This window comes from Bradyrhizobium sp. UNPA324 (assembly GCF_006658635.1).
GTDB classification, from domain to species: Bacteria; Pseudomonadota; Alphaproteobacteria; order Rhizobiales; family Xanthobacteraceae; genus Bradyrhizobium; species Bradyrhizobium nanningense.
The window spans coordinates 115,067-228,528 of record NZ_LFJD01000004.1 but is presented as its reverse complement, the minus strand read 5'-3'; the positions used below and the strand labels follow the sequence as shown (position 1 = coordinate 228,528).

The window sequence follows — 113,462 nt, the reverse complement described above, 5'->3', positions numbered from 1 at the left end:
GCGAGAACCGTGGCGAGCTGATCGACCTCCTCGTCCAAAAACTCCACCGGCACCATGGCGGTGAGATAGCCGATGCGCAGCATCTCCGGCGCGCTGATCTTTTGCGCGGTCAGGAACAGTCTTTTGGCGTTGTCGACGCCAAGCCGGGTGACGTAGCGTTTGATGCCGCTCCTGTAATAATGCAGCCCGAGCCGCGCCGCCGGCATGAACATCTCGGCAGTGTCGACGCCAATCCGGAAATCGCAGGCGAGCGCGAGGTCGGTCGAACCGCCATAGACGCCGCCGTTGAGCCGGCAGATCGTCGGCACGCCGAGATCCTCCAACCGGTTGACGACGAGTTCGAAGGCAGAGCCTGCGCTCTGCTGCTCGTTTGCGCTGACGGCGCGCTCGGCGACCGAGTTGAGGTCATAGCCGGCGGAGAAGGCGCGTCCGGTGCCGGTCAGCACCAGCACGCGGAGGGCAGGATCGGCCTCGACCAGGTCGAACAGCCTGACGAGCTCGTCGAGGTCTTCCGCCTGGAGCCGGTTGAGATGCTTCGGCCGGTTGAGGCGGATGGTGGCGCGCGCGCCGTCGCGTTCGAGCAGGGGGCTAGTCGCTGCGTCGGTGATATCCGACATTCTTGTCTCCATCTTACTTGTTTTCGAGCGCGCGGCGTTTCGCCTCGGCGTCGATGGTCTCGGCGAGATCCGGGTGCCGCGCCATCAGTACGCGGAAGTCGACGAGGTCGAGCACCAGAAGCCGCGACACTTTCGTGGTCGAAACGTTGGCGCCGCGCTTGTTGTTGCCGAGCAGCGCCATCTCGCCGAAGAAGGCGCCTTCGCCCAGCTGAATCTTCTTGCCTGGCAGCTCGACCTCGACCTCGCCGGCGGCGATGAAATACATGCAATCGCCCGGCGCCCCCTTGCGGATGATCATGGTGCGCGCCGGCAGCTCCATGGTCCGCAGCATGTGGGTGACGTCGGCAATCGCGGCGGGGCCGAGCGCCGCGAAGAATGGCACCCTGCTGACAGCCTCCCAGGTCCTGAGGAGATTGTCGCGCCGCGTCTCGGCGGCAAATCCGGTCGCCAGGATACCGGTCCAGAGGCCGAACACGCCGAGGCCGGAGATCATCACCGTGGCCGCCACCAGGCGCCCGAGCGGCGTGACCGGCACGGCGTCGCCGTAGCCCGTCGTCGTGAGTGTGACGACGGCCCACCACAGTGCTGCGGGGACGCTGCCAAAAGTCTGCGGCTGCACGTCCCGCTCCAGGAAATATTCGGCCACGGAAGCGAGGAAGACCACCATCAGGAAGATCACGAGCACGCTGACCAGAGGTCCCGATTCCAGCACCAGCACGCGGCGAAGCTGCCGCAGGCCCGGAATGCCCGGCACCACCTTGAGCACCCAGAGCACGCTGAGCAGCCAGGCCGTCCGGGGCTCGACGCCGAGAACCAGCGCGACCGGCACCGCCAGAGCTCCGATCGCGTCAACCAGCCCTGCAGAGGAGGACATGTACAGGGAAAGCCGCCCCTGCTGCGTCATATGGCGCAGCCGGACCAGCCATTCGAATACGAAATAGGCGAGGCAGGTCCAGAGCAGCGCGCTGATCCAGCCGTGCGCCTCATGGGCCCGCTTATCCGACAGCAACACCATGCTGAGCACGCCGATGACGACCGCGACATAGGCCGCCTTGGTCATGTTGCGGCCGGCCGTGACGGCCGCGAACTGGGCCAGAGCGGAAATCAACGGCTTGGACATGGGGGAAGGCGGCTCGGTCTTTGGGACAAGTCTTCGGGCCCCGGCTGGGGACGTCGGCGCCAAAGTGCCCGCCTGGGCGGGGGTCGTCAACGACAGGGGCAGGCTGTGTGATCGGCGCTGCGGCGCCGGGCCCGCCGTGCCGCCGTCGCTGGCGGGGGTGTCTACCTGAAATGTGGCGGTTCGTCGTAACCGCGGCGGCTGCTGAAGAACAGCAGCACCATCAGCCCGACGCCGACGACGATGGAAAACCCCGCGCCCAGCGCCAGCGCCACGTAGCCTTCCGTCGGAATCGGCTCACCGTCGACCGCCATTGCGGAATAGGCGAAGTAACCGGCCCCCGCCAGCATTCCCAGAAGGATGATGATGAGGAGTGCACGCACGCCGCGGTCTCCGGTTGTAACAAGAATCCAACGGTTGCAGATCGCGGTGGTTCCGGACGGACGATATCGGCCGGCCGGAGCCACAACCCGAGTCTCATGCCCCCGGACGCAGCGCAGCACGCAGTGTTGCGCTGCAGAGCCGGGGCCCATCTTGCAGAGCAGGCTGCGGCTCCTGGGTCCCGGCTCTGCGCCGCAACGCCTTCGGCATTGCAGCTTGTCCGGGACAACAGATTGATGGGCGCGCAACCCCTCAGGCGCTCTGGGCGGTCTTCACCACCACGACATTGCTGTCGTCGTGCGGAGCAGGGCCAGCGCCCTGCACTGTCTTCTCGGTCTCGCTGGCATGACGTTTCAGATAGTCGCGGCGCATGCCGATCTCGTCGCGGACGAACTCGTAGCCGAGCTTGAAGGTGTCGAGCCCGTCGGTACTGATCGTGCCATCTCTGAGACCGATGACGGCGCCGCGCAAAATGCTCTCCAGCTCGTCCTGGAGGCATTCGAGCTGATCCAGCGAGTGGGCGTGCTCGATCCGCTCGCCGATGTCGAGGATGGCGGTGGAGAGCTTGCTGGCCTTCTCGGGCGCGATGCGGGTGATCTTGGCGTAGATCGCAGCGAAGATCGAGCCGATGACACTGAGCGCCGCGGCGCCCAGATACATCAAGTCACTGTACTTATCCATGAACGACTTGGTGTCGTCGTTGATGTAGTCGGCCGCCCCCTGGTGCGCCATCACGAAGGCGTCCTTCTCGACAGAGGCCGGCTCGATCCTGGTGGCAAAGCCGTTGTCGAGCCCGAGCGCGGATTTGTTCTCGTAGACGGTGCGGGCGAGCTCGCCTGCCGTGGTCGGGGACATCCTGGATTGCGCGACCAGCAGCCATTCCAGCCCGATCGTGTCGAGATCGTCGTCGGGAATTTGCGGGGAGGTCGACAGCGTGCCTGCCGTCAGCGTTTCGCTTGAAATGCCGGGAAGCCTGCGCGCCAGCGCCTTGGCCTCGTCGATCGCGTTGAGCGTGAAGCCGCCGCGCTTGGCGGCCTGCTCATAGGCCTTGTCCCTGACAGCCCTGGAGGCATGGACGATGGCGATGACCGCGCCAAAGCCGTTCGACGGTGCGAACAGCTTGTCGAGCGTTGCGCCCTGCGGCGCCATCTGGATCTTCGCGGCATCCGGACCGTCGGGGATGTCGAGGATGCTGCGGACAAAGGCGAGGGAGGATTCGCTCTGGGCGAGAACGGCGACCTTCTTCTTCTTCAGTTCGGCGATCGATTTGATCTTCTTGTTGCCGGGACCGAGCAGAAGCACGAGATCGTGCTCGAGGATCGCGAGCGTGCGCGCCCGCAACGGGACCTTGGCGTCGGTGCGCAGGACAGCGAGGTCGGCCTGCTTGCGGTCGAACTGTGCGAGCGCCTTGGCGTTGTCCGCATTGTTGACGATCTTGATCCGGAAGCGCGAGGCGTTGGACTTAAGCACGGCGGCGAGCTTGGCCGCGAACAGTGCCTCGTCGCTGTTGGGACCGCCGACGGCAAAGGTCAGCGTTTCCGAATTGTGCAGCAGGGCGCGGCCGCCCCAGACGGTGGCGAGCGACAACAGCAGGGTCAGCACGACATAGAGGAAGACCTGCTGTTGATTGGTCTTGATGACCTTGGGGCGCCGGGACGGCGGTTCAGTGAATGACGAAGTGGGGCCTTCAGTACTCATGGCAGCACTCTGGCCTTATTGTTTCGGTGGCGGGCGGCTCGCGAATGCGATCGCAGCGAGCGCCCTTTAATTCGTAAACGCCTGAAAAAAGAACGAAATTCTCTGTCTGCAATGATAGCGTGAAGGGAGCGGATTGCAAATTTCGAGCCGATGGTAACCTTACGCGACGCGTCGGCGGCGATTGGTCCTCCTATCACCAGTTAGCCACACTTGGCGATTTTCCGGTTCCCCCGGCTGCATTCCGTCGCGGGAGATGTCATAAATCGCGCCTCCCGGCGATTTTGACCGGTCCAGAACTGGTCCAAGAAGAAGTTGCGCTGAACGCTCCAATTTTTCTTGTCACGTCAATGAGGGCGTCAGCCTTGTCGTTTCCACCCATGTCATCGGCGGTTCCGGTCGAAGCGCTTATTGGCTGGATGTTGCTGCTCGCCTTCAAGCACGTCATCGCCGATTTCGTCCTCCAGACCGCCTGGATGGCGCACGGCAAGGATCAGAAGCACGGCTGGGCTCTGCCGCTCCTGGTGCACTGCCTCGTTCACCTTGCGGTTGCGCTGCCGCTGATCCTGATCGTGGCGCCGAAATTCTGGTTCGTGGCATTCATCGACTTCGTGATCCACATCACGATCGACCGTGCCAAGGGGTTCGTTTCGGCGAATTTCGGGGTCGACCTGGCGCACCCCTGGTTCTGGACCCTGATCGGCGTCGACCAGGCGCTGCACCATCTCACCGGCTTCGGGCTGTCCATCTTCATGGCGACGAACTGACTGCCGCGCAATCATTCCGTAGCTCGGTCCTGCGGACCGCCCCCCGGAATGGCGGCAAGCGACGAGTCCCGCACCTTCCGATTCGCGGCCCACGCGCAAGCACCCCGGGTGACTACCGGGCAGCGTGGTTAACCTTTCATTAGAGAATTGCGCTGCATCTTCCCCACACGAGGGAGAACTGCAATGTTTTCAAGCCGCGACGCCTTTGAAAGCGATTTCTGCCCGGTTCGCGACGAACTCCTTGGCGAGATGTACCGCGCCAGCGAGAGCGGCCTGCCGAGGCTGGTTGAGAGTGTTTCCCCTGACGCGCGCGCCAGGCTGGCGCTGTTCTGCTATCGCCGCAACCATCTGTACTCGCTGGCGGTCGTGATCGCAGCAAGCTGCAACGAGCGCGACCTGATCGAGAACGGCGGCCGTGTCGGCTCGACACTCTATGCGCTGTCGCGGGAAGGCGCGGCGAAATCCTCGCCGTCGCTGTCGGGCGGCCGCAAGCCGATCACGCTGTCGACCAAGCCGCTCTCGGTGCTCGTGCCGCTCGAGGACGAGTTCGACGACGAGATCATCGAAGCAGTCCCCGCTTAAGCGATCGCGATCATAGGCAACCTGAACTTCCGCCGCGCCATTGCACATTCGGCGTCGCCCGGCATGCAGGTGCGGCACACCTCCGGCCGCATCGCATAGATGCCGCACGCGGTCGCTTTCCCGATGTCCCCCTGCAGGGCCGAGCAGCGATCGCCCTCACAACGCATGCCGGACTGGCGCTCGTTGACCAACGCTTGCGGAATCGCCGCAAGCTCCTCGTCGCTCTCGATCGAGAAGCGCGGCCAGTTGGCCGAATAGCCGCAGCACGCGCCGCAACTCTGGCAGCAGCTCGACGGATCGATGGGGGAGCTCCCTTGCATCCTCGTCACGTGTCCTTCAGGTATCTTTGGGAGGGCCCCAGACCAGGCTCTGCCGCCATCTTGCGCGCAGCACGTCGCGTCGTTCCGGATATTTCTCGTCGAGATAGTTCGCCTCCACCACGCGGTCGGTGCGGAAGCTGCGGAAGTCGCCGCGCAGCTCGCACCAGGCGGCAAGCAGGCGCACGGCTTCGAGATAGCCGACCGAGATCGGCCAGATCATGCGCTCGCTGGCGCGGCCCTGCTCGTCGCGATAGCGCAGCATGATCTTCTTGCCTTCGTGGATCTGGGTGCGGGTACGCACCATGTCCAGGCGGTCCGGCTCCCTGTTCCAGCTCGGGCGTGCGCGGCTCGCCGGCTCCAGCACGAAGGGGCGCAGACGCTCAGGCACGGTGTCGGCGATCTTGGCCATCAGATCTTCGGCCGCGCGCGCGAGGGCCGAATCGGCATGGCCGGCGACCCATTGTGCGCCCAGCACGGCCGCCTCGATCTCGTCGGGCGTCAGCATCAAGGGCGGCAGGTCAAAGCCCTTCTCCAGGATGTAGCCCATGCCGGCTTCCCCGCGGATCGGAACGCGCTGGCCGATCAGCGTTGCGATGTCGCGATAGATCGTGCGCTTCGAGGTCTCGAGCTCGGACGCGATGGCATCTGCCGTCAGCGGCTTACGCGTGCGCCTCAGTACCTGGATGATCTGAAACAGCCGGTCGGCGCGTCTCATGACGGGTCTCTTGTTGGTTGTCTTTTCAGAAAGCGGCGCGCGGCTGCTGACAGGATGTTGGCAGCAGGGGGGTTCTATACCGGGACAACACATCGACTGAAGAGGATTTGTCCATGATCATTCCAACCCATTTCGGCCCGGCCGTTCCGCTGTGGCAGGCGTGGTCCGTATCGGCGTTCGGCCGCCTCGTTTCGCTCGATCTCATGGCCGTCGACCTCCGGTTTGCCCTCGCAAGCGTCGTGGCACGTTCGCTGACCCAGGTTGCGGACGCGCTGGTCCGCCACGTGATGGGCCGTGCCTGGCGGGGGGCCCGCTTCGCAGAAGATATCACGGCTGCTGCCACCATGGTGGCAGCAGCCGGTCGCTAGGTTCCGTCAACTTTCGGTAGGTTCAGGAGAGCTCGCATGATCACGCTTTACGGCTTTGGCACCGGCTTCGGCCTGCCGGAAATCAGCCCCTTCGTCACCAAGACGGAGGTGCAGCTCAAGATGGCGGGACTGCCCTACCGGAAGGAGCGGGCGATGCCGCCGGCCTCTCCCAAGGGGCAATTGCCGTTCATCGACGATAGCGGTGAGGCGGTGGCTGATTCCACGTTCATCCGCGCCCATATCGAGCGCCGCTACGGTTTCGATTTCGATGCCGGCCTGTCGCTGGCCGAACGTGCGCAGGCCTGGGCGTTCGAACGGATGATCGAGCACCATGTCTATTGGGGGCTGGTCGGGGCGCGCTGGGTCGACCCGGTGAATTTCGCCAAGGGACCTGCGCATTTCTTCGATGGCGCGCCGGAGCACAACCGCGAGAAGCTGCGCGAAGATGCGCAGTTCCGCGTCGCCGAGAACTATCTGCTCTCGGGCCTCGGCCGCCACGCGCCCGATGACGACGTCGACCTCGCCGTGCGCTCGCTGTTTGCACTCTCGGTGCAGCTCGGCGACAAGGCGTACCTGATGGGCGACAAGCCCTGCGGCGTCGACGCCACCGCCTTCGGTATGCTCGCCGGCATCCTCACGCCGTTCTTCGAATCGGTCTTGCGCGAGCGCGCGGAAGGGTTTCCAAACCTCACCGGCTTTGTCGACCGCATGATGGATACCTATTACCCCGAATTCGCCTGGGCCCCGCTGCGGCAGGCGGCGTAGCAACGCGACGTATCCGTTTCGTCATGCCCGCACGGCAAGGCGTGGATGGCCGGGGACAAGCCCGGCCATGACGACCTCAGTGACAGTGCCAATATAGAATTGAAAGACAAAAGAGCCGGCCCGCCGGGCCGGCTCTCGTCGTCTCTCAACTTTCGCTGGGCTTACTTCACCAGCGAGTACTTGCCGTCCTTCACCGTCAGCAGGATGCGTGAGCGCTCGTCGAGGCCGTAGCGGTCCTTTTCGGTGAAGTTGTAGACGCCCTGGCTCGCCGCCAACTCCTTCTCGGACAGCAGCGCCTGGCGAATCGCTTCGCGGAATTCCGGCGTGCCCGGCTTGGCCGTCTTCAGCGCGGTCGGGATAATGCGCTTGAGAAGCTCGAAGGCGTCGTAGGAGTGACCGGCGAACTGGCTGCGGCTGTTCGGGCCGTACTTGGCCTCATAGGCCGAGTTCAGCGCGAGGCCCGGCTTCTTGGTGGCGGCTTCGTCCGGCTGGTCCTCCGGGTCCATCACTGGGCCCGAAGCCATCAGCACACCTTCCGCCGCTTTGCCGGCGATGCGGATGAAGTCCATGCTGGCGGCACCGTGAGTCTGGTAGATCAGGCCCTTGTAGCCGCGGTCGCGCAGCTCGGATTGCGGCAGCGCGGCTGCGGTGCCGGATGCACCGACCAGGATCGCGTCGGGATTGGCGGCGACCAATTTCAGCACCTGTCCGGTCACCGACGTATCGGGACGGGCGAAACGCTCCTCGTCGACGATGGTCATGCCCATCGGCACGGCCTGGGCCTTCAAATCGTTGAACCAGAGATCGCCATAGGAGTCGGAATAGCCGATATAGCCGAGCGTCTTCACGCCCTTGGCTTTCATGTGGTCGTACAGCACCTTGCCGACGATCGGAATCGGCTGCGGCATCGCGACCGACCACTTCATGCGCTCGGGCGTGATCGGGAACGGCGCCAGGCCGAAATGCGGAATGCCTGCTTCGTTGGCGACGTTGGAGACCGCGATCGTCGGCGGCGTCAGGGCCGAGCCCATGATGATGTCGGCCTTGGATTCGGTCACGAAGCGGCGAGCGTTGGTGGTTGCAGTGGTGGGATCGCCGCCGTCGTCGAGCACGATCACTTTCAGCGGCACGCCGCCGATCTCCTTCGGCACGAACTCCAACGCGTTGCGCTCGGGAATGCCCAGCGCTGCCCCGGGGCCGGTCGTGGTGGTGGTGATGCCGATGGTGATTTCGCTGGTCTGGGCCAGCGCGGGCAGCGCCGGCAGGGCCAGCGTCGCCGCGGCGATCGCGGCAGTCAGGTAATAGCGTTTCATTGTTTCCTCCCTTGACGTGTTTCTTTGAAAGCAGAAATCGGGGGGTAATTCAGCCCCCTCTTTTGGTGATGCGGCGATTTAGCTTCCCCTGAATTTGGCTACCATTTCCGCCGGGAATGGTGCCGATTTCAGCTTGTCTGGGTTAACGGGATCGCGGCCCACCAGGACGCGGGTCTCGAACCCCTCGATCGCCAGCGCCTCGGCCTTGTAGACGTTGTGTTTCACCTCGAAGCTCGAGCGCTTGATGCTCTCGATTCTGGTTTCGATGGTGATCCAGTCGCCATAGGTCGAGGGTATGTAGAACTTGGCCCGCGTGTCGACCATGGGGATGCCCACCAGGCCGTATTTGCGGACCAGATCCTGCTTGGAGAAGCCGGCGACCTCGAACAGGGTCGAGGTCGAATCGTCGAACATCGCGAAATAGCGCGGATAGTAGACGATGTTGGCGGGGTCGCAATCGCCCCACTGGATCTGGACCTCGCGCCGGTTCACGAACATGCGTCGCGCGCCTTATTTCGGCGCCATGCGCAGCGAGCCGTCGAGGCGCACCACTTCGCCGTTCAGGTATGCATTCTCGACCATGTGCAGCGCGAGCGCGGCGAATTCGTCGGCCTGGCCGAGCCGGCGCGGGAAGGGGATGGCGGCGGCGAGCGAGTCCTGGGCTTCCTGCGGCAGGTTCGCAAGCAGCGGCGTCAGAAACAGGCCGGGTGCGATGGTCAGCACGCGGATGCCGAACTGCGCCAGCTCGCGCGCGATCGGCAATGTCATGCCGACGATGCCGCCCTTGGAGGCCGAATAGGCGGATTGCCCGATCTGGCCGTCATAGGCGGCAACGGAGGCCGTGTTGATGATGACGCCGCGCTCGCCGGTCGCCTGCGGCTCCAGCTTGGACATCTCGGTGGCGGCAAGGCGCAGCATGTTGAAGGTGCCGATCAGATTGACCTTGATCACCTTGTCGAAATCGGCGAGCGCCATCGGGCCGTCGCGCCCGACCACGCGCTTGGCAACGCCGATGCCGGCGCAATTGACCAGTACGCGCGCCGGGCCGTGAGCTTTCGCAGCCTGCGCGACCGCGGCTTCGGCGGAAGCGGCATCGGAGACGTCGCAGGTCACGGCGACGCCCTTGATCTCGGCGGCAACGGTTTCAGCAAGCTTGGTATTGAGATCGCACACCGCGACCTTGGCACCCTGCGCAGCCAGCTTTCGCGCAGTGGCCGCGCCCAGTCCCGATGCACCGCCGGTGACGATGGCTGCCTGATCCTTCAACAACATGGCGTTCTCCTTTAGCGGAATTCTAGACGAAATGAACTCCCTCGCCCCGCTTGCGGGGAGAGGGTTGGGGTGAGGGGGGCTCTCCGCAGGGAAGGTGAGAGTGGGACGCGCGGAGAGTCCCCCTCACCCGAATTTGCGCTTTGCGCAAATTCGACCTCTCCCCGCAAGCGGGGCGAGGTGAAGCAAGCGCCAGCCGGTACATCCCATCTCTCATGCTATCCGACCGATATCACACGGTTGGATGGATTGGCAGCGTAGAGCTCCTCGATCAATTCGGTGCGGTGCTCGAGCACGGCGCGCTGGTTGATCGAGCCCTTGTCGGTGACCTCGCCCTTGTCGATCGAGAGCGGCGTGTCCATCAGGATCGCGCGCGTGATCCGTGTCGAGGATCCCGTGGCTTGGCTGAGGAAACGGGTCAGGCGCTCGCGGAAGGCTTCGCGCACCAGGCGGTCGCGTGTTGCGACGACGAGATCGTCGGTCGGCAGCGTCGGATTGATCAGGCGGCAGCCGTCGAGGTCGAGCACGACCAGCGCGGAGACCTCGTCGCGGTTGATGCCGGCGATGACGACGTCGCGCACCAGCGGTGCGCAGGCCGCCGTGAGGCGCGCGCGCAAGGGGCCGACGCTGACCCAGGTGCCGCTGGCGAGCTTGAAGTCCTCACCGACACGGCCGTCGAAATCGAATCCGGCATTGAGATCGTCGGGGTCTGCGGGCTTGAGCGCATCGCCCATCATGTAAAATCCTTCCTCGTCGAAGGATTTCGCGCTGATGTCGGGCTGGCGCCAGTAGCCGGGCATGACGTTCGGCCCCTTGGCGCGCACCTCCAGCTTGCCGTTGTTCGGCACCAGTTTGGCGTCGTTGCCCGATACGGGCAGCCCGACATGGCCGGAGCGGCTGGTGCGTGGATTGACCGACATGAAGAACGGCGCGGTCTCGGTCGCCCCAAGGCCGGTCAGCATCGGCACGCGATAACCTTTTTCCTTCACCGCGAGCTCGTCGAGGCTGTCCCAGATGAAGGGCGAGAGCGCAGCGCCAGAGAAGAACATCGCGTGCAATCGGTCGAAGAATTTTGCGCGCAGGCTCTGGTCGTCGCGCAAATAGGGCAGCAGCGATTCATAGCCCTTGGGCACGTTGAAATAGACCGTCGGCGAGATCTCCTGGAGATTGCGCACGGTCTCCTCGATGCCGCCGGGCATCGGCTTGCCGGCGTCCAGATACATCGAGCCGCCGTTGTAGAGCGTCAGGCCGATATTGTGATTGCCGCCAAAGGTGTGATTCCAGGGCAGCCAGTCGACGATGACGGGCGGCTCGTCCTTGAGGAAGGCGAGCGTCTCGCGCAACATCACCTGGTTGGCGCAGATCATGCGCTGGGTGTTGATGACGGCCTTGGGATTGCCGGTCGAGCCCGAGGTCAACAGGAACTTTGCGATCGTGTCGGGGCCGATCCTGCCATGGACGTCGTCGAGATCGCTGCGGATCGGAGCCGCCATGAGGTCGGCCAGCAGGGTGACGTCACGGCCCGGCACGCCGCCATAGGACGCGGCGATCTCGGTGCCGAGCGAGACGTTGGCGGCGAGCGCATCGGCGAACTTGTCGGCATCTTCCGCGAAGACGAGGCCGGGCGTCAGCAGCTTCATCAGATAGGACAGCTTGCCGTAGTCCTTCGACACCAGCGAATAGGCTGGCGACACCGGGCAGAACGGAATGCCGGCATAGAACGCGCCGAACGCGAGCAATGCGTGGTCGATCGAGTTTCCGGAAAGGATGACGACCGGCCGCTCCGCCGACAGGCCGCGCGCAATCAGGCTTGAAGCGATATGCCGGCTCGCGGTGAGCAGCTCGGCGTAAGTGATCTTGCGCCAGCCCCGGCCGCCTTCGCGCTCCGCCATGAAGACGCGATCCGGCGTGGTCGTCGCCCAATGATGCAGGCGCTCGGTGATGCGGGCGGGATAGTCGCCGAGCAGCTGTTTTGGCCGCAGGTAAATCGTGCCGTCGTCGCGGCGCTCGATGTTGACGGCAGGATCGCCGAACGAGATGGGCCGCAGCGGGGAAGTGCTCGCGCCGCGCTCCATGCTGGAAGAGGACGGCTGCGCGCTCATGACTTGGGCTTTACCTTTGCGGTCTTGTGCTCGAGGAATTCGCGGATCCGGCGTTTTGCCTCCTTGTCGCTCTGAGCCACGGTGGCCATCAGCGATTCCATGAGCAGGCCGGTCTGCGGATTGGCCTCCGCGATCATCGGCAGCGCCTGGAGCACGGCGAAATTAGTCAGCGGCGCGTTGGAGGCGACCTTGGTCGCCAGCTCCATCGCCTTGCCGAGCGCATTGCCGGCTTCCGTTACATATTGCGCGAAGCCGTAGGAGGCGCCTTCGGTCGCGCTATAGACGCGGCCCGTCAGCATCATGTCCATCATCCTGGCGACGCCGATCAGCCGCGGCAGCCGCACCGAGCCGCCGCCGCCGACGAAGATGCCGCGCTGGCCCTCCGGCAGCGCGAAATAGGTGGTGGGCTCCGCGACGCGGATATGCGCCGAGCAGGCAAGCTCCAGCCCGCCGCCGATCACCGCGCCCCTCAGCGCCGCGATCACGGGCACGCGGCTGTACTGGATGCGGTCGAACACCCGGTGCCACATCTGGGAATGCAGCAGGCCGCCGGTGGCGTCATGCTCGGTCAGCTCGGAGAGGTCGAGGCCGGAGGAGAAATGATCGCCGATGCCGTGGATGACGACCGCGCCGATATCCTCGGGCAGGGACGCGAAACATTCGCCGATTTCCAGGATGATGCCGTCATTGAGCGCATTGCGCTTGGCCGGCCGGTTCAGACCCACGGTCAGAACCCGGTCCACCCTCTCGATCCGGAGTAGCCCGGAGGCACCCGCGGCAGCGGGCTCGGCGTTTCCCTGTGTCATTTGCGTCCTTATCAGAATAGTTATGTTGTATAACGAATTCTGGGGGAGTCAAGGAGGGGCGGGTTCCCGATCCTCTCCCTGGGGGCGGGCGGGGGACCCCCGGCGCTCGGCCGGACTTCCCCGTCGCTAGCTAGCCCATTGCAACGCCATCGCCCTTGGTCCCGTGCTCGCGCTGGTCGAGCCAGAGCGTGCCGAACGCGAACGCCAGCCAGCCCAAATCGTAGGCGCCCCCCATGAGCAGAATGATCCAGCCGGGAAGCGGTCCGACCGCCGCGCGATCGACAAATTCCGCCAAGCTCTCTGCGGGCGTCGGATGGATTGCAATCTTGCCGTAGTAGGCCACGGCCTGGATGGCGAGGATCCAAACGTAGTTGCGTCGCAGCCGCCGCCCCGCAGCGCGGACGAACGAAATGTGATGGCGTGGCGCGGTGTAATCACGCGCAAGAACCGTCTGCCAGCCGTCATCGTGCGCTTCGCCCGTGAACATCGGCGCGTAAAAATTCTTCTCGATCCAGCGGGCGCGGGCGCGCCAGACGTTGAAATAGCGATAGCGCCGCGCCTCCATCGCGAGGAACGCAGCAAGCAGCAACCCGACGAGCACGAGCGGCAGCGGAGATGCTTGCGGGCTCGAAAAGGTCGTCGACAGCGCGATGCCCATCGTGACAATGGCCCAATTGGTCGTGTTATCGAGTCGCGTTCGCCAGATCGTCGAGCGATAGACCTCGCCCCGATAGAGATGGGCGATGGCGCCCATCTCGGCAGGATCGAAACTGTGTCGTGGATTTGAGTCGCTGGAAGCCATGAGGGACATGGTGGCACTCCCGTGGTCTGCGCAATCTCGCGCAAGTCGTATCCTGAACCAGCTCAGAGGCGCGTCATAGGCGGATTCAGCTCTCACCTTCAATGAGCTCAGGCACGCCGCCACACTCTCACGGCAGGATCTGCCCGAGCTTTGCGCCCGTCGCGCTCCCGAATTGGCTCAGAAGGCGCAGGGAAGGCCGGGCACGGGTTGGTACCCGTGAGTTCCCAAAGAGTCACATCACCTGATGCACGTCGATCACGACGCGATCGGCATGGCGCGCGGCCGAGCCCACAAAAATGTGCTCCATCAGCCAGCGATATTTCTCGTGCCCGGTCTCGAATTTCGGCACGGTGCGGAAATAAATCAGCTTGGGATCGACCGGCTCGCCACGCTTGAGCTTTTGCAAGAGTTCGACCGGGCCAAACCGCATGCCTTTGTTCTCGACATAGACCACGGCGCCGTCGTCGGTCTCGAAGGCGTATTTGGCCTCGAGGTCGATCAGCTCGTTGGGGCGGATGGTCTGGAAGTCGGCGCCGAACGGCAGCACCTTGCCTGATATCGCGCCCTCCACCTCGCCGCCGATGATCGGGATGATGCGGCGAACGCCGATGCCGGTCTCACCGGCGGTGACGACGTCGCCAATCTTCGCCGTGATGGTGAAGACGTATTTGGTCTCCAGCGTCGGTGTCGTCATCGCTTCACCTCTTTAGTTCGCCATCATCCGTGTCGGCAGCCAGGTCGCCAGCAGCGGGAAGGCGATCAGGATCACGAGGCGGATCAGGTCCGTGACCACGAACGGGATCACGCCCTTGAAGATGGTGGAGAAGGAGACGTCCTTCACCACGCTCTTGATGACGAAGACGTTCATGCCGACCGGCGGGTGGATCAAGCCGAGCTCGACGGTCATGACGATGATGACGCCGAACCAGATCGGATCGAAGCCGAGATGCGTGATGACGGGGAAGATGATCGGCACGGTGAGGATGATCATCGCCATGGCGTCCATCAGGCAGCCGAGCACGAGATACATCACCATGATCAGCGCCAGCACGCCGTAGCTGCCGAAGCCGAGACCGGTGAGGAACTCGGTTACTTTCTGCGGCGTCTGCGTCACCGTCAGGAAATAGCCGAAGATCAGCGCGCCGATCAGCACGGTGAAGACGGCGGCCGCGGTGCGCGTCGCTTGCAGCAGCGAGGCCAGGATCTTCTCGCGGTCGAGGCGGCCCGTCAGCACGCCGATGACGAAGGCGCCGGCGGCGCCGACGCCGCCGGCTTCCGTCGGCGTGAAGCGCGGCAGGAAGGGCAGGCCGTAGAGGCCGCCGATCACGAACACGAACAGCAGCACCGGCGCCCAGATCTCCTTCAGGCCCGCAAAGCGCTCGCGCCACGAAGTCACCTTGCCCTTGGGCAGGAAGTCGGGCCGCAAATAGCCGATCAGGAAGATCGTGACCATGTACATGGTCATCGCCAAGAGGCCCGGGATGATGCCGGCGATGAAAAGCTTTCCGATGTCCTGCTCGGTGATGATGCCGTAGACGGCGAGCACGGTGGACGGCGGCAGCATCGCGCCGAGCGTGCCGCCCGCTGCGATCACGCCGGTGGCAAAGGATTGCGGATAGCCGAAGCGGCGCATCTCGGGATAGGCGACGGCGGAGAAGGTCGCGGCAGTCGCGACCGAGGAGCCGCAGATCGCGGCGAAGCCGCCGCAGGCGCCGACGGTGGCGATGCCGAGCCCGCCGCGCAAATGACCGACGAAGCCGTTGGCGGCGCGGAACAGCTCGCGGCTCATGCCGGAATTTGACACGAACGAGCCCATCAGCAGGAACATCGGGATGACGCCGAAGGTGTAGTCGGTGACCGTGCGCATCGAGGTCTGGCCGACCAGCTTCAGCGCCGCATTGCCGTTGACGAGATAGGCAAAGCCGGAGACGCCGACGAGGCCCATGGCCATGCCGACGGGTACGCGCAGCAGCATCAGGACGAACAGGGAAACGAAGCCGATTAAGGCGACGGCATCTGTGCTCATGATTACTCCGTCGCCTTCAATTTGGGATCGTGCATCTCTTCAGGATGGAAGATCAGCCGGTAGGTGCGGATCGCGATCAGCAGCACGGCGGAGACGTCGCCGATCCAGGCGATCGCGAAGAACGGCCAGGTCGGCATGTGCATGTCGAAGGTCTGGACGTTGTCGTTGTAGGTGCCGCGCACCTTGTCGAACAACGTCCAGGTCTGCACGGTCACCACGAACAGCAGCACCAGGGTCGCGAACACGTCGATCCAGCGCTGGTAGCGCGGGCCGACATTGCCCCAGACCAGATCCACGGTGATGTGGGTGCCGCGATAGGAAGTCGCCGCGATGCCCCAGAAAATGAGGATGCCGAGCAGCATGCGGCCGATGTCGAAGCTGTCGGGGATCGAGTAGTTCAGCGTATTGCGCAGCAGCACCGACACGAAGATGTCGAGCGCGACGATGCCGACGAAGCCGGCCGCGATCCATTCGATCGTGTCGATGATGCGGTCCATCCAGGAGCGCTTCATGGGGAAAGAGTCCTTCCGACGAGTGCGAGGTGTGCCCGCGATCGAGCTGCGCTCCCTCCCCCGCTTGCGGGGGGAGCGGGTGTCTCCGCAATCGAGAACCCCCAAGAGGAGGGAGCCCTCACCCGGCGCTCCGCGCCGACCTCTCCCGCAAGCGGGAGAGGTGCAGCGAGTGCGCGGCCGCGGTTGAGGCTACTCCGCCAGCGCGTTGTACTTCTTCAGCGAGGCCTTGAGGTCTGCCAGCGCGGCGTCGGGATCGGCGCCGGCCTTCTTGGCGCCCTCGGCCCAGGTCTTCACCAGCGCCTCGGCGGCCTTCTTCCAGGCGGCGGTCTGCTCGGGTGTCAGCTTGTAGACCTCGTGGCCGGACTCCGCCTTGACCTTGTCGATGCCGGCATCCTCGAACTTGCCCCAGTGCTCGCCGACCACGCCGGCCATCTCGACCGAGCAGTTCTTGTCGATCGCGGCCTTCTGCTTGTCGGACATCGCATTGTACTTGTCCTTGTTGATCACGAACACGAAGGTCGTGGTGTAGAGCGGCGCCTCCATGTCGTACCTGGTCACCTTGTCGATGCCGAACAGCACCAGGGAGCCCCAGGGGAAGGTGACGCCGTCGGCGACGCCGCGCTCGATGATGTCGCGCACTTCCGGCGCCGAGGACTGCACGTTGGTGCCGCCGAGCGAGGTGACGAAGTTCGCCATGGTGGCGTGCGCCGGGCGGATCTTCATGCCCTTTACGTCCTCAGGCATCACGATCTTCTTGGTCTTGGAGTGGAAGGAGGAAGGCGAGTGGACGAAGGCGAGGCAGTATTTGACGTCCTTCATCTCCTTCTCGGCATATTTGCGATACCAGGCATCCAGCCCCATCGAGCCGCCCTTGGCGTCCGAGATCAGGAACGGCAGCTCGCCGGCGCCGACGATCGGGAAGCGGCCGGGCTGGTAGCCGGGATTGACGTAGGTGACGTCTGCGATGCCGTCGCGCGCCATGTCGTAATGGTCGAACGCCTTGCCGAGCTGCTGGGCCGGAAACACCTTGCCCTTGATGGTGCCGCCGGAATCCTTCTCGACCGCCGCGGCCCAGTCTTCCAGCGACTTCTGCAGCGGATGCGAAGCCGGCACCCAGTGCGAGATCTTCAAATCGAAGGTCTTGTCCTGCGCGAAGGCAGGCGTCACGCTCGCGGCCAGCAGCAATGCCAGACAGGCTTTTCTCATCACGCGTCTCTCCCTGTTGTCGACGGTGGGCTTCGATGGCCCGGTCTCGTTAATTAACATGTTATCTAATTGGCCGGCGCGTTCAAGCCGGAATTGGTGCGCGCCTCGTCGCCCAGCTACGTCAGCCATGTTGCACGGATTTGTCGCTGCTCGGGCGACCATCGCTCCCCATTTTGCCCAACCGTTATATGATATAATTATCGTCCGCGGGCCGGCGCGACAAGCGGCAGCGACCAAAGCCTACAGGATCGGAAGGAGCAAGTATTGCGGACAAAGGTCGCAATCATCGGGGCCGGGCCGGCCGGATTGTTGCTTGGGCAATTGCTGCACGCCTACGGCATCGACAATGTCATCCTGGAGCGGCAGAGCCCGGACTACGTGCTCGGCCGCATCCGCGCCGGCCTGCTGGAGGAGGGAACCGTCGCGCTGCTCGACCAGGCCGGGGCGGGGACCCGGGCGCATGCCGAAGGTCTGGTGCACGAAGGCATCGAGCTTGCCTTTTCCGGCCGCCGTCATCGCATCGACATGAAGGGTGCGACCGGCAAGACGGTCATGATCTACGGCCAGACCGAAGTCACGCTCGACCTGATGAATGCGCGCAAGGCCGCCGGTCTCGTCTCGGTCTACGAGGCCAAGGACGTCCAGCCGCATGATTTTGACGGCAGTCACCCGCGCGTGACCTACGTTAAGGACGGCGTCACCCACACGCTCGGTTGCGATTTCATCGCCGGCTGCGACGGATTTCACGGCGTCAGCCGCGCCAGCGTTCCGGCTTCGGCGATCGAGGAGTTCGAGCGGGTCTATCCGTTCGGCTGGCTCGGCATTTTGTCGGAGACGCCGCCGGTCAGCCATGAGCTGATCTACTCCAACCATGCGCGCGGCTTTGCGCTGTGCACCATGCGCTCGACCCGACGCAGTCGCTACTATGTGCAGTGTTCGCTGGACGACCACGTCGACCAATGGCCGGACGATCGCTTCTGGGACGAATTGAAGCGCCGGCTCGACCAGGAGGCCGCCGACAGCCTCGTCACGGGCCCCTCGATCGAAAAGAGCATCGCGCCTTTGCGCAGCTTCGTCGCCGAGCCGATGCGTTTCGGCAAGCTGTTCCTGTGCGGCGATGCCGCCCACATCGTGCCGCCGACCGGCGCCAAGGGCCTCAACCTCGCAGCCAGCGATGCGCATTATCTGTCGAGCGCGCTACGCGAATTCTACGACGAGAAATCAAGCGCCGGGATCGACGCCTATTCCACCAGGGCGCTGGCGCGCGTCTGGAAAGCCGTGCGCTTCTCCTGGTGGATGACCTCGATGCTGCACAAATTCCCCGACACCGGCACCATCGGCGCGCGCATCCAGCTCGCCGAGCTCGACTACGTCACGCAGTCGCAGGCGGCCATGACGTCGCTGTCGGAGAATTACGTGGGGCTGCCGTTTTAAGGGCGGCGCCGTCGGTGCCGTAGGGTAGGCAAAGCGAAAGCGTGCCCACCAGCTTTCGCAATCGTGGAGAGATCGTGGGCACGGCGCTGTCGCGCCTTTGCCCACCCTACGGCATCGCGTGCTTGGGCTCCATCGTCATTGCGAGCGTAGCGAAGCAATCCAGACCGTCTCTGCGGAAAGATCCTGGATTGCTTCGTCGCAAGAGCTCCTCGCAATGACGGGCGTGTCCCGTTTCAAACGCTCGCGCAAATCCCGTTTAAAACTTTGTAATTGATGCATCTGTCACGTCCGTTGCGTTCAATGACGGCGACACAGCAAAACGCGAGACGCCCATGACCACTCCCGACATCCCCGCCGGCTTCGAGCCGCATTTCCGCAAGGCGCCGCTCACCGATCCCTGGGAGCCGCTCTATTCGAAGAAGACCGACAAGGGCGTCACCGTCGGATTGCGGCTGGCGGTGCCGCACACCAATTCACGCGGGCTCATCCACGGCGGGCTGATCGCGGCGCTGGCCGACGCCGCCATGGGCTACAGCTGCGCGCAGGCGAGTGGCTGGACGACCTCGTTGGTCACGATCTCGCTGTCGATCGACTATGCCGGTGCTGCCGAGATCGGCCAATGGCTCGCGGTCGAGGGCGAAGCGATCAAGACCGGCTCTACGATCTGTTTCGCACAATGCCTGGTGAGGGCGGATGATGCCGTGATCGCGCGCGCCAGCGGGACGTTTCGCGTGGTGCCGAAGAAGGGGTGATATCGTGCCCCGGACGCAGCGCAGCGCCCTCTTCGGCGGTGCGCTGCAGAGCCGGGGCCCATCCATCCGCAGCTTTCCTCTTGGCCGTCTGGGTCCCGGCTCTGCGCCGCTGCGCGGCGCGTCCGGGACACGCACTCACCCGAACCTCCACTCCGCCGTCTCCACCACGAGATCGATGAACGCGCGCACCTTGGCCGAGAGCAGGCGCGAAGTCGGATAGACGATGTGGATCGGCAGTGCCGGCTGCCCATATTTTGCCAGCACGATTTTCAGCCGTCCGCGCTTCAGCCCCTCGGCGGCCTGATAGGCCAGCACCCGCGTGACGCCGCCGCCGGCCTCGGCATATTGCAGCGCTGCATCGGCGCTGTTGCTGATGAAGCGCGGGGCCGTCGTCAGCTCGATGTCGCGGCCGTCCTGCACGAAGTGCCAATCGGCGGATGGGCCGAACTGGATGGTCTGGTGCTCGCGTAGCGCCTCCGGCGTCCTCGGCTCGCCGTGGCGCTTGAGGTAGGCGGGCGAGGCCACCACGATCCGCCGCATCTCGCCGACCTGGCGCGCCACCAGCGAGGAATCGGCGAGGTGACCGATCCGCACCGCGGCGTCGACGGCATCCTCCACGAGGTTGACGAGATGGTCGGACAGCCGCAATTCGCAGGCGACCTCGGGATAGCGCTTGAGATAGGCGGTCATGACCGGCCCGACATGCAGCCGGCCGAAGCCGACCGGGGCCGACACCACCAGCCGTCCGCTCGGCCGGTTGCGCTCTTCGCGCGCGGAGCCGTCGGCCTCCTCGACATCGGCGAGGATGCGCCGCGCGCGTTCGAGGTATCGCGTCCCGACATCGGTCAGCGTCACCTGCCGCGTGGTCCGTTGCAACAGCCGCGCGCCGAGATGCTCCTCCAGCGCAGCAATCATTCGTGTCACCACCGAAGGCGACAGCCGCAGCTTGCGCGCCGCCGGCGCAAAGCCACGAAGATCGGCGACGGTGACGAAGACGTGCATGGCTTCGAGACGGTCCATGGCATTATTGCATATATTGCAACGATGAAGTGTCAAGCGGCGAGATTGTTCGAGCCGAAGAAAGGGCCAGATTACAGGTCGAAGACGCAGCAATGCGTCGGAATCCCCGGAGATGTTCCGATGACGGCAACTCACATCTACGCCAGCGACGTCGCCTTCTCGCCGGCGGTGAAATCGATCCAGTCCCGAAAGGGATCGCGCGAAGGCTATGCCGAGGCCGAACAGCGCGGCTGGCGCACCGAGGTCGACGAGAGCCTTGCGGCATTTCTGGCTGGCGCCAATAGCTTCTATTTCGCCACCGCATCGGCCGATGGTCAGCCCTATATCCAGCACCGCGGCGGCCCGAAGGGCTTCTTGAAGGTCTTGGACAAGCAGACGCTCGCCTTCACCGACTACGCGGGCAACCGGCAATACATCACGCAAGGAAACCTCTCGGAGAACCCCAAGGCCTACATCTTCGTGATGGACTACGCCCATCGCCGCCGCGTGAAGATTTGGGGCGAGGCGCGCGTAGTCGAGGACGACGTGGCACTGACGACAGCTCTAATGCCGAAAGGCTATCGCGCGCGGCCGGAGCAGGTGATCCTGTTCAAGATCGCGGCCTGGGACACCAACTGCCCGCAGCACATTCCGCAGAAGTTCGATGCGGCCGATGTCGCGGCCGCGCTGGCGGCCAGGGATGCGCGGATCGCGGAGCTGGAGGCGGAGGTCGCGGCGTTGAAGGGGAAGGCGAGCTGAGCTTCGCCTCTCCCGGCAAGCAGGGAGAGGGAGAAGACCTACAGCGCGCTTTCACCTTCGTGCTGGAAGCCGAGATAGCTCGCCGCGACCCGCTCGTTCGCGGCGATGTCGCTGGCCTTGCCGCTCAGCACGAACTCGCCGAGCTCCATCACGTAAGCCCGGTCCGCGATCTTCAGCGCGGCCTGCGCGTTCTGCTCGACCAGCAGCACGGAGACGCCGCTGGCGCGGAGCTCAGTGACGATGCGGAAGATATCGGCGACGATGATCGGGGCGAGGCCGAGGCTCGGCTCGTCCAACATCAACAGTTTCGGCTCGCCCATCAGTGCGCGGCCCATCGCGAGCATCTGCTGCTCGCCGCCCGACAGCGTCCCGGCGAGCTGCTTGCGGCGCTCCTTCAGCCGTGGAAACAGCGCGTAGACCCGCTCGATCGAGGACTTGGCACGGCTGCGCTCGATGCGGAAGGCCCCTAACTCGAGATTGTCCTCGACATTCATGGTCACGAACAATTCGCGGTGCTCGGGAACGAGGCCGAGGCCCATCGCGACGCGATCCTCGATGTCGAGCCGGGCCAGATCCTGCCCGGCAAAGGCGACGCGGCCTTTCAGCGGCAGGATGCCCATGATGGCGGATAGCAGCGTGGTCTTGCCGGCGCCGTTGGCGCCGACGATGGTGACGATCTGGTTGGCGCCGACCTCGAGCGAGACCGAGCGCACGGCCTCGACCTTGCCATAGGCGACATGGGCGTCGGTGACGGACAACAGCGCGCTCATGCCGCCACTCCGAGATAGGCCTTGATCACTTCGGGATTGGTCTTGATCGTGGCGGGGGTGCCTTCGGCGATCTTGGTGCCGAAATCGAGTACCACGATGCGATCGGCGAGGTTCATGACGAAGCCCATGTCGTGCTCGACCAGCAGCACACTCATGCCGCCGTCGCGCAAGTCGCGCAGCAGTGTCGCAAGCCGCTGCTTCTCCATGTGGCGCAGGCCCGCGGCGGGCTCGTCGAGCAGCAGCAGCATCGGATCGACGCAAAGCGCCCGCGCGATCTCGACGATGCGTTGCTGCCCCAGCGAAAGCGAGCCTGCGAGCTGGTGCATCTGCTCGGTGAGGCCGACGCGCTCGATCTGGCGGGCGGCCTCCGCAAGCAGTTTTGCCTCGTCAGCGCGATCGAGCCGCAGCATCGAGGAGATCGGCCCGGCATGGCCGCGCAGATGCGCGCCGATCGCGACGTTTTCCAGCACGGTCATGTCGGGGACCAGCTTCACATGCTGGAAAGTCCTGCTGATGCCGAGCTTGACGATCTCCTGCGGCGGCGCCTTGTCGACCTTCTTGCCCAGCACCGAGATCGAGCCTGCCGTGGCCGACAGCACGCCGGTGATCAGGTTGAAGGTTGTGCTCTTGCCGGCGCCGTTCGGGCCGATCAGCGCGACGATCTCGCGGGCCTGGACGTCGAAGGAGACGTTGTTGACGGCGACGACGCCGCCGAACTGTTTTCGCGCCTTGTCGACCTGGAGCAGGATGCTTCCTTCGCCAGGCGCGCGGGGACGCTGCTCGAGCTTCAGGGAGGTGTCGGGCTTCTTGCCTCCGGCGCGCTCGGGCAGGAAGGAGATCAGCCAGGGCCAGAGGCCGCCGGGCGCAAGCTGCAGCAGGGCGACCAGCATGATGCCGAACACGATGGTCTCGACCTGTCCGGAGCCGGGCAGGATCAGTGGCAAATAGCTTTGCAGCACCTCTTTGAGGACCACGACGATCGCCGCGCCCAGAACGCCGCCCCAGACATAGCCGGCGCCGCCGACCACCGCGATGAAGAGATATTCGATGCCGGCCTGCGCGCCGAACGGCGTCGGGTTTACGGCGCGCTGGAGATGCGCGTAGAGCCACCCCGAAAGGCCGGCCAGCACGGCGGCATGGATGAACACCAGCAATTTGGCGCGGGGCGTGTGCACGCCGAACGCCTCGGCCGCGACATGGCCGCGGCGCAGCGCGCGGATGGCGCGGCCGGTGCGGGAATCCAGCAGGTTCATCGTCAGCAGTGCCGAGAGGATCACGGCGCCCCAGATCGCGTAATAGATCGAGCCGGGCGAGAGCATCTTGAACGTGCCGATCGACAGCGGCGGGATCGCCGAGATGCCGTCGTTGCGGCCGAGAAATTCCAGCTTGCTGAACAGATAGAACAGGCCGAGCCCCCAGGCGAGCGTGCCGAGCGGCAGGTAATGGCCGGAGAGGCGGACGGTGATCAGACCGAGCAGCACCGCCAATGATCCGCTGACCGCCAGCGATAGCGGCAGCGTCAGCCAGGGCGACAGGCCGTAGGCCGTCGACAGCACCGCGGTGGTATAGGCGCCGAAGCCGACGAAGGCTGCTTGTCCGAAAGAGGTCAGGCCGCCGACGCCGGTCAGCAGCACGAGGCCCATCGCGACCAGCGCGGTAAGGCCGATATTGTCGAGCAGCACGATCCAGAACGGGGGCATGCCCGGGACAAACGGGATCGCCGCCATCACGAGTGCGAAGACGAGAATGGGAAGCCGGCTCTGCATCTTAGCCTCAGTCCTTCTCTTCCTCGACCGCCGGCGCGGCGAGCGAGCGCAGCAGCAGCACGGGGATCAAGAGCATGAAAACGATCACCTCCTTGTAGTTGGAGGCATAGAAGGACGAGAACGCCTCGACGAGGCCGACCACCAGCGCCGCGACGGCGGTCAAGGGGTAGCTGACGAGGCCGCCGATGATCGCGGCGACGAAACCTTTCAGGCCGATCAGGAAGCCCGAATCGTAATAGAGCGTCGTGATCGGCACGATCATGATGCCCGACAGCGCGCCGATGACGGACGCCAGTAGAAAAGCGATCTGCCCCGACAACGTGGTGCGGATGCCCGCGAGCCGCGCCCCGAGCCGGTTCACGGCGGTCGCGCGCAGCGCCTTGCCGTAGAGCGTCAGGCCGAAGAACAGCCAGAGCCCGACGATGAAGGCAACGGTGATGCCGTAGACGGTGAGGCTCTGGCCGGTGAAGCGCAGCGCGCCGGCTGTGAAGGCGCCGGACAGCACGGCGGGGCCGCGCTGGCCTTCGGCGCCGAAGAACAGGAGGCCGAGGCCCTGCAGCGCGAGGTGGACGCCGACGGAGGCGATCAGCAGCACCAGCACCGAGGTGTGCGCCAGCGGCTGGAACGCGATGCGGTAGAGATAGAGGCCGATCATCGCGACGATCACCAGCGACAACACGATGCAGATTGCGACCGGCGGCTTCTGGGCCGCGAAGTACACGGTCAGCGCCAGCACGATGGAAGGCAGCACGATGTTGGTAACAACGCTGCGCAGGACCAGCCGCCCGTGCAGCGCCTTGCGCGCCACGATCAGGTCGAAGGCGAAGGCACCGATACCGAGCGCCAGCGCCAGCTTTGCCGTTCCCGGCATCTGGCCCGCGGCCAGCGAGGCGTAGGTCAGCGCGCCGTAGGTGACGAATTCGCCCTGGGGAATGAGGATCACGCGGGTGACGGCGAATACCAGCACCAGCGCCAGGCCGAGCAGCGCATAGATCGCGCCATTGGTGATGCCGTCCTGCATCAGGAACAGCATGATGGTGGTATTCAAGACCGGACGCTCCCCCTCAAGATTACGAACCGGTCCCCTCGATTGCGGTGGACGGTTCGCTCACAGCCATTGAAAAACGCTGACGATATTTGATATGGTCTATAACAATTATCAAATATAACATCAAGGGCGGGGAACGACCCGGCCCGAATTTAGCGGGATTACGAGCACGAGGCGATGACCGTTTCCAAAACCGCTGAAAAGTCCTCTGGGAAGTCGGCCGACCCGGCCAAGGGCCGCAAAGACGCGACTGAAGTCCAGAGCGAAGCCCTTCAGCTCGGCGAGCTCTCCGAACAGCTCGGCTATGTCTTGAAGCGGGCGCAGCTCAAGGTGTTCGAGAACTTTTTGCGCTGCATGGCCTCGCTCCAGCTCACGCCGGCGCAGTTCTCCGTGCTGCTGCTGGTCGAGAAGAATCCCGGCCGTAACCAGACCGAGATCGCCTCTACGCTAGGCATCCTCAGGCCGAACTTCGTGGCGATGCTCGACAATCTCGAGAGTCGCGACCTTTGCGCGCGGATCCGCTCCACCAACGACCGCCGCTCGCACATCCTGGTGCTGACCGACAAGGGCAAGGCCGTGCTGGCCCGCGCCAAGAAGCTCGTTGCCACCAAGCACGAGGCGCGGCTGAACGAACTGCTCGGCCAGGCCAACCGCGAAGCCCTCCTCGCGATGCTCTCGAAGATCGCGAGCGAGTTTTGAGGCGGGCAGTCACGACCTAGGTGCGCGAGCGCGACCCTGGAATCTTTCGCCGCATTTGCGTGGTCGCCTTGCCCCGGCTTGACTAGCTTCTGTCGCGGGCATCCGCGTCTCTTCTCTCACTCCGTCATGCCTGGGCGATCCGCCGGACAGCTGCGCGGTCGCGCTTTGGTGGCGCGTCACTCGCGTCCGGAATGGCGGACGAGCCTGATGGCGGAGTGCGAGGGCGTGAGTTCCGAGGGGGGCGAGCGGTATGATGCGCCGCATGTAGAAAATGATGCTTGAAACATCATTTCGTGCGTCCTAAGCTTGGCAAATCAACCATTGTAACTGCCACGGACATCCTGCCCCGTGATCACCGCCGCGCAGCTTCGAGCCGCCCGTGCTTTGCTCAGGATCGACCAGCGCGAACTCGCGCAGCGCTGTTCGCTGTCGCTGCCGACGATCCAGCGTATGGAGGCCTCCGAAGGGGTGATCCGCGGCAATGTCGATTCCCTGGTGAAGCTGGTTGAAGCGCTATCGGCTGCCGGCATCGAGCTGATTGCCGAGGGGGCGGTGTCGAGCGCCGGGGGCCGCGGTGTGCGGCTGAAGTCTCCACCTCCAAGCGCGGGCGGCCAATCGGGATGAGGGCGCGCGCACAAATCATGATCGAGGACCGGCCATGATCGCCGTCGCGCTATGGTCGGTGGCGGCTCTGCTGGCGCTGGCGCCTGCGGGAGTCGTGCTGTCGACGCGCCCGCGCGGCTCGATCATCCTTTACGGCGGATGCCTGATCGGCACATCGACGCTCTGTGTCACGGCGCTGTCCGCTCTGCTCTATTCCCCTCAGTTGGCGCCGAGCGCGATACTGCCGATCGGATTGCCGTGGCTCGGTGCTCATTTCCGGCTCGATGCACTGTCCGCCTTCTTCCTCGTCGTCGTCAATCTAGGCGGCGTCGCTGCGAGTCTGTTCGCGATCGGTTACGGCCAGCACGAGGATTCCCCCGGCCGCGTGCTGCCGTTCTATCCCGCCTACCTCGCAGCGATGAACGTCGTCGTGCTGGCAAACGATGCCTTCAGCTTCCTGGTCGCCTGGGAATTCATGTCGCTGACCTCCTGGGCGATGGTCGTATCGCATCACCGGGACGCAGAGAATGTCCGCGCCGGCTACGTCTATCTTCTGATGGCAAGTTTCGGCACGCTGGCGCTGCTGCTCGCCTTCGGCCTGCTCGCGAGCAACGCCGGTTACGATTTCGATGCGATCCGAGCCTCGCATCCTTCCGCTGCGCTGACCGGCACGGTGGTCATCCTCGTGCTGCTGGGGGCCGGCTCCAAGGCTGGCTTGGTGCCGCTGCACGCTTGGCTGCCGCTCGCCCATCCCGCGGCGCCCAGCCACGTCTCCGGCCTCATGAGCGGGGTCATGACCAAGGTCGCCGTCTACGGCTTCGTGCGCATCGTCTTCGATCTTGTGCCCGAACCGGTGTGGTGGTGGAGCATGGTGGTGCTGCTGGTCGGCGGTCCGACGGCGACGCTGGGCGTGCTCTATGCGCTGATGCAGCGCGATATCAAGCGCGTGCTCGCCTATTCAACGATTGAGAACATCGGCATCATCTTCACCGGCCTCGGGCTGGCGCTGGCTTTCAAGGCGGAAGGGCTCGACTGGGTGGCGGCGCTCGCCTTCACCGCGGCGATGATGCATGTGTTCAATCATGCGCTGTTCAAGAGCCTGTTGTTCTTCGGCGCCGGCGCGGTGCTGGGAGCGACCGGCGAGCGCGACATGGAGAAGCTCGGCGGGCTGATCCATCGCATGCCGAAGACGGCGTTTGTGATGCTGGTCGGCTGCGTCGCGATCTCGGCATTGCCGCCGTTCAACGGCTTCGTTTCGGAATGGCTGATCTTCCAGGCGATCCTGCTTTCACCGCAACTGCCCTCTTGGGGTCTCAAGCTCGTCATCCCGGCGGTCGGGGGTTTGCTGGCGCTCGCGGCCGCCTTTGCCGCGGCCTGCTTCGTCAAGCTCTTTGGCATCAGCTTTCTCGGTCGGCCGCGTTCGGACGTCGCGGCGTCAGCGCATGAGACTGACCGCTTCTCGCTGACCGCGATGTTCGCGCTTGCCGCCTTCTGCCTCATTGCCGGTATCCTGCCCGGGCTGTTCATCGATGCACTGGCACCGGTGAGCAAGGATATGGTCGGCAACATCATGCCGCATCAAGTCGGATTGCAGTGGCTCACCATCGTGCCGATTGCGGAAAGCCGCAGCTCCTATAACGGCCTCCTGGTGTTCCTGTTCGTGGTACTCTGCGGCACGGCGGCGGCGTCAGCCATTCACCGTCTCGCCTCCGACCGCTTACGCCGCGCACCCGCCTGGGATTGCGGCTATCCCGACGCGAACCCGGCGATCCAGTACTCAGCCTCCAGCTTCTCGCAGCCGATCCGCCGTGTGTTCGGCAGCGTCGTCTTTGGCGCACGCGAGATCGGCGAGATGCCGCCGCCGTCCTCGCCGCTTCCTGCGCGGCTCCAGGTCGAACTGCACGATCGGATCTGGGATTGGCTGTACGCGCCGATCGCGAGGGCCATCGGCTTTGCGACGGAGCGCATCAATATCCTGCAGTTCCTCAGCATCCGCCGCTACCTGACGCTGGTATTCGTGGCGCTGGTCGTGCTGCTGCTGGTGGTGGCACTATGAACGGGCTGCGCGACATCCTCTCCCAGGGCGCGCAGATGTCGCTGGTGCTGGGACTCGCGCCGCTGCTGACGGGTTTCGTGCGGAAGGTGAAGGCTCGGCTGCTACGGCGGCGTGGACCGCCGCTGCTCCAACCCTATCGCGACCTCGTCCGCCTGATGCGCAAGGACGTCGTGCTCGCGGACAACGCATCCTGGCTGTTTCGCGTCATTCCCTATCTGATGTTCGCGGGCACCTGGGTCGCCGCCTCGCTGGTGCCGACTTTCGGCAATGGTCTGTTGTTCTCCTGGACCGCCGATCTCATCGCCATCACTGCGCTGCTCGGCAGCGCTCGTTTCTTCCAGGCGCTCGCCGGCATGGACGTCGGAACCGCCTTCGGCGGCATCGGCTCCAGCCGTGAGGTGATGATCGCCTCCCTCGCCGAGCCCGCGATGCTGATCACCGCGTTCTCGGTGGCAATGATCGCCGGCTCGACGCAGCTGCCCACGGTGGCCGAGTTCATGGGCTCGGACGCGGTCGGTCTGCGTGTGTCGTTGGGAATGGCGTTCGTGGCGCTGACCATCGTGGCGCTGGCGGAGAATGCCCGTATCCCGGTCGATAACCCCGCCACCCATCTCGAGCTCACCATGGTGCACGAGGCCATGGTGCTGGAATATTCAGGGCGGCATCTCGCGCTGATCGATTTGTCGTCGCAGCTCAAGCTTCTGCTCTACGTCTCGCTGATCGCCTGCGTGTTCCTGCCATGGGGCACGGCGACTGCGGATGCGAGCGTTGCAAGGCTCGCGCTTGGCACACTGGTCTATTTCGGCAAGCTGACGGTCCTCGGCTTCCTGCTTGCCGTGTTCGAGACCGCAATCGCCAAGATGCGCGTGTTCCGGATTCCGGAGTTCTTGGGCGCGGCGCTGATGCTGGCATTGCTTGCCACCCTGTTGCGCTTCGTGTCGGGGAGCCTCTGAGAGATGAGCAGCCTGCAATTCGACATCGCCCATCTGCTCGCCGGCTCGCTCGTGCTGGCGAGCTTCATGATGCTCTATCAGGATCGGCTCTATGCGCTGCTGAATGTCTATGCGCTGCATGCCGGCGTGCTGGCGCTATCGGTGGCCTGGCAGGCCTATGTGCAGCAAGCGCCGCATCTCTATATCACGGCGCTGATCGCGTTGGCCTTCAAGGCCATCATCATCCCCGTGGCGCTGCACCGGATCATCAAGCGGCTCGGTATCCACCGCGAGATCGAGAACGTGATCGGCGTCGGGCTGACCATGATGGCCGGCATAGGACTCGTCGCGCTGTCGATGGTGGTGATGTTGCGGGTGACGCCGGGCGCCGACGCGCTCGCGCGCGAGGATCTCGCCTTCGCGCTGTCGGTGGTGCTGCTGGGTCTCCTGATCATGGTTACGCGACGCAACGCGGTGAGCCAGGTCGTCGGCTTCATGTCGCTGGAGAACGGCTTGGTGCTGGCGGCAACCGGCGCCAAGGGTATGCCGCTGGTGGTCGAGATCAGCGTCGCCTTCTCGGTGCTGATCGCTTTCATCGTGATCGGGATCTTCCTGTTCCGCATCCGCGAGCGTTTCGACAGCGTGGACGTACAGGCGCTCGATCGCTTCAGGGGAGAGCGGCGATGACGCTCGATGCGCTCGGTGCGATCCTGCTGATCCCGACCATCTCGGCCGCTCTGCTCGCGATCCTGCCTGGCTACATGCTGGCGGCGAGGCTCAACATCGCCGCGGCGCTCGCGACCTTCCTCACTTCGCTGTCGCTGTTCGTGATCGAGCCGACGTCGGGGCAATATCTGCTGCTCGACGACCTTAACAAGGTCTTCATAGTTCTGACGACCTTCATCGGCTTCACGACGTCGGTCTTCAGCGCGAGCTACATCCACCACGAGATCGAGACCGGGCGCTTGACGCCGGCCTTTCTGCGTTTCTATCACGCGATGTACCAGATGCTGATGTTCGCGATGAACCTCGCGCTCGTCGCCAACAATATCGGCCTGATGTGGGTCGCGGTCGAGGTGGCGACGCTGACGACCGTGCTGATGGTCGGCATCTACCGCACCCATGAGGCGCTGGAAGCCGCATGGAAATACTTCATCCTCGGTAGCGTCGGCATCGCGCTCGCGCTGTTCGGCACGATCCTGGTCTATATGGCGGCCCGCCCCGCGGTGGGCGAGGGGCTGGACGGAATGGTATGGACGGTGCTGGTGAAGCACGCCGCACAGTTCGACCCGGCGTTGCTCAACGTCGCCTTCGTTTTCCTCCTGCTCGGCTACGGCACCAAGGTCGGCCTCGCGCCGTTGCACGCCTGGCTGCCGGATGCGCATGCCGAGGGCCCGACGCCGATCTCGGCGGTGCTGTCCGGCCTGTTGCTCAACGTCGCGCTCTATGCGCTGCTGCGCTTCAAGATGATGCTCGCGGTCAACTCCGAGGCGATCGCGCCGGGTCCGCTGATGGTGACCATGGGCCTGATCTCGGTGATCTTCGCCGCGCTGATGCTGTACCGGCGCCGCGACATCAAGCGGATGTTCGCCTATTCCTCGATCGAGCATATGGGCATCATCGTCTTCGCCTTCGGCATGGGCGGCCCGCTCGCGAATTTCGCGGGTCTGTTGCACATGGCCATGCATTCGCTGACCAAGTCGGCTATCTTCTTCGCCGTCGGCCATATCGCACAGGTCAAGGGCACACAGAAGATCGCCGATATCGGCGGCCTCACGACGACCAACCCGGTGCTCGGGTGGGGCCTGATGCTCGGCGTCATCGCCATCGTCGGGCTGCCGCCGCTCGGCATCTTCATGAGCGAGTTTCTAGTGGTGAGCTCGACTTTCGCCCGCGCGCCCTGGCTGACGGTGATCCTGGTGCTTGGCATCATCATCGCGCTCGGCGGGCTTTTCCTGCGGGTCGGCGTGGTGATGTTCGGCGAGCCCAAGGGCAAGACCGCACCCGCGGAAGCCTCCTACGTGCCGATGTTCACGCACCTCGGATTGGTGCTGATGGCCGGCATCTATCTGCCGCCGGTGCTGGTCACCGGCTTCCAGAACGTCGCGAAGCTCCTGGGATAGGCGATGGGCATCCTCGACAGCATCCCCCACGTCAATGCGGTGTCGTCGCACCGGCCCTGGCCGCGCGCCGTCGTGACGGAGGCGGGCTGGCAGGCAGCGATCGATCGGCTCGTCGAGGGGGGCCTCACACTGCTCGGCTTCTGGGGCGAGCCGACCGCGGTGCATATGGCGATGCTCGATGGAGGCTCAGCCGCGATCGCAGTCGTCACCTACGAGTGTCCGGCCGGCACATTTCCAAGCGTCGCCAACCGCCATCCGCCGGCGCTTCGGCTGGAACGGACCATCCATGATCTGTTCGGGCTTGTTCCGACCGGCGCGGACGATCTGCGGCCATGGCTCGACCACAATGCCTGGGGCCAATCCCATCCGCTCTCCGGCCGCAACGCATCGCGCGAGGTGCGGCCATATCAATTTCTGCCGGCCGAGGGCGAGGCGCTGCACCAGGTGGCGGTCGGCCCGGTCCATGCCGGGATCATCGAGCCCGGCCATTTCCGCTTCACCGCCAATGGCGAACACGTGGTGCGGCTGGAGCAGCGGTTCGGCTACACCCACAAGGGCATCGAGTCGCTGATGCAGGGTGCGAGCCTCGAGGCCGCGGCAAAGCTCGCCAGCCGCACTTCCGGCGACAGCACCGTCGCCTATGCCTTCGCCTTTGCGTGTGCCGTGGAAGCAGCCCTGCAGATCGAGGCGCCGAGGCGAGCGACGCTCTTGCGAGCGCTGATGGCGGAGCTGGAGCGGCTCGCCAATCATTTGGGCGACATCGGGGCCATCTGCAACGACGCCTCGTTCGCGCTGATGCATGCCCAGACCGGCATTTTGCGTGAGCGCTGCTTGCGCGCTGCGGACGTCGCGTTCGGCCATCGCCTGATGATGGACGTCATCGTGCCCGGTGGCGTGACGCGTGACATTGAGCCGGACGGCGTGTCCGCGCTCGGCGCGCTGCTCGCGGAGCTACGCAAGGTCTTTCCGCGCTTGATCGAGCTCTATGACAATACGGCGTCCTTGCAGGACCGCACCGTCACCACAGGCATCGTGAAGGCGGAATATGCGCGTCAGTTTGGCGCCGGCGGTTATGTCGGCCGCGCCTCGGGCCGCGATTTTGACGCGCGGCGGGCGCTGGCCTACATGCCTTACGGCGCGCTATCGTTCGAGGTGCCGGTCCTGCAGGCCGGTGACGTGAATGCGCGGGTCTGGATCCGAATTCGCGAGGTCGAGCAGAGCGTCGCGTTGATCGAGCAGATTCTCGACCAGCTTGGGCCGGGCGGGCTCGAAACCGCGCTGCCAGCCGGGACCGGCGGCGCTGCCCGTGAAGGCATGGCGCTCACCGAGGCCTTCCGCGGCGACGTTCTGGTGTGGCTGCGGCTCGATGGCGAATTGCGCGTCGAACGCTGCCACCTGCGCGACGCGTCGTGGTTCCAGTGGCCGCTGCTGGAAGCCGCGATCGAAGGCAACATCATTGCCGACTTTCCGCTCTGCAATAAGTCGTTCAACTGTTCCTATTCGGGCGTGGACCTCTAAGCCATGCGCAAGACCCTGCTCGAAAGCCTCACCCATGGTTCGCTGACGGAGCCCGCTCCGGCGCCGGACGGTTCCGCGCTGGCCGAGCTTGCAGCGAAGGTCGACCGTGCTGCCCAGGCCCGGCTTGGGCGTTCTCTTGCCATTCGTGAGGTCGACGCCGGATCCTGTAATGGCTGCGAACTGGAGATCCATGCGCTTTCCAACGCCTTTTATGACGTCGAACGTTTCGGCCTGCGTCTCGTCGCCTCGCCACGTCATGCCGACGTGCTGCTGGTCACGGGTCCCGTGACGAAGAACATGCGAGAAGCGCTGGAGCGGACTTACAACGCGACGCCAGATCCGAAATGGGTCGTCGCGGTCGGCGGTTGTGCGATCGATGGCGGTATTTTCAGGGACAGCTACGCCTGCGTCGGCGGCGTATCCGAGACCGTTCCGGTGGATCTGCACATCAAGGGCTGCCCGCCGTCACCGACGGACTTGTTGAAGGGGCTGCTCGCGCTGCTGGAGCACGTCGGCGGCGAACGGTAATCCGCGCAGACTCCGTCATGTCGGGCCAAGCCGCGACCGCGTCGAACAGGGCGGGCTCTAATCGACCAGGATCACTCTGATGTCATTGACGTTCGTCAGCGTCGGGCCCGGCAGCAGCAGGTCGCCGGTCGCCTCGAAGAACGTCGTGGCGTCGTTGTTGTCGAGATAGGCCTGCGGCTGCAGCGCTAGCGCCTTCATCTTCGCGAACGTCGCCGCGTCGATCAGCGCACCGGCGGGGTCGGTCGGGGTGCCGGCACCGCCGTCGGCACCGTCGGTGTCGCCCGCCAGCGCCGAAATGTCCGGCGTGTCCTTGAGCAGGCTGGCGAGCGCCAGCGCGTATTCCTGGTTCGGGCCGCCGCGCCCCTGGCCGCGCACGGTCACCGTGAGCTCGCCGCCGGAGAGGATGGCGAGGCGCTTGCCCTGCGCGCGCGCATCCAGCGCCAGCCGGGCGTGCGCGGCCGCGACCTCGCGCGCTTCGCCTTCGAGGTCGGCGCCGAGGTCGATCGTCTCGTAGCCGGATTCGCGCGCGAGCTTCACCGCGGCGTCGAGCGACTGCTTGGGCCGCGCGATCAGTTCGAAATGCGCGCGGGCGAAGGCGGCATCATCGGGCTTGCAGCTTTCGTTGCGGGGATCGTCGAGCGCGTGGCGAACGGCATCGTCGATGTCGAGCTTGTATTTCGCGACGATGGCGCGCGCATCAGCCAGCGTGGTCGGATCGGGTACGGTCGGACCGGAGGCGATTGCGGAAGGATCGTCATGCGGCACATCCGAGATCGCGAGCGTCACGATCTCGGCGGCATTCCTGCCGGCGCGTGCCAGCCGGCCGCCCTTGATCCGCGACAGATGTTTCCTGACGGTATTCATCTCGCCGATCGGCGCGCCCGAGCGCAGCAGCGCCTTGTTGACCGCCTGCTTCTGCGCGAAGCTGATGCCCTCGCTCGGCGCGATCCAGTTGGCCGAGCCGCCGCCGGTGAGCAGCACCAGGAGCAGATCGTCCGGCCCGGCCTCGCCTGCGAGCGCGAGCGTGTCGGCGGCGCCCTTCAGGCCGGCCTCGTCCGGAACGGGATGCCCGGCTTCGACCACGCGGATGCGGCGCGTCGGCACGCCGTAGCCGTGACGCGTGGTGGCGATGCCGACGATGCGTTCCGGTGCGAGGTGGAGCGTGTCGAGATAGTGCCGCTCGGCGGCCGCGGCCATGGCACCCGCGCCCTTGCCGGCGGCAAGGCAGATCACGCGTCCCTTGGGCGCGGGCGGCAGGTGCGGCGCCAGCACCACATTGGGATGGGCGGCGGCGACGGCGGCGTCGTAGAGCGCACGGAGCAGGGGACGTCGGTCGGTCATGACGATGGCCTTCGGCAGACATGAGACTGGCGGCCAAGGCCGCCGTTCACCTGCCTACCGCATCGGGCGCCAAAGCGTAAGCCGGCTTTGCCGTCATTCGATTGTGCAATCGCGTGATCATAATCGGCGGGCAAGCAAAAGCCCCCTGCGACGGGGTCGCAGGGGGCTGGTTTCTTGCTTGAGACGGTTAGCCGCCGGCTTCGGCGTTGATCACGTCGCCGAACAGCTCCCACCGCTCGCCCTTGAAGCGCTGCAGCTGCAGTGAGCTGATCGGTGCGAAATCGGTCGGCGACGTGTTGATCTTGATGCCGGGCAGCAGCACCTCGGTGCGGAAGTCCTTCAGGCTGGCCGCCTGCTTCATGACGTTCGCGCGTGTGAGGTCGTCGCCGCAATTCTTGAGCACCTGGACCAGCGTCTGGGCCACGCCGTAGCCGACGATCGTGCCGTTGTCGGTCTTGTCGCCTTCGGGAAAGTACTTCGCCATGAAGTCGAGGAAGCCCTTCATGCCGGCATCATTGGCCCATTGCCTGTCGGTGGTGTCTTTCAGATAGGCCGCCGAGATGATGCCTTGTGCGTTCTCGAAGCCTGCCGGCTTGATGACGCTGCCGACGGAAGCCGAGACGTTGTTAAGGAAGTGAGTCGGCTTCCAGCCGATCTCGGCATTCTTCTTGATCGCCTGCGCCGCGAATTTCGGCGTGGTGATGTTGACGAAGATGTCGGCGCCGGTCGCCTTCAGCTTGACGATGTGGTTGTCAATGGTCGGCTCCGACGTCTCGTAGCTCTCCTCGGCCACGATCATGCTCGCGGCCTTCGAGCCGAGACCGTCCTTCAGGCCCTTGAGATAATCCTTGCCGTAATCGTCATTCTGAAACAGGACGGCGATCTTCGCGTTCGGCATCTCCTTCAGGATGTACTTCGCGTAGATCTGCGTTTCGCTCTGATAGTTGGGCTGCCAGCCCATGGTCCACGGAAAGTCCTTCGGATCGTTCCACTTGGTGGCGCCGGTGGCGACGAACAGCTGCGGGACCTTCTTCGAGTTCATGTACTTCTGGATCGCCGAGTTCGGCGGGGTGCCGAGCGAATTGAAGATCAGCAGCACCTCGTCGCTCTCGACCAGCTTGCGCGCCTGCTCCACCGTCTTCGGTGGCGAATAGGCGTCGTCGTAGCTGATGAAATTGATCTTGCGGCCGTTGATGCCGCCCTCTTCGTTGATCTTCTTGAAATAGGCGGCCTCGGTCCGCCCGATGATGCCGTAGGCGGAGGCCGGTCCGCTGTAGGGCATGATGTTGCCGATCTTGATCTCGGTATCGGTCGCGCCGGTATCGTATTTTTTCTGGGCAAGAGCGGCACTCGTCGAGGCCGCGAAAACTGCGAGCGCAATGGATGCGGCCGCAAGTTTGCTGGTGACAGCAGGCATTCCTATCTCCCTATTTTTCTTGATGTGCGCGTCCTTGTTCTTGTGTCGCTCTTCTTGCCGACGCGATCGGGATTGAACCCGATTTGGCCGGAACCTTCAAGGAAAAGCCCCTGCAACCGTGTCGCAGGGGCTACTTCTTTAGTAGTCATGCGCGATGATGGACCCTCATCCGCCGACGTCGCCACTGATGACGTCGCCGAAAAGCTCCCAGGTTTCACCCTTGAATCGTTCCAGCCGCAGCTGCGAGAGCGGCGCGAAGTCGGTAGGGCTTGTGTTTACCTTGACTCCTGGAAGCAGTCCGTGGGGTTCGAAATCTCTCATACTCGCGGCCTGCTTCATCACGTTCGCGCGGGTCAGATCGTCGCCGCAAGCCTTCAGCACATGTACCAGTCCCTGTGCGACGATGTAGCCGTACATGACGGAGGCGTCCGCGCGGTTCGCCTCGGGATAGTACTTGTCCAGGAATTCATTCCAGGCCTTCATGCTCGGATCGTTCGTCCATTGCGGATCAGTCGGATCCTTGAAATATTGCGAGGAGATGATGTCCTGCGCGTTCTCGAAACCTGCGGGCTTGATCACGCTGCCGATCGATGCCGACACGTTGTTGAGGAAGTGCAGTGGCTTCCAGCCGACCTCGGCGTTCTTCTTGATCGCCTGGGCCGCGAATTTCGGTGTCGTGATGTTGAAGAACACGTCGGCGCCCGTCGACTTCATCTTGACGATATGGGAATCGATCGTCGGTTCGGAGACTTCGTAGCTTTCCTCGATCACGATCATCGAGGAACCTTTGGCGCCAAGTCCATCCTTGAAGCCCTTGAGATAGTCCTTGCCATAGTCGTCGTTCTGATAGAGCACGGCGATCTTGGAGTCCGGGTGGTTCTTCAGCATGTACTTGGCATAGATTTGCGCTTCGCTCTGGTAGTTGGGCTGCCAGCCCATGGTCCAGGGAAATTCCTTCGGGTCGTTCCACTTGGTGGCACCTGTGGCGACGAACAATTGCGGCACTTTCTTCGAATTCATGTATTTCTGGATTGCCGAGTTGGGCGGTGTCCCGAGGGAGTTGAAGATCAGCAGCACCTCGTCGCTCTCCACGAGCTTGCGCGCCTGCTCCACCGTCTTCGGCGGCGAGTAGGCATCGTCATAGCTGATGAAGTTGATCTTGCGGCCGTTGATGCCGCCTTCCGCATTGATCTTGCGGAAATACGCCTCCTCGGTCTTGCCGATCACGCCGTAAGCGGACGCGGGGCCGCTGTAAGGCATGATGTTGCCGATCTTGATTTCGGTGTCGGACGCGCCAGTGTCGTATTTCTTCTGCGCGAACGCTGCCGTGGACAGGGTGGCAGCCAGCACGAGGGCGGCCGAGAAGGCCCCCAATCGCACATGCATTGCAGGCATCTTGCTCTCCCTAGCTCGGTTTGAATGTGTCGATTGTTCTTGTTGGGAGCGATCATTGCGCGCCGCTCCGGCACGCATTGAATACCCTTCTCAGGCGCCCAGCAAGGAGAACGCCCAGCCGGCGCGATCGCGGCGAGCTGCTTCTTTTTCGAGGGGATGCGGAATATTCCGGCGCGCGAGATCAAGCGCGTCGCCGCTCACCCACGCGTAAATTGTCTTATCAAGCAGACGCAATTTTCAATTGCGCCTTTGCCTGGCTTCAATGCCCGATCTCGCTGGAGATGACGTCGCCGAACAACTCCCATTTCCGGCCCTTGAAGCGCATCATTTGCAGCTGCTCGATCGGGGCGAAATTGTCCGGCGCGGTGTTGATCTTGATGCCGGGCAGCAGCGTGTCGGGCTCGAAATCCTTCAAGGAAGCTGCCTGCTTCATGACGTTCTCGCGGGTGAGATCGTCGCCGCACATCTGCAGCACCTTCACCATCGTCTGTGCGGCGGCGTAGCCGAACACGACACCGGCATCGAGCTTGTTGGCCTTGGGATCGTATTGCGCGAGGAAGTCATAGAACTTCTTCATGCCGTCATCGGCATTCCACTGCGGATCGGAGCCGTCCTTGAGGTAGCTCGCCGACAGGATGCCCTGGGAGATCTCGAGGCCGGCCGGCTCGATCACGCCGCCGACGGAGGCCGAGACGTTGGAGACGATGTAGACCGGATGCCAGTTGATCTCTGCCGCCTTCTTGATCGCCTGCGCGGCGAACTTCGGGGTGGTGATGCTGATGAAGACGTCGGCGCCCGAGGCCTTCAGCTTCACGATGTGCTCGTCGATCGCGGGCTCGGAGGTGTCGTAGGCCTCCTGTAGCACGATCATCGAGGCTTTGGCGCCGAGGCCGTCCTTCAGCCCCTTCAGATAGTCCTTGCCGAAATCGTCGTTCTGGTAGAGCACGCCGATCTTTCCGTCCGGCTTCTCCTTCGTGATGTACTTGGCATAGATGCGCGCCTCGCTCGCGTAGCTCGGCTGCCAGCCCATGGTCCAGGGATATTGCTTGGGATCGTTCCACTTCGAGGCGCCGCTCGCGACGAACAATTGCGGCACCTTCTTCTCGTTCATGTATTTGCGGATGGCGCTGTTGGTGGAGGTGCCGAGCGAGCCGAAGATCAAGAGCACCCCGTCGCTCTCGACCAGCTTGCGCGCCTGCTCCACCGTCTTCGGCGGCGAATAGGCGTCATCATAGGAAATGAACGTGATCTTGCGGCCGTTGACGCCGCCTTCGGCATTGATCTTGTTGAAATAGGCTTCTTCGGCCTTGCCGATCGCGGCGTAGGCCGAGGCCGGGCCGCTATAGGGCATGATGTTGCCTATTCTGATCTCAGTATCGGAAGCGCCGCTGTCGTATTTCGCCTGCGCCAGTGCCGGGCTGTCCATCGCAGTGCACAACGCGACCGCGGCCAGAAGCGCCGCAACCTGACATCGAACGGCAGTCATCATTCTCCCACCCCGAGTTGGATCGGCGCCGCATTGAACAAGATTGACGCCTGCCGTCAACAAAAAGCCCCCGCGATCGCTCGCAGGGGCTTCTCGAGGGTCGGACTTTTGCGTCAGCGGGTCACTCGGAGGCGATGTCGCCGCTGATGATCTCACCGAACAGTTCCCACTTCTCGCCTTTGAAGCGCTGCATCTGGAGCTGGGCGATCGGGGCGAAGTCGGTGGGGCCGGTGTTGATCTTGACGCCGGGCAGCAGGGTATCCGGCGCAAAGTCCTTCAGGCTGGCGGCCTGCTTCATGATGTTGGCGCGGGTGAGATCGTCCCCGCACATCTCCAGCACCTTGGCGAGGGTCGACGCAGCGCCGTAGCCGTAGACCATGCTGGTGTCGGACTTGTCGGCCCCGGGCATGTACTTGTCGACGAACTCGTTCCACTTCTTCATGCCGGGATCGTTGGCCCATTGCGGATCGGTGGAGTCCTTGGCATAGGCCGCCGACAACACGCCCTGGGCGTTTTCGAAGCCGGCCGGCTTCATCACGCTGCCGACCGAGATCGACACGTTGGTGAGGATCTGCAACGGCTTCCAGCTGAGCTCGGCGGTCTTCTTGATGGTCTGGGCCGCGAATTTCGGCGTGGCGTAGATCAGGAGCACGTCGGGATTGGCCGCCTTGATCTTGACGATGTGGCCGTCGATCGAGGGCTCGGACACCTCATAGCTCTCTTCCATGATGATCATGGACGAGGCCTTGGCGCCGAGGCCGTCCTTGGTGCCCTTGAGGTAGTCTTTGCCGAAATCGTCGTTCTGATAGAGGATCGCGACCTTGGCGTCGGGCTTCTCCTTCATCAGCCATTTGGCGTAGATCTGCGCTTCGCTCTGGTAGGAGGGTTGCCAGCCGATGGTCCAGGGGAAGTTCTTCGGATCGTTCCACTTGGTGGCGCCGGTGGCGACGAACAGTTGCGGGATCTTCTTGGCGTTGAGGTACTTCTGGATCGCGCTGTTCGAGGGCGTACCGAGCGGATTGAAGACGGCCAGAACCTCGTCGCTCTCGACCAGCTTGCGGACCTGCTCGACGGCCTTCGGCGGCGAATAACCGTCGTCATAGGTGACGAAGTTGACCTTGCGGCCGTTGATGCCGCCCTTGTCGTTGATCATCTTGAAATAGGCTTCTTCGGTCTTGCCGATGATGCCATAGGCCGACGCCGGACCGCTGTACGGCATGATGTTGCCGATCTTGATCTCGGTATCGGAAGCGCCGGTGTCGTATTTCTTTTGGGCGAGTGCAGCGCCGGAGGTGAGAGTGATGGCCGCCGTTGCCGTGACCAGCGCGGCGGCTCGCAGTGTTCTTCCAAAATACAATTCGGTCTCCTTGGTTAAACAGCAGTCTTTGAGAGTTTCAGTTTCTTCTGAGCTTGGCGGCGAATTGCTGGCCCATGATCGCGATCTGCCTTGCGCCGTGTGGCACGAGATAGATGACGAGGAATAGCAGCACGCCGAACACCGCGCCGGAAAGACCTTTGGAGATGCTTTCCGCCATGTTCGGCACGAAGATGATGAAGGCCGCTCCGACGAACGAGCCGGGCAGCCAGCCGACGCCGCCGACCACCATGCCGAGGAACAGCGAGATCGCCAGCGTGATGGTGTAGCTGTCGGGCGCCACGAACTGCACCGCGATGGCGCCAAGCGAGCCGGCAACGCCGGTGATGCCGGCGGACACGCCGAAGGCCAGCGTCTTGTACAAAGCGACGTTGACCCCCATCGAGGAGGCCGCGATCTCGTTGTCGCGGATCGCCATGAAGGCGCGGCCGGAGCGCGAGCGCAGCAGGTTGACCGAGAAGATGTAGATCGCGAGCGTGACGATGAGCGTGAAATAATACAGCCACATGTCCTGCGACATCGGCAGGCCGAACGGCGCGTCCGGCTTGGTGACGACGAGGCCCTGCACGCCGCCGGTCCAGTGTTCGAGGAAGTTCAGCTTCAACAGCTGCGGCATCGCGGTGGCGAGCGCGAAGGTCGCGAGCGCGAGATAGACGCCCGACAATCGCAGTGCCGGCTTGCCGAACAGGTAACCGAAGCCGAAGCAGACCGTCGCGGAAATCGGAATCGTCAGCGCGTAATTGACGTTGAAGTACTCCATCAGCACTGCTGACGTATAGGCGCCGACGGCGTAGAACGCGCTCTGGCCGAGCGAGAACTGGCCGGAGCCGCCCGTCAGGATGTTCAGCGCCAGCACGGCAAGCCCGTAGATCAGGAGCATCGTCATCTGGAAGATGATGAAGTTCTTGACGAACACCGGCACCAGCAACAGCACCGCCAACACCAGCAGCGAGGTGCCCGTGCCCAGCGTCATGGCCCGCTTCGGAACCGCCTCGACCGCCTCGTGGCCTTCTGCAACGACTTCTTCTGCAGCGCTCATGATCAAACTCGCTTGACGATGTGCCGGCCGAACAGGCCAGCGGGCTTGACGACCAGGACGGAGATGATCAGCGCGAGCGCGATCGGAAGTTTCAGCTCGTTGCCGACGCCGGGGATGTAGGTGCCGGCGAGATTCTCGAAGATGCCGACCAGGAAGCCGCCGACCACGGCGCCGAACGGGCTCGACAATCCGCCGAGCACGGCTGCGGCAAAGCCGTAGATCAGCACGCCGCCCATCATGTTGGGCTCCAGGAACACCACCGGTGCGATCAGCATGCCGGCGATCGAGCCGATCGCGGTCGCCATGCCCCAGCCGAGCGCGATCATCCAGCTGGTGTTGATGCCGACCAGGCGGGCCGATTCAGGCACCGAGGCGGCGGCGCGCATCGCAAGCCCGATCCGCGTGTACTGGAAGAAGAAGTAGAGGCCGAGCAGCAGCAGCACGGTGACGCCGATCATGCCGGCCTGGTGGGTCGAGATCAGCTGGCTGCCCAGGAACGGCGAGGAGCCGAACGGGGTCGGATATTGCTTGATGGTGAAGTCCCAGATCAGGCCGGCCGAGGAGTTGATGATCGCGAACAACGCAATGAAGCCGGCGACGTTGGTCAGCACCGGCGCTTTTGCCAGCGGCTTGAACAGGATGCGCTCGATCGCGATGCCGGCGACGAAGGAGAATGCCAGCGTGATGATGAAGGCGGCCCAATAGGACAAGCCCCATTGCATCAGCTGCCAGGAGATGAAGGTCGAGAACATCGCCATCTCGCCTTGCGCGAAGTTGAGATGGTCGATGGCCTGGTAGATCATCACCACGGCCAGCGCCATGCAGGCGTAAATGGCGCCGGTGGCGATCCCAGCCAGGACCTGGTTGGTGAAAAGCTCCATTTGTCCCGGCTCCCTCAGTAACCCAGATAGGATTTGCGGATTTCTTCGTTGTTCGCGATGTCCTTGGCGTTGCCCGACATCACGATGCGGCCGGTCTCGATCACATAGGCCTGGTCGGCGAGCTCGAGCGCGAGCTGGGCGTTCTGCTCGACCACCAGGATCGACACCTTGTCCTCGCGGTTGATCTTGCCGAGAATGCCGAACAGGTCGCGCACCACCAGCGGCGCGAGTCCGAAGGACGGCTCGTCCAGCAGCATCAGCCGCGGTCGCAGCATCAGGGCGCGGGCGACCGCGAGCATCTGCTGCTCGCCGCCGGAGAGCGTGCCGGCCTGCTGGGTGTGGCGCTGCTTCAGCACCGGGAAATGCGCATACATCCGCTCGATGTCGGAGACGATGCCGGCGCTGTCCTTGCGGGTGATGGCCCCGAGCTGGAGATTTTCCTCCACCGTCATGGTGGTGAAGGTGCCGCGGCCCTGCGGCACATGGGCGATGCCGAATCGCACGATGCTCTCGGTGGACCGGTTGTTCAGCGGCTTGCCGTCGAACTCGATGCCGCCGGTCGAGCGCACCATGTTGCAGATCGCGCGCAGCGTGGTGGTCTTGCCGGCGCCGTTGGCGCCCAAAAGCGTGGTCAGCGAGCCTTCGTTGAGGGAGAAGGACAGGCCATGGAGCGCCTGGACCTGGCCGTAATAGGCGCGCAGGTCCTTGACGTTGAGCAGTGTCGTCATTGATCCTTGCTCCCGAGATAGGCCTTGATGACGTCGGGGTCCGCCTGCACTTGGGCGGGCGTGCCTTCCGCGAGCTTCTTGCCGAAGTTCAGCGCGACCACGTGGTCGGCGATCGACATCACGAGGCCCATGTGGTGCTCGACCAGCAGCACGGTCATATGGCGCTCGTCGCGGATGCGGCGGATGAGGTCGCCGAGCACGTGGACTTCCTCGTGATTGAGGCCGCCGGCGGGCTCATCCAGCAGCAGGATCTTCGGATCGGCCGCGAGCGCGCGTGCCAGCTCGACGCGCTTCTGCGTGCCGAACGGCAGGCCGGAGACGGTGGTATGGGCGACGTCCTCGAGGTCGAGATAGGCGAGGATCTCGTGCACCTTCTTGTTGACGTCGGTCTCGCTGCGGCGGACCCAGGCGAGGCGCAGCGAGTCGCTGATGATGTCGCTGGAGGTCCGGGCGTGTGTTCCGACGCGGACATTGTCCATCACCGAGAGGTTCGGAAACAGCGCCACGTTCTGGAAGGTGCGGCCGATGCCGATCTCGGCGATCCGGTGCGGCGGCCGCGTCAGGATGCTTGCGCCTTCCATCAGGATGTCGCCGGACGAGGGCTGATAGAGCCGCGACAGACAGTTGAACAGCGTAGTCTTGCCGGCGCCGTTGGGGCCGATCAAGCCGAGGATCTGGCCCTTGTGCATGTCGAAGGACACACCGTTGAGCGCGACAATGCCGCCGAACACGACGCTGACGTCGCGAACCGCGAGCAGGGGCGATGTCCCCCGCGCGAGCTGTGCCTGCGTCATCTCGTCTCGCTCACGTCGTTCGGTGAGCGCAGGGGCGATGCGAACCGCTCCCGACGATGACAAAGGCTATCTGATCCCCTCGGCCAAACGCGCAACTTTCCCTCCTGATTTCAGCTTTTTGCTGACGTCTTTTTTGGAATGCGGCATCAGACCCCCGAGCGCCGCTTCGATGTTCCTTACCATCGCCAAGAGACGCGGTCCAATGTCGTTGATCAAACGCTCTTCCGTGAAACGGAATGCGGGCGCGCCGCAATTGAATGCGTAAGGTCCGGTTCCGTCGTTGAGCTTGAGCGCGACGCCGGCGGCGCCGATATCGTCGTGCCAGTCGCCGACCGAAATCGCAAAGCCGTATTTCGCGACGGTCTCGCCGGAACGTTCCAACCCATCGCGCATCTTTGGCCAACGGCTGCCGTAATGTTCGCGCAACAGACGCGACAACTCCGTACGGTCGGCGTCGTCGAGCGCCCAGAAATAGGCGCGGCCCATCGCACTGGTTGCAATCGGCACGCGGGAGCCGACGTCAAGTTGAACGCCGACCGTCTCGCTGCCGCGGCTTTGCCCGAAATAGATCATGCTGTGACGGTCGCGGCCGCCGACGGCGACGGCGCCGCCGGTCGCGCGCATCACGTCCTCGCGGAACGGCTCGGACAAATGCCGAACGCCGAGATTGGCGAGCGCGGCGTAGCCGAGCGACATCGCGGCGGGCGTGAGCTGGTACTTCTCGAAGCGGGGAACCGGCGCAAGATAACCCAGCTTGGTCAGCGTGTAAGTCAGTCGCGACACCGTCGGCTTCGGCAGATTGGTGCGAGCCGCAATCTCCTGATTGCCGAGAAGGCCGTCATTGGGGTGGAATGCTCGCAATACGTCCAGTCCGCGGGAAAGCGCGACGACGAAATTCCGATCGGTCGCGGTCTTCTTTCCTGTACGCTTCATCCCTGATCTGCTTCTTGCGCGGAGTCGTTGACAAGCCACGTGCTTCAAAATAACCCTGCCGTCAAGATGCGGAATTAAATTCCGCACCGCGAAATCGAACAAAAGTTAATCCCCACCAAGGAGGGAACACCGTGAGCGAAGTGGTCAAGCTTGAGCGTCATGACGAGGTCGGGATCGTCACGGTCGACAGCCCTCCGGTCAACGCGCTGAGTGCCGCGGTCCGCGGTGGTATCCTGGAGTGCATCAAGGCCGCGGTCGCCGATCCCGCCATCAAGGGCATCGTGCTGACCTGTGCCGGCCGCACCTTCATCGCCGGCGCCGACATCACCGAATTCGGCAAGCCGCCGAAGCCGCCGGCCCTCAACGACGTGCTGTCCGAGATCGAGAACTCGCCGAAGCCGGTGGTTGCCGCGATTCACGGCACGGCGCTCGGCGGCGGCCTCGAGGTTGCACTCGCCTGTCATTTCCGCGTCGCGGTGAAAGAGGCCAAGCTCGGCCTGCCCGAGGTGAAGCTCGGCCTGCTGCCGGGCGCCGGCGGCACCCAGCGCCTGCCGCGCGCGGTTGGTCCTGAGCTCGCGGTCAAGATGATCGTCGGCGGCGATCCCATCGGTGCGGCGGAAGCGCTGAAGAACGGCCTGATCGAGGAGATCATCGAGGGACCGGCATCGGGCGGCGAAGCCTTCGTGCGAAAACTGCTGGCCGAGAAGCGTCCGCTGCGGCGTCTGCGCGACGACGATTCCAAGATCGCGGCCGCCAAGGCCGACCGCTCCATCTTTACCAATGCGGTCGCCGCCATGACCAAGAAGTCGCGCGGCCTGGAGGCGCCGTTCGCCGCCGCCGACGCGGTGGGCTACGCCATTGACCTACCTTTCGACGAAGGCCTCAAGAAGGAGCGCGAGGGCTTCCTGAAGCTCGTCGCCAGCGACCAGTCCAAGGCGCAGCGTTACGCCTTCTTCGCCGAGCGCGAAGCCGCCAAGATCGCGGGCGTTCCTGAAGGCACCAAGTCGCGTCCCGTGAACCGCGTCGCCATTCTCGGCGCCGGCACTATGGGCGGCGGCATCGCGATGTCCTTTGCCAATGCCGGCATCCCCGTCACCCTGATCGAGACCGGCGAGGAGCAGCTCAAGCGCGGCATGGGCGTCATGCAGAAGAACTGGGAAGCGACCGCGGCGCGCGGCGGCATCCCGGCAGACGCGCCCGCCAAACGGATGGCGCTGATCAACGGCGTCGTCGGCATCGAGAATGTCGGCGATGCCGACCTCGTCATCGAAGCCGTGTTCGAGACCATGGCGGTGAAAAAGGAAGTGTTCGGCAAGCTCGACCAGTATGCCAAGCAAGGCGCCGTGCTCGCCTCCAACACCTCCTACCTCAACATTGACGAGATCGCGAAGTCGACCAAGCGTCCGCAGGACGTGCTCGGCATGCACTTCTTCTCGCCGGCCAACGTGATGAAGCTGTGCGAGATCGTGCGCGCCGACAAGACCGCGCCGGACGCTCTCGTGACGGCTGTCACCATCGCACGCAAGATCGCCAAGGTACCGGCCGTGGTCGGCGTCTGCGACGGTTTTGTCGGCAACCGCATGCTCGCCCAGCGTGGCAAGCAGTCCGAGAAGCTGCTGTTCGAGGGCGCTTTGCCCCAGCAGGTCGATGCCGTGGTGACAAAATTCGGCATGCCGATGGGGCCGTTCGCGATGGGCGACCTCGCCGGCCTCGACATCGGCTGGCGCTCGCGCAAAGACCGCGGCATCAAGTCGGAGATCGCGGACGCGCTGTGCGAAGCCGGCCGCTTCGGCCAGAAGACCGGCAAGGGCTACTACAAGTATGAGGCCGGCAGCCGTGCGCCGCTGCCCGACCCTGATGTCGATAAGCTGATCGACGAGACGCTGCTGCGCCTCGGCCGCAAGAAGCGCGTCGTCAGCGACGAGGAAATCCTCGAGCGCATGATGTATCCGATGATCAACGAGGGCGCGAAGATCCTCGAGGAGGGCATCGCGGCACGCCCGTCCGACATCGACGTGGTCTGGCTCTACGGCTATGGCTGGCCGATCTACCGCGGCGGGCCGATGTTCTGGGCCGACAGCGTCGGCCTCAAGCACATCGCCGATCGCCTGGCCTTCTACGCCAAGGAGACCAACGACCCCAGCCTGGAGCCCGCGCCGCTGCTGAAGAAGCTCGCCGCCGAAGGCAAGACGTTCGCCTCGCTCGCGGCGTCGAAAGCGGCGTGATGGGGCTTTGCGCTCCAACTCTCAGTCATTCCGGGTTCGGCTCTTCGAGCCGCCCCGGAATGACGGTCTGCGTAATTTCAAGGAAGCTATGACCCATCCCGGCGAACAGTTTTACCCGGACGGCGTGCATTGGGACGACCCCATCGCCCAGGGCACGCTGCCCGATTTGTTGTCGAAGGCTGTCGCCGATTACGGCCCGCGCACCGCGCTAGAGTTTCGCGATCGCCCGATCACCTATACCGATCTTGCCGCGATGGCCGAGCGCGCCGCCGCGGCGTTTCTCCGCGCCGGCTGCGGCAAGGGCACATCCATCGCGCTGTTCCTCGGCAACACGCCCGACCATCCCGTCAATTTCTTCGGCGCGCTGAAAGCCGGCGCCCGCGTCGCGCATCTGTCGCCGCTCGACGGCGAGATCGCGCTGACGCACAAGGTCTCCGATTCCAGCTCGCGCCTGCTCGTCACCTCGAACCTCCAGGCCTTGCTGCCGACCGCGCTCAAATTCCTGGACAAGGGACTGATCGACCGCCTCGTCGTCTGCGAGGACGACGCTTGGGGCAAGGTCGGCACGCCGCAGGCGGCGATCCCCGATGATCCCCGCATCGTCACCTTCAAGGCCTTCGTCGAAGGCGCGACGGTGCCCGCGCAATGGCCTTCCGTGACGGCCGACGACGTCGCGCTGCTGCAATATACCGGCGGCACCACCGGCCTGCCAAAGGGCGCCATGCTGACCCACGGCAATCTCACCTCGGCGGTGTCGATCTACGACGTCTGGGGCAAGCCGGGACGCGCGGCGCGCGGCGACGTGATCGAGCGCGTGATCTGCGTGCTGCCGCTGTTCCACATCTACGCGCTCACCGTGGTGCTGTTGTCCTCGCTCAGCCGCGGCAATCTGATCTCGATCCATCAGCGCTTCGACGTCGAAGCCGTGATGCGCGATATCGAGGTCAAGCGCGCGACGTATTTTCCGGGCGTGCCGACGATGTGGATCGCGATCGCGGCGCTTCCTGACCTCGACAAGCGCGACTTCTCCTCGCTCGCCTCTATCGGCTCCGGCGGCGCGCCGCTGCCGGTGGAGATCGCGAGCTTCTTCGAGCGCAAGGTCGGCAAGAAGCTGAAGAGCGGCTGGGGCATGACCGAGACCTGCTCGCCCGGCACCGGCCATCCGCCCACGGGGCCGGAAAAGCCCGGCTCGATCGGCCTGATGCTGCCCGGCATCGAGCTCGACGTCGTCGCACTGGACGATCCGAAACGCGTGCTTGCGCCGGGCGAAGTCGGCGAGATCCGCATCAAGGGCCCGAACGTCACCAAGGGCTATTGGAACAAGCCGGAAGGATCCACCGACGCCTTCGTCGACGGCCGCTTCCTCACCGGCGACATCGGCTATGTCGACACCGACGGCTATTTCTTCCTGGTCGACCGCAAGAAGGACATGATCATCTCCGGCGGCTTCAACGTCTATCCGCAGATGATCGAGCAGGCGATTTACACCATTCCAGGCGTGCACGAGGTGATCGTGCTCGGCATTCCCGATCCCTATCGAGGCGAGGCCGCCAAAGCCTTCATCAAGCTGAAGCCGGACGCAAAGCCGTTCTCGCTCGACGAACTGCGCGCGCAGCTTGCCGGGAAGGTCGGCAAGCACGAATTGCCGGCCGCGGTCGAGTTCGTCGACGATTTGCCGCGCACGCCGGTCGGAAAATTGTCGCGCCACGAATTGCGCCAGCAGCAGAAACCGTCACAATCCGTTCAACACGCATCAGGAGGTCGTTCTTGACCGACGCCGTCATCGTTTCCACCGCCCGCACCCCGATCGGCAAGGCCTATCGCGGCGCGCTCAATGCCACCGAGGGCGCGACCCTTCTGGGCCATGCCATCGGCGAAGCCGTCGCGCGCGCGAAAGTCGATCCCAAGGAGATCGAGGACGTCGTGATGGGCGCAGCGCTGCAGCAGGGCGCGACCGGCGGCAACATCGCGCGCAAGGCGCTGCTGCGCGCCGGCCTTCCCGTCACCGTCGCCGGCACCACCATCGACCGGCAGTGTGCCTCGGGCCTGCAGGCGATCGCGCTCGCCGCGCGCTCGGTGATCTTCGATGGCGTCGAGATCGCGGTCGGCGGCGGCGGCGAGTCGATCAGCCTCGTGCAGAACGACAAGATGAACGGTTTCCACGCCCAGGATCCGGCGCTGCTCAAGATCAAGGGCGAGGTCTACATGCCCATGATCGACACGGCCGAAATCGTCGCCAAGCGCTACGGCATCTCGCGCGAGAAGCAGGACGAATATTCTCTGGAGAGCCAGCGCCGCACGGCCGCTGCCCAGCAGGGCGGCAAGTTCAAGGAGGAGATCGCGCCGATCACGACCCAGATGGCGGTCACCGACAAGGCCACCGGTGCGGTGTCGATGAAGGACGTGACGCTGTCGCAGGACGAGGGCCCGCGCCCCGAGACCACGGCCGAAGGCCTTGCCGGCCTCAAGCCCGTGCGCGGCGAAGGTTTTTCGGTCACCGCCGGCAATGCCAGCCAGCTCTCGGACGGCGCCAGCGCCTGCGTGATCATGAGCGACAAGGAAGCTTCCAAGCGCGGCCTCAAGCCGCTCGGCATCTTCCGCGGCTTCGTCTCGGCCGGCTGCGAGCCCGACGAGATGGGCGTTGGCCCGGTCTTCGCCGTGCCGCGCCTTCTCAAGCGCCACGGCCTCACCGTCGACGACATCGGCCTGTGGGAGCTCAATGAGGCCTTCGCGGTGCAGGTGCTGTATTGCCGCGATAAGCTCGGCATCGACCCCGACAAGATCAACGTCGACGGCGGCGCGATTGCGGTCGGCCATCCCTACGGCATGTCGGGCGCGCGCCTCACCGGCCACGCTTTGATCGAAGGCCGCCGCCGCAAGGCCAAATATGCGGTCGTCACCATGTGCGTCGGCGGCGGCATGGGCGCGGCGGGTTTGTTCGAGGTGTTGCAGTAATTGCTGTCGTCCCGGACAAGCGCAGCGAAGCGGAGCGCCGATTCGGAACCCATACTCCGCAGCATGAGTGTGGAACGTAAATGGTAATGGCCTTCGCAAAACGAAGGCCGGTGGTTATAGGCCCCGGCGCCCGTGCGCAATTGCGCACTAGGCCGGGACGACAAGGGAAGCTCACAGGAGGATCCGATGGATCTCGCATTCACGAAAGAAGAGCAGGCGTTTCGCGAGGAAGTACGGCAGTTCTTCCGCGACAACGTGCCGCCGGATACGCGGCGCAAGATGATCGAGGGCCGTCACCTCTCGAAGGACGAGATGGTGACGTGGTGGCGCATCCTCAACAAGAAGGGCTGGGGCGTCAGCCACTGGCCCAAGCAATATGGCGGCACCGGCTGGACCTCCGTGCAGCACTACATCTTCAACGAGGAGCTGCAATCCTATCCGGCGCCGCAGCCGCTCGCTTTCGGCGTCAGCATGGTCGGCCCGGTCATCTACACCTTCGGCAACGAGGAGCAGAAGAAGCAGTACCTGCCGCGCATTGCCAATGTCGACGATTGGTGGTGCCAGGGCTTCTCCGAGCCCGGCTCCGGCTCCGACCTTGCCTCGCTCAAGACCAAGGCCGAGCGCCGGGGCGACAAGTGGATCATCAACGGCCAGAAGACCTGGACCACGCTGGCGCAGCACGCCGACATGATCTTCTGCCTCTGCCGCACCGACAACAATGCCAAGAAGCAGATGGGCATCTCCTTCATCGTGTTCTCGATGAAGTCGAAGGGCGTCACCGTGCGTCCGATCCAGACCATCGACGGCGGCCATGAGGTCAACGAGGTCTTCTTCGACGACGTCGAGGTGCCGATCGAGAATTTGATCGGCGAGGAGAACAAGGGCTGGGATTACGCAAAATTCCTGCTCGGCAACGAGCGCACCGGGATCGCGCGGGTCGGCGTCTCCAAGGAGCGGCTGCGCCGCATCCGCGATCTCGCCGGCAAGGTCGAATCCGCCGGCAAGCCCATCATCCAGGACGCGGCGTTCCGCGAGAAGCTGGCGGCCTGCGAGATCGAGCTGAAGGCACTCGAGCTGACCCAGCTCCGCGTCGTCGCCGACGAAGGCAAGCACGGCAAGGGCAAGCCCAATCCGGCCTCCTCGGTGCTGAAGATCAAGGGGTCCGAGATCCAGCAGACCACCACCGAGCTGCTCATGGAAGTGATCGGTCCGTTCGCAGCGCCCTACGACGTGCACGGCGACGACGGCTCGAACGAAGCCATGGACTGGACCGCCCAGATCGCGCCGAGCTACTTCAACAACCGCAAGGTTTCGATCTACGGCGGCTCCAATGAGATCCAGCGCAACATCATCGCCAAGGCGGTGCTGGGGCTGTGATGCTTTCTTCTCCCTCGCCCCGCTCTTGCGGGGAGAGGGCGGGGTGAGGGGCCTCTCTCCGGGCAAAGATCGTCGAGAGAGCGGTACCCCCTCACCCGGATTGCATCTCCGTGCAATCCGACCTCTCCCCGCAACCGGGGAGAGGTGAAGAGGCACCCCGCGCCATGTAGACACTTTTGACTTGAGGAAACAGAAATGGATTTTGATCTGAACGAGGAGCAACGGCTTCTCAAGGAAAGCATCGACGGCCTGCTGACCGATTCCTACGATTTCGAGCAGCGCAAGAAATACATGGCGGAGAAGGGCGGCTGGAGCAAAACCGTCTGGCTCAAGCTCGCCGAGCAGGGTTTGCTCGGTCTGCCCTTCAGCGAGGCCGACGGCGGCTTCGGCGGCGGCGGCGTCGAGACCATGATCGTGATGGAAGCGCTCGGCAAGGCGCTGGTGCTCGAGCCGTATCTGGCAACGATCGTGATCGGCGGCGGTTTCCTGCGCCATGCCGGCACCGATGCGCAGAAGGCCGCGCACGTGCCAGGGATCATCGACGGCAGCAAGACGCTCGCGTTCGCCCAGCTCGAGAAGAACTCGCGCTACGATCTGTTCGACGTCTCGACGACGGCGAAGAAGAAGGGCGACGGGTGGGTCATCGACGGCGAGAAGTTCGTCGTGCTCAACGGCGAGAATGCCGACACGCTGGTCGTCACCGCGCGCACCAAGGGCGAGCGCCGCGACAGAAGCGGCATCGGTGTGTTCCTGGTGCCGGCGAATGCCAAGGGCGTCGCCAGGAAGGGCTATCCGACCCAGGACGGCCTGCACGCCGCCGACATCACTCTTACGGGTGTCGAGGTCGGCCCGGACGCCGTGCTCGGCAATCCCGAGGATTCGCTGGCGCTGATCGAGCGCGTTGTGGATGAAGCCCGCATCGCGCTCTGCGCTGAAGCGGTCGGCTTAATGGACGAATCGCTCAAGACCACGGTCGAATACATCAAGACGCGAAAACAGTTCGGCGTCGCGATCGGCTCGTTCCAGTCGCTGCAGCACCGTGCCTCCGACATGTTCGTCGCCGCCGAGCAGGCGCGTTCGATGTCGATGTTCGCGACCATGGCGAGCGATTTCGAGAACGCCAAGGAGCGCACCAACGCGATCGCCGCGGCCAAGGTGCAGATCGGCAAGTCGCTGAAATTCGTCGGCCAGCAGTCGATCCAGCTCCACGGCGGCATCGGCATGACCATGGAGGCGAAGATCGGCCACTACTTCAAGCGCCTCACCATGATCGAGAACACGTTTGGTGACACCGACTACCACCAGCGCCGCGTCGCCGACGCGGGCGGGCTGGTATGAGTTGATCTAGACCGCACGAAGGCTGTCATGCTCCGGCTTGACCGGGGCATCCAGTACTCCGCGGCGACAGTTCGTTCACGCAGCTTCAGCCGCGGCGTACTGGATCGCCCGATCAAGTCGGGCGATGACACGGAGTAAATGGTGTCAACGGAGCAACAACAATGAAGAACACCCCGTTCGATCTCACCGGCAAGGTCGCGGTCGTCACCGGCTCCAGCCGCGGCATCGGCCGCTCCTCCGCTGAACTCCTGGCCAAGCTCGGCGCCAAAGTCGTCGTCTCCTCGCGCAAGCTTGAGGCCTGCAAGGAGGTCGCCGACGGCATCATCGCTGCCGGCGGTGACGCCATCGTCATCCCCTGCAACATCGCCCGCAAGAACGAGGTCGAAGCGCTGATCGCGGGCGCCACCAAACATTGCGGCAAGATCGACATCCTCGTCTGCAACGCCGCGGTGAACCCGTATTACGGCCCGCTGCTCGACATCACGGACGAGGCCTTCGACAAGATCATGGGCTCGAACGTCAAGAGCAACATCTGGCTCTCGGCGCTCGCGATCCCGCAGATGGCCGAACGCGGAGGCGGCTCCGTGATCATCATTTCCTCGATCGGCGGCCTGCGCGGCTCCACCGTGATCGGGGCCTACGGCATCTCCAAGGCGGCCGACTTCGCGCTGTGCCGTTCGCTCGCCGGCGAGTGGGGCCCGAAAGGCGTCCGCGTCAATTGCATTGCGCCCGGCCTCGTCAAGACCGATTTCGCCCGCGCGCTGTGGGAAGACGAAGCCAACCTGAAGCGCCGCACCGCCACCACGCCACTGCGCCGCATCGGCGAGCCCGAGGAGATCGCCGGCGCCGTCGCCTACCTCGCCTCGGACGCATCGAGCTTCATGACCGGCCAGACCATCGTCATCGACGGCGGCGTGACGACGGCCGCGGTGTAGCTGGATCGTGTCCCGGACGCATTGCAGCGCGGAGCGCTGCTATGCTGAGCCGGGACCCAGAACGGCCTCGGCGTTGGGCCCCGGCTCAGCTGCGCACCGCCGAGGCGCTGCGCTGCGTCCGGGGCACGAGACCGACACCAACCTTGACCTTCCGCCTCCAATCCGCTCCCTTTGGCGCGACACACTGATCCCCTCGGGATAACGCCAAGATAACGCCAGGGTAGCTTCCATGTCTTTCGTCCTCGCCATCGACCAGGGCACCACCTCCTCGCGCGCGATCGTGTTTCGCGGCGATATTTCCATCGCCGCCAAGGCGCAGCAGGAGTTTCCGCAGCATTTTCCGGCTTCGGGCTGGGTCGAGCACGAGCCGGAGGACATCTGGACCTCGACTGTGATGGTGTGCCGCGAGGCGATCGAGCAGGCCGGCATCGGCGCAAAGGACATCGCCGCGATCGGCATCACCAACCAGCGCGAGACCACCGTGGTGTGGGACCGCGCGACGGGGCAGGCCGTGCACCGCGCCATCGTCTGGCAGGACCGCCGCACCGCCGACATCTGCGCAAACCTGAAAGCGGAAGGCCGCGAGCCCGTGATCTCGCAGAAGACTGGCCTGATCATCGATCCCTATTTCTCCGGCACCAAGGTCGCCTGGATCCTCGACCACGTTCCCGGCGCCCGCGCCCGCGCCGCGCGCGGCGAATTGATGTTCGGCACGGTCGATTGCTACCTGCTCTGGCGCCTCACCGGCGGCAAGGTGCACGCCACCGACGCCACCAACGCCTCGCGCACGCTGCTGTTCAACATCCACACCGGCCAGTGGGACGATGAGCTCCTGGAGATCATCGGCGTGCCGCGCTCGATGCTGCCCGAGGTGAAGGATTCCTCCGCCCGTTTCGGTGAGAGCACGCCGGACTTGTTCGGCGGCGCCATCGCCATCTCCGGCATCGCCGGCGACCAGCAGGCCGCGACCATTGGACAAGCCTGCTTCCGCCCGGGCATGATGAAGTCGACTTACGGCACCGGCTGTTTTGCCCTGCTCAACACCGGCACCACGCCGGTGGTGTCCAAGAACAAGCTGCTCACCACCGTCGCCTACCAGCTCGATGGCAAGCGCACCTACGCGCTGGAAGGCTCGATCTTCGTCGCCGGCTCAGCGGTGCAGTGGCTGCGCGACGGCCTCGGCATCATCAAGCACGCCGCCGAGACCGGCCCGCTTGCCGATCAGTCCGACTCCATGCAGAGCGTCTATCTCGTTCCCGCCTTCGTCGGCATGGGCGCGCCCTACTGGAATCCGCGCGTCCGCGGCGCATTGTTCGGCCTCACCCGCAACACCGGCCCCGCCGAGCTCGCCCATGCCGCGCTGGAAAGCGTCTGCTACCAGACCTTCGACCTCTGGGCCGCGATGCGCGCGGACTGGCCGAGCTCGGAAACCGCCAGCGTTGTGCTGCGCGTCGACGGCGGCATGACGGCCTCGGACTGGACCATGCAGCGCCTCGCCGACCTCCTGGATGCACCGGTCGATCGCCCCGTGATCCAGGAGACCACGGCGCTGGGCGCTGCCTACCTCGCCGGCCTCAACGCCGGCGTCTATCCCGAGCCGACCAAGTTCGCCGACAATTGGCGCCTCGAGCACCGCTTCAAGCCGAACATGAGCCAGGCGACGCGCGAGCGGAAGCTGGCGGGCTGGGCAAGGGCGGTGAAGGGCGTGCTGGCGAGTGACGAGGGGGAGGGGTAGGCACGTCCCGCGTACCCGCGTGGAGTGAGGTGCAGCCTGCTGCCTCCACACCCGTCATTGCGAGGAGCTCTTGCGACGAAGCAATCCAGATTGCCGGCGCGGAGACAGTCTGGATTGCTTCGCTGCGCTCGCAATGACGGAGTATGGAGCAACCGACCCGGGCTGACCTCTAGGGAACGAAAGCAACGAAGCATGATCCTCCCCGACGGCTATTCCGACGTCCCCGCCGGCAAGATCGCCGCCGTCGTCACCCATCTGGAGATGACCGCGCCTCCCGCGCGCCGCGACGATCCGCCCGGCGCCTGGACCCTGCGCAAGGTCGACGCCCCCGCGCTCGCCTGGTACCGCGATCTCTTCCGCCGCGTCGGCGAGGACTGGCTGTGGTTCTCGCGCACCCTCATGACCGATGCAGAGCTCGCCGCAATCATCCACGCGCCTGGCATCGAGGTCTACGCCCTGGTCGCCGACGGCCGCGATGAAGGCCTGCTCGAACTGGACTTCCGCGAGCCCGGCCAATGCGAGCTGGTCTATTTCGGCGTCACCGCTAGGCTGATCGGCACCGGCGCCGCCCGCTTCCTGATGAACCGCGCGCTGGAGCTTGCATGGTCACGCGACCTCCGCCGCGTCTGGGTCCACACCTGCACCTTCGATCATCCCTCCGCCGTTGCCTTCTACCAGCGCTCCGGCTTCCGCCCGTTTCGGCGTCAGATCGAGATCGCCGACGATCCGCGTTTCGACGGCACACTGTCGCGCGATGCGGCGAAGCATGTGCCGATCATTGAGTAGTACGCGGCTGCCGCCCTGCCGTCATTGCGAGGCGCCCCTGCGACGAAGCAATCCAGTCTGTCTCTGCGGAAAGATTCTGGATTGCTTCCGCCTTCGCAGAGGCTTTGGCGACCATCAGATGCGCGCCGCCCCCGACCATGTCACCCTCGGGCTAGCTATCGAAATTCACCGCCGTCGTGTTGGCGCCGCAGACCAGAACCGCGACACGCTCGGTGGGTGACGGACGATAGCGGCCGGAGAGCAATGCGGCAAAGGCGGCTGCGCCGCCGGGCTCGGCCACCAGGCGCAAGTGCGACCACAGCGCGGCCTGGGCCTGCCGGATCGCCTCGTCGCTGACCAGGACGACGCGCTCGACATGAGCGCGCGCGATCGGAAACATCAGTTCGCCGACGCGTCGCGGCGCGAGGCTGTCGGCGGCGAGACCGTCGGCCGGCGCATCGACCGGAGCGCCAGCCTCGAACGCGTTATGCAGGGTTGGCGATTGCTCCGGTTCGACCGCGATGATGCACGTCTTGCCGCCGTACCACGCTGCAATGCCGCCGATCAGTCCACCGCCGCCGACCGCCACCAGCAGCGTGTCGATGCCGGGTGAGTCCTGCTCCAGCTCCAGGCCGACGCTGCCCTGGCCGAGCAGGGTTTCGGCCTGGTCATAGGCATGGACGGCCAGCGCGCCGGTCTGCGCGACATGCGCCTCGCTCGCGGCGAGCGCGTCGGCGTAGCGGCTGCCCGCGATCACGAGCTTGGCGCCGTAACCCCTGATCCGGTCGGCCTTGGCCGGCGAGGTGATGTCAGGGACGAAGATCGTGGCGGGAATGCCAAGCCGCTGCGCCGCATAGGCGACGGCCGCGCCGTGATTGCCGCCGGATGCGGCGACGACACCGGCTTGCGGCACCTGCCGCAGCAACAGATTGGCGAAGGCGCCGCGGGCCTTGAACGATCCGGAATGCTGCAGCATCTCGAGCTTGAACGTGACGGGCGCGGCCGGCAGGCCGAAATCGGCGAGGTCGGCCCGAACAAGGGGCGTGCGCCTGATATGCGGGCGGATGACGGTCTCGGTCGCCGCAATCCGCTCCCGCGTGATGTTCATTGTCGCTGTCATGATACCGTTCAGAATAGCGCAGGGGAGCGTTGACATCAATTAGGTAATTAGCAAAATAGCTAAATGAAATTTGCCGTCGCCCTGCGCGCGCTCGCCAACGAACGCCGCCTGCAGATCCTGGAATGGCTGCGGGATCCGCGGAAGCATTTTCGCGAGCAGGCCGACGGCGACCTGGTCGAGGACGGCGTCTGCGGATTGCTGATCGCCGAAAAGCTCGGCGTCAGCGCGCCGACATTGAGCGAGCACATGCGGGTGCTGACGGCCGCCAAGCTGGTGCGCGCCAAGCGGATCAAGCAGTGGACGATGTACAAGCGCAACGAGACGGCCATCGCCACGATCAAGCGCTCGATCCAGGACGGCCTTTGAGCGTGGAGTGGGAGGCGCCGTTGCAGCCGGCGCAATGCTCCATTTCCGAGAAATTTGTTGCGCCGCACCGAGCTGGTCGTGGAAACTGATCGGCCCTGCCTTGTTCAATGATCGAGAAGAGCGCGAACCATGTTCCTGATCGGCCAATATGATTCCCCCTTCGTCCGCCGCGTCGCGATTGCGCTGAAGCTTTACGGCCTCACTTTCGAGCACCAACCGTGGTCGACCTTCGGCGATGCCGACAAGATCGCGCCGTATAATCCGCTGCGCCGCGTGCCGACCCTGGTGCTCGACGACGGCGAGGCGTTGATCGAGAGCACAATCATCCTGGATTATCTCGACGAACTCGTCGGCGAGGCGAAGGCGATGCTGCCGCGCAGCGGCACTGATCGGCGCAAACATTTGCGCATCTGCGCGCTTGCCTCGGGCCTCGGCGACAAGGCGGTCAGCCTGCTCTACGAGCGCGTGCTGCGGACGGAGCAGCTCGCGCTGTGGGTCGAGCGTTGCCAGGCGCAGATCGGCGACGTCCTGAAAGTGCTCGAGGCCGAGCGCGCCAAGGTGGCAACGCCGTACTGGCTGGGTGAGCGCATCGGGCACGCCGACGTCGCCGTGGCCTGCGTCGTCCGCTTCACCCGCGAGGCGCATCCGCAGCTGTTCGACGCCTCGCGCTATCCGGCGCTGAGCGCGCATGCCGAGCGCTGCGAGGCTTTGCCGCCGTTCAAGGAGATCGTACAGCCGCTCGCCCCGCCGAAGGGGTGATGCGCTTACCCTCCCCTGGAGGGGCAGGGCAATCGCATATGGGGGCATCTCGCCTGTGGCCATCCTTCGAGACGCCCGCCGTTGGCGGGCCCTCAGGATGAGGACGAGCGGATGCGCGGCGCCAGTTTCAGCGAGCACCAACGCTGCTTAGCCTCATCCTGAGGAGACCGCGAAGCGGTCGTCTCGAAGGACGAGGCGCGCGCTCAAGTCGCGCTCAGCGCGACATGCAATAGCCCTCCCCCTCCAGGGGAGGATGGGGACCGGAGGTGGGCTTGAGTTGCCCGGGCACATCACTCGGACCGGCACAGCAGCCGATGATGCAATGTTACCCCTGTTTTGCCCGACGCCGCAACCGCGGCTTCGGCAAGACCGAAATTGCCCAGTCTTATCAACCCCATCGCTACTGTGCATGGGGTTGTTTTTCAGTTTTCACTTTCCGAGGCCTATCCTGCCCCCGCGCGCTTCTTCTGCCAGACCAGATGCACCGCGCAGGTGCAGCCCGGCGGATGCGAGGCGAGATCCTTCGAGGTCTCGTCGTTCGCCGGCGTTGCCGCAAAGGTCTTGTCGGTCTGCTGCGACGGGATGTAGTTCAGCACCGGCGCGAGCCAGCGCTCGGTCTCCGCGACGGTCATGCCCTTACGCGCGGCGTAGTCCTCGACCTGATCGCGCTCGATCTTGCCGACGCCGAAATAATAGCTCGCAGGGTTCGCGAAATAGAGCCCCGACACGCTACTGCCCGGCCACATCGCAAAGCTTTCGGTCAGCTTCACGCCGCAGGTCGCCTCCGCATCGAGCAGCTCGAACAGCGTCGCCTTCTCGGTGTGATCGGGCTGCGCGGGATAGCCGGGCGCGGGGCGGATGCCCTGGTATTTCTCCAGGATCAGCTCGTCGTTGGACAGGGTCTCGCTAGGGGCGTAGGCCCAGAACTCGCGGCGCACGCGGGCATGCATGCGCTCGGCGAAGGCTTCGGCGAGCCGATCGACCAGCGCCTTGCAAAGGATCGAGGAATAGTCGTCATTCGCCATCTTGAAGCGATCGGCAACCGCATCCTCGCCGATGCCCGCGGTGACGACGAAGCCGCCGACATAGTCAGGAACGCCTGCAGGCGCCACGAAGTCGGCAAGCGCCGCGTTGAAGCGTCCCTCGCGCTTCTCGAGCTGTTGGCGCAGCGTGTGCAGCGTCGCGATCTTCTTGGTGCGGCTCTCGTCGGCATAGAGCGCGATGTCGTCACCTTCAGCGTTCGCCGGCCAGAAGCCGATCGTCGCGCGCGCCCGGAACCACTTTTCCTTGACGATGGTGTCGAGCATCTTGCGCGCGTCGTCGTAGAGCGAGCGTGCGACTTCGCCGACCTTGGCATCATCGAGAATGGCGGGGAAGCGTCCGGCGAGCTCCCAGGTCTGGAAGAACGGCGTCCAGTCGATGCAGTCGACGAGCTCGGCGAGATCGTAGTCGTCGAAGCTGCGGATGCCGAGGAAGGTCGGCTTCACCGGCTTGTTTGCGGTGAAATCGACCGGCACGCGGTTGGCGCGGGCGTCGCTGAGCTTCAGGCGCTTCTTGTCGGCCTGCGCGCGCAGATGCGCGTCCGAGATTTTTGCGTATTCGGCCCGCACCTCGGCGGCATAGGCCTCGCGCTTCTCCGCCGAGAGCAGCGAGGACGCAACGCCGACGGCGCGGCTGGCGTCGTTGACATGGACGACGGGACCGGCGCGATAGCTGGGATCGATCTTGACGGCGGTATGCACGCGGCTGGTGGTAGCGCCGCCGATCAAGAGCGGCAGCTTGAGGCCTTCGCGCTGCAATTCGCCGGCGAAGAACGCCATCTCGTCGAGCGAGGGCGTGATCAGGCCCGAGAGACCGACGATGTCGGCCTTCTCCGCCTTCACGGTCTCGACGATCTTCGCCGCCGGCACCATCACGCCGAGGTCGATGACCTCGAAATTGTTGCACTGGAGCACAATGCCGACGATGTTCTTGCCGATGTCGTGGACATCGCCCTTCACCGTCGCGAGCACGATCTTGCCGGCGGACGAGGATCCCTCGGTGCCGATGCCGTTTGCGAGATTGCGGGCCTTCTCCTCCTCCATGAACGGCATCAGCCAGGCCACCGCCTGCTTCATCACGCGGGCGGATTTCACCACCTGCGGCAGGAACATCTTGCCGTCGCCGAAGAGGTCGCCGACCACGTTCATGCCGGCCATCAGCGGTCCTTCGATGACGTCGAGCGGGCGCGAGGACTTCTTGCGGGCTTCTTCGGTGTCCTGCTCGATGAATTCGGTGATGCCGTGGACCAGCGAATGCGACAGCCGCTTCTCCACCGGCCATTCGCGCCAGGCGAGATCGGCTTCCTTGGTCTGGGTCTTGTTGCCGCGGAATTTCTCCGCCAGCACGAGTAGCCGCTCGGAGGCGCCGGGATCACGGTTGAGGACGACGTCCTCGCAGGTCTGGCGCAGCTCCGGATCGATGTCGTCATAGACGATCATCTGTCCGGCATTGACGATGCCCATGTCCATGCCGGCCTTGATGGCGTGATACAGGAACACCGAGTGCATGGCCTCGCGCACCGGCTCGTTGCCGCGGAACGAGAACGACAGATTGGAAACGCCGCCCGAGATATGCGCGCCCGGCAGGTTCTGCCGGATCCAGCGGGTCGCCTTGATGAAGTCGACGCCGTAATTGTTGTGCTCCTCGATGCCGGTCGCGATCGCGAAGACGTTCGGATCGAAGATGATGTCCTCAGGCGGGAAGCCGACCTTGTTGACCAGGATGTCGTAGGCGCGCTTGCAGATCTCGGTCTTGCGCGCGAACGTGTCGGCCTGGCCGACCTCGTCGAACGCCATCACCACGACGGCCGCGCCATGGCGGCGGGCGATCTTGGCTTCGTGAATGAACTTCTCCTCGCCCTCCTTCATCGAGATCGAGTTCACGACCGGCTTGCCTTGCACACATTTCAGGCCGGCCTCGATCACCGAGAATTTCGAGGAGTCCACCATGACGGGGACGCGGGCGATGTCGGGCTCGGCGGCGACGAGGTTGAGGAAGGTCACCATCGCAGCTTCGGAGTCGAGCAGACCCTCGTCCATGTTGACGTCGATGATCTGCGCGCCGTTCTCGACCTGGTCGCGCGCGACCTGCAGCGCGGCGGTGTAGTCGCCGGCGGTGATCAGCTTGCGGAAGCGAGCCGATCCCGTGACGTTGGTGCGCTCGCCGACGTTGACGAAGGGAATCGCATCGGTCAGCACGAACGGCTCGAGGCCGGACAGCCGCAGGCGCGGGGTGATCTCGGGCACGATGCGCGGCTTGTGCGGGGCGACGGCAGCCGCAATCGCCGCAATATGCTCCGGCGTGGTGCCGCAGCAGCCGCCGACGATGTTGACGAGGCCGTCTCGGGCGAATTCGCCGACGAGGCGGGCCATGTATTCCGGCGTCTCGTCATACTGGCCGAACTCGTTGGGCAGGCCGGCGTTCGGATAAGCGCAGACCAGCGTATCGGCGACGCGGCCGATATCGGCGATATGCGCGCGCAAATCTTCGGCGCCGAGCGCGCAGTTGAAGCCGATGGTGATGGGCTTGGCGTGCCGCACCGAGTTCCAGAACGCCTCCGGCATCTGGCCCGAGAGCAGGCGGCCGGACTTGTCCGTGATGGTGCCCGACACCATCACGGGCATGTCGATGCCGCGCTCGTCGGTGATCTCGGCGATCGCATAGAGCGCCGCCTTGGCGTTCAGCGTGTCGAAGATGGTTTCGACCAGCAAGAGGTCGACGCCGCCGTCGAGCATGCCACGGATCTGCTCGCCATAGGATTTGCGCAAATCGTCGAAGGTGACGGCGCGGTAGCCGGGATTGGAAACATCCGGCGAGATCGAAGCGGTGCGGTTGGTCGGGCCGATCGCGCCCGCGACGAAGCGCGGCTTGCCGTCCTCGGCCTCGACGCGGCGCGCGGCATTGCCGGCGAGGCGGGCGCCTTCGCGCGCCATCTCGTAGACGATGTCGGTGAGGTCGTAATCGGCTTGCGCGATCGAGGTGGTGGAGAACGTGTTGGTCGCGACGATGTCGGCGCCGGCGCGCAAATAAGCGGCGTGGATGTCCTCGATCGCCTGCGGCTGGGTCAGGATCAACAAATCGTTGTTGCCGCGCAGGTCGCGATGGAAGCTCTTGAAGCGCTCGCCGCGGAACGCCTTCTCGTCGAACTGCAGATTCTGGATCATCGTGCCCATGGCGCCGTCGAGCACCAGGATGCGCTCGCGCGCGGCGTTGAGCAGGGCAGTTCGCTTGGCGGAAACGGGTACGGTCATTTTCTCTTACGCAGCCTTCTGAGCGCTCTTGGCGCGAATGCCGAGCAAATGGCTGATCGCGAACACGAGATCGGCGCGGTTCATGGTGTAGAAATGGAAGGTGTCGACGCCGTGCTTGGCGAGCTTCTGCACCTGGCCGGCGGCGACGGTTGCGGCCACCAGCTTGCGGGTCTCGGCATCGTCGTCGAGGCCCTCGAATTTCGCGGCGAACCAGTCCGGCACGGTGGTGCCGGCTCGGGTGACGAAATTCCGGGCCTGCTTGAAATTGTGCATGGGCATGATGCCTGGCACGATCGGAATGTTGATGCCGCGGGCGCGGACGCGGTCGAGATAGCGGAAGTAGAGGTCGTTATCGAAGAACACCTGGGTGATCGCGCGGGTCGCGCCCGCGTCGACCTTGGCCTTCAGCGTGTCGATGTCGGCATCGAAGTCGCGCGCTTCGGGATGCTTCTCGGGATAGGCCGAGACGGACACTTCGATATCGGCATGCCGCTTCTTGATTCCCGCGACGAGCTCGGCGGAGCTCTGGTAGCCGTCGGGATGGCTGGCATAGGGCGTGCCGATGCCGCCGACGGGATCGCCGCGCAGGCCGACGATGTGGCGGACGCCGACCTCGTGATAGCGGTCGACGATCTCGTCGATCTCGCCGCGCGAAGCTCCGACGCAGGTCAAATGCGCTGCCGGCAGCAGCGTGGTTTCCTTCAGGATGCGGGCAATGGTCGCATGGGTGCGCTCGCGGGTCGAGCCGCCGGCTCCGTAGGTCACCGAGACGAATTTCGGGTCGAGCGGGGCGAGCCGGTTGATGGTCTCCCAGAGATTGCGCTCCATCTCCTCGGTCTTGGGCGGAAAGAACTCGAAGGAGATCGCAGGCCGCGTCAGGTGCCCGTCTTGCCCATCGGTCCGGGCAGGAATCGTCAGATCGGTCATGGCACCACGCACTCCAGATTTGTCGCCAAAGAATTTTCGTCAGGTTTCGGCGGCCGACGGTCAGGTCTCGCTTGGAAGCCCAAGATAAGCCAAAGGCGGGTTGATCGACAGCCCATCGGAAATGGGAAGTGGCCCACTTATGCCAATAATTCCGGAATTATTGGTCGAATGTCAATTTTTGTGGGACATTGGTATTCTTATAAAATGCGCATAATATCAATATATTATAGAGCAAGCAAGGCTGATTTGGGGAAACTTCAGATGATGGGCAGGCCGAAATAAATGTTGTCCAGATGTTAATTGGCCCATCAGCTCGCTACGACCAACCCGCTCCGGCTCGTGGTCCGCACACGTCAGACCTGCGCAGCCGGCCCATTGTCGCCGCGCGGCCCTCCATTAGGTTAAGCCGCCATGATCCCGCTCTCCGTCCTCGACCTCTCCGTCGTCACATCAGGCACCAAGCCTGCCGCGGCGCTGCGCAATAGCATCGACCTGGCGCGCCATGTCGATGGCCTCGGCTATGTCCGCTACTGGCTCGCCGAGCACCACAACCTTGCCTCGGTCGCGAGCCCGGCGCCCGACGTCATGATCGGCCAGATCGCGGCGGTGACGAAGCATATCCGCGTCGGCTCCGGCGGGGTGATGCTGCCCAACCACGCCCCTCTGGTCGTCGCCGAGCGCTTCAAGATGCTGGAGGCGCTGTTTCCCGGCCGGATCGATCTCGGTCTCGGCCGCGCCCCCGGCACCGACGGTGCGACGGCTTACGCTCTGCGCAGCCGGCTCGACCGCCGCGAGGGCGACGATTTCCTGGAGCGGCTGCACGAGCTGATTCTGTGGCAGACGCGCGAATTCCCCGCTGGGCACCCCTACAACAACGTCGTCGCCATGCCCGATGACACCGCCCTGCCGCCGATCTGGCTGCTCGGCTCCAGCGATTATTCCTCGGAGCTGGCCGCGCAGATCGGCATGGGCTTCGCCTTCGCCCATCACTTCGCGTCCCACGATGCCGTTGATGCGATGGTGCATTACCGCAACCGCTTCCAGCCCTCGGCGTGGCGCGCCACCCCGCACGCGATCCTCGCGGTTGCCGTCATCGCCGCCGATACCGACGCGGAGGCCGAACGGCTCGCTTCTTCGTTCGACCTCAACCGGCTGCGTCGCGACCGCGGTCAATATCTGCCGCTGCCAAGCGTCGAGGAGGCGCTGGCCTATCCTTACTCCGACGCTGAACGCACCTCGATCCTGCGCAACCGTTCCCGCCTGTTCGTCGGCAGCCCCGCGACGGTGCAGAGGAAGCTGCAGCTGTTGATCGAGGCGAGCAAGCCGGACGAGTTGATGGTGATCACCGCCGTGTACGATCACGAGGCGCGGAAGAAATCGTATTCGCTGCTCGCGGAGGCGTTTGGGTTGGTGAAGAGAGAAGCCGCCTAACCCGCTCTTGTGCCCCGGACGCAGCGCAGCGCTCCCGGCGATGCGAAGCATCGTCCGGTGCGGTGCGCTGCGTCCGGGGCCCATCGTGCGGCTGACTATTGCGGCCTCTGGGTCCCGGCTCGCGCTTCGCGCGTCCGGGACACGAAACTAATCCTGCTGCGCTTCGCTGAACGTCGCGCGGAACGGATGGCCCGGATACACGCCGACGATGCGGAATTCGCGCGAGAAGAACTTCAGCTCCTCGATGGCGAAGGCGAGACCCTTGTCCTCGGGGTGGCCGTCGACGTCGGCGTAGAACTGTGTGGCGAAGAAATTGCCGTCGACCATGTAGCTCTCGAGCTTGGTCATGTTGACGCCGTTGGTGGCAAAGCCGCCGAGCGCCTTGTAGAGCGCGGCCGGCAAGTTGCGCACGCGGAACACGAACGTCGTGACCAGCGGGCCGGAGCCCTGCGCGGCCCATTTCGGCTCGCGCGCCAGCACCACGAAGCGTGTGGTGTTGTGGGCCTCGTCCTCGATGTCCTCGGCGAGGATGTCGAGGCCGTAGATCTTTGCGGCGAGGCGCGAGGCGATCGCGGCGACGGTCTTGTCATTGCGTTCGGAGATGTCGCGGGCGCTGCCGGCGGTGTCGGCGTGCACGATCGGCTTGATGCCGAGTTTGCGGATGATGCGCCGGCACTGGCCGAGCGCATGCACATGGCTCTCGACGCTCTTGATGTCTTCGAGCCTGGTCCCCTTCACCGCCATCAATTGATGCCGAACGGGGAGGAACCACTCACCGATGATGAAGAGGCCGGAGGCCGGCAACAGATGATGGATGTCGGCGACGCGACCGGCGACCGAGTTCTCGATCGGGATCATGCCGAGATCGGCCTCGCCCGACGCGATCGCCGACAGCGCGTCCTCGAAGGTGGCGCAGGCCATCGGCTCGGCGTCGGGATAGGCCTCGACGATGGCGATGTGCGAATTGGCCCCGGGCTCGCCCTGGAATGCGATTTTCAGCTTGGTCATGTCTTAATAGTGCTCCTGCCGCGCCTTGTAGCAGCCGCTCAGGATTTGGAAAGGATGCTGCGCGCGGTTTCGAGATCGGGCGGCGTGTCGACGCCGCGGGGCAGGATGTCGACGATCATGATGTCGATGCGCATGCCGGCTTCGACCGCGCGGAGCTGCTCCAGGCTTTCCTGGCGCTCCAGCGGCGAAGGCGGCAGCGACACGAACCGCTCCAGCGCAGCGCGGCGGTAAGCATAGAGGCCGATATGGTGGTAGCGCGGTCCGTTGCCGTAGGGCGCGGTGGCGCGGGTGAAATATAGAGCCCGCAGCCGCCGCGGTCCGATCGGCGAGCCGACGGCCTTCACGACGCTCGGGGCAAGATCCTCCTCCTCGGTGTGGATCTGCGAGGCCAGCGTTACGATATCGACCGCCGGATCGGCGAAGGGCGGCAGCACCTCGCGGATGGTCTGCGGCGTGATCGTCGGGAAATCGCCCTGCAGATTGATCACGATCTCGGCCTTGCCCTCGGGGTCGAGCTTCTGCATGGCCTCGTGGATGCGGTCCGAGCCAGAAGGGTGGTCGGCGCGCGTCATCACGGCTTCGCCGCCATGGGCCGCGACGACCGAGGCGATCTCCGGCGTGTCGGTTGCGACCGCGACCCGGCCGATTGCGGCGGCCTCTGCGCGGCGTAGCACGTGCACGATCATCGGCAGGCCCGCGATATCGGCGAGCGGCTTGCCGGGCAGGCGGGTGGCGGCCATGCGGGCCGGGATCAGCACCAGGATGCGAGGATCGATCATGGGTTCAAGTTCTTGGGTTCAAGTTCTTGGGGTCAAGGGCCTGGAAACGGGGCGTTTTTCGCGCCGAGAAATGGAGTGGGGACGGGCTGCAAGCGGGGTCGCTTATACGGGTTGCCAGACCCCGGGCAAACCGATATCTCAATGGCAAAACTCGGGGAAACGATCAGGAACGTTTGATTCTCCCGAGGCTCGTCCTGGCGGCCGCCTGGCCGCTCGATCTTTCTTGCGGTGTGGGGCCTGGCCGGAAATGGACTCTTTCGAACTCAATAAAATTCTCGGTGCCGTGCTCGGCACCTGTCTGATCCTGCTGGTGACGAGCTTCACCGCGAGTGCGCTGTTCTCGCCCAAGATGCCGGAAAAGCCGGGCTTCGAGATCGCCGTGAAGGAAGATGCCGGCCACGGCAAGGAAGGCGGCGGCGCTGCTGCTGCCTCCGCCGAGCCGATCGAAAAGCTGCTCCAGGCCGCCTCGGTCGAGAAGGGTGCCGCGGCCGCCAAGAAGTGTGGCGCCTGCCACACCTTCGAAAAGGGCGGCCCGAATCGCGTCGGTCCGAACCTTTACGGCGTCGTCGGCGAGGCGAAGGGCGAGGGCCGCGGGTTCAACTTCTCGGCCGCGATGAAAGGCAAGGGCGGCACCTGGACCTTCGACGATCTCAACAAGTTCATTGCCAATCCGAAGGGCTTCATCCCGGGCACCGCGATGGGCTTCGCCGGTATTCCCAAGGACTCCGAGCGCGCCGACGTCATTGCCTATTTGAATTCGCTGTCGGAGCATCCGCAGCCGCTGCCGACCGCGTCGAAGTAAGGCGTCAAAAGCCTGCTCTGGAAGAAACGGCCAGGCTGAAAAGCCTGGCCGTTTCGTTATCCGGGCCTCGCGGCGAATTTATCGGGGCGTTTGGCCGCATCTGACGGGCCTCCGGCCTTTCAAGATGAGGAAAAAGCAACATATTCGGTCGAAACCTCGCCTATATTGGGAACTTAAAGGAGTAGCCTCCTTCAAGACAGGGATGTTGATTTGGCCATCACCCGACGCGATCTCCTGCTCACCGGCACTGCGGCCGCAGCGCTTCCCGTCCTCGGTTCCTTGGGCAGCGTTCCCGCCATCGGCCCAGCGCAGGCCCAATCCGCCAGTGAGCTGACTTCAAATGGGCCTCCTTGGCGCCATGCGCTGTCGCTGTTCGGGAAGGTCAAGTACCCCGCCGATTTCAAGCGCTTCGACTATGTCAATCCGGAAGCGCCCAAGGGCGGCGTCGCCCGCCAGATCGCCGTCGGCACCTTCGACAATTTCAACATCGTCGTGTCGGGCGTGAAGGGGCAGGTCGCAGGCGCCGTCGCATTCATCTACGAATCCCTCACCACGCCCTCGCTCGACGAAGTCTCGACCGAATACGGCGCGCTGGCCGAGGCCGTCAGCCATCCCGATGATTTCTCCTTCGTCACCTACCGCTTGCGGCCGCAAGCCAAGTGGCACGACGGCAAGCCGGTCACCCCCGATGACGTGATCTTCTCGCTCGATTCCTTCAAGAAGCACCACCCCATGTACTCGGCCTATTACAGCCATGTGGTGAAGGCCGAGAAGATCGGCGAGCGCGAGGTGAAGTTCGTATTCGACGCGCCGGGCAACCGCGAATTGCCGCAGATCGTCGGGCAGCTTATCGTCTTGCCGAAGCATTGGTGGGAGGGGACCGACGCGCAGGGCCGCAAGCGCGATGTGTCGGCGACCACGCTCGAAGTGCCGCTCGGCTCCGGTCCCTACAAGGTCAAGGACTTCGTTGCAGGACGGTCGATCGCACTGGAGCGCGTTAGGGATTATTGGGGCCGCGATCTGCCGGCCAATGTGGGCCGCAACAATTTCGACGAGCTGCGCTACGAATATTTCCGCGACGCCACTGTCGCGATCGAGGCTTTCAAGGCCGATCAGGTCGATTGGCGCACCGAGAACAGCGCGAAGAACTGGGCGACCGCCTACGACTTCCCGGCCGTCGGCGAAAAGCGCGTGATCCTCGAGGAGTTCGCCAATCGCAGCTCGGGCGTGATGCAGGCCTTCGTGCCGAACCTGCGCCGCGCCAAGTTCAGCGATCCGCGCGTGCGTCGCGCGCTCAACTACGCATTCGACTTCGAGGAGATGAACAAGCAGATATTCTACGGCCAGTACAAGCGCATCAGCAGCTATTTCGATGGCATCGAAGATCTGATGGCAACAGGCGTGCCGCAAGGGAAAGAGCTGGAGATCCTCGAGACCGTCCGTGCTCAGGTCCCGCCCGAAGTTTTCACGACGGCCTACAGCAATCCGGTGGGGGGCAGTCCGGAGGCCGTGCGCGATAATTTGCGCGAAGCGCTGCGCCTGTTCAAGGAGGCCGGCTACGAGATACGCGACCGCAAGCTGATCGACGTCAAGACCGGCACCCAGTTCTCCCTGGAATTGCTGAACTCGGATCCGAGCTTCGAGCGGATCACCCTGTTCTACAAGCCGTCCCTCGAGCGGCTCGGCATCGCCGTCAGCGTGCGGACGGTCGATCCGACCCAGTACGAGAACAGGACGCGCGAGTGGGATTTCGACATGGTCACCAACTCCTGGCCCGAGTCGCAGTCGCCGGGCAACGAGCAGCGCGAGTTCTGGTCGTCCAAGACGGCTGACATCGCCGGCTCCCGCAATCTTGCCGGGATCAAGAATCCCGCGATCGACAAGCTGATCGAACGGGTCATCTACGCCAGTGATCGCGACGATCTTGTCGCTGCAGCCAAGGCGCTCGACCGTGTACTGCTGTGGAATCACTACGTCGTGCCGCAGTGGAATTATCCAAAGGTTCGCACCGCGCGCTGGGATCGCTTCGGCCGGCCGGCGGAATTGCCTAGATATGGCCAGTCCGGCTTCCCGCTCATCTGGTGGTATGACGCAGACAAGGCGGCGCGGATCGCAAAGAAGTCGTGAAGGATATTTCCCGCATGACGCAGATGTCACGCCGGCATGTGCTGATCCTCGGTGTCGGCGGCGCATTCAGCGCTGTCGCACGCCACAGCGCGGCGGCGTCCGAGGGGTCCATCGAGGCTCACGGCATCTCGGCGTTCGGCGATCTCAAATACCCCGCCGATTTCCATCATTTCGGTTACGTCAATGTCGACGCGCCGAAGGGCGGCGCGTTCTCCCTGATTCCCTCGGTGCGCGCCTACAACCAGTCTTATTTCACGTTCTCTTCGCTGAACGCCTACATACTGAAGGGTGAGGGCGCGCAGGGCATGGACATGACCTTTGCGCCGTTGATGGCGCGCGCCAATGACGAGCCCGACGCGATGTACGGGCTTGCAGCGAAATCAGTGCGGATCTCGCCCGACAAACTGGCCTACACCTTCACGATACGGCCCGAGGCCCGCTTCCACGACGGCTCCAGGCTCACCGCGCACGACGTCGCCTTCTCGCTCAACACGCTGAAGGAGAAGGGGCATCCGCTGATCGTCGTGCAGCTGCGCGATTTCGTGATGGCCGAGGCGCTGGACGACGTCACCGTGGTCGTCACCTTCGCGCCGAACCGGGCGCGGGACGTGCCGCTCTATGTCGCGAGCCTTCCAATCTTCTCGAAGGCTTATTACGCCACGCGCGCTTTCGATGAATCGTCGCTCGATACCCCGCTGGGCTCCGGCCCGTACAAGGTCGGCAGGTTCGAGGTCAACCGCTACATCGAATACGAGCGCGTCAAGGACTGGTGGGGCGCCGACCTGCCGGTGTGCCGCGGCAGCTACAATTTCGACACGGTGCGCTACGAATTCTACCGCGACCGCGACGTCGCCTTCGAAGGCTTCACCGGCAAGAACTATCTGTTCCGCGAGGAGCTTACGTCGCGCATCTGGGCGACGCGTTATGATTTCGCGGCGGTGAAGGACGGTCGCGTCAAGCAAGAGCAGCTGCCGGACGAGACGCCTTCGGGCGCACAGGGTTGGTTCATCAATCTGCGCCGCAACAAGTTCGCGGATTCGCGCGTGCGCGAAGCGCTGATCTACGCCTTCGATTTCGAGTGGACCAACAAGTCGATCATGTATGGCGCCTATGCACGCACGCACTCGCCGTTCCAGAATTCCGACATGATGGTGTCCAGCCCGCCTTCGCCGGAAGAGCTCGCGCTGCTCGAGCCCTTCCGCGGCAAGGTGCCCGACGAAGTGTTCGGCCAGCCCTTCGCGCCGCCGGTATCGGACGGCTCCGGTCAGGACCGCGCCCTGCTGCGCAAGGCGAGCGAGCTGCTCAACGAGGCCGGCTACATCATCAAGGACCGCAAACGGGTTCTGCCCAATGGCGAGCCTTTCACGATCGAATTCCTCAACGACGAGCAGTCGATCCAGCCGCATCACGGGCCTTATTTGAAGAACCTCGCAACGCTCGGGATCGACGCCTCCTTCCGTCTGGTCGATGCCGTGCAATACCGCGCGCGGCTCGAGGATTTCGATTTCGACATGACGATCGAACGCTTCTCGATGTCGGCGACTCCAGGCGATGCCATGCGGGCGTTCTTCTCCTCGCAGGCGGCCAAGACCAAGGGCTCGTACAATCTCGCAGGCATCTCCGATCCTGTGATCGACGCGCTGATCGAGAAGATCATTGCCGCACAGACCCGGGCGGAGCTGACCACGGCCTGCCGGGCCTTCGACCGCGTGTTCCGGGCCGGGCGCTATTGGGTGCCGCAATGGTATGCCAACTTCCATCGCGTCGCCTATTGGGACCAGTTCAGCCATCCCGCCAAGCCGCCGAAATACGCGCAAGGCGTCGGTGCGCCTGAGAACTGGTGGTTCGACACGGCGAAGGCCGCCAAGCTCGAGCAGGCGAAATAATCATGAGCGCCTACATCGCCCGCCGCATCCTCCTGATGATCCCGACGCTGCTCGGAATCCTGTTCGTGTCCTTCATCGTCGTGCAATTCGCGCCGGGCGGCCCGGTCGAGCGCGTCATCGCGCAACTCTCGGGAGCCGATACCGGCGGCACGTCGCGCATTTCGGGCGGCGGCGACTTTGCACAGCGCGCGCCGGGACAGTTGGGGGCCGGCGGCGATGCCATCAACTCGAAATATCGCGGCGCGCAGGGTCTTGATCCTGACTTCATCAAGAAGCTCGAGGCACAGTTCGGTTTCGACAAGCCGGCACCGGAGCGTTTCGCTCTGATGGTTTGGAATTTCGCCCGCTTCGATTTCGGCAAGAGTTATTTTCGTGACGTCAGCGTGCTCCAGCTCATCAAGGAGAAGCTGCCGGTCTCGATTTCGCTCGGGCTCTGGCTGACGCTGATCACCTATTTGATCTCGATCCCGCTCGGCATCCGCAAGGCGGTGAAGGACGGCACGCGCTTCGACACCTGGACATCGACCATTCTCGTGCTGGGCTATGCCATTCCCGGCTTTCTGTTCGCGATCCTCCTCATCATCCTGTTCGCCGGCGGTTCCTTCTTCAACTGGTTCCCGCTGCGCGGACTGACCTCGGACGGCTGGTCGCAGTTTCCCTGGTACTGGAAGATCATCGATTACTTCTGGCATCTGACGCTGCCGCTGATCGCCATGGGGTTAGGTGCGTTCACCACCATGACGTTCCTGACGAAGAACTCGTTCCTGGACGAGATCCGCAAGCAATACGTCATGACTGCGCGTGCCAAGGGTTGCAGCGAGGGGCGGGTGCTTTACGGCCATGTCTTCCGCAACGCGATGCTGATCGTGATCGCGGGCTTTCCCGGCACCTTCATCCATGCCTTCTTTTCGGGTTCGCTTCTGATCGAGACCATCTTCTCGCTGGACGGGCTGGGCCTGCTCAGCTTCGAGAGCGTGCTCAACCGCGACTATCCCGTGGTGTTCGGCACGCTCTACATCTTTTCGTTGGTCGGCCTCGTGATCAATCTGGTCTCCGACCTGACCTATATGTGGATCGACCCCCGGATCGATTTCGAGGCGCGGGAGGTCTGATGACGATTACTGCGCCGACGCCGATCGAGATCACGACTCAGTCGCCGCTCGGCGAGGTCGTTCCGATCACGCGCAAGCCCTTTGCGCCTTCGCCGCTGAACAGGCGGCGGTGGCAGAACTTCAAGGCCAATCGCCGCGGCTACTGGTCGTTCTGGATCTTCATCGCCCTGTTCGTGGTCTCGCTGTTCGCCGAGCTGATCGCCAACGACCGCCCCTTCCTGGTCAAGTTCGACGGCCATCTCTATTGGCCGGCCTTCGTGACCTATTCCGAAACCACCTTCGGCGGTGACTTCGAAACGGCTGCCGACTATCGCGATCCCTATCTGCAGAAGCTGATCAAGGAGAAGAACGGCAGCATCGTCTGGCCGCTGATCCGCTATTCCTACGACACCCATAACCTCGATCTGCCGACGCCGGCACCGTCGCCGCCGACCTGGATGTTGACCGAGAAGCAGTGCCAGCCGGTGGTGGAGAAGAAGGGGCTGAAGAGCTGCCGCGACCTCGAATATAACTGGCTCGGCACCGACGATCAGGGCCGCGATGTCGTCGCGCGGCTGATCTATGGCTTCCGTATCTCCGTGCTGTTCGGCCTTTGCCTCACCATCGTCTCGTCCGTCATCGGCATCGCAGCGGGCGCGGTGCAGGGCTATTTCGGCGGTCGGGTCGATCTCATCTTCCAGCGCTTCATCGAGATCTGGACGGCGATTCCCTCGCTCTATCTTCTCCTGATCCTGTCCTCGGTGCTGGTGCCCGGCTTCTTCGTTCTGCTTGGTATCCTCCTGCTGTTCTCCTGGGTCTCGCTGGTCGGTCTCGTGCGGGCCGAATTCCTGCGCGGCCGCAATTTCGAATACATCCAGGCGGCGCGGGCGCTCGGCGTGTCCAACCCGGTCATCATGTTCCGCCACCTGCTGCCGAATGCGATGGTGGCGACCATGACGTTCCTGCCCTTCATCGTGTCGAGCTCGGTGATGACGCTGACGGCACTCGATTTCCTGGGCTTCGGCCTGCCGCCGGGATCGCCATCGCTCGGCGAATTGCTGTCGCAGGCCAAGTCCAACGTGCAGGCGCCCTGGCTCGGCTTCTCCGGCTTCTTCTCGGTCGCGATCATGCTGTCGCTCCTGATCTTCATCGGCGAAGCGGTGCGCGACGCCTTCGATCCGCGCAAGACGTTCAGGTAAGACCGATGGACGCGATCAACCAGCCCCTGCTCGCCGTGCGCGACCTTTCGGTGGCCTTCCACCAGGGCGGCGCCACCACGCTCGCGGTCGACAAGATCTCGTTCCAGATCAAGCGCGGCGAATGCCTGGCGCTGGTCGGCGAATCCGGCTCCGGCAAGTCGGTCAGCGCGCTTTCGATTCTCAAGCTGCTGCCCTATCCGAACGCCTCGCACCCGTCGGGGAGCATCCGCTTCAAGGGGCAGGAGCTGATCAAGCGCTCCGAGCAGGAGATGCGGGAGATCAGAGGCAGCGACATCTCCATCATCTTCCAGGAGCCGATGACCTCGCTCAATCCGCTGCATACGATCGAGGCGCAGATCGGCGAGATCATCCAGCTGCACAATCCGACCAGCAATGCCGAGGCGCGCAGGCGAACGCTGGAGCTCTTGACGCAGGTCGGCATTCCCGAGCCCGAAACGCGGCTGAACAGCTATCCGCATCAGCTTTCTGGCGGCCAGCGCCAGCGCGTGATGATCGCGATGGCGCTCGCCAACGAGCCGGACCTCTTGATCGCGGACGAGCCGACGACGGCGCTCGACGTCACCGTGCAGGCGCAGATCCTGGCGCTGCTCGCCGAGATCCGCTCGCGGCTCGGCATGAGCCTGCTCTTCATCACCCACGATCTCGGCATCGTGCGCCGCATCGCCGACACGGTCTGTGTCATGAAGAGCGGTGAGATCGTCGAGCAGGGACCGGTCGAGCAGGTCTTCAAGTCGCCGAAACATCCCTATACGCGCGACCTGCTCGCGGCGGAGCCGAAGCCCGATCCGGCGCCGCCGCAGCCGGATGCGCCGATGGTGATGTCCGCCAATGACCTGAAAGTGTGGTTTCCGATCAAGCGCGGGCTGATGCGCAAGACGGTCGGCCACATCAAGGCGGTCGACGGCGTCAGCGTCGCCGTGCGCAAGGGCGAGACGCTCGGTGTCGTCGGCGAATCCGGTTCGGGCAAGACCACGCTCGGGCTGGCGCTGCTGCGCTTGATCTCCTCGAACGGACGCATCGTCTTCCTAGGCAAGGACATCCAGGGCCTGCGCTTCAAGGAGATGCGGCCCTTCCGGCGCGACATGCAGATCGTGTTCCAGGACCCGTTCGGCTCGCTCTCACCGCGCATGTCGATCGCCGACATCATCGCCGAGGGTCTCTCCGTGCATCAGCCGAAGCTGTCGCGCGAAGAGCGTGAGGCGCGGGTCGTCAAGGCGCTGGAAGACGTCGGGCTGAAGCCCGATACCCGCTACCGCTATCCCCACGAATTCTCCGGCGGCCAGCGCCAGCGCATCAGTATCGCGCGCGCGGTGGTGCTGGAGCCGGATTTCGTCGTGCTGGATGAGCCGACCAGCGCGCTCGACATGCTGTTCCAGGCGCAGATGGTCGATCTGTTGCGCGAGCTCCAGCGCAAGCGCGACCTCACCTACTTGTTCATCTCGCACGATTTGCGCGTCGTCGCTTCGCTGGCGAGCCACCTGATCGTGATGCGGGGCGGCAAGGTCGTCGAAGAGGGACAGGCCGCCGAACTGTTCAAGCACCCGAAGACGGATTACACGCGGGCGCTGTTTGCGGCTGCGTTCCGGCTGGAGACCGCCGGGAACGGCTCGGTGGCGACGTAGTATCTGGTAGGGTGGGTTAGGCGAAGCCGTAACCCACCGCTTCTCTCTCAACGGAAGCTGAAGAGGTGGGTTACGCCACCCTACGAGATCTCGCTATAGCCGCTTGATCGCAACGACCTCGCAGCCGGCCTGCCTGATCCGCGCAATGGCCGGCTCGATCGGTTCGATGATTGTCGCCATGTGATGCGCGTTGGCGTGAACCATGGTGCTGCCATCGCGGACGATCGCGACATGGCCTTTCCAGAAGATCAGGTCCCCGCGCCGCAAGCTTCGCTCATGCGGCTCCAGCGCGCGCCCGAGACCGGCCAGCTGCATGTCGCTGTCGCGCGGGCAGCCAATCCCCGCTGATGTCAACGAGACCTGGACGAGGCCGGAGCAATCGATGCCAAAACTGCTCTTCCCGCCCCAGAGATAGGGCGTGCCGACGAAGCGATCGGCGACCGCGACGAAGTCCGGCTCGCGGTGATCGAGTGAGGCAAGATGCGTCCTCGGCAGATATCTGCCGTCGCGCGTCACGGCGAAGCTACCCTCTTCGCGTGTCACGGCGAGCTTGGATCCCATCACCAGCGTGTCGGCCGGCGGCAGCTTGATCGAGGGACCGGGGAAGGCAAACGTCCGCAGCGCGCTGACCAGGTGAGTTGGTGCAGCCGATGGCTTCACCAGCGCCGCTTCCGGCAGCCAGCCGACATAGCCGTCGCCATTGAGCTGGCCCCACGCCCAACCCTCGCCGTTGCGGTCGTAGATGGTGACGCGTTCGCCGCGCAGTGCCTCCGTCATCAGCATCGCGTTCGAAGATGGCTGTTCGCGCAACGGCGCGACCGGTTCGATCACCTCGAATTCCTCGCCGGTGACGAAGCGATCCGCCTGCACCTTGCCTTCGAGATATTTCGCCGCGAGGTCGCCTCGCGCCGGTGTCAATCGCGGATCATGCATAGCGCTCGCTCAACAAGCTGTAGATGGCGCGCGCGGCCTGGCACTCGCCGCCTTCGGGGCGTGCGGGCTTTGCCGTCGGTGTCCAGCCGTAGATGTCGACATGCAGCCAGCTTCGGGCGTGTTCGACGAAGCGCTGCAGGAACAGCGCGCAGGTGATCGAGCCGGCAAAGCCGCCCGATGGCGCGTTGGTGATCGTGGCCGTCTTGGAGTCCAGCCAGGAATCGTAAGGCGGCCACAGCGGCATGCGCCACAACGGATCGTTCTCCTTCACCGCGCAGCGCGAAAGGTCGGCGGCAAGGGTCTCATCATTGGTGTAAAAGGGCGGCAAATCCGGTCCCAGCGCGACACGCGCCGCGCCGGTCAGCGTGCCCAGGTCGACCAGCAGGTCGGGTTTCTCCTCGTCGGCCAGCGCCAGCGCGTCGGCGAGCACCAGCCGGCCTTCCGCGTCGGTGTTGCCGATCTCGACGGTGATGCTCTTACGCGAGGTGAAGATGTCGAGCGGGCGGAAGGCATTGCCCGCGACCGCGTTCTCCACGGCCGGAATCAGCACGCGAAGCCGCACCTTCAGTTTCGCATCCATCACCATGCGCGCCAGCGCCAGCACATTGGCGGCGCCGCCCATGTCCTTCTTCATAATCAGCATGCCGCTCGACGGCTTCAGGTCGAGCCCGCCGGTGTCGAAGCAGACGCCCTTGCCGACCAGCGTCACGTTGGGATGCTCAGGGTCGCCCCAACCGATGTCGATCAGCCGCGGCGCGCGGCTGGAGGCCATGCCGACGGCGTAGATCAGCGGGAAGTGCTTCTCCAACTCCTCGCCGATGGTGCAGGCAAAGCTTGCCCCGAATTCGACGGCGAGCGCTTGCGCAGCAGCGGCGAGCTCTTCCGGCCCCATGTCGTTGGACGGCGTGTTGATGAGGTCGCGCGCGAGCATCGCTGCGTCGGCGATCCGCCCGATCTCGGTGGCGTCGATGCCGTCAGGCGGCACCAGCCGGACGTCGGGCCTGTCAGCCTTGCGGTAGCGCGCGAAGCGGTAGCACCCCAGCGCAAAAGCGAGCGCGGCCAGCCGTGTATCGTGTGGCGCATTGGCAAAACGATAAATGCCCGGCGGCAGCAGCCCGGGCAGGGCGCCGGGCCGAAACAGGTCGCGTGATTTTGCGGCGTCGTCCTCGAGGCCGAACAGCACCTGCGCTATCGTGCCGTCGGGCGCGGGCAGCGCCAGATAGGCGCCCGGCTTGGCCGTAAAGGCGCATGCAGTGGCGAACAGGCGTTGCGGTGGCGGCAGCGCCTCGGCGACCCGATCCCAGCTCGATTTCGTGACGAAAGTGATCGGGATGGCGGTGGGTGACGTCTCGAAGACAGAAGGCATTGGCGGGTCCGGATCGTCGGATCAAGCGGGCATGCGAACGGGACGAGACTTCGCAGAGTTTCGCCGCGGCTGCAATCGGCTTTGCTGTCACCGTTGGGCGAGCCCGCTACTCGCGGCAAGGGGGCCATGCTAGGTTCCGGCAACGGTTGCCAGGGACGACGATCGGGCGACCGCCGACAAACGCGCCGGGAGGACATGCGATGGAATTTGTGTGGAGCGTGGTCACATTCATCGGCCAGGCTATCGAGGTGATCTTTGGTTATGTCGAGCACCACCACTGGATCTTCGCGTTCCTTGCCGGCGGTTACGTCTTCTATCTCCACGACCGCTCCGTCCACGCGCGATTCGATGCGCTCGACAAGCGCATCGACGAAATCCGCAAGCGGCTCGCCATCGAATATTGAGGCGGCAATTGCAGGTGAGGGCGCTCGGCCTCGATCTCGACCTCGGCGATGGGGCGCCGCCGCAAACGTCGCCGTGAGAGGTGTGGTCCGGGAAGGGGCGTTAACCGGCCGTTAGGGTTAACAGTCTATTGCTGGCGCGTTCGGCTCGATCAATCGGCTCGAGAGTCAAGGCGTCATGCGTCAACGGTTCAGTCTCGCCCGGCTTCTTGCGTCCACCTCGCTGGTCGCGGCGGTGGCCATGGGCCTCGGCGGCTGCACGGGCATGTCGAAACTCTCCGACGTGACGGGTTCGCTCGGCGGACCACGGGCGGAGGCGGCTCCCGCCGATCCCGCGCGCGCCGTCGAGGTCTATGGCGAGCGCTACCGTGCCAATCCCCGGGATGCCGAGGCGGCGCTGGCCTATGGCCAGGCTTTGCGTGCCAACGGCCAACGCGCCCAGGCCGCTGCCGTGCTCGAGCAGGCGACCATCGCCAATCCCGGCAACAAGGCGCTGCTCGCGCAGTATGGCCGCGCGCTCGCCGACAACGGCAATTTCCAGCAGGCCTACGACGTCCTGTCGAAAGCGCATTCGCCTGACAATCCGGACTGGCGCCTGCTCTCGGTGCAGGGCACCGTGCTGGACCAGATGGGCCGTCACGAGGAGGCGCGCTCCTATTATACGAGCGCGCTCAAGATCGCGCCGGGTGATCCTGGCGTGCTTTCCAATCTCGGCCTGTCCTACATGCTGTCGAAGGATCTGCCCAAGGCCGAAGAGGCGTTGCGGCAGGCCTACGCCTCGCCGCGCGCCAGCAGCCGGGTGCGGCAGAATCTCGGCCTCGTCGTCGGTCTCCAGGGCCGCTTCGCTGAGGCCGAGATCATCGTGAAGGCGGATCTGCCGCCGGACCAGGCCGCGGCCAATGTTACGTATCTCAAGGAAATGCTGAGCCGCAGCGACAATCATCGCGGCGCGCCGAAGCGGACCCCGGTCGCCTCGCTCGACCAGCCCGATTGATCAGATCTGATCTTCAGCCATCGAAGTCGTCTCACCGACCCGCGTACGGCCAGCGGCTCCGTGTCACTGCATCTCGGTGATCTTGATGCCGGTCGGTCCGAGAATGACGACGAACAGCACGGGCAGGAAGAACAGGATCATCGGCACCGTCAGTTTCGGCGGCAACGCGGCGGCCTTCTTCTCGGCCTCGGTCATGCGCATGTCGCGGTTTTCCTGGGCCATGACGCGCAAGGATTGACCCAGGGGGGTGCCGTAGCGTTCCGCCTGCTGAAGCGCGAGACAGACCGACTTGACGCCCTCGAGTCCGGTGCGCCGCGCCAAATTCTCATAGGCGACCTTGCGATCCTGCAGGTAGGACAATTCGGCTGTGGTCAGCGTGAACTCTTCCGACAGCGCAATCGACTGTCCCACGATTTCGGTGGCGACCTTGCGGAACGCCATTTCGACCGACATGCCGGACTCGATACAGATCAGGAGCAGGTCGAGCGCATCGGGAAAGGCGCGCTTGATCGAGAGCTGGCGCTTGGAGATCGCATTCTTGAGGAACAGCATCGGCGCCTGGAGGCCGAGATAGGCCGCGCCGAGGCAGATGCCGATCTTGATCGGCATCGGCTTCTCCATGTGCGCGATCACGAAAACGTAGATGACCGAGCCGACGAAGAGCACGATCGGAGCGACCATGCGGGCAAACAGGAAGGTGATGTAGGGCGCCTGGCCGCGGTAGCCGGCCATAATGAGCTTGTCCCGCGCTGCCTCTTGCGCGAGCCATTTGGTGAGGTTGAAGTCCTCCACGACCTTGGAGACGAGCTGCTTCGGCGTCTGGCGCAGCGAGACCTTTTCATTCTTGTGAAGGCGCTCGCGCTCGCGCTGCCGGATGCGCTCACGCTCGCTCGCGACCGCCTTCATGCGCTTGGAGAGTCCCTCCCCGGCGAACAGCGGCATCACCAGCGTATAGACGGTGGCGCTGGCGGCGATGGCCGCCAGCAGCATCGTCATGAAGCGGACGTCGTGCAGTTTCGAAACGAGGAACTCGACCATGCGGCACCGTCAGAAGTCGAAATTGATCATCTTCTTCATCACCATGATGCCGATCGACATCCAGACGACGCAGCCGACCAGCATCAGCTGGCCAGTGGGGTGAGTCCAAAGTAGCGAGATGTAGTGCGGCGTCGTGAGATAGACGAGGAACATCACGATCGGCGGCAACGAACCGATGATGCCGGCCGAGGCCTTGGCTTCCATCGACATCGCCTGGATCTTCTCTTTCATCTTCTTGCGGTCGCGTAGCACCTTGGAGAGGTTGCCCAGCGCCTCGGAGAGGTTGCCGCCCGATTTCTGCTGGATCGAGATGACGATGCCGAAAAAGTTGGCTTCGGGCAGCGGCATGCGCTCATAGAGCCGGGAGCAAGCCTCGCCCAGCGGCATACCGATCGCCTGCGTCTCGATGATGGCGAGGAACTCGCTGCGCAGCGGCTCGGGCGAATCCGCAGCGACGACCTTGATCGATTCGAACAGCGGCAGGCCCGCCTTGATGCCGCGGACGATGACGTCGACCGCGTCGGGGAGCGCCTTCAGGAATTTGTCTTCCCGGCGCTTCTTCAGGAAGCCGAGGGCCCAGCGCGGCAGGCCGAAACCTCCGGCAAAGGCGAGACCAGCGGCGCCGAGCAACCCGCCGCCGACGAACAGGGCCGCCGCGAACAGCACGCCCGCCACGACGGCGGACACGATCCAGAATTTCTGCGGCGTCCAGTCCAGGCCGGCCTGGGACAGGCGGACATTGAGCGGAACGCTCTTCTCCTGCTGGCGCCGTGCCTCGAGATCCTTCAGCGACGTCTCGACTTGCTCGCGGCGCGATCGCTGGCTCTTTTCGCTCTGCTTGGCCGCAGGCGCGTCGGCACGCGAGATCGAGGCGCGTCGGCTTTCCGCCTTCCGTTCCCCGGAGAGCAGCGGATAGAGGAAAACCCAGGCGATGCCGCCAACGGCTGCGGTGGCGAGAAATGCGAGGGCGAGGACCTGTATGTTCATGGCGTCGCTGACCTGCTCACGTCGTGGGCGCCACTTCCGCGGCGTCGAGCGCGGCGGCAAGGCGCTTCTCCTCGCCGTAATAGCGGGCGCGTTCCCAGAACTTCGGACGGCCGATGCCGGTCGAGCGGTGCCGGCCGATGATCTTGCCGTTGGCGTCCTCGCCGATCATGTCGTAGAGGAAGATGTCCTGGGTGATGATGGTGTCGCCTTCCATGCCCATCACCTCGGTGATGTGGGTGATGCGGCGCGAGCCGTCGCGCAGGCGCGCGGCCTGGACGATGACGTCGATCGAAGCGCAGATCATCTCGCGGATCGTTCGCGAGGGCAGGGAAAAGCCGCCCATCGTGATCATGGATTCGCAGCGCGACAGGGCTTCGCGCGGGTTGTTGGCGTGCAGCGTGCCCATCGACCCGTCATGGCCGGTGTTCATGGCCTGGAGCAGGTCGAACGCCTCGGGTCCGCGGACTTCGCCGACGATGATGCGTTCGGGCCGCATACGCAGGCAGTTGCGCACCAATTCGCGCATGGTGACCTGACCCTCGCCCTCGATATTGGGCGGGCGGGTCTCCAGCCGCACCACATGGGGCTGCTGGAGCTGGAGCTCGGCAGCGTCCTCGCAGGTGATGACGCGCTCGTCGTGCTCGATGTAATTGGTCAGACAGTTGAGCAGCGTCGTCTTGCCCGAGCCGGTACCGCCGGAGATCAGCACGTTGCAGCGGACGCGGCCGATGATCTGGAGGATCTCGGCTCCTTCCGGCGAGATCGCCCCGAACTTGACGAGCTGGTCGAGCGTCAGCTTGTCCTTCTTGAACTTGCGGATGGTGAGCGTCGGGCCGTCGATCGACAGCGGCGGCACGATGGCGTTGACGCGGGAGCCGTCGGCGAGGCGTGCGTCGCAGATCGGCGAGGATTCGTCGACGCGCCGGCCGACCTGGCTGACGATGCGCTGGCAGATGTTGAGGAGCTGCTGGTTGTCGCGAAAGCGGATGCCGGTGCGCTGGATCTTGCCGGCGACCTCGATGTAGACGGTGTTGGCGCCGTTGACCATGATGTCGGCGATATCGTCGCGCGACAGCAGCGGCTCGAGCGGACCGTAGCCCAGAACGTCGTTGCAGATGTCGTCGAGCAGCTCTTCCTGCTCAGCGATCGACATCACGATGTTCTTGATCGCGATGATCTCGTTGACGATGTCGCGGATTTCCTCGCGGGCGGATTCCGAGTCGAGCTTGGCGAGCTGGGCGAGATCGATCGCCTCGATCAGGGCGCCGAAGATGGTCGCCTTGACCTCGTAATAATTGTCCGAACGCCGGCTCTCCATGGCCGGGGGCGGCGGGGCCTTGGCGGGAGCAAGCGGCGGCGAGGCGACGGCCGGCGGAGGCGGGGCGCGCGACACCGTCGGCGCTGGAGCCTGGGCAGGCTCGAGCGACACGGCGCCGGGCTTGGGCGCCCGAAGGTCGGTGTCTGTTCCGCTACGCTTACCGAACACTTAACAACTCCATGCGGCGGCTTATTTTCCCCGCAACTTGTCAATCAGGGGTGAAAACAGGGACGACTTTTGTTTCTTGGTTTCGCTGCGGCCGGTCAGGCGCTGGGCGATCTGAAGGAACATCTCGATCGACTTGTGGTTGGCGGAGATCTCCGCGATCATCTGGCCGTTGTTGGCCGCCGAGCCGAAGATCTGCGGCTCGAACGGGATCGAGACGATCGGCTGGCTCTCGATCGCCTTGGCGAACTCCGCGGCGGCGATTTCGGGCCTTTTTGGCACGCCGACCTGGTTCAGGCAGTAGAGCGGCGGCCGGTCGTTGGGGCGCGCGGCCTTCAACAGATCGAACAGGTTCTTGGTATTGCGCAGATTGGCGAGGTCAGGGGCGGCCACGATCAGGATGTCGTCCGCTCCGATCAAGGCGCGCTTGGTCCAGCCCGACCATTGGTGCGGAATGTCGAGCACGATGCATGGCATGGTGGAGCGCAGCGTGTCGAACACGGAGTCGAAGGCGTCGGTGCCGAAATCATAGACCCGGTCGAGTGTCGCCGGCGCCGCCAGCAGGCTGAGATGGTCGGTGCATTTCGACAGCAGGCGGTCGATGAAGGCGGTGTCGACGCGATCGGGCGAGAACACGGCGTCGGCAATGCCCTGCGGCGGATCCTGGTTGTAGTCGAGCCCGGCGGTGCCGAAGGCGAGGTCGAGATCGGCGACGACGGCGTCCATTGCGAGATCGCGCGCGATCGCCCAGGCGACGTTGTGGGAGATGGTAGAGGCCCCGACGCCTCCCTTGGCGCCGACCACGGCGATGATGCGGCCGACCGCCTTGGCTTCCGGCGCCGAGAACAGGTTGCAGATCGAGCGCACGACGTCGATCGCGCCGACCGGCGCGAGCACATAGTCGCTGACGCCGCGGCGCACCAGCTCGCGGTAGAGCATGACGTCGTTGATGCGGCCGATCACGACCACGCGGGTGCCGGCGTCGCAGACTGTGGCGAGCTGGTCGAGCCCGCCCAGGAGGTCGTTGCGGCCGTCGCTCTCGAGCACGATCACGTTCGGCGTGGGAGCCGAGCGGTAGGCTTCGATCGCGGCCGCCATGCCGCCCATCTGGATCTTCAGATGAGCCTTGCCGAGACGGCGATCCTCGCCGGCCGACTGCACCGCGGCAGCGGTCTCCACGGTCTCGCAGAAGGCCTGGACCGAGACGCGGGGCGCGGGTGCAATATGCTCCTCGACCGGCGGAGGGGCTGCTTCCGGCTGCTCTTCGTGTGTCTGGCGAGCGTAGCTGATCATTTGCCGGTGTCGCTGAGTTTGGCCTTGTCGGCCTCGGGATAGGTGGTCGCAGTCGTGACTCCCTTGCGATACTTCTCGAGGCCGGTGATGCGCCGCGGCGTGTAGGACGGCGTCTCAGGCCGCGGCTGCTCGAGATCCGACGGATTGTCGACCATCGCGGCGAGGTTGCGCTGATAGGCGCAGCCGTAATTGTAGTAGTCCTTGTTTTCGAACCAGCTCTTGTTCTTCATGGAAGGGCCGATGTCGTCCGGCCACAGGCCGCAGGGACCCGCGACCGCGGCGATCTTGGAATAGGTGAGCCGGATCGGCGGCAGGAAGCGCTTGTCCTCGGGCTGGTAGGGGTGAACGTTGACGCCCCGCGGTGGAACGCCTGCCGCCGCCAGCATCGCCTGAATTTCGCGCATCGTGTCCGCGACCGGACGCGCATTAGGCGTGCCGGACGGCACGTCGATGCGGATGGCGCCGGTGCCTTCGTGCAACCATGCCGATGCGACACCCATCACGTCCGCGCGCTGGGCAGCGGTCAATCCGCCGCGGGCATGACCGACGAAGACGACGATCGAGCGGTTCTGCTCCTCGATCGCGATCGGATGGCGCTGCTTGTAGTCGTCGGGAATGGAGGCGGTAACGACCTCGTCGTGTTGGCAGCCGCCGAGCGCGAGCGCCATGCCGACCAGCGCGCCACCGAGGCGGATGGCGCGTTTGCGAAGCTGGGGTGGTCTTGTGATCATCGTGAAGTCCCCGTTCCGCATCAGTCGGTAATGAAGCCGTAGGTACCGCGGTAATTCCTGGCCGGTTCGGTCCGGCCGGGCACGCCGTAGATGCGGTTGATGTTGCCGAGCAGCTGGGCCTGGGGATCCGCAGGCGGGGCGAAGCCGTCATCCGGCCGCGACAGGTCCTTTGGCGCCACCGCGCGAACGACATAGGGCGTCACGATCACGACCAGCTCGGTCGCGTTGTTGACGAAATCGCGGCTGCGGAACAGCGTGCCGAGAATCGGGAGCTGCATCAGTCCGGGCAGTCCGCTGATGGCCTGCTTGGTCTGCTGCTGGATCAGGCCGGCCATCGCCATTGCGCCGCCGGAGGGAATTTCCAGCGAGGTCTCCGCGCGGCGGGTCCTGATCGAGGGGACCGTGAGCGAGTTCACCGACGTCGAGGTCACGGCCTGCGACAGCGTGATCGCGTTTTCGTTCGAGAGTTCCGAGACCTCGGTCATCACGCGCAGGCTGATCTTGCCTTCGCTCAGCACCACGGGGGTAAAGTTGAGCGAGATGCCGAACTTCTTGAAGCTGATCTGGGTGGTACAGACATGGGTGGTGGGGTCGCACGCGTAGCCGGCCGGGACCGGGAATTCTCCGCCGGCGATGAACGTCGCCGATTCACCGGAGATTGCGGTCAGGTTCGGTTCGGCCAGCGTGCGGATCACACCCGCGGTTTCCATCGCGCGCAAGGTGGCCTGCACCGACGTCGAGCCGCCGAACTTCGTCGTCAAATTGTTGCCGTCCACCAGGTTCTTGCCGAGAGCCGTGAACGGATTGGAGTTGGTGAAGCTCACCACCGACGTGCCGTAGTTGAGGCTGGCGCTCAGGTCGATGCCGAGCTGCTTGACGATGGTGCGCTGGACCTCCGCCACCGTCACCTTCAGCATGACCTGGTCGCGGCCGCGCACCACGATCGAGTTGACCACCTTGTCGGCGCCGCCGGCCAGGCGCGCGGCGAGCTCGTTGGCCTGTTGCGCTTCCATCGGATTCGCCGCCGTGCCGGTCAGGACGATGCCGTCGCCGAGCCCGTCGATCTGAATGTCCGAATTGGGCAGGACCTGCTTCAGCGCGGCCCGCACGCCGTTGAGGTCGCGCTTGACCGCGATGTCATAGGCCGCAATCTGCTGACCGGCGGAATCGAAGAACACGATATTGGTCTGGCCGACCGTGGCGCCGATGATATAGGCGCGCTGCGCCGAGCGGACCACCGCGTTGGCGATCTTGGGATCGGCGACCAGCACGTCCTTGATGTCGCGCGGCAGGTCGATCACGATGGATTTGCCGACGCCGAGCGAGAGGAAGCGCGCGTTCATTTGGCCATCCGCCGCAGCCTGCGCCACCGGACGATAATCGGCGGCGACTACGGGGTTCAGCATGGGGTTGAGCGCCAGCGCCAGAGCGGCCGAAAACGACAGGGCGCGGACCGCTGAGGTTCGCATCGTCGCCAAATCCACCCTGCGTTTCATATCGACTGTCTTCATCGTGCTTTCGCCGTCTGACTTGGAATGCCGTAGCGAATGATCGAAATACCGTCCCGCTTCTGCGCGGAATCGTCGAGCGTGATTTCGCTCATCTTGACGTCGACGATGCTGCGCAGCGCCAGCGACAGCGTGCCGCTCTGGCGGGCCGCGGAGAGTGTCGCGGTCTGCGCGGGATTGAGCTCGAGGGTGACGGTCTTGCCGACCACCGCGTTCTGACCGTCCTTTTCCTTTGGCGCCTGGTCGATGGCCAGGACACGGATATTGGCCAGGATGATCTCGGAGGTGACGACGTCGGGGGCGCCGTTGTTCTGGTCCGGGTTCTTCAGCCGGCGGGTCAGAAGGACGTCGACGCGATCGTTGGGCAGGATGAAGCCGCCTGCGCCGGTCTCCGGCGAGATCTCGGTCGAGATCGCCCGCATGCCGGTGGGCAGGATTGCCGCCATGAAGCCGGAGCCTTCTGCCTTGACCAGCTTCTGGTCGCGGATCGGCTCACCTTGAATGAAGGGAGCGCGCGCGATCGAACCGGTGACCTGGGTCGCGCCCTCGGGACGCTCGCTGCGGCGGATGAAGGTGGCGCTGGCGGTCGCGGCCGGCCAGGTCTGCCATTGCACGTCCTCCGGCTTTACGGTCTGGCCGAGGCCGATGTCGTTCTTGGCCACGAGGACGTCGACGGTCGGAAGCTGGGCGACCGGAGCAGCCGGAGGCGGCGCAGATCTGTCCGAGCCGCTCGCCAGGTACGCGGCGACGCCGCCGGCGCAGATGGCGACCGCCAGGACGACAATGCGTGCCCTATTCATACGCTTCACTTTCCAACAAGACGCCGCGACGCTTCCGCCGCCGTAATCGGCAGTTGACCAGCTATTCGTCAAAGCATGGTTAATGAGGCGTATCTAAATCGCCTTAACGCCGGGTTTACCCGGTGCGTTCAGCGCAGTGCGAGGTGAGCGAGGTCGATCGCCTTCACCCATTCGGTCTCCGGGTAGACCATCAGCGCGCTCAGCGCGAGCGCGATGCCATAGGGGATGCCGCTCTCCTTGGCGTGCAGCCGTGCCAGCCAGGCCTGACCCGCCAGCCCGTAGGGCAGCGGCCATTGCCGGAACTGGAGCAGGAGCAGCGTCAGCGCGCCGCCGAACAGCGAGGCGTAGAGCAGGAAGTTCATCAGCTGGGCGAACCCGAACCAAAGCGCGACGGAGGCCGCGACCTTGGCATCGCCGCCGCCGACCCAGCCCATCGCAAAACAGGTGAAGGCCACGACGAGGAGAAGCGCGCCGGCGCCGACATGACTCAGCATCTCGTAAGGTGCCATGCCACCGGCGAGGGCGAGCGCGAAGAAGCCTGCGACCAGCGCCAGCGACACGCGGTTCGAGATCGTCATCGTGAAGAGATCGCTCGCGGCGGCGAACGCCATCACGGCAGGGAAGAGCAGAAGGCGCGCAAGGTCGAGGATCATGGGCTGCGTCTTGAGGCCTGGGTTTGCCGCGGGAACTGGCGTCGCCGGATTCTAGCCGCCAGTTGCTAAACAAACCGACAACGGCAGCGAGGGTCACGCGAGGCCGAAGCCGCGGAACGCGTGCTTACCAGAGGCTGGCAATGCGCGCGGCGAGTGCGGCTGTTGCAAGCAGCAGCGCAAGGCAGACCCAATAGACCGGCGAGCCGGCCTGCGCCGCAGCTGCCTCGTTCGCCGCGACCGCGGCACCGGTTCTGTACTTGCGCAACGCCACTGGAACTCGCCGTCTTCAGAAAAACAAAGGCCCCGGAGGTCCGGGGCTTTTGCCGTCATTCGTGTGTTGCTTACTTCAGCCCGGTGCTGATCGCGGTGAACTTGGTGTTCAGCGTGGTGCCCAGGCTGTTGACGACGGTGATGATGGCCAGCGCGATGCCGGCGGCGATCAGACCGTATTCGATGGCGGTAGCGCCGGATTCATCCTTCGCGAAACGCGCAATCAAGTTCTTCATGAACAAACTCCATTCGGGTGGGATCGCCTCGTTCGGCGCTGTCTTTGACCCGATGACAATGAGAGCCCAGCTCTTTCGGTAGAGTTAATCCGATCGCGTAAACCCGCGTCTGGCGCAATGCTTTGGTCCAGAGTGAATTTCGCCTTAAAGCGGCAGCTTCAATTCCTCCCGGTTCCAGATGCATCGCCGGCGCAGCGGCTGCTTCACCCTCCCTTAAATTTCACGGAGTAGGCGTAAGAGCACACAAATCCGCAAGAGAGGCGACGATGTCGAGCCTGCCCATGGAAGTCGCCCTGATGCTCGGCGAGACCATCGCGAAGGTGATCCCCGTGACCTTCGTGCTCGCGGCGGTCTTCACCGTGCTCGAGCATTTCTGGGCCTGCAATCCCGGCGCCCCGTGGTGGCGCAAGCGGGAGATCATCACCGACATCTGCTACTGGTTCTTCGTTCCGGTGTTCGCCCGCACCATGCGGATCGGACTCCTGATCGTGGGCGCCGGCGCCGTCTTCAACATCCACGACGCCGACGAGCTCATCGCCTTCTACGACAACGGCCATGGTCCGCTTGCGCAGCTGCCCCTGTGGGTGCAGGCCCTGCTGTTCGTGGTGCTGTCCGACTTCATGCTGTATTGGATCCACCGATTTTTCCACGGCGGCGGCTTCTGGAAGTATCACGCCATCCATCATTCGTCGGAGGAGATCGGATGGATTTCCGCGGCGCGCTTCCATCCCATTAATCTCATGCTCGGGACGATCAGCGTCGACGTCGTCCTGCTGATGGCCGGCATTTCCCCGAACATCATGATCTGGGTGGGGCCGTTCACCACCTTCCATTCGGCCTTCGTGCACGCCAATCTGAACTGGAGCTTCGGATCGTTCAAATATCTGCTGGCCACGCCGGTGTTCCACCGTTGGCACCACACCTCGCTCGAAGAGGGCGGCAACACGAATTTCGCCGGAACGTTCCCGGTCTGGGACGTGCTGTTCGGCACCTTCCGCATGCCGGAGGGGCGGCTGCCGCAGGATTACGGCAAGGACGAAGCGGCGATACCGAAGGAGATCGGGGGCCAATTGGCCTATCCGTTCCGCCGCTAGCTGGAGATAGCCGAAAACGCCGGTCCGTTCGAACAATCGTCTGCGAGTTTGCGGAACGTTCACGAATTAAGGGCAGGTTAGCCGGGTCGGACACCGGCTCCGCTGTTATCTGTTTGCTTCTGCCGGTTTGTGTCGTCCGGGGGTAAGAGTATGCGTAAAGAATTGCTGCGCCGTCATGCGCGGGTCTGTCTTCTGGTTGCTGCCGCTGTGCTGGCATCGCCAGCTGCCGGCCTTGCCGAGTCAACCGCCGACACCATCGCCGTCAATGTCGACCAGGCCAAGCTGGTGCGGCTGCCCGGCAAGGTGGCGACCATCGTGGTCGGCAATCCCCTGATCGCCGACGTCACGCTCCAGCCCGGCGGCATGATCGTCGTGACCGGCAAGGGCTACGGTGGCACCAATTTCATCGCGCTCGACCGGAGCGGCGAGATTCTGGTCGACCGCCAGATCCAGGTCGAAGGCCCGAGCGACCGGCTCGTCACCGTCTATCGCGGGATCGAGCGCGAGTCCTACAGCTGCATGCCGCTTTGCCAGCGTCGGGTGACGCTCGGCGACAGCGACGCCTACTTCAACCAAACGATGAACCAGGCCGGTTCGCTGAGCAGCAATGCCAGCGGCAACGCCGGTGCGGCCACCAAGTCCAACTAGCCGGATCGATCGGCGGTTTCCCACCGGGGTGGATCGCCTGATTCCGCCTGAGCGCTTGCCGATGCCAGGCGCCGTCTTTTCGGCGCCGCCGGCGTGTGTGGTTAACGCATCCTTGACCGTGCGGTTCGCGGAGCGTGAATCGCCCGCAACACTTAAACAATCAGTTTTAGCTATTGAACGAAGCAGATGATCGCCGCTGCTGGGGAATTTGACGCGATGCCATCGCTTCCGCCTACCAGGTTCACGCTCCGGACAGCGCTATGCCGGTTTCGTGACAGCCGCCGCGGCTCGGCGGCGGTCGAGTTCGCGCTGGTTGCTCCGATCTTCTTCGGGCTGCTGTTCGCCATCATCGAGACCGCGTTGGTGTTCTTCGCGGGCCAGGTGCTCGAGACCATCACCCAAAATTCGGCGCGTGTGATTCTGACCGGTCAGGCGCAAGCGCAAGGAGGCTCAGTGGCGGCCTGTCAGACGGTGCCCAACGTGGTCTCGGCCTGCGATCAGATCACGTTCAAGGCCTATGTCTGCACCCAGATCCCGGCGCTGTTCGATTGCAACAAGCTTTACGTCGATGTGGTGAGTACCAGCTCCTTCACGACGCTGAGTCTGACCAATTACGGGGATTCCTGCACCTTCGATCCGGCCGGCGTGCAATACAATCCCGGCAGCTCCAGCCAGGTCGTCGTGGTGCGGCTGTTCTATCAGTGGCCGCTCTTCGTCACGGGCCTCGGCTACAACATCGGTTGCAGCAGCAAGCGGCTGCTGGTGGCGACCGCAGCCTTCAAGAACGAACCCTTCAACTGACGGATCTGGTCGGACCCATGCAGGCGATTGCGAAATTCTCGAGGAGTGCCCGCTGCTCGGTCCGTGACTTCGTCGCCGACAAGCGTGCGCTTGCGGCGACCGAATTCGCGGTCATCGTCCCGCTGATGCTGGTGATGTTCTTTGGGACTGTCGAATTCTCCTCTGCGGTGGCGGTCGATCGCAAAGTCACATTGATTGCACGGACACTGTCCGATCTGACATCGCAGTCGACGACGCTTGCCGATTCCGACATGCAGAACACGTTCACGGCGAGCATCTCGATCGTCATGCCTTACGACGCTACGCTCGTGAAAGGCTCGATTTCCCAGATTTATATCGATGCGAACAGCATTGCCACGGTCCAGTGGAGCAAGGCCGGAACCATCGCGAGCGGCGCGACGCAAGCGACGCTGGCGACTTCGGGCCGGAAGGCTGGCGACAAGGTGACCAACGAAATTCCCGCGACGCTGCTGATTCCGTCGACCTACCTCATCCTCAGCGAGGCGAGCTACACTTACACACCGACGGTGGGCTACGTGTTGAAGTCGAGCATCCCGCTGAAAGATCTGTCCTACACGCGGCCGCGCCAGTCCACTTGCGTTCAATACAACAGCGTCCCGTCCTCGTGCTGACGTCCTCGAGCAGGGCCTGGAACAAAAAAAGGCCGTGCGTTGCGCACGGCCTTCTTGTCTTTGCGAGCCGATCGGGCGAGGCCCGGCGGGTTCAGCCTGCGGCGCGGAGGTTGTCTGCTGCCGACTTGCCGGAACGACGGTCGGCCACGATCTCGTACGAGATCTTCTGACCTTCACGCAGCGTGCCGAGGCCCGCACGTTCCACAGCGCTGATGTGGACGAACACGTCCTGGCCGCCGTCGTCGGGCTGAATGAAGCCGAAGCCTTTGGTCGCGTTAAACCACTTCACGGTTCCCATGCTCACGGGGGTAGTCCCTTCTCAGATAACACAATGTTGGGGCCCGCTCGCGCAGGCCGGTTAGATCGAATTTTTGGAAGGGTCGTCAGCGTGTCTGAACCGGCTGTACCGGTGGATGCTAATGTCGTCCGGCCGAAAATCGATAAATTCCTTTTATCGGAATTCGAGCGTCAAAACAATCCGGGCACGCACGATTTTTTGATCCGCCGCGAGGTTCGCGGCGGATCAACAGAAAGGTCGGAATTTTGCTGCCCCGCTCGCGCGCCGGCGCTCGACTAGCGGCGACGGAACTGGCCGCCGCGCTGTCCGGGGCGGGGCGGTCCGCCGGCAGTGTTGGGACGTTCGTCCTTGTGGCGGAAAATCAGCCGGCCCTTCTCGAGGTCATAGGGCGACATCTCCACCGTCACTCGGTCGCCCGCCAGCGTCTTGATGCGATTCTTCTTCATCTTGCCGGCGGTATAGGCGACGATCTCGTGTCCGGCGTCGAGCTGCACGCGGTAGCGGGCGTCGGGGAGGATTTCGGTGACCAGTCCTTCGAACTGGATCAGCTCTTCCTTAGCCATGTGGGTGTCTCCAGTCGTAGACTGCTAGTTCGAATGAGGATTGCGGTTCGGTCGGCCGTTGGGGCGACTCTCGCGACGCAAAAAGGCAACGCCTTGTATTCCATCAGGCTTGCCGGCGCTATGCGCGGGACGCTGTTCCGACCGATCGGCTGGTGAGGAATTCATCTTACCACCGGAACCGCGACGGCGGCGAGACCCCTTGGAGGCCTTGTGGCCTTCTCCGGGCCTGCCATCAACAGGTCTGCCCTCATTATGACGTCCTTCGCCGGGCCGTCCATCGCCAGGCCTGCCGGCGCTGTGATGACGTCCGTCGGCATGCCGCTCGTCGCCACGCCGTGCGTCGCCGTGCCGGGCGCTCTGCGGGCGCTGGCCCGGGCGGCCACCCGGCCGACCCTGCCGTTGCTGCGGCGGGGGAGGACCGGCGTCGCGGCGGCCCGCATCGGTGCGATGGTCTTCACGCGGCAGCGCCACGCGGATCAGCCGTTCGATGTCGCGGAGATAGCTGAGCTCCTCGCCGCCAGCCACCAGCGAGATCGCGGTGCCGTCAGCGCCGGCGCGCGCGGTGCGGCCAATGCGGTGGACGTAGGTTTCCGGCACGTTGGGCAGGTCGAAATTGATGACGTGGCTGATGCCGTCGACGTCGATGCCGCGGGCGGCAATGTCGGTGGCGACCAGGGTGCGGATCTCGCCCGAGCGGAACTGGGCGAGCGTGCGCTCGCGATGGTTCTGCGACTTGTTGCCGTGGATGGCGCTGGCAGGGATGCCGGCCTTCTCGAGCGACTTCACCACCTTGTCGGCGCCGTGCTTGGTGCGGGTGAAGACCAGGGCGCGATTGACCGGCTCGTCTTTCAGAAGCTTGGTCAGGTAGGCCGGCTTGGCGGAGAAGTCGACCTGGACGATGCGCTGGTTGATCCGCTCGGCGGTCGAGGACACCGGGGTCACCGCGACGCGGGCGGGGTCGCGCAGCATGGCGTCGGCGAGCTCGGCGATATCCTTCGGCATGGTGGCCGAGAAGAACAGCGTCTGCCGCTTGATCGGCAGCTTGGCGACGATTTTGCGGATATCGTTGATGAAGCCCATGTCGAGCATGCGGTCGGCCTCGTCGAGCACGAGGAATTCGACGCTCGAGAGTTTCAATCCGTTGCTCTGCACGAGGTCGAGCAGGCGGCCGGGGGTGGCGACCAGAACGTCGACGCCCTGCATCAGGGCGCGGACCTGGCGGCCCATCGGCACGCCGCCGATGGCGAGCGTCGAGGACAGGCGGAGGTGGCGGCCATAGGCGTTGAAGCTATCGAGGATCTGGCCGGACAGCTCGCGGGTGGGCGACAGCACCAACACCCGGCAGGTCTTGGGCTGCGGCTTGATGCGATGCTCGAGCAGGCGGTGCAGGATCGGCAGTGCGAAGGACGCGGTCTTGCCGGTGCCGGTCTGGGCGATGCCGACGACGTCGCGCCCGGTCAGCGCGATCGGAATAGTCTGGGCCTGGATGGGGGTGGGAGTGACGTAGTTCTCTTCGGCGAGAGCACGCGCGATCGGTTCGGCGAGGCCAAAATCCTGAAACGAAGTCAAAAGAGGGGTTCTTTCCATGTCAAAAGCGGGCGCCCGGCGCATTCAGCGCGGCGCGCGCAAAAGGGTGTCGAGAAGACACCTGCGTGTTTAGGGTGTCGGATGGCTTGGGAGATATGGGGCAAGCCAGAGGCCCGTAGGGGGCTTAAGAACACGCGGCTCGCAACGACCTCTTGATTCGCAAGAGGTCTCGGCTGCTCATATGGAACATCGAGGGGGCGCTTTCAAGGCAGGCTCGCTCGAAATGGCGATTGCGGTGCAGAAATAGTTATGCCGGAAATTTAGCCAGCCTCGTCGATTTGCCCAAAAAATAATCCGCATGCCGCTTTGGCATACATTTGAATTGCTCAAGATTTGAGCGGCTCCTTCATTCCGAAACTTGGTTTTTAGGCAATTTTTCAAATGAAATCAACGTGTTGTCAGGTGCTCACGCCATGGCATGGTTCTTGCGAATCCGTTAATCGCAGGCGGCCGTGGGGCCGTTTCGCAGCGTTTTCACGTCTGCGTCAGGGAGATGAGACACTCATGCTTAGCAAACGTACTCACGATATAGCGGCGTCATTTAGCCGCCGCGGCGTGCTCGCCGCGACCGCCGGACTGATGCTCGGTTTGGCTTCATTGACTGGCGCGAAGGCAGCGGACGACACCATCAAGGTCGGCGTGCTGCACTCTCTTTCCGGCACCATGGCCATCAGCGAAACCACGCTGAAGGACACCATCCTCTTCCTGATCGACGAGCAGAACAAGAAGGGCGGCGTTCTCGGCAAGAAGCTCGAAGCCGTCGTCGTCGACCCCGCCTCGAACTGGCCGCTGTTCGCCGAGAAGGCGCGCGAGCTGATCACCAAGGACAAGGTCGCGGTGGTGTTCGGCTGCTGGACCTCGGTGTCGCGCAAGTCGGTGCTCCCGGTGTTCAAGGAGCTGAACAACATCCTGTTCTACCCCGTCCAATACGAGGGTGAGGAGAGCGAGCGCAACGTGTTCTACACGGGGGCGGCGCCGAACCAGCAGGCGATCCCCGCCGTCGACTATTTGATGAAGGAAGAGAAGGTGAAGCGCTGGGTGCTCGCGGGCACCGACTACGTCTATCCGCGCACCACCAACAAGATCCTGGAAGCCTATCTGAAGTCCAAGGGTGTCGCCCAGGAAGACATCATGATCAACTACACCCCGTTCGGTCACTCCGACTGGCAGACGATCGTGGCCGATATCAAGAAGTTCGGCTCGGCCGGCAAGAAGACCGCGGTGGTCTCGACCATCAACGGCGACGCCAACGTTCCCTTCTACAAGGAGCTCGGCAACCAGGGCATCAAGGCGAAGGACATCCCGGTGGTGGCGTTCTCGGTCGGTGAGGAAGAACTCGCCGGCATCGACACCAAGCCGCTGGTCGGCCATCTCGCCGCCTGGAACTACTTCGAGTCGATCAAGACCAAGGACGGGTCGAACGAGAAGTTCATCAAGGAGTGGCAGGCCTACACCAAGAACCCGAAGCGCGTGACCAACGATCCGATGGAAGCGCACGTGATCGGCTTCAACATGTGGGTGAAGGCGGTCGAGAAGGTGAAGTCGACCGATCCGGACAAGGTGATCGACGCGCTTCCCGGCATCGAGGCACCGAACCTGACCGGCGGCGTGTCGAAGATGCTGCCGAACCACCACATCACCAAGCCGGTGTTCATCGGCGAGATCAAGGGCAATGGCCAGTTCGACGTGGTCTGGAAGACCCCCGGCCTCGTCGCGGGCGATGCCTGGTCGAAGGAGCTCGAGGGCTCCAAGGACCTGATCGGCGACTGGGTCGGCAAGAAGTGCGGCAACTTCAACACCAAGACCAACAAGTGCCTCGGTTCCGGTTCCTGATCCGGATCTGACGCTCCATTGCACGATCGGAGAGGGCGGCGATCCCGCCGCCTTCTCCACCCATTCTGCCGGGGTCTTTCACAGTGCCAGTCCATTTGTCCGCGCGCCTCTGCGCGCTTGCGCTCTCATTGTTGCTGATCGTGTTCGCGCTGCCGGCCCTCGCCGGTCCGTTCGAGGACGGGGTCGCCAAATTCGCCAATGACGATTTTTCCGACACGGAAGAGGCGATCGGCGTAATCGCGAGCAGCGGCAACAAGCTGGCTTTTCCCATCATCAGCGCACTCCAGGACGGCCGGTTGATGGCCGATCCGGACAGCAAGAAGGTTTACGTTACCGGCACCGACGGCAAGTCGATCGACGCCGCGACCGGCGAGGCGGTCGCCAGCGTTCCCGACAGTGCGAGCGCGGTCCGCCTCAACAACCGCCTGCGCCGCAGCGTCGATGCCGCGCTCGGCGGCCTGACGCTGCAGTCGCCGGATGTCGGAACGCGCCTGCAGGCCGCGCAATCCGTCTTCAAGTCGCATGAGGAGACTGCGCTCGAGGCCGTCGACGCCGCGCTCGCCAAGGAAAACAACAAATCCGTCAAGGCTGCGCTCGGCGACGCCCGCGCCGCGATCCTGTTGTTCAAGTCGGACGCCACGGAGGTGGAGAAGCTCGAGGCGGTCGCCACGCTCAAGGCGCGCGGCGACCAGGAAGCGCTGGCGCTTCTCACCGGCATGGGCGACCAGCCGGCCTCGGTGACCAAGGCCGCCGCGAGCGCCGTCGGCTCGATCCAGAATTCGCTCGCGGTCTGGTCCATGGTGCAGAATGCCTGGTACGGCCTCTCGCTCGGCTCGGTGTTGCTGCTCGCCGCAATCGGGCTCGCCATCACTTTCGGCGTGATGGGCGTGATCAACATGGCGCATGGCGAGATGGTGATGCTCGGGGCCTACACCACCTTCGTGGTGCAGGAGGTGATCCGCACCCGTTATCCCGGCCTGTTCGACTATTCGCTGTTGATTGCCGTGCCGCTCGCCTTTGTCGTCGCCGGCGCGATCGGCGTCTTGATCGAGCGCAGCATCATCCGCTTCCTCTATGGCCGTCCGCTGGAGACGCTGCTTGCGACCTGGGGCCTGTCGCTGGTGCTGCAGCAGGCCGTGCGCACCATGTTCGGCCCGACCAACCGCGAGGTCGGCAATCCCTCCTGGATGAGCGGGGCGTTCGAGCTCGGCCAGATCACCATCACCTATAACCGGCTCTGGATCCTTCTCTTCACGCTTGCCGTGTTCGCGATCCTGCTCGCGATGCTGCGTTACACCGCGCTCGGCCTCGAGATGCGCGCGGTGACGCAGAACCGCCGCATGGCAGCCTCGATGGGCATCGCCACCTCGCGCGTCGACGCGCTCACCTTCGGGCTCGGCTCGGGTATCGCGGGCATTGCCGGCGTGGCGCTGTCGCAGATCGACAATGTCAGCCCCAATCTCGGCCAGAGCTACATCATCGACAGTTTCATGGTCGTGGTGTTCGGTGGGGTCGGCAATCTCTGGGGCACGCTGGTCGGCGCCTTCACGCTCGGCATCGCCAACAAATTCCTGGAGCCGGTCGCCGGCGCCGTGCTCGGCAAGATCGCCATCCTGGTTCTGATCATCCTGTTCATCCAAAAGCGCCCGCGCGGTCTGTTCGCGCTCAAGGGCCGTGCGGTGGAAGCATGACCCCTCACATGCTGACGCGATCGCTCGACCGCGGCGCGACGATCTTCCTTGCCGTCGTCGCAGCCTGCGGCATCCTGATCCCGCTCTCCAACCTGCTGCTGCCCGCGGGCTCGTTCCTGCAGGTGCCGACCTACCTCGTCGCGCTCTGGGGCAAATATGTCTGCTACGCCATCCTGGCGCTCGCGATCGACCTGATCTGGGGCTATTGCGGCATTCTCTCGCTCGGCCACGGCGCCTTCTTCGCGCTCGGCGGCTATGCCATGGGCATGTACCTGATGCGGCAGATCGGCACCCGCGGCGTCTACGGCAACCCGATCCTGCCGGACTTCATGGTGTTCCTGAACTATTCGAAGCTGCCCTGGTACTGGTACGGCTTCGACATGTTCTGGTTCGCCGCGCTGATGGTGCTGGTCGTGCCGGGGCTGCTCGCCTTCTGCTTCGGCTGGCTCGCGTTCCGCTCCCGCGTCACCGGCGTGTACCTCTCGATCATCACGCAGGCGATGACCTATGCGCTGCTGCTCGCCTTCTTCCGCAATGATTTCGGCTTCGGCGGCAATAACGGCCTGACCGATTTCAAGGACATCCTCGGCTTCAACGTGCAAGCGGAGGGCACCCGCGCGGCGCTGTTCGCGCTGAGCTGCCTGGCGCTGATCGCCGGCTTCCTGATCTGCCGCGCCATCGTCTCCTCGAAGCTCGGCAAGGTGCTGATCGCGGTGCGTGACGCGGAATCGCGCACGCGCTTCCTTGGCTACCGCGTCGAATCCTACAAGCTGTTCGTGTTCACGGTGTCGGCCTGCATGGCCGGCGTCGCGGGCGCGCTCTACGTCCCCCAGGTCGGCATCATCAATCCATCCGAGTTCGCGCCGGGCAATTCGATCGAGGCGGTGATCTGGGTCGCGGTCGGCGGCCGCGGCACGCTGGTCGGCGCGGCGCTCGGTGCCGTCGTCGTCAACTACGCCAAGACGTTCTTCACCTCCGGCATGCTCGCGCCTTACTGGCTGTTCATGCTGGGCGCGCTGTTCATCCTGGTGACGCTGCTGCTGCCGAAAGGCATCGTCGGTACTTTCAACGCCTGGTGGGACTCCTCGGAGGAGAAGCGCACCGCCGCGACCCTGGCGAGCGCCGCGGCCGAAGACGGCGTCACCGAACCCAAGATGGCGGAGTAGCGCAATGAACGTCATGGACAACCGCGCAACCTCCGCAATGCTCTATCTCGACGGCGTGCACGTCTCGTTCGACGGCTTCCACGCCATCAACAATTTGTCGCTGACGCTCGCGCCCGGTGAGATGCGCGCCATCATCGGCCCGAATGGCGCCGGCAAGACCACGATGATGGACATCATCACCGGCAAGACCAAGCCTGACGAGGGCACCGTGCTGTTCGACGGCGTCACCGATTTGACGCGCCTCGACGAGACCCGCATCGCCGAGCTCGGCATCGGCCGCAAATTCCAGAAGCCGACTGTGTTCGAGAGCCAGACCGTGCAGGACAACCTGCTGCTCGCGCTCAATGTCGACCACAGCGTCAAGGGCACGCTGTTCTGGCGCGGCAGCAAGGCCGAGTCCGAGCGCATCGACAAGGTTCTTGAGACGATCCGCCTCACCGACGCCCGTAACCGCCTTGCCGGCAGCCTCAGCCACGGCCAGAAGCAGTGGCTGGAGATCGGCATGCTGCTCGCGCAGGATCCGAAGCTGCTTCTCGTCGACGAGCCCGTCGCGGGGATGACCGACGTCGAGACCCATCTGACCGCCGAGCTGCTGAAAGAGATCAACAAGACCCATACCGTGATGGTCGTCGAGCACGACATGACCTTCGTGCGCGAACTCGGCGTCAAGGTCACCTGCCTGCACGAGGGCACGGTGCTGGCGGAAGGAACCATCGACCAGGTTTCGTCCAACGAGCGGGTCATCGAAGTGTATCTGGGACGCTGAGCGATGCTTGAGGTCAAGGACATCAACCTGTTCTACGGCGCCGCGCAGGCGCTGCGCGGCGTCTCGATTTCGGCCGAGCCGGGCAAGGTGACCTGCGTGCTCGGGCGTAACGGCGTCGGCAAGACCTCACTGCTGCGCGCGATGGTCGGGCAATATCCGATCTCGTCGGGTTCAATCGTGCTCGACGGCACCGACATCACCGGTTTGAGGCCCTATGAGCGCGCCCGCAAGGGGATCGGCTTCGTGCCGCAGGGCCGCGAGATCTTCCCGCTGCTGACGGTCGAGGAGAACCTCAAGACCGGCTTCGGCCCGCTCAAGCGCGAGGACAAGCACATTCCGGACGACGTGTTCTCGCTGTTTCCGGTGCTGCAATCCATGCTGGGCCGGCGTGGCGGCGATCTCTCCGGCGGCCAGCAGCAGCAGCTCGCGATCGGCCGCGCGCTGGTGATGCGGCCGAAGCTGCTGCTGCTCGACGAGCCGACCGAAGGCATCCAGCCCTCGATCATCAAGGACATCGGCCGCGCCATCTCGTACTTGCGCAACCTCGGCAACATCGCCATCGTGCTAGTCGAACAATATCTCGACTTTGCCTGCGAACTCGGCGACAGTTTCGCGGTGATGGATCGCGGCGCGGTGAAATACACCTGCGACCGCGCCAACCTCGACGCGAGCGAGATCAGCCGCCAGATGGCGCTGTAAACCATCCTGCCGCGACCGGCTGGGGAGACGGATGCGCAGCGACGCTTTGGCGACATCTTCTGTGTTCGAGGCCAATCGCGCCCGCGGCGCCGTGCGCTTCGACGTACACGCCCGCGAGGGCGTAACGCGGCGCGGCGCCTTGCATGAATCCGGCTCGCTCCGTGTCCGCTTCCCCTCGCCGGAAGATCAGGGCCTGTCCGGTGTGTTCGTCAACACGGCCGGCGGGGTCGCCGGCGGCGACAGTTTCGATATCGATGTCACGGCGGGCCGAGGCTCGCGCCTGACCTTGACCACTGCGGCCGCCGAAAAGGTCTATCGCGCGCCGGGCCCGGCGGCGCAGCTCAACATCGCTTTGCAGGTCGGTGCGGGGGCGCATTTGTCCTGGCTGCCGCAGGAGACCATCCTGTTCGACCGGGCCCGGGTGCAGCGCCGTTTCGACATCGCGCTCGACGAAGCCGCCTCGCTCCTGCTCTGCGAGATCGTCGTGTTCGGCCGCACCGCCATGGGCGAGCGGATGGAGCAGGGCGAGTTCGTCGACCGCTGGCGGCTGAGGCGTGGTGGCAGGCTGGTATTCGCCGAGACGGTCCGGCTCGACGGCAATATCGGCGCAAAGCTCGCGCGATCGGCAGTTGCCAAAAGCGGCGCCGCGATCGGTACGGCCCTGATCGTGCCCGGCGATGAGGCGCTGGTCGAGCGCATCCGCGAGGTCTCGGACTCGTTCGTCGGCGAGGTCGGAATCTCGGCGTGGAATGGCTTTGCAATGGCGCGGTTCTGTGCCCAAGATGCGGCGCGTTTGCGCGCCGATATGATGGCTGTGCTGGCGCGCACCGGCGCTGCCCTGCCGCGGCTCTGGCTGAATTGACTGGCTGAATTGACGAGTTGAACGGAAGAGATTCTGCATGAACCTGTCTCCCCGCGAAAAGGACAAGCTTCTGATCTCGATGGCGGCGATCGTGGCGCGCCGCAGGCTGGACCGCGGCGTCAAGCTCAACCATCCCGAAGCGATTGCCATCATCTCCGATTTCATCCTCGAAGGCGCGCGCGACGGCCGCACCGTCGCCGAGCTGATGCAGTCCGGCGCGCAGGTGCTGACTCGCGACCAGGTGATGCCGGGCATTCCGGAGATGATCCACGACATCCAGGTCGAGGCGACTTTCCCTGATGGCACCAAGCTCGTCACCGTGCACGAGCCGATCAGATGAGGCGCGACACTGTATCAACACCGTCATGCCCGGGCTTGTCCCGGGCATCCACGATCTTCGAACCAAGTGGCACCGCGTGGATGGCCGGGACAAGCCCGGCCATGACGCAGCGGAGCAAGGCGAGGTAACACATGATCCCCGGCGAACTCTTCATCCAGGACGGCGAGATCGAGCTCAATGCCGGCCGCAAGACCGTGACGCTGACGGTGGCCAACACCGGCGACCGCCCGATCCAGGTCGGCTCGCACTACCATTTCTTCGAGACCAATCCGGCTCTGAAGTTCGACCGCAAGAAAGCCCGAGGCATGCGCCTCGACATCGCCGCCGGCACCGCCGTCCGCTTCGAGCCCGGCCAGACCCGCGACGTCCAGCTCGTCGCGATGGCGGGCAAGAAGACCATTTATGGCTTCCGCGGCGACGTGATGGGGAAGCTGTGATCTCGGAAGGAACGAGCCTGGTGCGGCACGGTTGAGGCGAAAACGGAGGTCTTTGCCATGCTGACACCGATCCGCCTCATCTCCGAAGCTGCCGAGCTCGCCGCGCAGCGCCACAACGGTATGACGCGCAAGGGGCGCGGCAACGAGCCCTATATCAATCATCTCGCCGAGGTCGCGAACCTGCTTGCGACCGCGACCGATGGTGCCGATGCCGAGCTGGTTGCTGCCGGCTGGCTGCATGATTCCATCGAAGACACCGACACCACGCGCGAGGAGCTCGCGCAGCGATTTTCCGAGCGCGTCGCCTCGCTCGTCGCTGAATGCACCGATGATATGAGCCTGCCGAAAGCCGAGCGGCGGCGGCTTCAGGTGCGCGACGCGCCGAAGAAATCCCCCGTCGCCAAGCTGATCAAGATCGCCGACAAGATCAGCAATACGGAGGCGCGCATTCAAACCGATCCGAGTGCCGCGGAGCGCGCCGATCTCGCCGATTACGTCGCGTGGGCCTCGCAAGTGGTTGCGGGGTGCCGCGGCGGCAATGCGTGGCTCGACGAGAAGTTCGATGATGCCGTGAAAGCAGCAAGGGCCTTGCTGTGACCATCCCAACATTCAAACGCAAACGGGGCTCGTGATGTCCGTCAAGATCAAACGTTCCGTCTATGCCGACATGTTCGGCCCGACCACCGGCGACAGGGTGCGGCTGGCCGATACCGATCTCATCATCGAGGTCGAGAAGGATTTCACCATATATGGCGAGGAGGTGAAGTTCGGTGGCGGCAAGGTGATCCGCGACGGCATGGGGCAGTCGCAGGTGACGAACAAGCAGGGCGCCGCTGACACCGTCATCACCAACGCGCTGATCGTCGATCATTGGGGCATCGTGAAGGCCGACGTCGCCATCAAGGACGGGATGATTGCCGGCATCGGCAAGGCCGGCAATCCCGACATCCAGCCGGGCGTGACGATCATCATCGGCCCCGGCACCGACGTGATCGCGGGCGAAGGAAAGATCCTCACGGCCGGCGGCTTCGACAGCCACATCCATTTCATCTGTCCGCAGCAGATCGAGCACGCGCTGATGTCTGGCGTCACCTCGATGCTGGGCGGCGGCACCGGCCCGTCGCACGGCACCTTCGCCACCACCTGCACGCCGGGCCCCTGGCACATTGCGCGGATGATCCAATCGTTCGACGCCTTCCCGGTCAATCTCGGCATTTCCGGCAAGGGCAACGCCTCGCGGCCCGCAGCCCTGGTCGAGATGATCAAGGCTGGCGCCTGTGCGCTGAAGCTGCACGAGGACTGGGGCACCACGCCGGCGGCGATCGACAATTGCCTGTCGGTCGCCGACGCCCACGACATCCAGGTGATGATCCACACCGACACGCTGAACGAATCCGGCTTCGTCGAGGACACTATCAAGGCCTTCAAGGGCCGCACCATTCATGCCTTCCACACCGAGGGCGCCGGCGGCGGTCACGCCCCTGACATCATCAAGGTCGCCGGCCTGAAGAACGTGCTGCCGTCCTCGACCAATCCGACGCGCCCCTTCACCCGCAACACCATCGACGAGCATCTGGACATGCTGATGGTGTGCCACCATCTCGATCCCTCGATCGCCGAAGACCTGGCATTTGCTGAAAGCCGCATCCGGAAAGAAACCATCGCAGCCGAGGATATCCTGCACGATCTCGGCGCGCTCTCGATGATGTCCTCGGACTCCCAGGCGATGGGCCGCCTCGGCGAGGTCATCATTCGGACCTGGCAGACCGCCGACAAGATGAAGAAGCAGCGCGGCTCGCTCCCGCAGGACAAGGGCAAGGACAACGACAACTTCCGCGTCAAGCGCTACATTGCCAAATACACCATCAATCCCGCCATCGCCCACGGCGTGTCGAAGCTGATCGGCTCGGTGGAGAAGGGCAAGCTCGCCGATCTCGTGCTGTGGTCGCCGGCTTTCTTCGGCGTCAAGCCGGACTGCATCGTCAAGGGCGGCAGCATCGTCGCAGCTCCCATGGGCGATCCCAACGCTTCGATCCCGACGCCGCAGCCGGTGCACTACCAACCGATGTTCGGCGCCTTCGGCAAGGCGCGCACTGCATCGTCCGTGGTGTTCACCTCAAAGGTGGCCGTTACGGGTGGTCTCGCGCGAAAGCTCGGTATCGAGAAGAAGCTCTATGCCGTCCAGAACACCCGCGGCAAGATCTCGAAGAAGAGCATGATCCACAACGACGCCACGCCCAACATCGAGGTGGACCCGGAGACCTATGAAGTGCGCGCCGATGGCGAATTGCTCACCTGTGCACCCGCCGAGGTGTTGCCCATGGCACAGCGTTATTTCATGTACTGAAACAGCGCCTCAACGCATGTCCCCGGCGGTCGTCCGGGGATGGCTTTTCCGTTGCGTTCGATCCCGCCTGGTCTAATGTCCCGCCCGGTATTGAACCCTAGAACAAAAGCCGGGAGGATTTCTCGTGATCTACGTCGTTGCCACCTTGACCATCAAGCCCGAAACGCGCGCCGAATTCATTGCAGCCGCCATCGCCTGCATCAAGGAGACGCGGAAAGAGCCCGGCAATATCGCCTACGATCTGCACGAGAGCGTCACCGATCCTGCCAAGATGGTGTTCGTCGAGCAGTGGGAGAACGCCGAGGCGCTGGTGCCGCATCGTGGCATGGAGCATATGAAGACGTTCGGGCGCGTCGCGGTGAAGTGCTTCACGGCGCCGCCGAAGATCGAAGTGATCACGCCCGAGAAGGTCGAGACACGGTAACGGGGTAAAAGCATGATCCGGGCGACGCAGGTTAAGGGACAGCACCGCTTCACGGAAGCGCCAGCGGACACGGTCGTGCTCGATTTCGACGACCGGCACCGCCGCCGCATGGCGATGACGGGCACGCGGGGGCTCGAATTCCTGCTCGACCTCGAGCATGCCACGGCGCTCCGCGGCGGCGATGCGCTGGTGCTGGAGGACGGCCGGCTGGTCGAGGTGGTCGCGGCGCCCGAGCCGCTGCTGGAAATCCGCGGCCGTGATCCGCATCACCTCGTTCGTGTCGGCTGGCATCTCGGTAACCGCCATCTGCCGACCCAGATCATGGCGAAGGCCTTGCGCATTCGCCGTGATCACGTCATCGAGGCCATGGTGAAGGGCCTCGGCGCGCGTGTGATCGAGATCGACGCGCCGTTCGATCCCGAAGGCGGCGCTTATGCAGATGCCGGTCACGCGCATGGACACGATGACCATGCGCATCACGACCACGATCATGGCCGCGATCACCATGATCACCACGGCGACGATCACCACCACCACGGTCATGCCGTACATGACCATGGTCACGATCATCACCATCACCACGACGAGCATTGCGACCATCCCGACCATCACCACGGCCACAAGCATGCTCATGACCACAAATGAGCCGAACAGCGCCGGTGGCCTCGACGAGGGCGAGGCGGCGGCGCTGTATCGGCTGATGACCTGGCTGTCGCCGGCATTCCCGGTGGGCGGTTTTTCCTATTCCAGCGGGATCGAATGGGCGGTCGAGGCGGGTGACATCGTCGATATTGCAACGCTGGCGGACTGGCTCGACGCGATGCTCGGTGACGGCTCCGGCTTTTGCGATGCGACGTTTCTGGTCCACGCCTATCGCGCCGCGGAGGCGGGCGACAAGGCCACTTTGAACGATGTCGCCGAGCTTGCCGCGGGTTTCGTGCCCTCGCGTGAGCGGCAGTTGGAGACGAACTCGCAAGGCCGTGCCTTCATCGACATCACCCGTGCCGCGTGGGATGCCGACGGGCTGGATGCCATGGTTGCGGCATGCCGCACGCCACTGATCTATCCTGTCGCCGTCGGCGTTGTTGCAGCTCAGCACGGCATTCCGCTGGCGCCGACGTTGCACGCGTTCCTGCATGCGCTGGTCTCGAACTGGATTTCTGCGGCCAGCCGCCTCATTCCACTCGGCCAGACCGACAGCCAGCGCGTGCTGGTGAGGCTGGAAGCCGCCGTGGCCACCACCGCCAATCGTGCGCTGAACGCGACATTGGACGATCTCGGCAGCGCGACCTTCCGCGCCGATCTCGCCAGCCTGCGGCACGAGACACAATATACGCGGCTGTTCCGGTCGTAAGAAGCGCCGCGCCTTTAACCCATCGGGAGAAAGCGAACGACATGTCGAAATCTCACGGCCCCTTGCGTGTCGGCATCGGCGGTCCGGTCGGATCGGGCAAGACCCAGCTGATGGACCTGCTCTGCAAGGCCATGCGAGAACGCTATGACATCGCCGCGATCACCAACGACATCTACACCAAATGGGATGCGGAGTTCCTGGTGCGTTCGGGCTCGCTGACGCCGGACCGCATTGCCGGCGTCGAGACCGGCGGCTGCCCGCACACCGCGATCCGCGAAGATGCCTCGATGAATCTCGCTGCGGTCGCGGACATGCGCGCCAAATTTCCCGGGCTCGATCTCGTGCTGATCGAGTCCGGCGGCGATAATCTCGCTGCCACTTTTTCCCCGGAGCTGGCCGACCTCACCATCTACGTGATCGACGTCGCCGCCGGCGACAAGATCCCGTCCAAGGGCGGTCCCGGCATCACCCGGTCCGATCTTCTGGTCATTAACAAGATCGACCTCGCCCCCCATGTCGGTGCCTCCCTTGAGAAGATGGACACGGATGCCAGGCGCATGCGTGGCGAGCGTCCTTTCGTCATGACCAACCTGAAGAAGAGCGAGGGGCTTGACCGCATCGTCGGCTTCATTGAGGCCAAAGGCGGCTTGAAACGGGCCGGCTGACGCCGCGACGACTTGGCGCACGGGTTTTTCGCCGTTAACCTTGGGGTCGAGGCGCAGGGGCGGAACAAATTTCGGACACGGCGATTGATTACCTTCGGCGCCCGGGCCATCCATCCTGGCCAGACCATCGGCCGGGCGGATTAAGCTTTTCAGGCGACCTACGTTGCGTACCGATGTCTCCTCCTCCATTATCTCTGCCACCGGGGGTCACCCTGTTTCGGCACATGGCCGTTCGAGCGGCGTTCATATGCTCCTTGTTTATTGCCGACCTTCTGCTTTGGCCTGAGTAGTCGCGTGGTCCGGCTGGGTTTCATCATCGGTTTCATCGCTCTGCTCGGAGCCTTGCTCTCCGGGCTTGCAGCCTATCGCGTCCACGACCAGGAGCTGGCACTGGACCGGATCGCGCTCGCGCGTGCGATCGACGTTCATGCCAGTCTGGTCCAGGACAGGCTCACCGAGCGCGAACTGCTCGCGCGCGTCGCCTCAGGCCTGTTCCGCACGCCGTCCGTGATCAAGCCGAACATGCTGGAGCCGCTGCGCTCGGCCATCTACGCCTTCAAGACGGATTTCGTGGTAGCCGGCTGGGTTGCCCGGCTGAAGCCGAACGAGCTTATCGCGGCGCAGGCTGCCATCGGCGGCGCGGGCTTCCCGAATCCGAAGATCCGCAGCTATGACGACAAGCCGATCAATCCGGTCGAGGTCACTCAGCCGATCGACGTGCTGCTGGATCTCGAGCCGCGCAGCGACGAGACCAAGGCTCTGCCGGGCCGCAGTTACGACCAGGACCCGGTTCGCAGCGCCATGCTGACGCGCGCCCGGATCGAGAAGAGATCGGTGGCCTCCGATCCGGTTCCGCTGTTGCGCGGAAACGGGCCGGTCGGCGTCATCGTGGCTGCGCCCGTCATTCCCGAGGGGGCAACCGAGCCGGCCGGATTCGTCACGTTCTCCTACGAACTCGCCTCGATGATGCTGACCAATGACGACATGTCGTTGTTCTCGGTCGCGCTCAGGGATCCGCGCAAGGAAGGCGGCGAGCTGATCGCCAACGACCAGGGCGTGGTCTCGACGCGCGGCGTGGCGGCGGACGGGCCGGCGCCGTCGGCGACGCGCACGGTGAGCTTCGGTGGCCGTGATTGGCAACTCGGCTATTACGCGAAGACCAACTCGGTGCGCCGTGCCGAGCAGACTGCGATCATCGTGGCGGCGATCGGCTTTGCGATCACGGCGATGGTGTGCGGTCTGTTTGGCTATGTCGCCTACAACAATCTGCGGCTCAGTCGGGAAATCCAGGTCAGAATCGGCTTCGAGCGCCGGCTGACCGCGGTGATCGACGAACTCAACCACCGGGTCAAGAACATCCTTGCGGTGATCCAGTCGATCGTGACGCGCACCTTGCGCCATGGCGCGGACATCGACGTCGCCCGCGAGCTCCTGATCGGACGCATCCACGCGATGTCCAACGTGGTCTCGCTGCTCAGCGAGAGCCAGTGGCAGGGCGTCAAGCTGAAGGGCCTGTTCGAGGCGCGTGCCATCCCGCATGCCGATCGCATCGCCGTCACCGGTCCTGATATCGCGGTCAGCGCGCGCGCTGCGCAGAGCCTCTCGCTGCTGTTCTTCGAGCTTGCCTCGCATTCCGACGAGGGCTTGTCGCTGGTCGGCAAACATCCGCACATCACGGCTAACTGGACGGTGACGGGCGAGGGGCCCGACGAGGTCTTCCATTTCCGCTGGGAGGAGTTCAACACCAGCGAGGCGACGCGGCGCCCCGATTCCGATTTCGGCCTGATCCTGCTCGACCGCGTCGCCCCCGAGGCGCTCGGCGGCACCGCCAAGCGCTATTTCACCGACGCCTCCTACGTCTATGAGCTGACCGCTCCGATGGAGACCGTGGTCGACATGACCGAACGCGATCGCACCGATAAGATCTCGGCTCCGGTGCGGCCTGCGCGATAGATGGTGCCGGCTAGGCCTTGGGCCGCAACACCAGGTCGACCAGATTGCGGGCGTAGGCGGGCGTGATCGGCGCGATGCCGAAGACGTAGCGGTAGAACAGGCCGCCGTAGATCGCGTCGTAGAGATCCTCGGCCGGCCCTTCGGCCAGGATGCTGCCGTCGTTCTGGCCCGCCGCAATCATCTCCACCAGCGCGTCGCGACGGAATTGTAGATAGCGGGCGTAGAACAGCTCGGCGGAGCCGGTCTTGGAAATGCATTCGGAGATGACGGCGAGTTGCACCTTGCCGAACTCGCCCTGGAGCGCCTCGGCATAGGCCGCGGCATGACGGCGCGCGCGCGCCGCCGGGCTGCCGGAGCTCTCCGGAGGCAGCGGCAGCATCTGCGCTGCATGTCGAAGAAAGGCGTCGATCAAGAGCGCCTCGCGGGACGGCCACCACTTGTAGATCGTCATCTTGGAGACGCTGGAGTGGCGGGCGACCGCGTCGATGGTGGTGGCGGCAAGGCCGGTGGAAGCCATCAGCACATAGGCGCTTTCGAGAATGGCGTTGCTGGTCTCGATCGATCGCGGACGACCGCGCCGCGGGGCGCCGTCGGCCCCGTCATCCCCGCCATTCGCCGTCACCACGCCAGGTCTCCTCGCGCAACCCACTCCGTTCCGGGATAGCGCAGCCGCGGCGGCCGGCCTAGGGAAATCGGTCGCGCTAGGCCTGCTGCCGCCAGGCCTTGGGTAGATCCTGCCATCTCGACCAGGCGACATAGTAGGCCACCGCGGTCATCGCGGCGAATCCGGCGAGGCTCACCACGATCTGCATCGCGACCAGATTGGCGCTGGTGATCAGGATAAGATGGCCGGCGAAAGACAGGAACACTCCGACGCAGAACACGGCCAGCCATTCCTCGCCGCATCTGATGACCGCCTGGAGCGGCTTCAGACGCAGGCCGGGGTGATCGGCCGGAATGAGATGAGTCGCGAGGAAGGCGAGTGCGAGGAAGTGAACCACGCGATAGGGCGCGAGGTTTTCCTTGTCGGTCGGGGCGATACTGTCGAGCAGAAGGTGCGGCAAGTAGCTGGACAATTGCGGCGAATGGCGCAGCAGGGTGACCGCCATCGCGAATACGAGATAGGTCCCGGCGAGTACCCGTAGCCAGGGCATGTCGCGTAGCGCGCGCCCCGGCGCGCCTGTGACGGCGAACCAGCCTCCGAGCACCATCAGCATCTGCCAGCACAGCGGATTGAAGGTCCATTCCTGGTCCGGATAGACCCGAAAATTCCAGTCGAACCAGCGCGCGGCAAGATACAGCGCGACCGATGCCGCCAGCGTCACGTTGGGCCGCCGCAACAGGCCCCACAGCGCGAATGGAAAGAAGGCCATCAGCGGGATCATCAATTGCAGGAGATCGAGGTTCAGCGGCTCCTCCTGGAGCACGAGGCCGCGGACCAGGATGCGCAGCGGATGCTCGAGGATCCCCGAGATGTTGTATTCGTGGATGATTTCCGGCGCCATCGACTGCGAGGCGACGTAGGCGATGGTGTCGATGTAAATCACGAACAGCACGACATAGGCGGCATAGAGCCGCCAGACGCGACGGAAGATGCGCGTTGCGGCGACGAGATAGCCGCGCTCCAGCGCGATCCGGCCGTGGATGACCGCGACACCATAACCGACCACGAACACGAACAGGTCGGCGGCGCCGCTGAAGCCGAAGTTGCGCAGCGTCAGCAGGTTGACGATGTTGTTCGGGATGTGGTCGACGAAAACCGACCAATTGGCGATGCCGAGCGTCAAATAGAGCCTGGCGTCATGATGGAAGGCGGCAAGGTTTGCCTGGACGGAGGGTTTCATTGAGTAAAATAGCTTTGAGAATCAGGGTGATGTTTTTAGCGGCAACCGCCTGCGCATCCGAGTAGCGTTTGCGTGAGTGATGGCCGATCTTGTCCGGCCGGCGCAAAATTGCGCTCCGTCGCCCGTGTCGAATTCGGGGAGATGCTCGCAGCTCTTATGACGAAATTTTCTAACCCGCTCGGGCCGTCACTCGGCCGGCTCGGCCGATACCTCGTCGGGCATACCGGCGCGGCTCGCCAGGATGCCGAGGGCGACGCCGCCGATTGCCAGGATCGGCAATAGCCGCTTGACCCCGATGGCACGAACGATCTGGAGCCCGGTGGCGAGCAGCATGGGGTCCGCGAGCATGCTCTGCGCCGCGGATTTCGCGGCGCGCTCGGCCGCGATCTGGGCTTGCTTACGCAGCTCTCGCTTGTAGGCCCAGTAGCTCACGGCTGCGGCCAGGGTCAGGAGAAAGAAAACGCCGGCGCCCGCGAGGCAGGCCTGCACTGGACCATACTTGTTGAGCACGGAGATGAATGCCGCCGCGCACAGGAAGCACGTGGTGATGAACAAAGCGAACGCCGCGCCTGCGGCCAGGGAGGTCAGCCGCACAGTCGTGCCCGTGGATGCACTGATCCCGTCGATGATGCGCTGAAACATGGCCTTGCTCCTCAAATCCCCACAAGCCTATCCGTCCACAAGCCGGCATCGGCGGCGCGGTAGCACCGCCGCTGTAGTGTCCCCTCGCGCGTCCTATCGGCGCCAGGCGGCGCCGATCAGGAAGCCGATCCCGAGCGCGAGGGCGACGGTCGCGAGCGGCCGCTGCGTGATCGCGTCTTCGAGCGTTTCCTCGATCGATCCGTAGGCCTCCTGGGCCGCATCCATCATTGCGCTGCCGCGCTCCGACATGTCGTCCATCGCGGTGTCCATGTTCTCGCGCGCCTGGCGGTAGCCGCGGCGGGCCTGCTTGCTGGTGGAATTGGCAAAGGTGTTGAGCGCGTCGGTGATCTGGTCGGTGAGGGCGGCGATATCGCTTTTCACGGCTGCTACATCCTTCTCGAGGCGTTCTCTGGTGGCTTTATCGGTCCAGTCTCTCATCCCGGCTTCGGCACTGGTCGTGGACATCGGGAGCTCCGAGCTGTTGACGGCGTGATAGCCGGAAAACGTTTCGTCACCGGGGAAGTTCCGTTCGCGGAAACCGGTCAGTCCTGCGGAAGCTGCGGTGCATCCGTCGGCAACAGATGCTCCTTGAGGATCAGCGCGACGATCAGGAGCGGAGACGACAAAAACGCGCCCATCGGGCCCCACATCCAGGTCCAGAATGCCAGCGCAAGCAGGACTGCAAGTGCGTTCAGCGCCAGCCGCCTGCCGATGATGGTCGGGGTGATGAAATGCCCTTCCAGAAAGGTAAGACCGCCGAAGGCGAGTGCCGCCATCAGGCCGCCGCTGATGGTCGGAAAGGCAACCAATCCTACCACGACCAGTACCGCGAACATCGCGACCGGCCCGATGATCGGGATGAAGTTGAGCGTTGCTGCGAGGGCGCCGAGCCCGGCCGGATTTGGCATGCGGGTGAGCGCGCAGATGAGACCGGTGGCGACGCCGACGCCGACGTTGATGAGGGTGACGGTCAGGAGATAATTGCCGAGATGCTCCTCGATCTCATTGAGAATCCGGAGCGTGCGAAGCCGCGCGTCACGATCGCCGAAGTTCATGATCATGGCGCGCCGCAGGTCGCGCCAGCTGGCGATGAACAGGATCAGGGTGACGAAGAACAGCAGGAATTCGGTGAAGGTCGGTGACAGGAATTCCAGCGTCGGCTGCACCCACTCCATTTTTGGCATCTGGAAGCTCGGCAACCCTTCGGAGCCGCCGAGCATGGCTTGCGTCTCTCGCCACAGCGAAAGCGGCCGGTCGAACACGTGCAACTTGTCCTTCAGTTGCGCGCCGAGTTCCGGCAGGCGCGTGCTCCATTCCATCACCGGCGAGGCGATCAGCGCCACAACGAAGGCGACCACGGCGGTCCCGGCAACCACGATCAGAACGGCACCGACCGCGCGCGGGACCTTGTACCGCTCCAGGAAGCCCGCCGCGGGCGACAGCATGGTGCCAACGACAAAGGCCATCACTACAGGCAGGAAGAATGCCCTTCCGACGTAGAGCACGGTAACGACGGCAATCAGCAGCAGGCCTGCGAGCGCGAAGGCAACGAACTCGGTGCGGCGGATCACCGGCGGCAGCTCGACACGGCTGTCGGGAAGCGGGTCGCCTGCGCTGTTGCCGGGAATCAAACTTTCACTCGGAAGGACGCGCACAATCTCTCTCCCGCACGGAAGCTTCGCACCGCGCGCCCATTGGTGACGGATAATGCGCCAGACCTGCCGCGGTTCCATCGCGGCTTCGTGAAGAGGCGCTCGCTTGACTGTGACAAGGATGCCGCGCGCTGCGCCGGAACCTGGATCGCCCCCGCGGAGTTCATGGGAAAGCGCATCACCCTGATGCACACATCTCACGGGGCAGCACATGACAAAGTTCTCTGCAGTCCGTCGCAGCTTTTCGCCGCGCGCCGTCACCGCATTCGCCTTCGCAACCGTTCTGCTTGGGGTGCCGTTCGGCGGCGCGAGCGCGCAGACCTTCGGTTATACGTCGATGCAGCCGCAGTCGTACTCGCCGGATCAAGGTTACTCGCAGCGCTACGTGAACGAGGCGCCGCAGGCGGCCGACGAGGATGCCCAGCTGCCCGATCGCCTGCGCAAGCAAATCGTCGGCTTCGACCGCAGCGAGCCGGCCGGCACCATCGTGATCGATACCAACAACACCTATCTCTACTACGTGCTCGGCAACGGCCGTGCGATCCGCTATGGCGTCGGCGTCGGCCGCGAAGGTTTTACCTGGTCCGGCGTGCAGAGCGTCAGCCGCAAGGCGGAGTGGCCGGATTGGCATCCGCCGGCCGAGATGATCGCGCGTCAGCCCTATTTGCCGCGCTTCGTCGCCGGCGGTCCCGGCAACCCGCTCGGCGCGCGTGCGATGTATCTCGGCTCCAGCGAATACCGGATACACGGCACCAACGATCCCTCCACGATCGGAAAATTCGTCTCCTCCGGCTGCATCCGCATGACCAACGAGGACGTCATCGACCTGTTCGGCCGCGTCAATGTCGGTACCAAGGTCCTGGTGCTGCCGAAGAACGCGCCGTTGATGGCCAAGGGCGGCGACGCCGTGCGCAAGCGCCCGGCCGTGACGGCAATGCCCTCGGGGCGGCAGGCGCTGAATATTTCGGCGTC

Annotated in this window: 109 protein-coding genes (2 of these 109 running past the window's edge); 54 read left to right on the top strand and 55 right to left on the bottom strand. The window is 64.3% G+C overall.

Annotation, left to right across the window (positions count from 1 at the left end):
- The 4 genes from UNPA324_RS01110 to UNPA324_RS01095 all read right to left on the bottom strand — a co-directional run.
- On the bottom strand, positions 1–617 hold the 5' portion of the coding sequence (locus UNPA324_RS01110; protein WP_141933021.1) for an enoyl-CoA hydratase/isomerase family protein. The gene continues 169 nt to the left of window position 1, outside the view; 617 of the gene's 786 nt are visible here — the first part of the coding sequence; it begins with the start codon at positions 615–617; its stop codon lies off the left edge, out of view.
- Between the two features lie 13 nt (positions 618–630).
- Complete coding sequence (locus tag UNPA324_RS01105; RefSeq protein WP_128922246.1) at positions 631–1,737, bottom strand: cyclic nucleotide-gated ion channel; 1,107 nt, start codon at positions 1,735–1,737, stop codon at positions 631–633.
- A 161-nt stretch (positions 1,738–1,898) separates the two neighbouring features.
- The gene (locus UNPA324_RS01100; RefSeq protein ID WP_128922245.1) at positions 1,899–2,117 is read right to left on the bottom strand and encodes a hypothetical protein; all 219 of its coding nucleotides are present in this window, start codon (positions 2,115–2,117) and stop codon (positions 1,899–1,901) included.
- A 250-nt stretch (positions 2,118–2,367) separates the two neighbouring features.
- On the bottom strand, positions 2,368–3,813 hold the full coding sequence (locus UNPA324_RS01095; protein WP_128922244.1) for a TAXI family TRAP transporter solute-binding subunit: 1,446 nt from the start codon (positions 3,811–3,813) through the stop codon (positions 2,368–2,370).
- 416 nt (positions 3,814–4,229) lie between these two features.
- Here UNPA324_RS01095 and UNPA324_RS01090 point away from each other — a divergent pair, with 416 nt between their 5' ends.
- Both UNPA324_RS01090 and UNPA324_RS34910 read left to right on the top strand, forming a co-directional pair.
- Complete coding sequence (locus UNPA324_RS01090) at positions 4,230–4,577, top strand: DUF3307 domain-containing protein (protein WP_181769632.1); 348 nt, start codon at positions 4,230–4,232, stop codon at positions 4,575–4,577.
- Positions 4,578–4,760: 183 nt separating this feature from the next.
- The gene (locus UNPA324_RS34910; RefSeq protein WP_128922242.1) at positions 4,761–5,159 is read left to right on the top strand and encodes a hypothetical protein; all 399 of its coding nucleotides are present in this window, start codon (positions 4,761–4,763) and stop codon (positions 5,157–5,159) included.
- Here the strand turns inward: UNPA324_RS34910 and UNPA324_RS01080 are convergent.
- Positions 5,156–5,479, bottom strand: coding sequence for a YkgJ family cysteine cluster protein (locus UNPA324_RS01080; RefSeq protein ID WP_128922241.1), 324 nt, complete (start codon positions 5,477–5,479; stop codon positions 5,156–5,158). The genes UNPA324_RS34910 and UNPA324_RS01080 overlap by 4 nt on opposite strands.
- A gap of 16 nt (positions 5,480–5,495) precedes the next feature.
- Entirely contained in the window at positions 5,496–6,194 is a 699-nt protein-coding gene (locus UNPA324_RS01075; protein WP_128922240.1) for a helix-turn-helix transcriptional regulator, read from the bottom strand.
- Positions 6,195–6,307: 113 nt separating this feature from the next.
- On the opposite strand from UNPA324_RS01075, the gene UNPA324_RS01070 reads away from it, so the two are divergent.
- Positions 6,308–6,562, top strand: coding sequence for a hypothetical protein (locus tag UNPA324_RS01070; RefSeq protein WP_128922239.1), 255 nt, complete (start codon positions 6,308–6,310; stop codon positions 6,560–6,562).
- A 36-nt stretch (positions 6,563–6,598) separates the two neighbouring features.
- A complete protein-coding gene (locus UNPA324_RS01065; protein ID WP_128922238.1) occupies positions 6,599–7,327 on the top strand; it encodes a glutathione S-transferase family protein in 729 nt (242 codons plus the stop codon).
- 161 nt (positions 7,328–7,488) lie between these two features.
- On the opposite strand, the gene UNPA324_RS01060 is transcribed toward UNPA324_RS01065, so the two are convergent.
- The 10 genes from UNPA324_RS01060 to UNPA324_RS01010 all read right to left on the bottom strand — a co-directional run bounded on the left by UNPA324_RS01060 (position 7,489) and on the right by UNPA324_RS01010 (position 17,363).
- Complete coding sequence (locus tag UNPA324_RS01060; protein WP_128922237.1) at positions 7,489–8,640, bottom strand: ABC transporter substrate-binding protein; 1,152 nt, start codon at positions 8,638–8,640, stop codon at positions 7,489–7,491.
- 78 nt (positions 8,641–8,718) lie between these two features.
- Positions 8,719–9,138 carry an acyl-CoA thioesterase gene (locus UNPA324_RS01055; protein ID WP_141933015.1) on the bottom strand — a complete coding sequence of 140 codons (420 nt, stop codon included), beginning with the start codon at positions 9,136–9,138 and terminating at the stop codon, positions 8,719–8,721.
- A 12-nt stretch (positions 9,139–9,150) separates the two neighbouring features.
- Entirely contained in the window at positions 9,151–9,912 is a 762-nt protein-coding gene (locus UNPA324_RS01050; RefSeq protein ID WP_128922235.1) for an SDR family NAD(P)-dependent oxidoreductase, read from the bottom strand.
- A 215-nt stretch (positions 9,913–10,127) separates the two neighbouring features.
- Positions 10,128–12,011 (bottom strand): feruloyl-CoA synthase, encoded by a 1,884-nt coding sequence (locus UNPA324_RS01045; RefSeq protein ID WP_141933013.1) that lies wholly within the window; start codon positions 12,009–12,011, stop codon positions 10,128–10,130.
- Positions 12,008–12,817: a crotonase/enoyl-CoA hydratase family protein gene (locus UNPA324_RS01040; RefSeq protein WP_128922233.1), complete on the bottom strand. Its 810-nt coding sequence runs from the start codon at positions 12,815–12,817 to the stop codon at positions 12,008–12,010. Before UNPA324_RS01040 ends, UNPA324_RS01045 begins: the two co-directional genes overlap by 4 nt.
- A 130-nt stretch (positions 12,818–12,947) precedes the next feature.
- On the bottom strand, positions 12,948–13,571 hold the full coding sequence (locus UNPA324_RS01035) for a DUF2270 domain-containing protein (RefSeq protein ID WP_246667284.1): 624 nt from the start codon (positions 13,569–13,571) through the stop codon (positions 12,948–12,950).
- Between the two features lie 280 nt (positions 13,572–13,851).
- Positions 13,852–14,313 carry a DUF3237 domain-containing protein gene (locus tag UNPA324_RS01030; RefSeq protein ID WP_128922231.1) on the bottom strand — a complete coding sequence of 154 codons (462 nt, stop codon included), beginning with the start codon at positions 14,311–14,313 and terminating at the stop codon, positions 13,852–13,854.
- A gap of 12 nt (positions 14,314–14,325) precedes the next feature.
- Complete coding sequence (locus UNPA324_RS01025) at positions 14,326–15,645, bottom strand: TRAP transporter large permease (protein WP_141933011.1); 1,320 nt, start codon at positions 15,643–15,645, stop codon at positions 14,326–14,328.
- A 2-nt stretch (positions 15,646–15,647) separates the two neighbouring features.
- The gene (locus tag UNPA324_RS01020; RefSeq protein WP_128922229.1) at positions 15,648–16,157 is read right to left on the bottom strand and encodes a TRAP transporter small permease; all 510 of its coding nucleotides are present in this window, start codon (positions 16,155–16,157) and stop codon (positions 15,648–15,650) included.
- 189 nt (positions 16,158–16,346) lie between these two features.
- Positions 16,347–17,363 (bottom strand): TRAP transporter substrate-binding protein, encoded by a 1,017-nt coding sequence (locus UNPA324_RS01010; RefSeq protein WP_141933009.1) that lies wholly within the window; start codon positions 17,361–17,363, stop codon positions 16,347–16,349.
- Positions 17,364–17,627: 264 nt separating this feature from the next.
- Between UNPA324_RS01010 and pobA the strand changes: the two genes are divergently transcribed.
- Both pobA and UNPA324_RS01000 read left to right on the top strand, forming a co-directional pair.
- Complete coding sequence (gene pobA, locus UNPA324_RS01005) at positions 17,628–18,797, top strand: 4-hydroxybenzoate 3-monooxygenase (RefSeq protein WP_128922227.1); 1,170 nt, start codon at positions 17,628–17,630, stop codon at positions 18,795–18,797.
- 332 nt (positions 18,798–19,129) lie between these two features.
- Positions 19,130–19,549, top strand: coding sequence for a PaaI family thioesterase (locus UNPA324_RS01000; protein WP_141933007.1), 420 nt, complete (start codon positions 19,130–19,132; stop codon positions 19,547–19,549).
- Positions 19,550–19,684: 135 nt separating this feature from the next.
- Here UNPA324_RS01000 and UNPA324_RS00995 read toward each other — a convergent pair whose 3' ends face one another.
- Positions 19,685–20,569 (bottom strand): LysR family transcriptional regulator, encoded by an 885-nt coding sequence (locus UNPA324_RS00995; protein WP_128922225.1) that lies wholly within the window; start codon positions 20,567–20,569, stop codon positions 19,685–19,687.
- Positions 20,570–20,689: 120 nt separating this feature from the next.
- Between UNPA324_RS00995 and UNPA324_RS00990 the strand changes: the two genes are divergently transcribed.
- A complete protein-coding gene (locus UNPA324_RS00990) occupies positions 20,690–21,307 on the top strand; it encodes a pyridoxamine 5'-phosphate oxidase family protein (protein ID WP_128922224.1) in 618 nt (205 codons plus the stop codon).
- Between the two features lie 38 nt (positions 21,308–21,345).
- Here UNPA324_RS00990 and UNPA324_RS00985 read toward each other — a convergent pair whose 3' ends face one another.
- Genes UNPA324_RS00985 through UNPA324_RS00975 form a run of 3 tightly spaced genes read right to left on the bottom strand, consistent with a single transcriptional unit; the run spans position 21,346 to position 24,891 of the window.
- Complete coding sequence (locus UNPA324_RS00985) at positions 21,346–22,077, bottom strand: ABC transporter ATP-binding protein (protein ID WP_128922223.1); 732 nt, start codon at positions 22,075–22,077, stop codon at positions 21,346–21,348.
- Positions 22,074–23,843: a branched-chain amino acid ABC transporter ATP-binding protein/permease gene (locus UNPA324_RS00980; RefSeq protein ID WP_141933005.1), complete on the bottom strand. Its 1,770-nt coding sequence runs from the start codon at positions 23,841–23,843 to the stop codon at positions 22,074–22,076. Before UNPA324_RS00980 ends, UNPA324_RS00985 begins: the two co-directional genes overlap by 4 nt.
- Before the next feature lie 7 nt (positions 23,844–23,850).
- Positions 23,851–24,891 carry a branched-chain amino acid ABC transporter permease gene (locus UNPA324_RS00975; RefSeq protein ID WP_181769247.1) on the bottom strand — a complete coding sequence of 347 codons (1,041 nt, stop codon included), beginning with the start codon at positions 24,889–24,891 and terminating at the stop codon, positions 23,851–23,853.
- Positions 24,892–25,068: 177 nt separating this feature from the next.
- On the opposite strand from UNPA324_RS00975, the gene UNPA324_RS00970 reads away from it, so the two are divergent.
- From UNPA324_RS00970 to UNPA324_RS00935, 8 genes are all read left to right on the top strand, one after another.
- Positions 25,069–25,590: a MarR family winged helix-turn-helix transcriptional regulator gene (locus UNPA324_RS00970; RefSeq protein WP_128922221.1), complete on the top strand. Its 522-nt coding sequence runs from the start codon at positions 25,069–25,071 to the stop codon at positions 25,588–25,590.
- Positions 25,591–25,938: 348 nt separating this feature from the next.
- Positions 25,939–26,214: a transcriptional regulator gene (locus UNPA324_RS00965; protein ID WP_164936609.1), complete on the top strand. Its 276-nt coding sequence runs from the start codon at positions 25,939–25,941 to the stop codon at positions 26,212–26,214.
- 34 nt (positions 26,215–26,248) lie between these two features.
- A complete protein-coding gene (gene hyfB, locus UNPA324_RS00960; protein WP_141933004.1) occupies positions 26,249–28,249 on the top strand; it encodes a hydrogenase 4 subunit B in 2,001 nt (666 codons plus the stop codon).
- Complete coding sequence (locus UNPA324_RS00955; protein WP_128922218.1) at positions 28,246–29,202, top strand: respiratory chain complex I subunit 1 family protein; 957 nt, start codon at positions 28,246–28,248, stop codon at positions 29,200–29,202. Before hyfB ends, UNPA324_RS00955 begins: the two co-directional genes overlap by 4 nt.
- 3 nt (positions 29,203–29,205) lie before the next feature.
- On the top strand, positions 29,206–29,868 hold the full coding sequence (locus tag UNPA324_RS00950; RefSeq protein ID WP_128922217.1) for a hydrogenase-4 component E: 663 nt from the start codon (positions 29,206–29,208) through the stop codon (positions 29,866–29,868).
- Positions 29,865–31,304 carry a hydrogenase 4 subunit F gene (locus tag UNPA324_RS00945; protein ID WP_128922216.1) on the top strand — a complete coding sequence of 480 codons (1,440 nt, stop codon included), beginning with the start codon at positions 29,865–29,867 and terminating at the stop codon, positions 31,302–31,304. The genes UNPA324_RS00950 and UNPA324_RS00945 overlap by 4 nt, the downstream gene beginning before the upstream one ends.
- Before the next feature lie 3 nt (positions 31,305–31,307).
- On the top strand, positions 31,308–32,822 hold the full coding sequence (locus tag UNPA324_RS00940; protein ID WP_141933001.1) for a hydrogenase large subunit: 1,515 nt from the start codon (positions 31,308–31,310) through the stop codon (positions 32,820–32,822).
- Positions 32,823–32,825: 3 nt separating this feature from the next.
- Entirely contained in the window at positions 32,826–33,350 is a 525-nt protein-coding gene (locus UNPA324_RS00935) for an NADH-quinone oxidoreductase subunit B family protein (RefSeq protein WP_128922214.1), read from the top strand.
- Between the two features lie 57 nt (positions 33,351–33,407).
- Here UNPA324_RS00935 and UNPA324_RS00930 read toward each other — a convergent pair whose 3' ends face one another.
- From UNPA324_RS00930 to UNPA324_RS00885, 10 genes are all read right to left on the bottom strand, one after another.
- On the bottom strand, positions 33,408–34,691 hold the full coding sequence (locus UNPA324_RS00930) for a glycerate kinase type-2 family protein (protein ID WP_141932999.1): 1,284 nt from the start codon (positions 34,689–34,691) through the stop codon (positions 33,408–33,410).
- Positions 34,692–34,878: 187 nt separating this feature from the next.
- On the bottom strand, positions 34,879–36,108 hold the full coding sequence (locus UNPA324_RS00925) for an ABC transporter substrate-binding protein (protein WP_141932997.1): 1,230 nt from the start codon (positions 36,106–36,108) through the stop codon (positions 34,879–34,881).
- Between the two features lie 165 nt (positions 36,109–36,273).
- Entirely contained in the window at positions 36,274–37,503 is a 1,230-nt protein-coding gene (locus UNPA324_RS00920) for an ABC transporter substrate-binding protein (protein WP_128922211.1), read from the bottom strand.
- A gap of 259 nt (positions 37,504–37,762) precedes the next feature.
- On the bottom strand, positions 37,763–38,989 hold the full coding sequence (locus UNPA324_RS00915) for an ABC transporter substrate-binding protein (protein ID WP_128922341.1): 1,227 nt from the start codon (positions 38,987–38,989) through the stop codon (positions 37,763–37,765).
- 121 nt (positions 38,990–39,110) lie between these two features.
- Entirely contained in the window at positions 39,111–40,346 is a 1,236-nt protein-coding gene (locus UNPA324_RS00910; RefSeq protein ID WP_164936607.1) for an ABC transporter substrate-binding protein, read from the bottom strand.
- A 37-nt stretch (positions 40,347–40,383) separates the two neighbouring features.
- Positions 40,384–41,403 carry a branched-chain amino acid ABC transporter permease gene (locus UNPA324_RS00905; protein ID WP_128922210.1) on the bottom strand — a complete coding sequence of 340 codons (1,020 nt, stop codon included), beginning with the start codon at positions 41,401–41,403 and terminating at the stop codon, positions 40,384–40,386.
- Between the two features lie 2 nt (positions 41,404–41,405).
- Positions 41,406–42,284, bottom strand: coding sequence for a branched-chain amino acid ABC transporter permease (locus UNPA324_RS00900; protein WP_128922209.1), 879 nt, complete (start codon positions 42,282–42,284; stop codon positions 41,406–41,408).
- 14 nt (positions 42,285–42,298) lie between these two features.
- Positions 42,299–43,012: an ABC transporter ATP-binding protein gene (locus UNPA324_RS00895; RefSeq protein ID WP_008135694.1), complete on the bottom strand. Its 714-nt coding sequence runs from the start codon at positions 43,010–43,012 to the stop codon at positions 42,299–42,301.
- Entirely contained in the window at positions 43,009–43,806 is a 798-nt protein-coding gene (locus tag UNPA324_RS00890; protein ID WP_128922208.1) for an ABC transporter ATP-binding protein, read from the bottom strand. Before UNPA324_RS00890 ends, UNPA324_RS00895 begins: the two co-directional genes overlap by 4 nt.
- 66 nt (positions 43,807–43,872) lie before the next feature.
- Positions 43,873–44,739 carry an IclR family transcriptional regulator gene (locus tag UNPA324_RS00885; RefSeq protein ID WP_164936606.1) on the bottom strand — a complete coding sequence of 289 codons (867 nt, stop codon included), beginning with the start codon at positions 44,737–44,739 and terminating at the stop codon, positions 43,873–43,875.
- 131 nt (positions 44,740–44,870) lie between these two features.
- Between UNPA324_RS00885 and UNPA324_RS00880 the strand changes: the two genes are divergently transcribed.
- The 8 genes from UNPA324_RS00880 to UNPA324_RS00845 all read left to right on the top strand — a co-directional run bounded on the left by UNPA324_RS00880 (position 44,871) and on the right by UNPA324_RS00845 (position 56,090).
- A complete protein-coding gene (locus tag UNPA324_RS00880; RefSeq protein ID WP_141932995.1) occupies positions 44,871–46,964 on the top strand; it encodes a 3-hydroxyacyl-CoA dehydrogenase NAD-binding domain-containing protein in 2,094 nt (697 codons plus the stop codon).
- 88 nt (positions 46,965–47,052) lie between these two features.
- Positions 47,053–48,735 carry a dicarboxylate--CoA ligase PimA gene (gene pimA, locus UNPA324_RS00875; RefSeq protein ID WP_141932993.1) on the top strand — a complete coding sequence of 561 codons (1,683 nt, stop codon included), beginning with the start codon at positions 47,053–47,055 and terminating at the stop codon, positions 48,733–48,735.
- The gene (locus UNPA324_RS00870; protein WP_141932991.1) at positions 48,732–49,919 is read left to right on the top strand and encodes an acetyl-CoA C-acyltransferase; all 1,188 of its coding nucleotides are present in this window, start codon (positions 48,732–48,734) and stop codon (positions 49,917–49,919) included. Before pimA ends, UNPA324_RS00870 begins: the two co-directional genes overlap by 4 nt.
- 186 nt (positions 49,920–50,105) lie before the next feature.
- Entirely contained in the window at positions 50,106–51,296 is a 1,191-nt protein-coding gene (gene pimC, locus UNPA324_RS00865) for a pimeloyl-CoA dehydrogenase large subunit (RefSeq protein WP_128922203.1), read from the top strand.
- 195 nt (positions 51,297–51,491) lie between these two features.
- Positions 51,492–52,634: a pimeloyl-CoA dehydrogenase small subunit gene (pimD, locus tag UNPA324_RS00860; protein WP_128922202.1), complete on the top strand. Its 1,143-nt coding sequence runs from the start codon at positions 51,492–51,494 to the stop codon at positions 52,632–52,634.
- Between the two features lie 161 nt (positions 52,635–52,795).
- Complete coding sequence (locus tag UNPA324_RS00855) at positions 52,796–53,569, top strand: SDR family NAD(P)-dependent oxidoreductase (RefSeq protein ID WP_141932989.1); 774 nt, start codon at positions 52,796–52,798, stop codon at positions 53,567–53,569.
- A gap of 229 nt (positions 53,570–53,798) precedes the next feature.
- The gene (gene glpK / locus UNPA324_RS00850; RefSeq protein WP_141932986.1) at positions 53,799–55,304 is read left to right on the top strand and encodes a glycerol kinase GlpK; all 1,506 of its coding nucleotides are present in this window, start codon (positions 53,799–53,801) and stop codon (positions 55,302–55,304) included.
- Between the two features lie 192 nt (positions 55,305–55,496).
- Positions 55,497–56,090, top strand: a complete 594-nt coding sequence (locus UNPA324_RS00845; RefSeq protein WP_141932984.1) for a GNAT family N-acetyltransferase — start codon at positions 55,497–55,499, stop codon at positions 56,088–56,090.
- A 151-nt stretch (positions 56,091–56,241) separates the two neighbouring features.
- Here UNPA324_RS00845 and UNPA324_RS00835 read toward each other — a convergent pair whose 3' ends face one another.
- Positions 56,242–57,225 (bottom strand): threonine/serine dehydratase, encoded by a 984-nt coding sequence (locus tag UNPA324_RS00835; RefSeq protein ID WP_141932982.1) that lies wholly within the window; start codon positions 57,223–57,225, stop codon positions 56,242–56,244.
- Positions 57,226–57,252: 27 nt separating this feature from the next.
- On the opposite strand from UNPA324_RS00835, the gene UNPA324_RS00830 reads away from it, so the two are divergent.
- Positions 57,253–57,555 (top strand): ArsR/SmtB family transcription factor, encoded by a 303-nt coding sequence (locus tag UNPA324_RS00830; RefSeq protein ID WP_128922196.1) that lies wholly within the window; start codon positions 57,253–57,255, stop codon positions 57,553–57,555.
- A 129-nt stretch (positions 57,556–57,684) separates the two neighbouring features.
- Entirely contained in the window at positions 57,685–58,314 is a 630-nt protein-coding gene (locus UNPA324_RS00825; RefSeq protein WP_128922195.1) for a glutathione S-transferase family protein, read from the top strand.
- A gap of 443 nt (positions 58,315–58,757) precedes the next feature.
- Here the strand turns inward: UNPA324_RS00825 and metH are convergent, their stop codons facing one another.
- Both metH and metF read right to left on the bottom strand, forming a co-directional pair.
- Positions 58,758–62,606 (bottom strand): methionine synthase, encoded by a 3,849-nt coding sequence (gene metH / locus UNPA324_RS00820; protein ID WP_141932980.1) that lies wholly within the window; start codon positions 62,604–62,606, stop codon positions 58,758–58,760.
- Positions 62,607–62,612: 6 nt separating this feature from the next.
- On the bottom strand, positions 62,613–63,533 hold the full coding sequence (gene metF, locus UNPA324_RS00815) for a methylenetetrahydrofolate reductase [NAD(P)H] (RefSeq protein ID WP_181769246.1): 921 nt from the start codon (positions 63,531–63,533) through the stop codon (positions 62,613–62,615).
- A 411-nt stretch (positions 63,534–63,944) separates the two neighbouring features.
- Between metF and UNPA324_RS00810 the strand changes: the two genes are divergently transcribed.
- Positions 63,945–64,964, top strand: a complete 1,020-nt coding sequence (locus UNPA324_RS00810; RefSeq protein WP_128922192.1) for an LLM class flavin-dependent oxidoreductase — start codon at positions 63,945–63,947, stop codon at positions 64,962–64,964.
- Between the two features lie 147 nt (positions 64,965–65,111).
- Here UNPA324_RS00810 and UNPA324_RS00805 read toward each other — a convergent pair whose 3' ends face one another.
- Both UNPA324_RS00805 and UNPA324_RS00800 read right to left on the bottom strand, forming a co-directional pair.
- Positions 65,112–65,972: a prephenate dehydratase gene (locus UNPA324_RS00805; RefSeq protein WP_141932975.1), complete on the bottom strand. Its 861-nt coding sequence runs from the start codon at positions 65,970–65,972 to the stop codon at positions 65,112–65,114.
- Positions 65,973–66,010: 38 nt separating this feature from the next.
- Positions 66,011–66,751 carry a 3-deoxy-manno-octulosonate cytidylyltransferase gene (locus UNPA324_RS00800; protein WP_141932973.1) on the bottom strand — a complete coding sequence of 247 codons (741 nt, stop codon included), beginning with the start codon at positions 66,749–66,751 and terminating at the stop codon, positions 66,011–66,013.
- Positions 66,752–66,998: 247 nt separating this feature from the next.
- On the opposite strand from UNPA324_RS00800, the gene UNPA324_RS00795 reads away from it, so the two are divergent.
- The 6 genes from UNPA324_RS00795 (at position 66,999) to UNPA324_RS00770 (ending at position 75,499) form a co-directional block, all read left to right on the top strand.
- A complete protein-coding gene (locus tag UNPA324_RS00795; RefSeq protein ID WP_128922189.1) occupies positions 66,999–67,553 on the top strand; it encodes a c-type cytochrome in 555 nt (184 codons plus the stop codon).
- Between the two features lie 210 nt (positions 67,554–67,763).
- Positions 67,764–69,680 (top strand): extracellular solute-binding protein, encoded by a 1,917-nt coding sequence (locus UNPA324_RS00790; protein WP_128922188.1) that lies wholly within the window; start codon positions 67,764–67,766, stop codon positions 69,678–69,680.
- Between the two features lie 14 nt (positions 69,681–69,694).
- The gene (locus UNPA324_RS00785; protein ID WP_141932971.1) at positions 69,695–71,566 is read left to right on the top strand and encodes an extracellular solute-binding protein; all 1,872 of its coding nucleotides are present in this window, start codon (positions 69,695–69,697) and stop codon (positions 71,564–71,566) included.
- 2 nt (positions 71,567–71,568) lie between these two features.
- Entirely contained in the window at positions 71,569–72,678 is a 1,110-nt protein-coding gene (locus UNPA324_RS00780; protein WP_128922186.1) for a microcin C ABC transporter permease YejB, read from the top strand.
- Positions 72,678–73,856, top strand: a complete 1,179-nt coding sequence (locus tag UNPA324_RS00775) for an ABC transporter permease (protein WP_141932969.1) — start codon at positions 72,678–72,680, stop codon at positions 73,854–73,856. The genes UNPA324_RS00780 and UNPA324_RS00775 overlap by 1 nt, the downstream gene beginning before the upstream one ends.
- Before the next feature lie 5 nt (positions 73,857–73,861).
- Entirely contained in the window at positions 73,862–75,499 is a 1,638-nt protein-coding gene (locus UNPA324_RS00770; protein WP_181769245.1) for an ABC transporter ATP-binding protein, read from the top strand.
- Positions 75,500–75,592: 93 nt separating this feature from the next.
- Here the strand turns inward: UNPA324_RS00770 and UNPA324_RS00765 are convergent, their stop codons facing one another.
- Together UNPA324_RS00765 and UNPA324_RS00760 are read right to left on the bottom strand one after the other, a co-directional pair.
- On the bottom strand, positions 75,593–76,432 hold the full coding sequence (locus UNPA324_RS00765) for a C40 family peptidase (RefSeq protein ID WP_141932967.1): 840 nt from the start codon (positions 76,430–76,432) through the stop codon (positions 75,593–75,595).
- Positions 76,425–77,798, bottom strand: a complete 1,374-nt coding sequence (locus UNPA324_RS00760) for a leucyl aminopeptidase family protein (RefSeq protein ID WP_141932965.1) — start codon at positions 77,796–77,798, stop codon at positions 76,425–76,427. The genes UNPA324_RS00765 and UNPA324_RS00760 overlap by 8 nt, the downstream gene beginning before the upstream one ends.
- A 200-nt stretch (positions 77,799–77,998) precedes the next feature.
- On the opposite strand from UNPA324_RS00760, the gene UNPA324_RS00755 reads away from it, so the two are divergent.
- Entirely contained in the window at positions 77,999–78,202 is a 204-nt protein-coding gene (locus tag UNPA324_RS00755; RefSeq protein WP_141932963.1) for a hypothetical protein, read from the top strand.
- Positions 78,203–78,377: 175 nt separating this feature from the next.
- Complete coding sequence (locus UNPA324_RS00750; protein WP_128922181.1) at positions 78,378–79,193, top strand: tetratricopeptide repeat protein; 816 nt, start codon at positions 78,378–78,380, stop codon at positions 79,191–79,193.
- Positions 79,194–79,256: 63 nt separating this feature from the next.
- On the opposite strand, the gene UNPA324_RS00745 is transcribed toward UNPA324_RS00750, so the two are convergent.
- From UNPA324_RS00745 to UNPA324_RS00705, 10 genes are all read right to left on the bottom strand, one after another.
- On the bottom strand, positions 79,257–80,231 hold the full coding sequence (locus UNPA324_RS00745; protein WP_128922180.1) for a type II secretion system F family protein: 975 nt from the start codon (positions 80,229–80,231) through the stop codon (positions 79,257–79,259).
- A 9-nt stretch (positions 80,232–80,240) separates the two neighbouring features.
- Positions 80,241–81,218 (bottom strand): type II secretion system F family protein, encoded by a 978-nt coding sequence (locus UNPA324_RS00740; protein WP_128922179.1) that lies wholly within the window; start codon positions 81,216–81,218, stop codon positions 80,241–80,243.
- A gap of 16 nt (positions 81,219–81,234) precedes the next feature.
- The gene (locus UNPA324_RS00735) at positions 81,235–82,704 is read right to left on the bottom strand and encodes a TadA family conjugal transfer-associated ATPase (protein WP_028138538.1); all 1,470 of its coding nucleotides are present in this window, start codon (positions 82,702–82,704) and stop codon (positions 81,235–81,237) included.
- A 21-nt stretch (positions 82,705–82,725) separates the two neighbouring features.
- Positions 82,726–83,994, bottom strand: a complete 1,269-nt coding sequence (locus tag UNPA324_RS00730; protein WP_128922178.1) for a CpaE/TadZ family protein — start codon at positions 83,992–83,994, stop codon at positions 82,726–82,728.
- Complete coding sequence (locus UNPA324_RS00725; RefSeq protein WP_141932960.1) at positions 83,991–84,725, bottom strand: CpaD family pilus assembly protein; 735 nt, start codon at positions 84,723–84,725, stop codon at positions 83,991–83,993. Before UNPA324_RS00725 ends, UNPA324_RS00730 begins: the two co-directional genes overlap by 4 nt.
- Positions 84,726–84,745: 20 nt before the next feature.
- Complete coding sequence (locus UNPA324_RS00720) at positions 84,746–86,221, bottom strand: type II and III secretion system protein family protein (protein WP_164936624.1); 1,476 nt, start codon at positions 86,219–86,221, stop codon at positions 84,746–84,748.
- Between the two features lie 11 nt (positions 86,222–86,232).
- Positions 86,233–87,033, bottom strand: coding sequence for a Flp pilus assembly protein CpaB (gene cpaB / locus UNPA324_RS00715; RefSeq protein ID WP_181769244.1), 801 nt, complete (start codon positions 87,031–87,033; stop codon positions 86,233–86,235).
- 128 nt (positions 87,034–87,161) lie between these two features.
- The gene (locus tag UNPA324_RS00710) at positions 87,162–87,686 is read right to left on the bottom strand and encodes an A24 family peptidase (protein ID WP_128922174.1); all 525 of its coding nucleotides are present in this window, start codon (positions 87,684–87,686) and stop codon (positions 87,162–87,164) included.
- 124 nt (positions 87,687–87,810) lie between these two features.
- Positions 87,811–87,957: a hypothetical protein gene (locus tag UNPA324_RS34905; protein ID WP_164936602.1), complete on the bottom strand. Its 147-nt coding sequence runs from the start codon at positions 87,955–87,957 to the stop codon at positions 87,811–87,813.
- 70 nt (positions 87,958–88,027) lie between these two features.
- Entirely contained in the window at positions 88,028–88,192 is a 165-nt protein-coding gene (locus tag UNPA324_RS00705) for a Flp family type IVb pilin (RefSeq protein WP_128922173.1), read from the bottom strand.
- 266 nt (positions 88,193–88,458) lie between these two features.
- Between UNPA324_RS00705 and UNPA324_RS00700 the strand changes: the two genes are divergently transcribed.
- The 4 genes from UNPA324_RS00700 (at position 88,459) to UNPA324_RS00685 (ending at position 91,367) form a co-directional block, all read left to right on the top strand.
- On the top strand, positions 88,459–89,286 hold the full coding sequence (locus UNPA324_RS00700; protein WP_128922172.1) for a sterol desaturase family protein: 828 nt from the start codon (positions 88,459–88,461) through the stop codon (positions 89,284–89,286).
- Between the two features lie 150 nt (positions 89,287–89,436).
- On the top strand, positions 89,437–89,934 hold the full coding sequence (locus tag UNPA324_RS00695; protein WP_128922171.1) for a pilus assembly protein N-terminal domain-containing protein: 498 nt from the start codon (positions 89,437–89,439) through the stop codon (positions 89,932–89,934).
- A 216-nt stretch (positions 89,935–90,150) separates the two neighbouring features.
- Positions 90,151–90,735, top strand: coding sequence for a TadE/TadG family type IV pilus assembly protein (locus UNPA324_RS00690; protein WP_128922170.1), 585 nt, complete (start codon positions 90,151–90,153; stop codon positions 90,733–90,735).
- Between the two features lie 17 nt (positions 90,736–90,752).
- Entirely contained in the window at positions 90,753–91,367 is a 615-nt protein-coding gene (locus tag UNPA324_RS00685; RefSeq protein WP_128922169.1) for a TadE/TadG family type IV pilus assembly protein, read from the top strand.
- 91 nt (positions 91,368–91,458) lie between these two features.
- Here the strand turns inward: UNPA324_RS00685 and UNPA324_RS00680 are convergent, their stop codons facing one another.
- The 3 genes from UNPA324_RS00680 to UNPA324_RS00670 form a co-directional block, all read right to left on the bottom strand.
- The gene (locus UNPA324_RS00680; RefSeq protein WP_028138527.1) at positions 91,459–91,671 is read right to left on the bottom strand and encodes a cold-shock protein; all 213 of its coding nucleotides are present in this window, start codon (positions 91,669–91,671) and stop codon (positions 91,459–91,461) included.
- Between the two features lie 269 nt (positions 91,672–91,940).
- Entirely contained in the window at positions 91,941–92,228 is a 288-nt protein-coding gene (gene infA, locus UNPA324_RS00675; protein WP_128922168.1) for a translation initiation factor IF-1, read from the bottom strand.
- Between the two features lie 24 nt (positions 92,229–92,252).
- Positions 92,253–93,839: a DEAD/DEAH box helicase gene (locus UNPA324_RS00670; RefSeq protein WP_128922167.1), complete on the bottom strand. Its 1,587-nt coding sequence runs from the start codon at positions 93,837–93,839 to the stop codon at positions 92,253–92,255.
- Positions 93,840–94,319: 480 nt separating this feature from the next.
- Here UNPA324_RS00670 and urtA point away from each other — a divergent pair, with 480 nt between their 5' ends.
- The 15 genes from urtA to UNPA324_RS00595 all read left to right on the top strand — a co-directional run bounded on the left by urtA (position 94,320) and on the right by UNPA324_RS00595 (position 108,352).
- Entirely contained in the window at positions 94,320–95,648 is a 1,329-nt protein-coding gene (gene urtA, locus UNPA324_RS00665; RefSeq protein WP_128922166.1) for an urea ABC transporter substrate-binding protein, read from the top strand.
- 83 nt (positions 95,649–95,731) lie between these two features.
- Positions 95,732–97,339 carry an urea ABC transporter permease subunit UrtB gene (gene urtB, locus UNPA324_RS00660; RefSeq protein WP_141932957.1) on the top strand — a complete coding sequence of 536 codons (1,608 nt, stop codon included), beginning with the start codon at positions 95,732–95,734 and terminating at the stop codon, positions 97,337–97,339.
- Positions 97,336–98,505 carry an urea ABC transporter permease subunit UrtC gene (gene urtC / locus UNPA324_RS00655; protein WP_141932954.1) on the top strand — a complete coding sequence of 390 codons (1,170 nt, stop codon included), beginning with the start codon at positions 97,336–97,338 and terminating at the stop codon, positions 98,503–98,505. The genes urtB and urtC overlap by 4 nt, the downstream gene beginning before the upstream one ends.
- 4 nt (positions 98,506–98,509) lie before the next feature.
- On the top strand, positions 98,510–99,271 hold the full coding sequence (gene urtD, locus UNPA324_RS00650) for an urea ABC transporter ATP-binding protein UrtD (protein WP_128922163.1): 762 nt from the start codon (positions 98,510–98,512) through the stop codon (positions 99,269–99,271).
- Positions 99,272–99,274: 3 nt separating this feature from the next.
- Positions 99,275–99,970, top strand: a complete 696-nt coding sequence (gene urtE, locus UNPA324_RS00645; RefSeq protein WP_128922162.1) for an urea ABC transporter ATP-binding subunit UrtE — start codon at positions 99,275–99,277, stop codon at positions 99,968–99,970.
- Positions 99,971–100,001: 31 nt separating this feature from the next.
- Positions 100,002–100,832: an urease accessory protein UreD gene (locus UNPA324_RS00640; protein WP_141932950.1), complete on the top strand. Its 831-nt coding sequence runs from the start codon at positions 100,002–100,004 to the stop codon at positions 100,830–100,832.
- A 37-nt stretch (positions 100,833–100,869) separates the two neighbouring features.
- Positions 100,870–101,172: an urease subunit gamma gene (locus UNPA324_RS00635; RefSeq protein ID WP_007605424.1), complete on the top strand. Its 303-nt coding sequence runs from the start codon at positions 100,870–100,872 to the stop codon at positions 101,170–101,172.
- 131 nt (positions 101,173–101,303) lie between these two features.
- A complete protein-coding gene (locus UNPA324_RS00630) occupies positions 101,304–101,609 on the top strand; it encodes an urease subunit beta (protein WP_026202067.1) in 306 nt (101 codons plus the stop codon).
- A gap of 57 nt (positions 101,610–101,666) precedes the next feature.
- A complete protein-coding gene (locus tag UNPA324_RS00625; protein WP_141932948.1) occupies positions 101,667–102,206 on the top strand; it encodes an HD domain-containing protein in 540 nt (179 codons plus the stop codon).
- 34 nt (positions 102,207–102,240) lie between these two features.
- A complete protein-coding gene (gene ureC, locus UNPA324_RS00620; RefSeq protein ID WP_128922159.1) occupies positions 102,241–103,956 on the top strand; it encodes an urease subunit alpha in 1,716 nt (571 codons plus the stop codon).
- A 124-nt stretch (positions 103,957–104,080) separates the two neighbouring features.
- A complete protein-coding gene (locus UNPA324_RS00615) occupies positions 104,081–104,380 on the top strand; it encodes a putative quinol monooxygenase (protein WP_128922158.1) in 300 nt (99 codons plus the stop codon).
- 12 nt (positions 104,381–104,392) lie between these two features.
- Positions 104,393–105,025, top strand: a complete 633-nt coding sequence (locus tag UNPA324_RS00610; protein WP_141932946.1) for an urease accessory protein UreE — start codon at positions 104,393–104,395, stop codon at positions 105,023–105,025.
- A complete protein-coding gene (locus UNPA324_RS00605) occupies positions 105,006–105,734 on the top strand; it encodes an urease accessory protein UreF (RefSeq protein ID WP_141932944.1) in 729 nt (242 codons plus the stop codon). Before UNPA324_RS00610 ends, UNPA324_RS00605 begins: the two co-directional genes overlap by 20 nt.
- Positions 105,735–105,775: 41 nt before the next feature.
- Positions 105,776–106,399: an urease accessory protein UreG gene (ureG, locus tag UNPA324_RS00600; RefSeq protein WP_141932942.1), complete on the top strand. Its 624-nt coding sequence runs from the start codon at positions 105,776–105,778 to the stop codon at positions 106,397–106,399.
- 294 nt (positions 106,400–106,693) lie between these two features.
- Positions 106,694–108,352, top strand: coding sequence for a CHASE domain-containing protein (locus UNPA324_RS00595; RefSeq protein ID WP_128922154.1), 1,659 nt, complete (start codon positions 106,694–106,696; stop codon positions 108,350–108,352).
- Positions 108,353–108,362: 10 nt separating this feature from the next.
- On the opposite strand, the gene UNPA324_RS00590 is transcribed toward UNPA324_RS00595, so the two are convergent.
- The 5 genes from UNPA324_RS00590 to UNPA324_RS00570 form a co-directional block, all read right to left on the bottom strand.
- Positions 108,363–108,977 (bottom strand): TetR/AcrR family transcriptional regulator, encoded by a 615-nt coding sequence (locus UNPA324_RS00590; RefSeq protein WP_164936601.1) that lies wholly within the window; start codon positions 108,975–108,977, stop codon positions 108,363–108,365.
- 76 nt (positions 108,978–109,053) lie between these two features.
- A complete protein-coding gene (locus UNPA324_RS00585) occupies positions 109,054–110,196 on the bottom strand; it encodes an OpgC domain-containing protein (protein WP_128922152.1) in 1,143 nt (380 codons plus the stop codon).
- Between the two features lie 186 nt (positions 110,197–110,382).
- Positions 110,383–110,838 carry a hypothetical protein gene (locus UNPA324_RS00580; RefSeq protein WP_128922151.1) on the bottom strand — a complete coding sequence of 152 codons (456 nt, stop codon included), beginning with the start codon at positions 110,836–110,838 and terminating at the stop codon, positions 110,383–110,385.
- Positions 110,839–110,931: 93 nt separating this feature from the next.
- Positions 110,932–111,303, bottom strand: a complete 372-nt coding sequence (locus tag UNPA324_RS00575) for an ElaB/YgaM/YqjD family protein (protein ID WP_164936600.1) — start codon at positions 111,301–111,303, stop codon at positions 110,932–110,934.
- Between the two features lie 77 nt (positions 111,304–111,380).
- Complete coding sequence (locus tag UNPA324_RS00570) at positions 111,381–112,493, bottom strand: AI-2E family transporter (RefSeq protein WP_164936599.1); 1,113 nt, start codon at positions 112,491–112,493, stop codon at positions 111,381–111,383.
- 208 nt (positions 112,494–112,701) lie between these two features.
- Between UNPA324_RS00570 and UNPA324_RS00565 the strand changes: the two genes are divergently transcribed.
- Positions 112,702–113,462, top strand: the 5' portion of a protein-coding gene (locus tag UNPA324_RS00565) for a L,D-transpeptidase (RefSeq protein WP_141932938.1). 13 nt of this gene lie beyond the right edge of the window; 761 of the gene's 774 nt are visible here — the first part of the coding sequence; the start codon lies at positions 112,702–112,704; the stop codon falls past the right edge of the window.

Coding starts and splice junctions, on each gene's coding strand:
- UNPA324_RS00915 (WP_128922341.1), bottom strand. CDS start 38,989: ATGACTGCCGTTCGATGTCAGGTTGCGGCGCTTCTGGCCGCGGTCGCG.
- ureG (WP_141932942.1), top strand. CDS start 105,776: ATGTCGAAATCTCACGGCCCCTTGCGTGTCGGCATCGGCGGTCCGGTC.
- UNPA324_RS01060 (WP_128922237.1), bottom strand. CDS start 8,640: ATGAAACGCTATTACCTGACTGCCGCGATCGCCGCGGCGACGCTGGCC.
- hyfB (WP_141933004.1), top strand. CDS start 26,249: ATGATCGCCGTCGCGCTATGGTCGGTGGCGGCTCTGCTGGCGCTGGCG.
- UNPA324_RS00695 (WP_128922171.1), top strand. CDS start 89,437: ATGCGTAAAGAATTGCTGCGCCGTCATGCGCGGGTCTGTCTTCTGGTT.
- UNPA324_RS00980 (WP_141933005.1), bottom strand. CDS start 23,843: ATGCAGAGCCGGCTTCCCATTCTCGTCTTCGCACTCGTGATGGCGGCG.
- UNPA324_RS00890 (WP_128922208.1), bottom strand. CDS start 43,806: ATGACGCAGGCACAGCTCGCGCGGGGGACATCGCCCCTGCTCGCGGTT.
- infA (WP_128922168.1), bottom strand. CDS start 92,228: ATGGCTAAGGAAGAGCTGATCCAGTTCGAAGGACTGGTCACCGAAATC.
- UNPA324_RS01065 (WP_128922238.1), top strand. CDS start 6,599: ATGATCACGCTTTACGGCTTTGGCACCGGCTTCGGCCTGCCGGAAATC.
- UNPA324_RS00670 (WP_128922167.1), bottom strand. CDS start 93,839: ATGCGCCGGGCGCCCGCTTTTGACATGGAAAGAACCCCTCTTTTGACT.
- UNPA324_RS00925 (WP_141932997.1), bottom strand. CDS start 36,108: ATGCCTGCTGTCACCAGCAAACTTGCGGCCGCATCCATTGCGCTCGCA.
- UNPA324_RS00760 (WP_141932965.1), bottom strand. CDS start 77,798: ATGCCTTCTGTCTTCGAGACGTCACCCACCGCCATCCCGATCACTTTC.
- urtA (WP_128922166.1), top strand. CDS start 94,320: ATGCTTAGCAAACGTACTCACGATATAGCGGCGTCATTTAGCCGCCGC.
- UNPA324_RS01075 (WP_128922240.1), bottom strand. CDS start 6,194: ATGAGACGCGCCGACCGGCTGTTTCAGATCATCCAGGTACTGAGGCGC.
- UNPA324_RS01090 (WP_181769632.1), top strand. CDS start 4,230: ATGTTGCTGCTCGCCTTCAAGCACGTCATCGCCGATTTCGTCCTCCAG.
- pimC (WP_128922203.1), top strand. CDS start 50,106: ATGGATCTCGCATTCACGAAAGAAGAGCAGGCGTTTCGCGAGGAAGTA.
- UNPA324_RS01010 (WP_141933009.1), bottom strand. CDS start 17,363: ATGAGAAAAGCCTGTCTGGCATTGCTGCTGGCCGCGAGCGTGACGCCT.
- UNPA324_RS00765 (WP_141932967.1), bottom strand. CDS start 76,432: ATGCATGATCCGCGATTGACACCGGCGCGAGGCGACCTCGCGGCGAAA.
- UNPA324_RS00770 (WP_181769245.1), top strand. CDS start 73,862: ATGGACGCGATCAACCAGCCCCTGCTCGCCGTGCGCGACCTTTCGGTG.
- UNPA324_RS01020 (WP_128922229.1), bottom strand. CDS start 16,157: ATGAAGCGCTCCTGGATGGACCGCATCATCGACACGATCGAATGGATC.
- UNPA324_RS00805 (WP_141932975.1), bottom strand. CDS start 65,972: ATGACCAAGCTGAAAATCGCATTCCAGGGCGAGCCCGGGGCCAATTCG.
- UNPA324_RS01055 (WP_141933015.1), bottom strand. CDS start 9,138: ATGTTCGTGAACCGGCGCGAGGTCCAGATCCAGTGGGGCGATTGCGAC.
- UNPA324_RS01070 (WP_128922239.1), top strand. CDS start 6,308: ATGATCATTCCAACCCATTTCGGCCCGGCCGTTCCGCTGTGGCAGGCG.
- UNPA324_RS00635 (WP_007605424.1), top strand. CDS start 100,870: ATGAACCTGTCTCCCCGCGAAAAGGACAAGCTTCTGATCTCGATGGCG.
- UNPA324_RS00710 (WP_128922174.1), bottom strand. CDS start 87,686: ATGATCCTCGACCTTGCGCGCCTTCTGCTCTTCCCTGCCGTGATGGCG.
- urtE (WP_128922162.1), top strand. CDS start 99,275: ATGCTTGAGGTCAAGGACATCAACCTGTTCTACGGCGCCGCGCAGGCG.
- UNPA324_RS00720 (WP_164936624.1), bottom strand. CDS start 86,221: ATGAAACGCAGGGTGGATTTGGCGACGATGCGAACCTCAGCGGTCCGC.
- UNPA324_RS00730 (WP_128922178.1), bottom strand. CDS start 83,994: ATGATCAGCTACGCTCGCCAGACACACGAAGAGCAGCCGGAAGCAGCC.
- UNPA324_RS00605 (WP_141932944.1), top strand. CDS start 105,006: ATGCTCATGACCACAAATGAGCCGAACAGCGCCGGTGGCCTCGACGAG.
- urtD (WP_128922163.1), top strand. CDS start 98,510: ATGAACGTCATGGACAACCGCGCAACCTCCGCAATGCTCTATCTCGAC.
- UNPA324_RS00775 (WP_141932969.1), top strand. CDS start 72,678: ATGACGATTACTGCGCCGACGCCGATCGAGATCACGACTCAGTCGCCG.
- UNPA324_RS00685 (WP_128922169.1), top strand. CDS start 90,753: ATGCAGGCGATTGCGAAATTCTCGAGGAGTGCCCGCTGCTCGGTCCGT.
- UNPA324_RS00800 (WP_141932973.1), bottom strand. CDS start 66,751: ATGATCGATCCTCGCATCCTGGTGCTGATCCCGGCCCGCATGGCCGCC.
- UNPA324_RS00835 (WP_141932982.1), bottom strand. CDS start 57,225: ATGTCAACGCTCCCCTGCGCTATTCTGAACGGTATCATGACAGCGACA.
- UNPA324_RS00905 (WP_128922210.1), bottom strand. CDS start 41,403: ATGAGCGCTGCAGAAGAAGTCGTTGCAGAAGGCCACGAGGCGGTCGAG.
- UNPA324_RS01035 (WP_246667284.1), bottom strand. CDS start 13,571: ATGGGCGCCATCGCCCATCTCTATCGGGGCGAGGTCTATCGCTCGACG.
- UNPA324_RS00995 (WP_128922225.1), bottom strand. CDS start 20,569: ATGGACCGTCTCGAAGCCATGCACGTCTTCGTCACCGTCGCCGATCTT.
- UNPA324_RS00940 (WP_141933001.1), top strand. CDS start 31,308: ATGGGCATCCTCGACAGCATCCCCCACGTCAATGCGGTGTCGTCGCAC.
- ureC (WP_128922159.1), top strand. CDS start 102,241: ATGTCCGTCAAGATCAAACGTTCCGTCTATGCCGACATGTTCGGCCCG.
- UNPA324_RS00640 (WP_141932950.1), top strand. CDS start 100,002: ATGCGCAGCGACGCTTTGGCGACATCTTCTGTGTTCGAGGCCAATCGC.
- UNPA324_RS01080 (WP_128922241.1), bottom strand. CDS start 5,479: ATGCAAGGGAGCTCCCCCATCGATCCGTCGAGCTGCTGCCAGAGTTGC.
- pimA (WP_141932993.1), top strand. CDS start 47,053: ATGACCCATCCCGGCGAACAGTTTTACCCGGACGGCGTGCATTGGGAC.
- glpK (WP_141932986.1), top strand. CDS start 53,799: ATGTCTTTCGTCCTCGCCATCGACCAGGGCACCACCTCCTCGCGCGCG.
- UNPA324_RS00725 (WP_141932960.1), bottom strand. CDS start 84,725: ATGATCACAAGACCACCCCAGCTTCGCAAACGCGCCATCCGCCTCGGT.
- UNPA324_RS01025 (WP_141933011.1), bottom strand. CDS start 15,645: ATGAGCACAGATGCCGTCGCCTTAATCGGCTTCGTTTCCCTGTTCGTC.
- UNPA324_RS00740 (WP_128922179.1), bottom strand. CDS start 81,218: ATGAACATACAGGTCCTCGCCCTCGCATTTCTCGCCACCGCAGCCGTT.
- UNPA324_RS00950 (WP_128922217.1), top strand. CDS start 29,206: ATGAGCAGCCTGCAATTCGACATCGCCCATCTGCTCGCCGGCTCGCTC.
- UNPA324_RS00700 (WP_128922172.1), top strand. CDS start 88,459: ATGTCGAGCCTGCCCATGGAAGTCGCCCTGATGCTCGGCGAGACCATC.
- UNPA324_RS00855 (WP_141932989.1), top strand. CDS start 52,796: ATGAAGAACACCCCGTTCGATCTCACCGGCAAGGTCGCGGTCGTCACC.
- UNPA324_RS00885 (WP_164936606.1), bottom strand. CDS start 44,739: ATGAAGCGTACAGGAAAGAAGACCGCGACCGATCGGAATTTCGTCGTC.
- UNPA324_RS00985 (WP_128922223.1), bottom strand. CDS start 22,077: ATGAGCGCGCTGTTGTCCGTCACCGACGCCCATGTCGCCTATGGCAAG.
- UNPA324_RS01095 (WP_128922244.1), bottom strand. CDS start 3,813: ATGAGTACTGAAGGCCCCACTTCGTCATTCACTGAACCGCCGTCCCGG.
- UNPA324_RS00830 (WP_128922196.1), top strand. CDS start 57,253: ATGAAATTTGCCGTCGCCCTGCGCGCGCTCGCCAACGAACGCCGCCTG.
- UNPA324_RS00895 (WP_008135694.1), bottom strand. CDS start 43,012: ATGACGACACTGCTCAACGTCAAGGACCTGCGCGCCTATTACGGCCAG.
- UNPA324_RS00690 (WP_128922170.1), top strand. CDS start 90,151: ATGCCATCGCTTCCGCCTACCAGGTTCACGCTCCGGACAGCGCTATGC.
- UNPA324_RS00745 (WP_128922180.1), bottom strand. CDS start 80,231: ATGGTCGAGTTCCTCGTTTCGAAACTGCACGACGTCCGCTTCATGACG.
- metF (WP_181769246.1), bottom strand. CDS start 63,533: ATGACCGATCTGACGATTCCTGCCCGGACCGATGGGCAAGACGGGCAC.
- UNPA324_RS00930 (WP_141932999.1), bottom strand. CDS start 34,691: ATGACCGACCGACGTCCCCTGCTCCGTGCGCTCTACGACGCCGCCGTC.
- UNPA324_RS00585 (WP_128922152.1), bottom strand. CDS start 110,196: ATGAAACCCTCCGTCCAGGCAAACCTTGCCGCCTTCCATCATGACGCC.
- UNPA324_RS00625 (WP_141932948.1), top strand. CDS start 101,667: ATGCTGACACCGATCCGCCTCATCTCCGAAGCTGCCGAGCTCGCCGCG.
- UNPA324_RS01105 (WP_128922246.1), bottom strand. CDS start 1,737: ATGTCCAAGCCGTTGATTTCCGCTCTGGCCCAGTTCGCGGCCGTCACG.
- UNPA324_RS00610 (WP_141932946.1), top strand. CDS start 104,393: ATGATCCGGGCGACGCAGGTTAAGGGACAGCACCGCTTCACGGAAGCG.
- UNPA324_RS00920 (WP_128922211.1), bottom strand. CDS start 37,503: ATGCCTGCAATGCATGTGCGATTGGGGGCCTTCTCGGCCGCCCTCGTG.
- UNPA324_RS00750 (WP_128922181.1), top strand. CDS start 78,378: ATGCGTCAACGGTTCAGTCTCGCCCGGCTTCTTGCGTCCACCTCGCTG.
- UNPA324_RS01000 (WP_141933007.1), top strand. CDS start 19,130: ATGACCACTCCCGACATCCCCGCCGGCTTCGAGCCGCATTTCCGCAAG.
- UNPA324_RS00705 (WP_128922173.1), bottom strand. CDS start 88,192: ATGAAGAACTTGATTGCGCGTTTCGCGAAGGATGAATCCGGCGCTACC.
- UNPA324_RS01030 (WP_128922231.1), bottom strand. CDS start 14,313: ATGACGACACCGACGCTGGAGACCAAATACGTCTTCACCATCACGGCG.
- UNPA324_RS00795 (WP_128922189.1), top strand. CDS start 66,999: ATGGACTCTTTCGAACTCAATAAAATTCTCGGTGCCGTGCTCGGCACC.
- UNPA324_RS01045 (WP_141933013.1), bottom strand. CDS start 12,011: ATGAGCGCGCAGCCGTCCTCTTCCAGCATGGAGCGCGGCGCGAGCACT.
- metH (WP_141932980.1), bottom strand. CDS start 62,606: ATGACCGTACCCGTTTCCGCCAAGCGAACTGCCCTGCTCAACGCCGCG.
- UNPA324_RS00935 (WP_128922214.1), top strand. CDS start 32,826: ATGCGCAAGACCCTGCTCGAAAGCCTCACCCATGGTTCGCTGACGGAG.
- UNPA324_RS00810 (WP_128922192.1), top strand. CDS start 63,945: ATGATCCCGCTCTCCGTCCTCGACCTCTCCGTCGTCACATCAGGCACC.
- UNPA324_RS00900 (WP_128922209.1), bottom strand. CDS start 42,284: ATGGAGCTTTTCACCAACCAGGTCCTGGCTGGGATCGCCACCGGCGCC.
- UNPA324_RS00970 (WP_128922221.1), top strand. CDS start 25,069: ATGACCGTTTCCAAAACCGCTGAAAAGTCCTCTGGGAAGTCGGCCGAC.
- UNPA324_RS00825 (WP_128922195.1), top strand. CDS start 57,685: ATGTTCCTGATCGGCCAATATGATTCCCCCTTCGTCCGCCGCGTCGCG.
- UNPA324_RS01050 (WP_128922235.1), bottom strand. CDS start 9,912: ATGTTGTTGAAGGATCAGGCAGCCATCGTCACCGGCGGTGCATCGGGA.
- urtC (WP_141932954.1), top strand. CDS start 97,336: ATGACCCCTCACATGCTGACGCGATCGCTCGACCGCGGCGCGACGATC.
- UNPA324_RS00780 (WP_128922186.1), top strand. CDS start 71,569: ATGAGCGCCTACATCGCCCGCCGCATCCTCCTGATGATCCCGACGCTG.
- UNPA324_RS00575 (WP_164936600.1), bottom strand. CDS start 111,303: ATGTCCACGACCAGTGCCGAAGCCGGGATGAGAGACTGGACCGATAAA.
- UNPA324_RS00955 (WP_128922218.1), top strand. CDS start 28,246: ATGAACGGGCTGCGCGACATCCTCTCCCAGGGCGCGCAGATGTCGCTG.
- UNPA324_RS00845 (WP_141932984.1), top strand. CDS start 55,497: ATGATCCTCCCCGACGGCTATTCCGACGTCCCCGCCGGCAAGATCGCC.
- cpaB (WP_181769244.1), bottom strand. CDS start 87,033: ATGAATAGGGCACGCATTGTCGTCCTGGCGGTCGCCATCTGCGCCGGC.
- UNPA324_RS00580 (WP_128922151.1), bottom strand. CDS start 110,838: ATGTTTCAGCGCATCATCGACGGGATCAGTGCATCCACGGGCACGACT.
- UNPA324_RS34910 (WP_128922242.1), top strand. CDS start 4,761: ATGTTTTCAAGCCGCGACGCCTTTGAAAGCGATTTCTGCCCGGTTCGC.
- UNPA324_RS00755 (WP_141932963.1), top strand. CDS start 77,999: ATGGAATTTGTGTGGAGCGTGGTCACATTCATCGGCCAGGCTATCGAG.
- UNPA324_RS00945 (WP_128922216.1), top strand. CDS start 29,865: ATGACGCTCGATGCGCTCGGTGCGATCCTGCTGATCCCGACCATCTCG.
- UNPA324_RS00990 (WP_128922224.1), top strand. CDS start 20,690: ATGACGGCAACTCACATCTACGCCAGCGACGTCGCCTTCTCGCCGGCG.
- UNPA324_RS00785 (WP_141932971.1), top strand. CDS start 69,695: ATGACGCAGATGTCACGCCGGCATGTGCTGATCCTCGGTGTCGGCGGC.
- UNPA324_RS01040 (WP_128922233.1), bottom strand. CDS start 12,817: ATGACACAGGGAAACGCCGAGCCCGCTGCCGCGGGTGCCTCCGGGCTA.
- UNPA324_RS00630 (WP_026202067.1), top strand. CDS start 101,304: ATGATCCCCGGCGAACTCTTCATCCAGGACGGCGAGATCGAGCTCAAT.
- pimD (WP_128922202.1), top strand. CDS start 51,492: ATGGATTTTGATCTGAACGAGGAGCAACGGCTTCTCAAGGAAAGCATC.